Raw genomic sequence first — 112,761 nt, 5'->3', positions numbered from 1 at the left:
GGTCGGGTGCACCGGCTCCTGCGCCCGGCCCTGTTCACCATCGCCGCGGTCGGCATCGCTCTCGCCGTGCTCACCGTCGTCGGGGTCTCCCCGGATCTCATCGCGGTCGCGGGTTTCCGGTACGGGCAGCCCCTGTGGTTCCTCGGGGTCTTCCTGCTGTGCCAGGCGCTCCTCCCCGCCTTCGTCGCGCTGCACGACCGCGCGCCGCTGCGGACCATCGGTCTCCTCGCCGCTGCGGCCGTCGCGGTCGACGTGCTGCGCGCCACGACCGGGAACGACGCCCTGGGTTTCCTCAACCTCGCCTTCGTCTGGCTGACGATGCAGCAGCTCGGGTTCTTCCTCGCCGACGGACGCGTGGATGCACTGCGGCCCGGAGTCCGCGTGGCAATCGGCACCGGCTCCCTCGGGCTCCTCGTCGCACTCTTCCTCGGGGGCGTGTACTCCCCCGACCTCATCGCCAACATCAACCCGCCGACAGCCGCCCTCCTGCTGGTCGGGCTCATCCACACGACCCTGTTCTCCCTGTACCGCGACCGGATCGGACGCTTCAGTCGGCACACCCCGGTGGCCGCGTTCACCGCGTTCGTGACCCGGCGCACGATGACCATCTACCTCTGGCACATGCCGGTGCTGTTGGTGATGGCCGGAGCGACAGCGCTGGCAGCGATCGTCGGGGGGCTCAGCCTGCCCGCACTCGACAGCGTGGAGTGGTGGGCAGCCCGCCCGCTGTGGCTGGTGACGGCACTCGTCCTCACCGCCCTGGTCGCCGTGGGCGTCGATCGCTTCGAGAACCACCCCTCGCCGAAGGCGACGGACTCGCGCCGCCGCCTGGTGCTGGGGACCGCCGTGGGACTCACGGGAGTGGTGCTGCTCCTCGTCCTCGGTACGACGGTCTCCACTGCGGCGCTCGCCGTGCTGCTGCTCGTGGCTGCGCTGCGGCTCGCCGGCCGCTCCGGCAGCGCCGTCCCCGCCCCCGCCGTCGTGGCGTGACCGTCAGCCGACCCCGCGGGCGGCGAGGGCATCACCGACCTGGTCCGCGTGGCGGAGCGTCATGACGAGCAGGGGCACCACGCCACGCACACCCAGTCGCACACCGCGGGCGCGCTCCGCATCGCGCACCCGCTGTGCGAAGCCCGCGACGACGGGCACCATCGTCAGGGTGAGCGACACCGCCATCGACACCGCCTCGGGGTCCACCCCGACACGGCGCAGCGGCCGCAGGAGGCGCTGCAGCACCTCCAGGAGGTCGGACATGCGCGTGGTCAGGGTGAGGAGCGCGGCGAGCAGCAGCAATGCGGCGACCCGCCCGGTGCTCATCCAGGCGGCCACGGGAGACACGAAGACGGCGAGGGCGATCGCGAGCACGAGCAGGACCGCACGCAGCCGCCACAGCTCGATCACGGCGGCGGAGAGCGGCACACCTCCGATCGGGTAGAGCGCGAGCACGGCCGCGAGGCAGACGGCGATGCTGACCGGCCCGTGCGGGAACAGGGTCATCGCGAGTGCCGCGAGGGCGAGGCCCGCCAGCTTCGGTCCGGCTGGCACCCTCGACAGGAGCCCCGGTACGAGCGGCCGGGACGGGATCACGCGCACAACCGGCGATAGCGCGCGATGACCGACTCGGGATCTCCCTGCTCGACGACGCGCCCGCCGTCGAAGAGGACGGCCGTGTCGCAGCGCGCGGCGAGCTCGAGATCGTGGGTGACGATGAGCACCTGCGCGTCCTGCGCCAGGAGGAGGTCTCCGATCCGCCGGGCGTTGCGCAGGTCGAGGAGCGTGGTCGGTTCGTCCGCCACGATCAGTGCCGGCTCGGAGAGGAGCACCGCAGCGAGGGCCAGCATCTGCTTCTGGCCTCCCGAGAGCGACGACGCCGGGACGTCGGCGTGGGCGCCGAGACCGTGGCGGTCCAGCGTCTCCTGCACGCGAGCGGCGATGTCCCCACGGGGCCGCCCGCGGAGGGACAGCGCGAGATCCTCGGCCGGGGTCGGCATCAGGATCTGGGCATCCGGATCGGTGAAGACGAAGCCCACCCGGCGGCGGACGGCGGTCCGCTCTCGGAGCGCGTCGAGGCCGTGGACGGTGACCGTTCCCGTGGTCGGCGTCATGAGGCCGTTCAGCAATCGGGCGAACGTCGACTTCCCGGAGCCGTTCGCACCGATCACGGCGATGCGCGGCGCGGTGAGTTCCAGCGTCACGTCGTCGAGCAGAACGCGGCCGTCGACCGTCACGCCCACGCCGTCGAGACGCACCGTTCCCGGCTCCGCGAGCGTCGCGGTCGTCCCCGGCTTCCGCCTGCGCATTCATCCTCCTGAACACCGTTCACCTGAACGCCGTTCACTATAGTGGGGGCATGAGTCCCGAGACGAATCCCGCCCGTCACGACCGGGACAGCGTCTCGCGGACGGCCCTGGCCCTCCTCGACGAGGTGGGGCTGGCCGACCTCTCCATGCGCCGCATCGCGGCCCGGCTCGACGTGCAGCCCAGCGCTCTCTACTGGCACGTGGCGAACAAGCAGGAGCTCCTCGCCGACCTCGCCGACCGGATCACCGCCGGGGTTCCCGCCGGAGACGGCGGGGTCCTCGCGACTGCCCGCGCGCTCCGCGACGCCCTCTTCGCCTACCGGGACGGCGCGGAGCTCGTGCTCAGCACGTACGCGCTCCAGCTGGGCTCGGCCCACGCCCGCGAGGCTCTGGTCGCGGCCCTCCGCGCGGAGGGAGCTCAGGACGCCGAGGACCGCGGCGCCGCGATCCTGCATTTCGTGCTCGGTCATGCGACCCTCGTCCAGCAGCGGATGCACGCCGACAGTCACGGCGCCCTCCCGTCCTCCAGCGAGGTCGACGTGACGGCGGGTCTGGACCGGGTGTTCGACCTCGGTGTGATCGCCCTCGCCGGTGAGCTCAGCGCACCGAAGACTCCGCGGCGTGCCCGAGCCTGAGCCCGGGGATCACCGCGAGCAGCACCAGCCCGACGCCGAGGACGAACACGACCGCGAACGCATCCGCCCGGCCACCCAGAGTGGCGACGGCGAGCCCCGCCAGCGCGATCGCGACCGCCGAACCCGTCGCGTCCGAGATCGAGAGCGCCGAGGAGTTGAATCCCTGGTTCGACTCATCCGAGTAGGCGAGGGTCAGCACGGTGAGCCGCGGGTACAGCAGCCCCATGCCGCCCCCGGCGAACGCCCACCCGACGATCACGAAGATCGGCGAGGCGTCGAACGCCGCGGCGGCCAGCACGCAGAGCATCGCCACGAGCAACGCTCCCAGGCTGAGAGCCGTGATGCGGTGGTTGCCCAGCCGCTCACCGTAGCGACCCTGCGCGGCGGACGCACCGGCCCACGCGAAAGCGGCCAGCATGAGGGCGACCCCGGCCCAGGTGGCGGAGAAGTCGAACTTCCGCATGAGCAGGTACGGGATGTAGGCCTCCGCGGCGAAGAACGCGCCGGCCGCCACGCCGCGCATGAGCACGACACTGGGAAGGCCGGCGCCGGCGCGCAGCGTGCGTCGCGGCAGAAGGGGCAGCACGGCGACACCGATCGCGAGCACGGCTCCCAGCGCGACCGGCCAGCCGATCGCCGGATCGAGCTCGGCGGACAGTCCGATCACCACCGCGAGCACCGCGACGACGATGGCGAGCGAGAGGCGCGTGAGCAGCGCCCGCCGGTCCTGCGGCTCCCCGCGGCCGAGGTCGACACCGCGCAAACGGATCGCGATCATGGAGAACGCGATCGCGGTCAGCACCGCCACGCCCAGGAACGCCCATCGCCAATCGAGGTACTCCGCCACCGCTCCCGCGAGGAAGGGCCCGATCATCGACGGCACCACCCAGGCGGCCGCGAATGCCGCGAACACCCGCCCGTGCAGGTACGGCGGATACAGCCGCGCGACGACGACGTACAGAGCGACGGTCTGGCCACCGGCACCGAGCCCCTGCACCAGTCGTCCGATCAGGAACTGGGGCATCGTCGCCGCGAACCCGGAGATCAGCAGGCCGAGGATGAAGAGGGTGACGGCGGCGTACAGCGCGCCGCGCGGACCGCGCGCGTCCGACCAGGAACCGGCCGCGACCATCCCGATCACGCTGGTCGCGAGCGTGCCCGCGAAGGCGACGGCGTACAGCGACTGGCCGTCCAGGGCATCGCTGACGATCGGCATGACCGTCGTCACCGCGAGGGCCTCGATCGCGGCGAGGAAGATCAGGGCGACAGCGCCCAGAGTCACCCAGACCCGGCTGCGGTCCCAGATCGTGGCCGTCGGCTCCGCAGCCGTCATCGCTCGACGAGCGCGGCGATGCGCTCGATCGCCTCGGTGAGGATCTCGGGGCTGGTGCCGAAGTTGAGCCGCACGTGTCCGGCCCCTTCCTCCCCGAAGGCCGGGCCGAAGTGCAGCGCGACCTTCGCCTCGCGGAGGATCTGCCGGGCGGGATTGTCGCCCCAGCCGAGTGCCGAGAGGTCGATCCACGCGAGGTACCCCGCGTCCGGAATGCGGTAGCGGGCGGCGGGCAGGTGGCGGGCGAGGAGATCTTCCAGCAGCACGCGGTTCTCGTCGAGGGTGCGCAGGAGGCCGTCGAGCCAGGCGTCGCTCTCCTCCGAGAATGCGGCGACGGCCGCGAGCAGACCGAACTGTCCCGTCCGCCACTCCACCTCGACCGGCAGGTCGCGAACGACCGCGGACGTCTCTTCCGCGGCGGTCACCATGAGTGCGCACTTCAGTCCCGCGAGATTGAACGCCTTGCTCGCGCTGACGACGGCATAGCCGACCCGGGCTGCCGCGTCGCTCGTGGCGAGGAAGGGCGTGAAGCCCGCGCCGGGCTGCGCGAGCGGTGCATGGATCTCGTCCGAGACGACCGTCGCGCCGAACTCCTCGGCCAGGTCAGCCAGCGCGGCCAGCGTCTCCCGATCGTGCACGGTGCCCGTCGGGTTGTGCGGGTTGCAGAGGAGGATGGCCGTCGAGCCGTCCTCGAACGCGGCGCGGATCCCGTCGAGGTCGAGCTCCCACCGCGTCCCCGTGTCGCGCAGCGGCACCCGCTGCACCTCGGCTCCCGCCTCGGCGACGAGGTCGTAGAAGGGCGGGTAGACCGGAGGCGTCACGACGACGCGCTCCCCCGGCTGCGTGACGCGGCGGAGGATCTCGACGATGCCCATGCTCACGTCCGCCGTGCTGCGCATCCGTGCGGGGTCGGGACGCCAGCCGAAGCGGCGCTCCGCGAAACCCGCGTAGGCCTCCGCGAGCGGTGTCCGCGAGGCGATGTACCCGGTGTCCCCGAGGTCCAGCGCCCGCTGCAGAGCGGCGGTGATGGGCGGAGCGAGCGGGAAGTCCATCTCCGCGACGAAGAGGGGCAGCACGTCCTCGGGATACTCCCGCCACTTCTCGCTGGTGCGCTCGCGCAGCTCCGACAGCGGCAGGGCCTTGACCGACAGCATTCGTCCTCCGATTTCTCTCCGCGCCGATGCGGAGACGTCGAAGCGGGCGTGCCCGGCACGCCCGCTTCGTCTGGTGGTCAGGTGACCGGAACGCTCAGATCGCGAAGCCGAGCGCACGCATCATGTCGCGTCCGTCGTCCGTGATCCGCTCGGGTCCCCACGGCGGCATCCACACCCAGTTGATGCGGAAGCGGTCCACGACGTTGTCCAGGGCCTGCGCCGTCTGGTCTTCGAGGACATCCGTGAGCGGGCAGCCCGCACTGGTCAGCGTCATGTGGATGACGAGAGCGTCGTTCTCGTCGTCCCAGGCGAGGTCGTAGATGAGCCCGAGGTCGACGACGTTGATCCCGAGCTCAGGATCCATCACGTCCTTGAGGGCCTCGGTGACCGCGTCGTACTTCTCGTCCGTCAGGGTCGCTGTCATGCGATCAGCCTACGCCTCGATGGGAGCGGAGGGGTCGAGGAACCGGTCGTAGCCCTCGTTCTCCAGACGGTCGGCGAGCTCGGGGCCGCCCTCCTCGACGATCTTGCCCGCGACGACCACGTGGACGTAGTCCGGGCGGATGTAGCGGAGGATCCGGGTGTAGTGCGTGATGAGCAGCACACCGAGACCGGTGGACTCCTTCGCGCGGTTGACACCCTCGGAGACGATCTTCAGCGCGTCCACGTCGAGGCCGGAGTCGGTCTCGTCGAGCACGGCGAACTTCGGCTTGAGCACCTCGAGCTGGAGGATCTCGTGGCGCTTCTTCTCACCACCCGAGAAGCCCTCGTTGACGTTGCGCTGCGCGAACTTCGGGTCCATGCGGAGGTTGGCCATGGACTCCTTGACGTCCTTAGTCCACTGCCGGATCGAGGGCGCCTCGCCGTCGAGCGCGGTCTTCGCGGTGCGCAGGAAGTTCGTCACGGTCACGCCGGGGATCTCGACCGGGTACTGCATGGCGAGGAACAGGCCGGCGCGGGCGCGCTCGTCGACGCTCATCGCCAGGACGTCCTCACCGTCGAAGGTGATGGAGCCGGAGGTGACCGTGTACTTCGGGTGGCCGGCGATCGTGTAGGCCAGGGTGGACTTGCCGGAGCCGTTGGGGCCCATGATGGCGTGGGTCTCACCGGTGTTCATGGTGAGGGTGATTCCGTTGAGGATCGGGGTGGTCCCCGCCTCGGTCTCGACCGTCACATGCAGGTCGCGGATCTCGAGAACAGACATTCTTCAGACTTCCTTCGTCACAGCGGGATCGATGAGCACGTCGTCGCCGTCGATCTCGACGACGTAGACCGGAACGGGCTCATATGCGGGGAGATTCTGGGGCTTGCCGGTGATCAGGGAGAACGCCGAGCCATGAGCCCAGCACTCCACCGTGTCGCCTTCCACGAAGCCCTCGGACAGCGAGATGTCGCCGTGGGTGCAGGTGTCGCCGATGGCGTGGATGACGCCCTCGCCGTCCTTGATGACCGTGATCGGCACACCGTCCGGCTCGACGCGCAGCGGCGTGTCCTGCTCCAGCTCGGAGACGCCGCAGACGCGCTGCGCGGTCACGCGTTCACCTCGGCGAGCTCGGCCTCGATGGCGGCCAGCAGCTCCGACTCCAGGTCGGGGATGCCAAGGCGCAGCACGATGTCGGTGAGGAAGCCGAGAACCACCAGGCGGCGGGCCTCGTCCTCCGGGATGCCGCGAGCCTGGAGATAGAAGAGCTGCTCGTCGTCGAAGCGGCCGGTGGCACTCGCGTGCCCGGCGCCGACGATGTCGCCCGTCTCGATCTCGAGGTTCGGGATGGAGTCGGCGCGCGCGCCCTCCGTGAGCACCAGGTTGCGGTTGGCCTCGTACGAGTCGGTGCCGGTGGCATCCGCACCGATGAGCACGTCGCCGATCCACACGCTGTGGGCGCTCTCGCCCTGCAGCGCGCCCTTGTAGAGCACGTCGCCGGTCGTGTGCGGGCCCTTGTGGTGCAGGTACACCTGGCTCTCCAGGTGCTGGCCGGAGTCGGCGTAGGACAGCCCGTACAGGTAGCCCTCGGAGCCGGCACCGGCGAGCTCGACGCTCGGGTTCACGCGCACCACGCCGCCGCCGAAGCTCACGACGAAGTGCTTGAGCGTGGCGTCGGCCGCGACTCGCGCCTGGTGGGCGGCCGCGTGCACGGCGTCATCGTCCCACTGCTGCACGGAGACGACCGTGAGCTTCGCCCCGTCACGGACGATGATCTCGACGTTCTGGGCGTACTGCGCCGAGCCCTTGTGCTGCAGCACCACCGTGGCGAAGCTGTGCTCGAGGGCCTCGATCACGATGTGGGCATCCGCCCGGCGGTCGGCTCCGGTGCCCGTGAGCGACACGAAGATCGGCGCCGCGACCTCCTCCTCGCGCGGGATGCGGATGTGCAGCGCCTCGGAGGCGCCCTGCCACGCGACGGCGGCGGTGATGTCCTCGGCGAGGAAGACCTCGCCGCGCGGAGCGGTTCCCGCCGTGAGCGGTGCGCCGACGTACTGCTCGCCGGACGTGAAGGAGTACTGCACGCCCTCCTCGCCCTCCGCGGTGCGGAACAGCGGCGTGAGCGCGGCCACCGGCGTGTGCTTCCAGTTCACCTCGCGACCGGTCGGCGTGCCGAAGTCGTCCGGGTCGAACGAGTGCGGGCGCTCGGACCGGGTCTGCACCGGGACGTATCCCGCGTCCGCCACCTGGGCGGCCGGGTCGATGTGCGCGTTCGTGTGCTGCGCCTCGCTGGGCGCTGTCGTCGAGGCCGCCATTTAGCCGACCGATCCTTCCATGCCCATCTCGATGAGCTTGTTCAGTTCCATCGCGTACTCCATGGGCAGCTCGCGCGCGATCGGCTCGATGAAGCCGCGCACGATCATCGCCATCGCCTCGTCCTCGGGCATGCCGCGGGACTGCAGGTAGAAGAGCTGCTCTTCGCTGACCTTGGAGACCGTGGCCTCGTGCCCGAGCTGCACGTCGTCGACACGGATGTCGATCGCCGGGTAGGTGTCGGAACGGGACTTCGTGTCCACGAGGAGCGCGTCGCAGCGGACGGTGTTCGCGGAGTGGTGGGCGGCGGCGTCGACACGGACCTCGCCGCGGTAGCCGGCACGGCCACCGCCACGCGCGATCGACTTCGAGACGATCGACGACTGCGTGTACGGCGCCATGTGGATCATCTTCGCGCCGGCGTCCTGGTGCTGGCCGGGACCGGCGAACGCGACGGAGAGGGTCTCACCCTTGGCGTGCTCGCCCATCAGGTAGATCGACGGGTACTTCATCGTCACCTTGGAGCCGATGTTTCCGTCGACCCACTCCATGGTCGCGCCCTCGTGCGCCACGGCACGCTTGGTGACCAGGTTGTAGACGTTGTTCGACCAGTTCTGGATCGTCGTGTAGCGCACGCGGGCGTTCTTCTTCACGATGATCTCGACGACGGCCGAGTGCAGGGAGTCCGACTTGTAGATCGGGGCCGTGCAGCCCTCGATGTAGTGGACGTAGCTGTCCTCGTCGGCGATGATCAGGGTCCGCTCGAACTGGCCCATGTTCTCGGTGTTGATGCGGAAGTAGGCCTGCAGCGGGATCTCGACGTGCACGCCCTTGGGGACGTAGACGAACGATCCGCCCGACCAGACGGCGGTGTTCAGCGCGGCGAACTTGTTGTCGCCCGCCGGGATGACGGTGCCGAAGTACTCCTCGAAGAACTCGGGGTGCTCGCGCAGGGCGGTGTCGGTGTCCATGAAGATGACGCCCTGCTGCTCCAGGTCCTCGCGGATCTGGTGGTACACGACCTCGGACTCGTACTGCGCGGCGACGCCGGCGACGAGACGCTGACGCTCGGCCTCGGGGATACCCAGGCGCTCGTACGTCTCGCGGATCTCCTCGGGGAGGTCTTCCCAGCTCTGCGCCTGCTTCTCGGTGGAGCGGACGAAGTACTTGATGTTGTCGAAGTCGATGTCGCTGAGGTCGGCGCCCCACGTCGGCATCGGCTTGCGGCCGAAGAGCTGATAGCCCTTGAGGCGGGTCTTCAGCATCCACTCCGGCTCGTTCTTGAGGGCCGAGATCCCGCGGACGACCTCTTCGGAGATCCCGCGTTTGGCGACGGCACCCGCGGCATCCTCATCGTGCCAGCCGAATTCGTACACCCCCAGACCATCGAGCTCCGGGCGGTCGATCAGCACATCCGACATGCAACACTCTCCTCACAGGTCCCAAACGGTGTCATCCGCCCCGACACACCTGATCCCCGTCGAGTCTGCGGGAGCGGGTGCCGTTGGTGGGCCCTCATCACGGGCGCTTCCATCGCGCCTAAACTGTTGACGATGCTTCAGCGCTGTCAGCGCTCATCGCAACAATCCGATTCTACAGGTTCCGCCTGACGGACGGGCCGTGCGCCACGTCTTCGACGGGCCGGAGGACTTATGCCCGAGACGACCATCCCCACCGCTTCGACGACGCGGGCGACCCCCTCCCCCCGCTCCGCCGTCTGGGGTCGCGCGCTCACCGTCTTCGCCTGGTTGTCGTTCCTCAGCGAGACGATCATCATCGGCACCGGCGGCGCGGTGCGTCTGACGGGCTCCGGCCTCGGCTGCACCGAGTGGCCGCTGTGCACACCCGAGTCGCTCGTCCCGATCGTCGAGGTGCAGGGCATCCACGGGATGATCGAGTTCGGCAACCGGCTGATGACCGGCGTCGTCGGGATCATCGCGATCGCCGTCGTCCTGCTCGTCCTGCACACCATCAGCGGCCGACGGGCGCTCATCAACGCCCTGTGGTTCGCTGTCGGCGGTCTCGCCGGGGCGGCGGTCGCCTTCGCCCTGGTCTCGCTCACCGACTTCCCGGCGTTCCCCGTCGCCTCCGCCGTGCTCCTGATCGCGGTGATCGCGGCGGCGGTCCACTCGGTCCGCACGACGCCCGCCCGGCGGGACCTCGTCCTCCTCGCCTGGCTCGTGCTGATCGGCGTCGTCGCGCAGGCCTTGGTCGGCGGCATCACCGTGCTCACGGGCCTGAACCCGTTCATCGTCGGGTTCCACTACACGTCGTCGCTCCTGCTCGTCTGCATCACCGCCGCGTTCCTCGTGCGGCTGGCGACTCCGGAAGGACCGCGCGAACGGGCGGTCCCCACCTGGTTCGCGATCGTGACGCACATCACCGGCCTCGCCCTGGCCGTGACCATCCTGTTCGGCGTGCTGACGACCGGATCGGGCCCGCACTCCGGCGACGCCGACGTGCTGCGCCGCGGCTTCGACGCCACGGTCCTCGCCCATGTCCACTCCTGGCCGGGCTACATCCTCGCCGCGCTCGTACTCTTCCTGACGGTGTCCGCCTGGGTCCTGCGCCTGGAGCCCCGCCGGTGGCTGCTCGTGCTCGTCATCGCGATCCTCGTGCAGGTCGCCGTCGGCGTCTGGCAGGCGCGAGAAGGGCTTCCGCCCGTGCTCGTGGGCATCCACATGGTCCTGGCATCGCTCTCCGCCGCGACTTACACCGTCGTCGTGCTGCACCTCAAGCGCACCGCGTCCGTCCTACCCGCCCCTGCCGACTGACCTGCCGCACAGACGATCCATAGCGCGCGCACCGGGCGCTCATCACCGCATCGACCATCGTGGTCGACATGAACAAGACACTCACCCGCAGCGCCGGGTTCTGGCTCCTCATCGTCGTCTCCCTCGCCGCGGTCGGGGTCGGCGGCTGGATGATCGCCGGACAGGTCGGCACGATGACCACGACCCTGATGGACGGCACCGCCACCGGTGTCGAGGTGTACGTCGGTCAGTCGCTCGTCGTCGTCGGCGCCGTCGTCCTCGGCGCGGGCCTGGTGGGCCTGCTCCTGTCGCTCGGCCTCGTCGCCGCGCGCACGCTGGTCGCCACCCCCGTCACCGCCACGCCGATCGTCGAGCAGGAGGCGCCGATCATCCAGGACGAGACGGCCGAAACGGTCTCAGTCCCGCGCGAGGAGCCCGCTCTCCCGGCCGCCGCCGCAGAGTTCGCAGAGCCGCAGGTCGATGCGGAGCCGGCGTCCGCGGAGCCCCAGGCCGACGAGGGTCAGAAGGGCAGCAGCGGGTCGATCGCCACGGCGACGAACAGCAGCGTCAGGTAAGTGATCGAGGCGTGGAAGACCCGCATCGGCCGCGCCTCGGTCCCCCGCACCGCCTGGTTGTACAGGCGATGCGATTCGTAGATGAACCAGCCGCCGAAGACCAGGGCGGAGACGGTGTAGACGAGGCCCATGCCGGCGATCGGGACGAGCAGCAGCGAGCAGGCGACCGTGGCCCACGCGTACAGGATGACCTGCAGGCCGACCTGCGACGCGTTACGGGTGACGCCGAGCATGGGCACGTCGACGTCGTCGTAGTCGTCCTTGTACTTCATCGACAGCGGCCAGTAGTGCGGCGGCGTCCAGAGGAAGACGAGCAGGAACAGGATGAAGGCGGGCCAGTCGAGCGATCCGGTGACGGCGGACCAGCCGATGAGGACCGGGAAGCAGCCCGCGATGCCGCCCCAGATGATGTTCTGCTCGGTACGGCGCTTGAGGATCATCGTGTAGATCACGACGTAGAAGAAGATCGCGGAGGCCGACAGGACCGCCGTGAGCCAGTTCGTGGTGAACCAGAGCCACACGGTCGACACGATCGCGAGCGTCCACGAGAAGATCAGGGCACCGCGCGGGCTGACCTCGCCGGTCACGAGCGGGCGGTTCTCCGTACGGTGCATGTGCGCGTCGATGTCGCGATCGAGGTACATGTTGAACGCGCCGGCGGAACCGGCGCTCATGGACCCGCCGATGACGGTCGCGAGGACCAGCCAGAGATCGGGCAGCCCACCCTGCGCGAGGAACATGACCGGAACGGTCGAGACGAGGAGGAGTTCGAGGACTCGGGGCTTCGTCAGAGTGACGTAGGCGCTCACCGTGCGACCGATGGACGACTTCCGTACGGTCTGATCAGACATCGTCGAGATCTCGATCGCCTCCTCCGCGCGCGTTACCGGACAACCTCTCCAGTGTATGACACGCCGTGACGCCTTCCGCGCCTTCCGGCCCCCGGCCGCCGGGACCGTCACCGCTATGCTGAGAGCACTCGCGCGCCCGGTGCTGCGCACAAACCCGCCCGTCCCCGGACGATGCGGGATGCGCCAGGGAAGTTGCGGATGCGCCAGGGAATACCGGCGCCCTCGAAACTGTCGGAAAGGGCATGAACGTGTCGGAATTGCAGTGGGACGAGATCGATCGACGCGCGGTGGACACCGCCCGGATCCTGGCGGCCGATGCGGTCGAAAAGGTCGGCAACGGTCATCCCGGCACGGCGATGAGCCTGGCCCCCGCCGCCTACCTGCTGTACCAGCGTGTGCTGCGGCATGACCCGACCGACACCGACTGGCTCGGCCGCGACCGCTTCATCCTCTCGGTGGGCCACTCGTCGCTGACGCAGTATGTGCAGCTCTACCTCGGTGGGTTCGGCCTCGAGCTCGACGACCTCAAGGCGCTCCGCACGTGGGGTTCGAAGACGCCCGGCCATCCCGAGTACGGCCACACCAAGGGCGTCGAGATCACGACCGGTCCGCTGGGCCAGGGCCTCGCCTCCGCGGTGGGCTTCGCCTACGCCGCCCGCTACGAGCGCGGCCTCTTCGACCCGGATGCCGCGGCGGGCACCAGCCCGTTCGACCACTTCGTCTACGTGATCGCAGGCGACGGCGACCTGCAGGAGGGCGTGACCAGCGAGGCCTCCTCGCTCGCCGGTCACCAGCAGCTCGGCAACCTCATCGCCATCTACGACTCCAACCAGATCTCGATCGAGGACGACACGAACGTCGCCTTCACCGAGGACGTGGCTGCCCGCTACGAGGCCTACGGCTGGCATGTGCAGACCGTGGACTGGAAGAAGACCGGCGAATACGTCGAGGACGTCGCCGAGCTCCACGCCGCGATCGAGGCCGCCAAGGGCGAGAGCGACAAGCCGTCGCTCATCATCCTCAAGACCATCATCGGCTGGCCGGCACCCGGCAAGCAGAACAGCGGCAAGATCCACGGCTCGGCGCTCGGCGCCGACGAGCTCGCCGCCACCAAGAAGGTCCTCGGGTTCGACCCGGAGCAGACCTTCGTCGTCGCGGACGACGTGCTGGAGCGCACCCGCGGCCTCGCGGAGCGCGCCGCCGAGGCCCGCGCCGCCTGGCAGGAGTCGTTCGACGCCTGGGCCGCCGCCAACCCCGAGCGCAAGGCCCTGCTGGACCGCGTCGAGGCGCACGAGCTTCCCGCCGACATCGCGGAGGCCCTCCCGGTCTTCGAGGCCGGCAAGGACGTCTCCACCCGCGCCGCGTCCGGCCAGGTCATCAACGCGCTGGCCGCGCAGCTCCCCGAGCTCTGGGGCGGCTCGGCCGACCTCGCCGAGTCGAACCTCACCACGATCAAGGATGCGCCGTCGTTCATCCCCGCCGAGTGGTCGACGCACGAGTGGTCGGGCACGCCCTACGGCCGGGTGCTGCACTTCGGCATCCGCGAGCACGCGATGGGCGCGATCGTCAACGGCATCGTGCTGCACGGCCCGACGCGCGCCTTCGGCGGCACGTTCCTCATCTTCAGCGACTACATGCGCCCGTCCGTGCGCCTGGCGGCGCTGATGAACGTGCCGAGCATCTTCGTCTGGACGCACGACTCGGTCGCCCTCGGCGAGGACGGTCCGACGCACCAGCCGATCGAGCAGCTCGCGACGCTGCGCGCCATCCCGAACCTGGCCGTCGTCCGTCCGGCGGACGCCAACGAGACCGCTGCCGTGTGGCTCGAGATCCTCCGGCGCCACGAGGGACCGGCCGGCATCGCGCTGACCCGCCAGAACATCCCGGTGTTCCCGCGCGGCGAGGGCGAGGCCTCTGGCGACACGTTCGCCTCCGCCGCCCAGGCCGTCAAGGGCGCCTATGTGCTCGCCGAGGCGCCCGGCGGCACGCCGGACGTCATCATCGTCGCGACCGGCTCCGAGGTGCAGCTCGCGGTGAACGCCCGCGAGGTGCTGGCCGGCGAAGGCGTGAACGTCCGCGTCGTCTCCGCCCCGTCGCTGGAGTGGTTCGCGGAGCAGGATGACGCCTACCGCGAGAGCGTGCTGCCGTCGTCCGTCACCGCACGCGTGTCGGTCGAGGCCGGTTCCGTGCTCACGTGGCGCGGCATCGTCGGCGACCGCGGTCGCTCGGTCGGCATCGACCACTTCGGCGCCTCCGCCGACTACAAGACCCTCTTCGAGAAGTTCGGCATCACCACCGAGGCCGTCGTCGCGGCCGCCCGCGAGACCATCAAGGAGAACGCATGAGCACCCCCACCGCCCAGCTCGCCGCCGCCGGCGTCAGCATCTGGCTCGACGACCTCTCGCGCACCCGCATCTCCTCCGGCAACCTCGCCGAGCTGATCGCGTCGCGCAACGTCGTGGGCGTCACCACGAACCCGACCATCTTCGCGAACGCGATCACGGACAAGAACGACACGTCCTACGACGCGCAGGTCACCGAGCTCGCCGCGTCCGGAGCTTCCGCCGAGGACGCCGTGTTCGCCGCGACGACCCAGGACGTCCGTGCCGCGCTCGACGTCTTCCGCCCGGTGTGGGAGGAGTCCGGCCACGTCGACGGTCGCGTCTCGATCGAGGTCTCCCCCGACCTCGCCCACGACACCGACGGCACCGTGGCGCAGGCCAAGGAGCTGTGGAAGACCGTCGACCGCCCCAACCTCCTGGTCAAGATCCCGGCCACGAAGGCAGGGCTCCCCGCGATCACCGAGGCGATCGCGAACGGCATCAGCGTCAATGTCACGCTCATCTTCAGCCTGGAGCGCTACGCCGAGGTCATCGACGCCTACCTGACGGGACTGGAGCGCGCGCACAGCGGTGACTTCGACCTGTCCAGCATCCATTCGGTCGCCTCGTTCTTCGTCTCGCGCGTCGACACCGAGACGGACAAGCGTCTGTCGGCGATCGGCTCCCCCGAGGCGGAGGCGCTCAAGAGCAAGGCCGGTCTCGCGAACGCGCGCCTCGCCTACGAGCTGTTCGAGCAGAAGTTCGCCGAGAAGCGCGCACAGGACCTCCTCGCGCTCGGTGCGAACCTCCAGCGTCCGCTGTGGGCCTCGACCGGCGTCAAGGACCCGAACCTCCCTGACACGCTGTACGTGACCGAACTGGTCGCAGACGGCGTCGTCAACACGATGCCGGAGAAGACCCTCGAGGCGACGTTCGACCACGCCGTCGTCACGGGAGACACCATCACCGGCGGCTACGAGGAGGCCCGCGAGGTCTTCGCCGGGCTCGCCGAGGTGGGTGTCGACTTCGACGCCGTGACCGAGGTGCTCGAGGAGGAGGGGGTCGCGAAGTTCATCGACTCCTGGCACGATCTGCTCGCGCAGGTCACCGAGGCTCTGGAGGCACAGCGATGACCTTCGCCATCCACGCATCGGGCGCGGCGCGCGTCGCCATCGAGGAGACCGTGCCGGCCCTGGTCCACGACCTCGTCGCCTCCCGCATCACCGGTGGCGACGCCACGCTCTGGGGCCCGGCCGCCGAGGCCGAGGCGTCGGTCCGCCTCGGCTGGGTCGAGGCCGTCTCGGTCTCCCGCCCGCTCGTCGCCGAGATCGTCGCGCTGCGCGAGGAGCTCGCGTCGAAGGGCGTCACCCGCGTGGTCCTCGCCGGGATGGGCGGCTCCTCGCTCGCTCCCGAGGTCATCGCGCAGACCTCCGGCGTCCCGCTCACCATCCTCGACTCCACCGCCCCGGGTCAGGTGCTCGCCGCCCTCGACGAGGGTCTCGCCGAGACGGTCCTCGTCGTGTCGTCGAAGTCGGGCTCCACGGTCGAGACCGACTCGCAGCGCCGGACCTTCGAGGCCGCCTTCCGCGACCTCGGCATCGATCCCACCGAGCGGATCGTCGTGGTCACGGACCCCGGCTCCCCGCTCGACACCTCGGCACGCGAGGCCGGCTACCGGGTCTTCAACGCCGACCCGAACGTGGGCGGCCGCTACTCGGCGCTGACCGCCTTCGGTCTCGTCCCCTCGGGACTCGCCGGCGTCGACATCGACGAGCTCCTGGACGAGGCCGAGGCCTCAATGCTCGAGGTGGCCGTGGACTCCGCCGACAACCCCGCACTCCGTCTCGGAGCCGCGATCGCCGCCACGAGCCCCCGCCGCGACAAGCTGGGTCTGATCACCGACGGCACGCACATCAAGGGGCTGCCGGACTGGATCGAGCAGCTGATCGCCGAGTCCACGGGCAAGGAGGGCACGGGCATCCTCCCGGTCGTCCTGCTCCCGGTCTCGCCGGAGCTGGACCCGGTCCCCGCCGACCTCCAGATCGTGCGTCTCGTCGACGACGCCAACGAGTTCCACCTGCACGAACGGCACGAGGGCGAGATCCTCGTCAGCGGCACGCTCGGCGCGCAGTTCATCGTCTGGGAGTACGCCACGGCGATCGCCGGGCACCTCCTCGGGATCAACCCGTTCGACCAGCCCGACGTCGAGTCGGCCAAGGTCGCCGCCCGAGGTCTGCTCGACGCGCGCCCGGAGCCGACGGCTCCCGCGTTCGTCCAGAACGGTGTCGAGGTCCGGGTCTCCGACCCCGCCCTCGCCGCGTCGGGAACGGTCGAAGGCGTGCTGGACGCTCTCTGGGCGCAGCTCCCCGCCGACGGCTACGTGTCCATCCAGGCGTACGTCAACCGCCTCGAGGTGCCGCAGCTCCAGGGTCTGCGCGAACTCGTCGCCGCCGACTCCGGGCGCCCGACGACGTTCGGCTGGGGACCGCGCTTCCTGCACTCCACGGGCCAGTACCACAAGGGCGGCCCCGCGCAGGGCGTGTTCCTGCAGATCCTGGAGCGCACGGACGTGGACCTCGAGATCCCCGACCGCCCGTTCACGTTCGGGCAGCTCATCCAGGCGCAGGCGGCCGGCGACGCGGGCGTGCTCGCGGAGCACGGACGGCCCGTCGTCTCGCTGACGATCACCGAGTCCTCGGACGACGTGCTCGCCCTCTTCGAAGCCGCACAGAAGTAATCGCAGGAGAGCCCCCACCGATGTCTGTACCCATCTCGCGCGGGCACAACCCGCTGCGCGACCCCGACGATCGTCGTCTCAACAGGATCGCGGGACCCAGCGCCCTTGTGATCTTCGGCGTGACGGGTGATCTGTCCCGCAAGAAGCTCATGCCGGCGGTCTACGATCTCGCGAACCGAGGGCTGCTGCCGCCCGGCTTCGCGCTCGTGGGCTTCGCCCGCCGCGACTGGGAGGACCAGGACTTCGCCCAGGTCGTCTACGACGCGGTGAAGCAGCATGCCCGCACGCCCTTCCGCGAGGAGACCTGGACGCAGCTGCTCCAGGGCATCCGGTTCGTCTCCGGCGAGTTCGACAACCCCGACTCCTTCCGCAAGCTGCGGGAGACCGTCGAGAAGCTCGACGTGGAACGCGGGACCATGGGCAACCACGCCTACTACCTCTCGATCCCGCCGAAGGACTTCCCGCTCGTCGCGAAGCAGCTCAAGGACTCGGGCCTCGTGGGCGAGGACGCGGACGACGACGAGCGCTGGCGGCGCGTCGTCATCGAGAAGCCGTTCGGGCACGACCTCGAGTCGGCCCGTGCTCTCAACGCCGCCCTCGAGGTCGCGTTCCCTGCGGACTCGATCTTCCGCATCGACCACTACCTCGGCAAGGAGACGGTGCAGAACATCCTCGCGCTGCGCTTCGCCAACGAGCTGTACGAGCCGATCTGGAACCGCAACTACGTCGATCACGTGCAGATCACGATGGCCGAGGACATCGGCGTCGGCGGTCGCGCGGGGTACTACGACGGGATCGGCGCCGCACGCGACGTCATCCAGAACCACCTGCTCCAGCTCCTCGCGCTCACGGCGATGGAGGAGCCCATCAGCCTCTCCGCCGAGCATCTGCGAGCAGAGAAGGAGAAGGTCCTCGCCGCGGTGCACGTGCCGGAGGATCTCTCCCTCGCCACCGCGCGCGGACAGTACGCCGGAGGCTGGCAGGGCGGCGAGAAGGTCACCGGCTTCCTCGACGAGGACGGGATGGACCCCGAGTCGACGACCGAGACCTACGCGGCGATCAAGCTGGAGATCGACACCCGGCGCTGGGCCGGCGTGCCGTTCTACCTGCGGACGGGCAAGCGCCTGGGCCGACGCGTGACGGAGATCGCGGTGGTGTTCAACCGCGCACCGCAGCACCTGTTCGGCCGCGGCAACGCCTCGGAGCTCGGTCAGAACGCGCTCGTGATCCGCGTGCAGCCCGATGAAGGCGTGACGATCCGCTTCGGCTCGAAGGTGCCGGGCAACGGCACCAACGTCCGCGACGTGACGATGGACTTCGGCTACGGCCACGCCTTCACGGAGGCGAGCCCGGAGGCGTACGAGCGTCTGATCCTCGACGTCCTCCTGGGGGATCCGCCGCTGTTCCCGCGGCACGAGGAGGTCGAGCTCTCCTGGAAGATCCTCGACCCGGTGGAGAAGTACTGGGCCGCCCAGGGCGGCTCAGTGGAGCAGTACGCGCCCGGCTCGTGGGGACCGGCCTCGGCCGACGACCTGCTGGCCCGCGACGGACGAGTCTGGAGACGCCCGTGATCATCGACCTTCCCGACACGACCGTCAGCCAGGTCGCGAAGCAGCTCGTCAAGGTGCGCGAGGAGGGCGGCGCCGTCGCCCTCGGCCGCGTCCTCACCCTCGTCATCTCGGCCCGCAAGGGGGTCGCTGAGGCCGCCATCGACGCCGCGAACGATGCGTCGCGCGAGCACCCGATGCGCGTGATCGTGCTGACCACCGGCGACGGCGAGTCCCGACTGGACGCGCAGATCCGCGTGGGCGGCGACGCCGGTGCGAGCGAGGTCGTCGTGCTGCACGCGCACGGCGACGCCGCGAGCAACGAGGAGAGCCTCCTCACCGGTCTGCTCCTCCCCGACGCGCCGGTGGTGGCGTGGTGGCCGGATGAGGCTCCCACCGCTCCGGCGACGTCGCCTCTCGGCCGGATCGCCCAGCGCCGGATCACCGACGCCGCGACGTCCCCCGACGTCCGCGACCGGCTCGCGCTCCTCGGGCGCACGCACGCCCCGGGCGACACCGACCTGGCCTGGACGCGCCTGACGCACTGGCGCGAGCAGCTGGCCGCGGTGCTGGACCAGCCGCCGTACGAGACCATCACCGCCGTCGAGGTCCGCGGGGCGAGCGCCTCGCCGTCCACGGCGCTGCTCGCCGCCTGGCTGCAGATGGCACTCGACGTCCCGGTCCGGTGGTCGTACGAGGACCCGGAGCACTGGCAGGAGGGCATCAAGTCGGTGCGCCTCACGCGCGAGTCCGGCGACATCCTGCTCGAGCGGCCGTCGCCGGGTGTGGCCGTGCTCACCCAGCCCGACCAGCCCGATCACGACCTCCACCTGCCGCGGCGCACGCTGCGCGAGTGCCTTGCCGAGGAGCTGCGCCGGCTCGACCCCGACGTCCTGTACGGTCGAGTGATCACGGAGGGCTGGGAGAAACTCGGTCCGCCCGAGACAGGAGAGTGACCTCGATGCCGGGATCGTCCGCAGAGAAGCGGGTCGTGGTCGAATCCACCCCGACCACCCTCGCCCTCCGGGTCGCCGATCGCTTCCTCACCCGCGTCCGCGCGCGCACACGCAACGGCAGGCTGGCTCACATCGCCCTGACGGGCGGGTCGATGGGCGGCGCCGTGCTGCGCGCTGTACGGGAGAATCCGCGAGCCGCCGAGATCGACTGGTCGCTCGTCCACTTCTGGTGGGGCGACGAGCGGTACGTCCCTCGGGACGACGCGGACCGGAACGCTCTCCAGTCCCGAGAGGCGCTGCTCGACCACATCGACGTCCCGGCGGAGAACGTGCACGAGGTCGCCGGCTCCGACAGCGGACTCGACCTCGATCAAGCCGCCGCCGCGTATGCCGCCGAGCTCGCCCGTTTCGGCACCGAGGAGCACCCGTGGCCGTCGTTCGCGGTGTGCTTCCTCGGCGTCGGTCCCGACGGTCACATCGCCTCGCTCTTCCCGGACCGCGAGGAGGTCACCGTGACCGACGCCGCGGCGCTCCCGGTGCGGGACTCCCCCAAGCCTCCGCCCGAGCGGGTGACCCTCACCCGCCCTGTGCTGAATGCCTCCAAGCGCGTGTGGCTGGTCCTGACCGGTGCCGACAAGGCCTCCGCGCTGGGCCTCGCTCTCGCCGGCGCCAGTTACACGAGCGTTCCGGCAGCAGGGGCGAAGGGGCGCAAGCGGACGGTGTTCTTCGTCGACGAGGCGGCGGCATCCGAGGTCTCACCCGACCTCATCGACCAGGCCTACTGAGCGTCGGGGTCGCGCGTCTCGCGCGGGTCCGGCTGTTCCGGTGCGCCCGGTGACGGCGCCGCAGGCGGGGCCACGGGATCACTCCCCCTGGTGATGCCGAGGTCCTGGCTCTCGCTGAGGACCTGCGGATGGAACCGGGCGAGCCCGACGACACCCCAGACGGCGATGCCGCCGGCGACTCCGAAGATGATGAAGACCCACCACGGCGCCGCCGCGGCCTCGCCGAGCACGAGCATGCCGATGAGCACGGCGACCATAGGGTCGACGACCGTCAGGCCCGCGATGACGAGGTCAGGGGGACCGGAGCTGTAGGCGGTCTGCACGAAGTACGCACCCACCGCGCCCGCCGAGAGCAGCGCGAGCAGGCAGACCGCGGTGATCCACTCGAACTGGCCCGCCTCGATCCGCTTGATGATGACCTTCGCGAGGGTGGCGACGAAACCGTAGAGGATGCCGGCGCCGATGATGTAGAACAGCGCCCGCATCCGGTGCCGGAGGATCAGCCAGCATGCCCCGAGCACGATGATCACGACGAGCAGGATCGCGAGGATGACGAACAGCTCGCGGTCCGTGACCTCCTTCTCCGTGGCGTAGATCGCGGCGAAGAACACGAACAGGAAGATGCCGCCGACACAGGCGAGGATCGCCGTGAGGGATTGCCGCGTGGGAGCGTGGCCGGTGATGCGGGCGTTCAGCAACGTCGTGATGACCAGCGCGATGGCACCGAGCGGCTGCACCACGATCAGCGGCGCCTTGACGAGGGCGGCGAGCTGGCAGACGATCGCAAGACCCAGCATGAGCGTCCCGACCACCCACGATGGTCGCGTGAAGAGCCGCTTGAGCTGATCGAAGCTGAGGCCGGCGGCGCCGTCGGAGCCGCTGAGCCGCTCGACCTTCTCCACGCCGCGGTGCTGATACTGCGCCCCGAGTGACATGAACACCGCGCCGGCGAGGGCGAGCGGGATGCCCAGGAGCAGGCCGGGGTTCTGGAACGCTCCGACCAGCTGGTCGCCGACGTCCTCGACCGTCCCCATCCACACCCCTGCGCTCACAGTACGACCCTACCCGGAGAGTGCCGCCGACTAGGGTTGTGACGTGGCTGTCCTTCCGATTCGCATCATGGGCGATCCCGTCCTGCACTCCCCCGCCTCCCCCGTCGAGGCCATCACCGACGAGATCCGCACCCTCGTCGCGGACATGTTCGAGACCATGGACGCCGCGCCCGGCGTCGGCCTCGCCGCTCCGCAGGTCGGGGTGCCTCTGCGGATCTACACGTACTCCTATGTCGACGACGACGACCAGCCGTGGCGCGGTGTGCTCATCAATCCGGAACTGTGGATGACGCCGACGGAACCGGGCGCTCCCGACCCCGAGCTCGAGTCCGAGGGCTGCCTGTCCTTCCCCGGCGAGCGGTTCCCGTTGCGCCGGTCCGACCGCGTGCGCGTGACGGCGACGGACCTGGACGGTGGCCCCGTCACGCTGGAGGTGGACGGCTGGCGCGCCCGCATCATGCAGCACGAGTTCGACCACCTCGACGGCGTGCTCTACGTCGATCGCCTCTCGGACTCCGACTGGAAGACCACGCAGAAGATCGCCCGCAAGCGCGGCTGGGGGCGACCGGGTGCCAGCTGGCTCCCCGGCGTCGACGACCTCGAGGGCTGACCGCATTCAGGCCACGCACAGCATCCTTCAAGTTGCGTCATAGACTCCGGGCACTATAGCGTGTTCGCGGCGGGGATATTCAGCATGCCCCGCGTCACGCTCTGAAGGGGAAATCCATGATGAAGTCGCGCACCCGTCGCGCACTCGTGCTCACCGGTTCGGCCGTCGCCGTCTCGCTCGCCCTCACCGGTTGCAGCGCGATCAACAGCATCCTCGGCGGCGGTCGCGCCGACGCCGACCGCGACGAGGAGACCGGCCAGGTCACCGAGAGCGCGAACATCGACGTCTTCTCGGTGAAGCTCGGCGACTGCATGCTCGAGACCGGCTCCGGAATGCTCACCGACGCGAACGTCGTGCCGTGCTCCGAGCCCCACGACGAAGAGGTCTTCTACGAGATCAAGATGGACGACGGCGACTACTCGGAGGACGCCATCAGCGCCGCCTCCGAGGGCTGCATCGGCGACGCGTACACCTCCTTCGTCGGCGTCTCCTACCAGGAGTCCGCCCTGGACGTGACCACGCTCACCCCCAGCAAGGACTCGTGGGAGCAGGCCAACGACCGCGTGATCCAGTGCATCATCATCGACCCGGCCGGCCAGGTCGAGGGATCGCTCAAGGGCGCCGCACGCTGATCCGACGGCATCTCCACGAAGGGCTCCGCCATCAGGCGGGGCCCCTCGTCGTCCGGGTCGTGGGTCAGTCGTCGGAGGCGCGCAGCGCGAGCCACGCCGCGACGCGGTCATCCGGATCGCTCAGGGAGAGTCCGATCAGATCCTCGATCCGTCTGACGCGGGTCGTCAGCGTCTGCCGGTGGATGCGGAGTCGCGCCGCACTCTCGCTCCAGGCTCCGTTCGTCGCGAGGAACACTCGGAGGGTGTCCAGCAGCTCGGCCGGCCTCTCGGCGGCGCGCAGCGGATCGAGCAGTCGGGCGAGGCGGCCGGTCTGATCGCTGTCCAGCGCCCCGAGCACGAACGACACCGTCGGGATGGCCTCGTAGCGGACCACGCGCTCGCCCCCGGTGCGCGCGGCTTCGCAGGCGTGCCGCGCCTCGTCGATGCTGCGCGCGAGAGCATCGGTGCCCGCCGGTCGGCCGAGGCCGAGATAGAGGGTCGAGGCGAACGCCCTGGCGCGATGCGCGATCTGGTCGGCATGGTCCTCGCGCACGACGCCCTGGACGATTCCCCGCTGCGACGTGAAGACGTGCTCCGCGCCCAGCTCGTCGAGCCAGAGGCCGAGCAGATGCTCGACGTCGACACCGCTGGTCCGGGAGGCGAGGGCGAACCCCACCAGCACGCGCTCGTGCACGCCCCAGCGGCGGAGCAGACGAGTGGCCTCCTCCCCTCCCTCGCGCACGGTCTCGAACATCATCGAGCGGCCGAGGCGCTCCAGCTGACTGCTGTCCCTCGTGCGCATGAGCAGATCGAGCAGCGCCGCGGCCTGCGAACTCAGTTCCCGACCACGGCCGGAGCTGTCGTTACGCGGAGCGGTCACGAGCTGCGCGCTGATGTCCTGACCGGGACCGACCGGGTGCACCTGGAGGGCGCGATGCCGCACCCGCACCGGCCTGCCGACGGCGACCGCGATCGCGTCGTCGATGTGCAGGCTTCCGGCACCCGCCGTCGTGATGACCTCACCGTGCCGGTCCAGCAGCACCGCCCACCCGTCGATGCGGTGCGCGAGCTCGGCGATGACGCCGGTGATGCCGCTGCGTCGCGCCGCCAGCGTGAGCACCCGCATCGCCGAGGTGATGGCGCGAGCCTCCGCCGCCTGATCGACCGCGAGGAGCGAGGTCAGCGTCGGGACCAGCAGTGACGGCGGCATCGGCACCCCGACGATCGCCGTGATCCCCGCGTCCCGCACGGCTTCGCGAAGACGGGGGCTGTCGTCGCTCGTGACCGCCACGGCCTCCCCCAACGCGGCGCGCCGGTCGCCGGCGACGCCGAGGAGCGCGGTCTCTTCGGCCACGACGAGCGTCGCATGGAGCGGATCCACCGGTGGACCGAAGTCGTCGAGGGGCACGACCGCGTTGACGGGCCGCGCACCGGGAACGGCGCCGGGCAGCAGCTCCGCGCGGAGATATCGGGCCACCGAGGCGACGTCACGAGCCACCCTCCGATCATACAGATTGTCGAAGAGCAGCCGTTGTCTTCACATATCTGTCGGATGCCGAGGAGTTCCGCTCTCTCCTAGCATCGTGCGCATCCCCACTTCCCGAAGGATGTCATGAAAGCTGTTGTCTTCCGCGACCCCCAGTCGCCCATCGAGTTCGTCGACGTCGACCTCGCCCCGCCCCGCGCCGGTGAGGTGCGCGTGCGCATCGCCGCTGCCGGCGTCTGCCACTCCGACCTGCACGTCAAGCGCGGCGAGTGGGATGCGGCCGCTCCCCTGGTCATGGGCCATGAGGGCTCCGGCGTCGTCACCGAGCTCGGCGAAGGCGTCACCACCCTCGCTGTCGGCGACCACGTGGTGCTGAGCTGGGTGCCGCCGTGCGGCGAGTGCCGGTACTGCCGCGCCGGCCACGAGGCGCGGTGCCAGAAGGTCGCGACCGTGGTCGCGCCGCTGGGCGTCCTCTTCGACGGCACCTCCCGGCTGAGCCTCGACGGCGAGCAGCTGCACCACTACCTCGGTGTCTCGTCGTTCGCGGAAGAGGTCGTCGTCCCCGCGTCCGGAGCCGTGAAAGTCCGCGACGACGCGCCCCTCGACGTCATCGCCGTCGTCGGCTGCGCCGTCGCGACCGGTGTCGGCGCCGTTCTCAACACCGCCGCCGTCGAGCCGGGGTCGACCGTCGCCGTCATCGGCTGCGGCGGCGTCGGCCTCAACGTCGTCCAGGGAGCCCGTCTCGCCGGCGCCGAGCGGATCGTCGCGATCGACGTGCGCCCGGAGAAGACGCAGATGGCGCTGCAGTTCGGCGCCACGGATCGCATCGACGCCTCCCAGGGCGACGCGGTGGCCCAGTTGCGCGAGCTCATCCCGGACGGCGTCGACTACGCCTTCGACGCGATCGGGCGCACCTCCACGACCGAGCAGTCCATCCAGATGCTCGGACTCGGCGGCGCCGCCGTGATCGTCGGCCTGCCGCCCACAGGGGCGCGTGCCTCGTTCGAGCCGCTCGTCCTCGCCGAGGCCGACCAGCGCATCCTCGGCTCGAACTACGGCTCGGTGCGACCGTCGATCGACGTCCCCGCACTCGTGGACCGCTACATGGACGGGCAGCTGAAGATCGATCCCCTGATCTCGGGCCGCCGACCGCTGTCCGATGCCGCCGCCGCGCTGGACGACCTCGACGGCGGCTCGGCACTGCGCACCCTCCTCATCCCCTGACCGCCACGCGCGGCTCCCATCCCTGAAACCCGAATCCAGGAGAACCATGTCAGACACCGTCGTCGCCCCGCCCGGCGCCCCGCAGGATGCCGGCCTCCGCACCGGCGTCATGAGCGGGCCCGAGCTCGCCGCCCAGGCCATCGCCAACATCGCCCCCAGCGCCGTCATCGCCTTCACGGCCGCCGCCATCTTCCTCGGCGCCGGGAACGGCACCATCTACGCCTTCGCCCTGGCCACGATCGTGATCCTGTGCGTCGGGTACTGCGTGGTGGTGTTCGCCCGCAAGCATGCCTCCGCCGGCTCGCTCTACACCTACGTCTCCAAGGGTCTCGGGCCGTTCGGCGCCTTCCTCGCCGGCGTGACGCTGCTGATCGGCTGCTTCGGCATCGCGGCGGCCTCGCTCAGCGGCTCGGTCAGCTACATGGGCCAGTTCCTGAGCATGCTGGGCCTGCCGGCGCAGGGCCTGGGGTGGGATGTCGGCCTGGCGATCCTGCTCGGCGGCCTGGCGACCCTCTTCACGATCCGCGGCATCCGGCTCTCCGCCCGGGTCTCGCTCGTCCTCGAGCTCCTGTCGGTGGGCATCATCCTCGTGCTGCTGATCGCGGCACTGGCGTGGGCGGGGCCCTCCGCCTGGGACCCCGCGCAGGTGCTCGCGACCGGCTCCTCGTTCCAGGGCATCGCGTCCGGCATGGTGCTCGGCATCCTGGGCTTCGTGGGCTTCTCCTCCGCGGACGCCCTGGGGCGCGAGGCCAAGGAGCCGTACAAGGCGATCCCCCGCGCGATCATGTGGAGCGCCCTCGGTGTCGGCGTGCTCTACGTCTTCGCCGCCTACACGCAGATCGCGGTGCTCGGCGACGACCTCGCCACCGCCGCGAGCCCGCTGGAGAGCATGTCCGCCCTCATCGGCATGCCGGGCTGGTTCGCGGCCGTGCTCACCTTCGGCGTGTCCGCGTCGTTCTTCGCCGTGGTCGTCGCCCCGCTCAACGTGATCGGCCGCATCGTCTACGTGATGGGCAAGGAAGGCGTCGTCGCCGAGCGCTTCGGCCGCACGCACGAGCAGCACCTCACGCCGCACCGCGTGCTCATCCTCGCCGGTGCTGCGGCGATCACGGTCGACATCGTGCTGCTGGTCGCGGGAGCCGCGACGGGCGACATCCTCGTCTGGGTCAACACCTGGGGCACCTACGGCTACATGGTCGCCTACGCCCTCGTCGCCATCGCCTGCGTGGTCTACACGCAGCGGGCGAAGATGCGGAACAGTCTCGTGAAGGTCTGCGCGACGGTCGCCGTCGTGACGATGGCGTACGTCTTCTTCGCGAACGTGTGGCCGGTCCCGGCCTTCCCGTACAACGTGATCCCGTACGTGTTCCTCGTCACCGTCGCCCTCGCGCTGACCCGGTACGCCTACCTCGCCCGTCGCCGCCCTGACGTGATCGCCCGGATCGGCAACACCGAGACGAGTGCCATGGAGGGCGTCGGCTGAACCGTCCTCCCCGACAGGAAGAGCCCCTCCGCGAGGAGGGGCTCTTCCTGTGTCCGGGCGCGCCGCCGAGCGGTCCGGGAACGAGAGAAGCCCCCTCCGTGAAGGGGGCTTCTCTCGTTGGCTCCCCGGCTTGGACTCGAACCAAGAACCTGCCGGTTAACAGCCGGCTGCTCTGCCAATTGAGCTACCGAGGAATGTGCGCCGCTGTGCGGGCAACTCGTCAAGCTTAGCAAACTCCGGACGCGGTTCGTGACACCGGGGCACCTTCCGCGGCCGTCGGGCGTGTCGCGCTCAGCGGCGTGAATCCGACTCCGCATTGGGCACCCACAGCAGGTCCTTCCCGACGCCGCGCGCGACGACATGGCCCCCACGCAGCATGAGCGTCTCAGCGTTGAGTTCCCGGATGAAGTCCGCGTCGTTGGTGACCAGGAGCGCAGCCATCCCCTCCTCCTTGCGACGCCGGGTGATGGCGTCGAAGACCACCGGCCGCACCTCCAGATCGAGGTTCGCGAGGATCTCGTCGGCGATGAGCACGCGCGGCTCCAGCACGAACGAGCGGGCGATCGCGACGCGCTGCCGCATCCCCGCGCTGAGCTCGTACGGGAACTTCGCCGCGGTCCCGAGCGGCAGGTGGAGCTCATCGAGGAGCGTCGCCACGCGGATCGAGAGCGCGCGGGTGTTGACGCGCTTCTCCCGGATGAGGATCGGCTCGGCGATGACCTCGTTGACCGTCAGCTGCGGCCGCAGGTCCGCCCCGGCGCCCTGGGGCACGAAGCCCGTGCGGTAGGTGAGGATGCGGTGCTTGCGGCCTGGGCGGCGGATGTCGATGCCGCAGACCTGTGCCCGGCCGCCGACGACGCGCACCGAGGGATCGGTCGAGCCCGCGAGCGCGGCGACGAGGGTCGACTTGCCCGAGCCGGTCGGTCCCGCGACGCAGATCAGCCCCCCGGGAGCGAGCGAGAACGTCACGCCGTCGACCGCGCGATTGGGCGCGCCGTGACCGATCCGGTCGATGACCAGATCGGAGCACTCGATCGCGTTCGAGGATTCGGGCGTGCGGGGCATATGTCCATCCTGCCGTCTCGTCCGGGACCGTTCCGGTTACGACTCGGCGAAGAAGCGTTGGCGCTCCACGTCGATGTCCCGCAGCCGCACCCGCAGCGCGCGCCCGCCGTCGGAGTCCGCAGGGACGCGCTGGACCGCGCCCAGCAGCTCCTGCTTCTCGTGCTCGAGCTGCCGCAGCACCAGGCGTCGCGCGAGATCGGTCGCGGAGGCCACCGCACCGGCCTCATCCCGTGCCGGGAACGGCGTCATCAACAGCTCGCCGGCGAGAGAGCGGTAGGGCTCGCGCACACTGTTCACCGCGTCCGTCACCCATCCGGGGCGGCTGCGGTCGGGCGCGGCCGCGACCGCCTCGCGCACCGCGTCGAGGCCGGGTGTGCGGAACGGCTCGCCGAGAGCCCGGGTCAGCAGCGCCGCATCGACCTGGTGTCCGTACTGCAGAGCCCCCATGAGCGCGTCGCGCTCCACGGCGACGTCGGGTGAGCGGGGCAGGCTGGCCAGTGTGACCGCAGCGACCACGGGAGCGCCTGTGGACGGGTCGACCCGCGGCGTGCTCTCACGACGCGTCTGGGGCGCGGCGGACTGCGCCCCACGGGCGGCACGCTCCACCTCCCCGTGCACCTCCGTCGGATCCATGCCGAGCCGGCGCGCCAGCAGCCGCTCGTACCCGGGGCGCAGCAGCCGGTCGCGGATCTCCGCGACGATCGGGGCCGCGGCACGGAGAGCACCGACCCTGCCCTCGACGGTGGCGAGATCGAAGCCGGCGAGCTTGCGGTCGATCGCGAACTCGAACATGGGCTGCTTCGCGTCCATGAGGCCGCGCACCGCCGCGTCGCCGCGCTGCAGCCGGAGGTCGCACGGGTCGAGACCGTCGGGCGCGACCGCGACGAAGGTCTGGGCGTTGAACTTGTCGTCTTCCGTGAACGCCCGCAGTGCGGCCTTCTGTCCCGCCTCGTCGCCGTCGAACGTGAACACGACCTCACCGGACGCGTTGTCATCGCCCATCACCCGCCGGAGCACCTTGATGTGCTCGGCGCCGAACGCCGTCCCACAGGTCGCGACCGCGGTCGTCAGGCCCGCGAGGTGACAGGCCATCACGTCGGTGTACCCCTCGACGACGACGACCCGACGGGGGTCGCCGCGCGCGATGTCGCGCTTGGCGAGGTCGAGCCCGTAGAGGACCTGGGCCTTCTTGTAGATCGGTGTCTCGGGGGTGTTGAGGTACTTGGGGCCCTGATCGTCGTCGAAGAGCTTGCGGGCACCGAAGCCGATCGTCTGCCCCGACACATCCCGGATCGGCCAGACCAGGCGCCCCCGGAACCGGTCGTACACGCCGCGCTGTCCGGTCGATACGAGGCCCGCGGTGCTCAGCTCCTCCCGCGTGAATCCCTGGGAGGTCAGCGCCTTGAGCATGCCGTCCCAGCCCCGCGGGGCGAAGCCGACGCCGAAGTGCGCCGCCGCGCCCGCGTCGAAACCGCGCTCCCCGAGGAATCGGCGGGCGGCCTCGGCATCGGGCGACAGCAGCTGGGAGCGGAAGAACTCCGCGGCGGCCGTGTTCGCCGCGTAGAGCCGGCTGCGGCCGCTCGTCTCCGGCGCCGCGCCCCCGTCCTCGTAGTGCAGTGTGTAGCCGATGCGGCCCGCGAGCCGCTCGACCGCCTCCGTGAAGCTGACGTGATCCATCGCTCGGAGGAAGGAGTAGACGTCGCCCGACTCCCCGCATCCGAAGCAGTGGTAGTAGCCGACCTGCTGGCGGACGTGGAAGCTGGGGCTCTTCTCGTCGTGGAACGGGCACAGGCCCTTGAGGGAACCGACCCCCGCGGACTTGAGCGCGACTCGCTCCCCCACGATGTCGGCGATGTTGGTGCGGGCCTTGACCTCGTCGACGTCGGCCTGACGGATGCGGGGCATCAGCGCGCGCCTTCTGCGACGGGCCGCCTCTCGACGGGCGTGCGCGCGCCGGGGCGCGCATGACGCGGCGTCCAGATGCCGACCTCCGCCGGGTCGATCTCCCCGACCAGCCGGTTGTGCCAGTCGATCGCGCTCTGATCGGTCAGGCTCGCGATCTGATCGACGACCACCCGCGCCCGCTCCGCATCGCTCTCCGCCGCGACGAAGTCGGCAGCGAACGCCGGCTCCAGCACGTCGGCGCCGGCAGACCACAGGGTGTCGGTGGACCACAGGGCGTCGGCCAGCCGCTTGAGCACCCGCCGTTGCTCCTTGTAGACACCCTTCCTGGCGTCGATCGTGACGATCGCCTGACCCATGATCCCCTTGAGCACCGCGATCTCGACCTCGACCACGCGCGGCACGATGACATGCGCGTTGTAGCGGACCAGCCGCGTGCCTCCGAACGCCTCGCGCGTGGCGGAGACCGCCGCCCGTGCGAACCGGCCGATGAGGTCGCTGGTGAGGTTCTTGAGCCGCGCGAGATCCTGTCGGGAGCGGTCGAAGGACGCCAGCCACATCGGCTGCGAGGCGAGCCGGTAGAGCGCATCGGCGAGCTCATCACGCGTGAAGTCGTAACCGACCCACTGCTGGATCCGGCTGAGCAGGGCCTCGTGGGCAGCGGGATCGGCGAGCTGCGCGACGTCGACGTAGCCGTTGACGATCGCGTCCTCGAAGTCGTGCACCGAATAGGCGATGTCGTCGGAGAGGTCCATGATCTCGGCCTCGATGCAGCGCAGCCGCCCCGGCGCTCCGTCGCGCATCCAGCGGAACACGGCCTCGTCCTCCGGGTACACGCCGAACTTGAGCCGGCCCCCCGGGTCGGGGACGGGACTGTCGACCGTCCACGGGTACTTGCAGGTCGCGTCGAGCGTTGCCCGCGTGAGGTTCAGACCGACGGAGGAGCCGCCCCCGTCGAGCACCTTCGCCTCCAGACGCGTGAGGATGCGCAGCGATTGGGCGTTGCCCTCGAAGCCGCCGATGGCCTCAGCCCACTCGTTCAGCGCCCGCTCGCCGTTGTGACCGAACGGCGGGTGACCGAGGTCGTGGCTCAGGCACGCGGTGTCGACCACATCCGCCGAGACCCCGAGGGCGGCGGCGAGCTCCCGGCCGACCTGGGCGACCTCGAGCGAGTGCGTCAGGCGGTTGCGGGCGAAGTCGGCCGTGCTGGCGGGGCTGAGCACCTGGGTCTTCGCGGCGAGCCGTCGCAGCGCGGCCGAGTGCAGCACCCGGGCACGGTCGCGGGCGAAATCGTCCCGCTCCGAGCGATGGGTCTCCGCGAAGAAGCGCTCCGCGTCGCGCGCGTCATAGCCGTCGGCGCGTGCGCCGACCCGGGGGTCATCCGCCACTGTTCTCGATCTCCGCTCCACGCATCATCTCCGAGGCCGACGAGGCGAGCTCGCGCGACTCCAGCCACTTCTCCGGAAGAGCGGTCCTCTTCGGGTGCCCCGCGCGTCCGCGCTGCCCTTCGGCGTCCGCACCAGGGTACGGTGCCGCACGGTCGAGCCGTCCGAGGAGGTCGTCGATCTCCTGCAGGCTCGACGCAGTCGCCAGACCCGTCCGGATGTCGCCGCCGACCGGGTAGCCCTTGAAGTACCAGGAGACGTGCTTGCGGATGTCGCGGCAGCCGCGGTCCTCGTCCTCGAAGAACTCGACGAGCAGCTCCGCGTGCCGGCGGAAGGCGTCGGCGACGAAGCCGAGGGTCGCATTGACCGTCTTGCCCTCTCCGCCGAAGGCGAGGGCGAGCTGCCCGAACAGCCACGGCCGTCCGAGGCATCCGCGGCCGACGACCGCGCCGTCGCAGTCGGTCTCCGCCATCATCCGCACGGCGTCCTCGGCCGACCAGATGTCGCCGTTGCCGAGCACGGGGATGCTGGTCACCGCCTGCTTGAGCTCGCCGATCGCACTCCAGTCGGCGTGTCCGGAGTAGAACTCGCTCGCGGTGCGCGCGTGCAGGGCGACGGCTGCGGCTCCCGCATCCTCTGCGGCGCGGCCGGCGTCGAGGAAGGTGAGGTGGTCGCGGTCGATGCCCTTGCGCATCTTCACCGTGAGCGGGATGTCGCCGGCGGCCTTCACCGCCTGATCGACGATGTCCGCGAAGAGCTTCGACTTCCACGGCAGGGCCGCCCCGCCGCCCTTCCTGGTCACCTTGGGGACCGGGCAGCCGAAGTTGAGGTCGATGTGGTCGGCGTGGTCTTCCGCGACGATGATGCGGACGGCCTCGGCGATGGTCTTCGGGTCGACGCCGTAGAGCTGGATCGAGCGCGGCGTCTCCGACTCGTGGTGCCGGATCAGCCGCATGGTGGTCTCGTTGCGCTCGACGAGGGCGCGCGACGTGATCATCTCGCTGACGTACAGGCCGGCCCCGTACTCCCGGCACAGGCGCCGGAACGCCGTGTTCGTGATCCCGGCCATCGGCGCGAGGACGACCGGCACGTCGAGGTCGATCGGGCCGATGCGGAGCGGGCGGGCGGGGGCGGTGGCGACAGTCATGGCGTGTCCATTCTCCCAGACCCGGAGCCGGTGGGGATGCGGCGACCTAAGCTGTGCATATGACCGATTCCGCGCTCCGTTCCATCCCCTTCACCGACGCCCAGGGGCAGGAGAAGACTCTGGACGATCTGGGTGCCGATGTGGTGCTCGTGGTGAACGTGGCCTCCAAGTGCGGCCTCACCCCGCAGTACGAGCAGCTGGAGGAGCTGCAGCGCCGATTCGGCGACCGCGGCTTCACGGTGGTGGGGTTCCCCTGCAACCAGTTCTTCGGTCAGGAGCCCGGTTCGGTCGACGAGATCCTCGAATTCTGCTCCACGACCTATGGCGTCTCCTTCCCGGTGAACGACAAGGTCAAGGTCAACGGCAAGAACGCCGCGGAGCTCTACAAGGCACTCAAGGAGACGCCGGACGCGGGTGGCAAGGCCGGCCGCGTCGAGTGGAACTTCGAGAAGTTCCTCGTGCTGCCGGACGGCGACGTGCTGCGCTTCCGTCCCAAGCAGAAGCCCGATGCGCCGGAGATCGTCGAGGCGATCGAGGCCGCTCTCCCCCGCTGAGTCCGGTCGTTCACCTCCACGTCACGTGGGCACCGCTCCCGCGGCCCCGCGGAGACGGGCCGCGTTCACCTTCCGGCCTCCCCGTCGACATCTGACGTCCCTAGTCTCGCGGCGGCGATATCCGCCCGAAGACGAAGGAGACCACGCATGCCCGACCGACTGCCGATCAGCCGGCGAACCGTCCTCACCGCGGGAGCACTCGGTGCACTCGGCACCACCCTCCCCCTCGGCACCGCGCCCGCCGCAGCGGCGACGGTTCCCGCCTCGCCCGGCACCGGACAGCGGCGGAACCTGCGGTTCCGCGCCGACGGCACCTTCAAGGTCGTGCAGTTCAACGACACGCAGGACGACGAGCTCACCGACCGCCGCACCGTCGAGCTGATGGAGAAGGTGCTCGACCAGGAGAAGCCGGACTTCGTGGTCATCAACGGCGACGTGATCACCGGCGGGTGCGAGACGCGGCTGGCCGTGAAGCAGGCGATCAACAACGTCGTCATGCCGATGGAGTCCCGCCGCATCCCATGGGCGGTGACCTATGGCAACCACGACGAGGACTCGCTGCCGCAGTCCGGTGTCGATGAAGCGGGGATGCTGAAGATCTACCGCTCGTACGAGTACAACGTGAACGCCGAGAACACCCGCGGCGTGACGGGCACGAGCAACACGATCGTCACGATCGGCTCCGCTGCGAAGAAGAACCGGGAGGCGTTCGCGCTCTGGCTGATGGACTCGGGCCGGTACGCGCCGGATGCCATCGACGGCCAGGACTTCGCCGGCTACCCCGCGTGGGATTGGCTGCGCATGGACCAGGTGGCGTGGTACCGCGAGCAGTCACAGCGTCTGGAGCAGCGCCGCGGCCGCAAGGTCCCCGGGCTCATGTTCCTGCACATCGCACTGTGGGAGCACCGCTTCATGTGGTGGGGTGGCGTCGACACCCGCACGGCGGCCGACGCCGCGCGCGGCAAGGCCCGTCACGGCATCGTCGGGGAGCGCAACGAGGACGAATGCCCCGGTCCGTTCAACTCGGGGATGTTCAACGCGATCCTCGAGCGCGGCGACGTGAAGGGCGTGTTCGTCGGACACGATCACATCAACGACTACGTCGGCGACTACTACGGCGTGATGCTCGGATACGCCCCGGGAACCGGCTTCGGCGCGTACGGCCTCTCCGGCGCCGAGCGCAACCGCATGCGTGGGGGCCGGGTCTTCGAGCTGAAGGAGACCGGCGAGGACGTCGCGATCACCACAAGGGTCGTCTACGCCAGGGACCTGGGCATCGACCTGACCGCGAACGATCAGCCGATGAAGCCGCTGCCCCTCGGCCCCCGCCAGCAGCGCATCTGAGGCCAGGCGGCGAAACGGCGGGGACCCCCGACCCGGGGTCCCCGCCGTCGCCTGCCGGAGCGGGTCAGGCCTCGACGGCAGCGCTCCGCTGCGCCCAGAGGTCGCGGATGACGTTCTCGAACGCCGCAGGCGGCTGCGCGCCGCTGATGCCGTACTGACCGTCGACCACGAAGAACGGCACGCCCTGGATCCCGTACGCGCGAGCCTGCGCCTGGTCCTGGCGGACATCGGCGAGGTACTGCTCGCTCTCGAGCGCGGCGCGGGCGCGATCGGCATCGAGGCCGACCTCGGCCGCGAGGGCCACGAGGTCGTCGATGCGCCCCACATGCTTGCCCTCGGTGAAGTACGCGGACATGAGCCGCTCCTCCATCTCGTGCTGGCGCCCCTCGGCCTTCGCGAAGTGCAGCAGCTCGTGCGCCTTCACGGTGTTCGTGTGCTGCAGCAGGTCGAACCGGTACTGCAGGCCCGCGTTCGCGGCGACGTTCGTGACGTTGGCCAGCATCTGCTCGACCTGCGTGCGCGGCATGCCCTTGTGACCGGAGAGGAAGTCGATCTCGTCGCCGTCGAAGTCGACGGGGGTGTCGGGCGAGAGCTCGAACGAGTGGAAGGTGACGGTGACCTGCGGAGCATCCTCATCGGCCGCGACGGCTTCGAGACCCTTCTCGAGGTTGCGCTTGCCGATGTAGCACCAGGGGCAGGCGATGTCGGACCAGATGTCGATGGAGATGGGTTCAGTCACACGATGGTCAACCGCCCGCGCGTCCGACGTATTCCGTCAGTAGAATCCTCGGATGCTCTCCGCCGATGATCCGCTTCCCTTCCGGCCCGAGCGCGTGCTCGTCGCCGGTGTCACCGGCTCGGGGAAGACGACACTCTCCCGGCGACTCGCCGCGCTCTGGGAGCTGCGGCACGTGGAGATCGACGGCCTGTTCCACGGTCCGGAGTGGACCCCGCGGGCGGAGTTCCTCGACGACGTGCGCGCCTTCGCGGCGGACGAGCGCTGGGTGACCGAGTGGCAGTACACGAGCAAGGGCACCGACGGGATCCTGACTCCGAGGGCGCAGCTCGCGGTCTGGCTCGACTACCCGTACCGCGTGGTGCGGTCGCGTCTGCTCCGACGCACCCTCAGCCGCAGCATCCTCCGCACCCGGATGTGGAACGGGAACGTCGAAAAGCCGATCTGGCGCTGGCTGCGGGCTCAGGCCGACGTCGGGGTGTCCACCGCGCCGCCGAAGCGACGGTCGCGGGAGAGGTAGACACCGATCGCACGCCAGAGCTCCTCGCGGGAGAAGTCCGGCCACAGCGTGTCGAGGAACACCATCTCGGCGTAGGCCGACTGCCACAGCAGGAAGTTCGAGGTGCGCTGCTCCCCCGAGCTGCGCAGGAACAGGTCCACGTCCGGCATGTCCGGCACGTACAGGTGCCGGCGGATCATCTTCTCGCTGATCGCGTTCGGCTTCACCCGCCCGGCCGCGACATCGGCCGCGATCGCCCGCATCGCGTCGACGAGCTCGATCCGTCCGCCGTAGTTGACGCACATGGTGAGGGTGAGCACGTCGTTGTCGCGGGTGAGCTGCTCGGCATACTGCAGCTCCTTGATGACGCTGCCCCACAGGCGCGGCTTGCGCCCGGCCCACCGGACCCGCACGCCCCACTCGTTGAGCTGATCGCGACGGCGGTGCAGCACATCGCGGTTGTAGCCCATGAGGAAGCGGACCTCCTCCGGCGAACGAGCCCAGTTCTCGGTGGAGAACGCATAGACGGAGAGGTGTTTCACGCCGGCCTGGATCGCGCCGGCGACGACGTCCAGCAGCACCTCCTCCCCTGCCTTGTGCCCCTCGATGCGGTTGAGCCCCCGGCGGTTCGCCCAACGGCCGTTGCCGTCCATGACGATGGCGACGTGCTCCGGGACGGCGGGGAACGCGGGCGGATACACGCCCGTCCAGTCGATCGGCCGGTAGGGCACCGCGTCCTTGTGCGTGTAGGGCTTCGGGCTCACCGTGCTCCTTCTCCGGGGGTGGACGAGACGTGCGCGAGCGAGCGGATGCCGCGCTCCAGGTGCCACTGGGCATACGCCGCGACGAGGCCGGATGCAGCCGCCGTGTCGGCGTGCGGGGCGGCGTCGATGAGGTCCCAGTCCCCGCGGATCAGCGCGCGCAGCAGCGTCAGGGTCTTCTCGGCGATCCGGGGGCTCCCGGCGGGCGCGTCGGCACGGCAGACCAGGCCGCCGAGCTGCGCGACGAAGACGGAGTGCGGCCCCGGGGCTCCACATCGCGCGCAGTCCTCGAGGGACGGCGCCCACCCGGAGAGGGACATGACCCGCAGCAGGTACGAGTCGAGGATGCTGCGCGGGGCGTGCTCGCCGCGGGACAGTGCCCGCAGCCCGCCGACGAGCAGGAGGTACTGCTCCGGGGTGGCCTCGGCGTCGCTGAGCCGATCCGCCGTCTCGACCATGGCGTTCGCGGCGGTGAACCGGTCGTAATGGGCGGCGATGTCCGTGCCATAAGCCCCGAGCGACTCGGCCTGCTGCACGATGTCGAGCGAGCGGCCTTCGTAGAGCTGCACGTCCGCGACCATGAACGGCTCGAGGCGGGAGCCGAACTTCGACGAGGTGCGACGCACACCCTTCGCGACCGCGCGCACCTTTCCGTGCCGCCGGGACAGCATCGTGACGATGCGATCCGCCTCCCCCAGTTTGTGGGTGCGCAGGATCACCGCTTCGTCTCGGTAGGTGGGCACCCTTCGATTATCCTCCGTGCGCGACAATGGACGCGTGACCGAACCGCTCTTCACCATTCCGCTGTGGGCGGACCTCCTCGGCGTCGGCCTCGGCGGAGTGCAGGGTGCGATGTTCGCCGCCGGGTTCCAAGGGCAGCGTCGGCTCGACTGGCTGGGCGTCGCGATCATCGGGATCATGATCGGCATGGGTGGCGGTCTCATCCGCGACATCCTGCTCGGACAGACTCCCGCGACGCTGCAGAACCAGTGGTACCTGGTCACGGCCGCGGGTGCCGCGCTGCTCGGCATGCTCCTGGCCGGACTCTTCACGCGACTCAACACCGCGATCGTCGTGCTCGACGCCGTGGTGATCGGCATGTTCGGCGCCTTCGGAACGAGCAAGGCCCTCGCCTTCGGCATCCCCGAAGTACCCGCGGTCTTCATCGGCGTGTGCGCCGCGGTCGGCGGGAGCGTCCTCCGCGACATGCTCATGGGGCTGCCGACCGCCATCATGCACGTCGGCTCCCTGTACGCGGTGGCCGCCGCGGCCGGCTGCACGTTCATCGTCGTCGCGAACGCGGTCGGCATGCCGATCCCGCTCGCGGCGGTCATCGGCATCGTCGTGACGGCTGTGATCCGCATCCTCGCCGTGACGTTCGACGTCTCGCTTCCGGAGCAGCGCCGTCTGTACCGCCGCAAGGTCGCCGCGGAGACCGGCGCCATCGCGATCGTGAAGCCCCAGGACTGACTTCGAGTCGCGCGATTGGCTCCATCCCGCAGCCGGATACGACCAATCGCGCGATTCGAAGGAGGGTCAGGTGCCGGCGAGCCCGTCGATCACGCGCGCGAGACCGAAGTCCCAGGCTGCTCGAGCGTCGTAGGGGGCGCCCATCGACTCCCCGGCAGCCTGACCCACTGACCGGGCGAGCGGCATCCCGTCACCGAGATAGGCCGCCAGACGCGGTGCGGCCTCTGCCCACGAGGCCGCGAACGAATCCGCGCTCTCCTCCTCCCGCATGCGTGCTGCCGCGGAGAGAGTGAAGTCGAGCACGAAGCTCAGCGCCGCATCACGATCCACGGCGGTGAGGCCGAGGCCGTCGAAAGCGTGGAGTTCCCGGTCGTACTTGGCGATGGTTCCAGGGCCGAGGGCGACACGTGGATCGCGGATGTCGATGAGCCAGGGGTGAGCCCGGAGGAGGCGCAGGTTGTCCTCGGCGACCGCCCGGACCTCCGCGCGCCACCCGGACGCCGGTGCAGGCTCGGTGGGCATCCTGGCGTGCATCGCATCCGCCATCAGGACGAGCAGGTCGGCGCGGCTGTTGACGTGCGTGTAGATCGACATCGGAGTCAGCTCGAGACACTGCGCGAGAGACCGGATCGTCACCGCGCCGAGGCCCTCTGCGTCAGCCAGCGCCACGGCACGATCCACGACGTCATCCGTCGAGTGGCGCGCCTTCGGACCGCGCTGCCGAGTCACGGGAGCCGCGGGGCTGTGCCGCCAGAGCAGATCGACGAGATTCCTGGTCATCGGGAATAGCCTAGACCGCTCCGGACTTAACCCTGTACGCTGTACAGACTTTTGGAATGGAGCATCGTGAACCTCACTCAGACCGCCCTCTCGCTCAACGTCCCCGACGTGGCGGCCTCCGCCGCCTTCGCCATGACGCATTTCGGCTTCGAGGAGGCGATGTCCGCGGAGGGCTTCGTCTCGTTGCAGCACCCGGGACCCGTCCCGAACGTCATCTTCCTCGAGACCGGCCTCCCGACGTTCCGTCCGGAGGAGATCGCCGGATCCGCCGGTCAAGGCACCCTGATCGTCTTCGTCGTCGACGAGATCGACCGGGAGTTCGCCCGTATCGCCGCCGCGGGTGCGCGGGTGGTCACCGCTCCCGAGACCGAGCCGTGGGGCGAGCGCTACTGCCAGTTCGCCGATCCCAACGGCCTCATCTGGCAGCTGGTGCAGTGGGTGGACTGACCCCCTCCTTCGAATCGCGCGAATGGTTCCATCCGGTGGCCGGATACGACCGATCGCGCGATTCGAAGGAAGATCAGACGGCGGCCAGCTCCTGCTGACGGCTGCGGATCGAGCGGTTCACGCCGGACACGATCGCCTTGAGCGACGCGGTCGAGATGTCGCCGTCGATGCCGACTCCCCACAGGCGCTGGTCGCCGACCTGCAGCTCGACGTAGGCCGCGGCCTGCGCGTCGCCGCCGGCGCTGAGAGCGTGCTCGACGTAGTCGTAGACCGTGATGTCGAAGCCCTGGCCCCGGAGCACCTCGACGAACGCCGCGACCGGACCGTTGCCGTTGCCAGACACCGAGACCTCCTGATCGTCGTCCCGCAGCACGACGTCGAGCACCACGTCACCGGACATGTCACTCCTGGTCTGCGTGGCGAGCAGCTCGAACCGCCCCCACTTGGCCTCGGTGTCGGCGGCGGGCAGGTATTCGTCCGTGAAGATCGACCAGATCTGCTCGCTGGTGACCTCTCCGCCCTCGGCATCCGTCTTGGCCTGCACGACCCCGGAGAACTCGATCTGGAGCTTGCGCGGCAGGTCGATCGCGTGGTCGGACTTGAGCAGGTACGCGACCCCGCCCTTGCCCGACTGGGAGTTCACGCGGATGACGGCCTCGTACGAGCGGCCGAGGTCCTTCGGATCGACGGGCAGGTACGGCACGGCCCACTCGATCTCGTCGACCGTCACGCCCTGCGCCTCGGCCTTGGCGGCCATGGCCTCGAAGCCCTTCTTGATGGCGTCCTGGTGCGAACCGCTGAACGCGGTGAAGACGAGGTCGCCGGCCCACGGGCTGCGCTCCGGCACCGGCAGCTGGTTGCAGTACTCGACCGTCCGCTTGACCTGGTCGATATCGCTGAAGTCGATCTGCGGGTCGATGCCCTGAGTGAACATGTTGATGCCCAGCGCGACGAGGTCGACGTTGCCGGTGCGCTCGCCGTTGCCGAACAGGCAGCCCTCGATACGGTCGGCGCCGGCCATGTAGCCCAGCTCGGCCGCGGCGATCGCGGTGCCGCGGTCGTTGTGCGGGTGCAGCGACAGGATGACGTTCTCGCGGTGGGCGAGGTGACGGCTCATCCACTCGATCGAGTCGGCGTAGATGTTCGGCGTCGCCATCTCCACCGTCGCGGGGAGGTTGATGATCACCTTGCGGTCCGGCGTGGGCTCGAAGATCTCGATGACCTGGTTGCAGACGTCGACCGCGAACTCCAGCTCGGTGCCGGTGTAGCTCTCCGGGGAGTACTCGTAGTACACCTGCGTGTCGGGGATGGTCTTCTCGAACTGGCGGCACAGCCGAGCGCCCTCGAGCGCGATGTCGATGATACCCTGCTTGTCGGTGCGGAAGACCACCTCGCGCTGCAAAACGCTCGTGGAGTTGTAGAGGTGCACGATGGCCTGCTTGGCTCCCGCGATCGCCTCGTAGGTGCGAGCGATCAGGTGCTCGCGCGCCTGCGTCAGGACCTGGATCGTGACGTCGTCCGGGATGACGTTCTCCTCGATGAGCTGGCGCACGAAGTCGAAGTCGGTCTGGCTCGCCGACGGGAAGCCGACCTCGATCTCCTTGTAGCCCATGCTCACGAGCAGCTCGAACATGACGCGCTTGCGCTCGGGCGACATCGGATCGATGAGGGCCTGGTTGCCGTCGCGGAGGTCGACCGCGCACCAGCGGGGGGCCTCGGTGATGCGGGCGTCGGGCCACGTGCGATCAGGCAAGTGGACGGTGATCTGCTCGTGGAACGGCCGGTACTTGTGGATCGGCATCGCGGACGGGCGCTGAGTGTTCTGCATGATGGGGCTTCTTCTCTTCGTCAAGATGAACGGGCCAACACAAGCGCCGCGACGAGGAAGGCCCTAGCTTTAGGACTCGTCGCGGCAGCTAAGAAGAAGCAGACCGCCGAAAGGCATGTGGTCATGCTAGCAGGGAAGCCGCGGGTGTTTCGACGCCCCGAGACGATGCGAGTGCGCGCGACACTGGTCGGTATGAGCACCTTCCGCGACCGCCCTGTCACCGCCGTCGGCGTCGCGACGGCAGTGCTGTTGCTGCTGGCCGGCTGCGCCGCGAGCCCAGGAGCATCGGCGCCGCCGACCAGCACGACGGTCCCGTCGGACACCCGCCTGGAAGAGGCGGAGCCCGCACCACCGGAGGGGACCGTGGTCGCCACGGGAACGGTCCTCGACGAATCCGGGGAGGTCCGGCTGTGTCTCGGTGCGATCCGCGAGTCGTATCCGCCGCAGTGCGACGGAGTCGCGCTCGACGAGTGGAGCTGGGACGGTGTGGACGGCAGCGAGGCGTCCGGGGAGACGCGCTGGGGGGCCTACGCGGTCACCGGCACCTGGGACGGCGAGCGGTTCACGGTGACCGCACCGCCCGCCCTCCTCGCGCTCTACGATCCGACGGCTCCGGAGGATCCGACAGACGGCGCGGACGGCGCGAGCACGGCGGATGAGCTCGACCGCGTGCAGCACGACATCGCCGGACGCCTCGGCGCGGACGCGCTCGCCGTGTCGATAGACCGCGGCTACGTGTGGCTCCAGGTCGTCTGGGATGACGGGACGCTGCAGGACGCGGTCGACGCCGAGTACGGCGAGGACGTGGTCATCGTCACGTCCGCGCTCCGCGAGATCGACTAGGCGTCGGTGACCAGCGCGAGCTTGCCGCCCGGGTGCCCTGTGGCGAGGAGCCTGTGCGCGGCCGGCGCCTCGGCGAGCGGGAACGTGCGCGCGAGCGGAACCACCAGGTCGCCGTTCTGCGCCAGGGCGACGAGTTCGCTGCGCACCTCGTCGCGGAATCGTGCACTGTCCGGCATCGACCCCGCGATCGCGAGGAACCCGTCGGCCGATGCCCGCGCGAAGTTCGCGATCGTGACGACGCGGCGGCGATCGGGCACCAGGGCGAGGGACACGTCGATCGCCTCGTCGGTGCCCACAGCATCCAGAGCCGCGGCGATCGGTCCGTCGGCCAGCGCTCGTACCCGATCAGCGAGGCCCCGCCCGTAGGCCACCGGGACCCCGCCGAAACGTCGCACCTCGTCGAAGCGTTCGGGGCTGGCGGTGCCGATGACCCGGACGTCCCGGAGCCGCGCCTGCTGCAGCACGCTGACACCGACCGCGCCCGACGCCCCGTGCAGCAAAACCGTCTCCCCCGGCGACGCCCCGGTGACGGCGAGCATCTCCGCGGCCGTCGTGCCGACGAGCAGGAGGTTGGCCGCTTCCGGGTGGGTGAGCGTGGACGGCTTCGCGAACACCTTCGCCGCGGGTACCGTAACCTCGGTCGCGTAACCGCCCCGCACGCGGAACGCCACGACCTCATCGCCGACCTCGGCCTCACCGGAACCGATGCGGGTCGCGGGGCCGATCGCCGCGAGCTCACCCGAGACCTCGTAGCCGATCGGCACCGGGAACTCGAGCCCTGGTCGAGCGGCAGCGACATGTTTCGCGTCGGCCGGATTCACCCCCGCGGCCCGGACGCGGATCGTGACCTCACCCTCGCCCGGCGCCGCGGGCTCGTACTCCCCGAACTCCCACGACTCGGGAGATCCCGCCGCCGTCGCGACCCAGTGCCTCGCCATGGTCAGCCGTCCTGCCGTCAGAGGAAGCAGCGGATGTTGGTCGCGGAACCGGAGACGTTGCTCCACGCGTTGGCGGAGACCGTCGCCAGGACCGAGCTGCCGTTCCGGACCTGCATGTAACCGGAGGTGCGGGCGTTCGCCGCCGACTTCGTCGCGAAGGAGGAAGGGATCGCGATGGTCGTACAGCTTCCCCAGCTCAGCATGGCGCCGACGCGATTGAGCTCCCGGTACGCGCAGATGCGACCGGTCGCACAGTTCCCGACCGCTCGCGCCATCGTGCGGACGGTCCCGGTGTTCGAGGTGTACTCCATGTCGAGCTTCGGCCAGACGGCGCTGCCGGCGTCGATCACCACGCCACCGGGCACCTCGTCGAGGATACGCACCATCAACGGGTCGAGCGTCGGCTCCTCAGCGGTGGCCGCGGCGACGGGACCGCCTGCTCCGGTCAGCACCAGCGCCAGTCCGACCACGACGGCGATGCGCAGCCGTGTCATCGCAGCATCTCCTCGTCGATGTCCCACATCCGGTAGTCGACGATCGCCCCTGCGGGGAACACCCCGTCGTCCTTGAGCACCGTCCGTTCGAGACCCACGATGCGGCCGGTGTCGAGCGATACGAGCACGTCGTCACGGACGACGCCGTCCGCGGAGATGACACGGATCCCGGCGACCGGGCGGCCGAGACGATCGTTCGTCGTCCCCAGAGCCTCCGCGCCCCCGGACTCCTCGACCAGGGTCAGCAACTCGGCATGCTGCGCGTTCGTCAGCGTCCACTGCCCGAAGACGGAGGTGATCGCCGTGACCGCCTCGAACGCGGTCGGCTGCTCGGGCATGTCGAAGGCGACCAGCAGCGCCCGCACGTCCGCGGCGGAATCGCCCGGGACGTCGACGACAGGAGTGACGAACTCGCCCGGAGCGAGGACGACGCGGGATGCCACCTCGCCCGTGCTCTTCACCTCGGCCTGTCCGTTCGCCACCGCATCCGTCGGCGCATACGGCTCACCGTTGATGGCGACGGCCTCTCCCGAGAGGTCTTCCTCCCAGGTGAAGGTCGCGAACTGCGGAACGACCTCGGCCCGTTCGGTGTCGACCTCGACGTTGTACGACCAGAACGCCGTGCGCGTCGAGCGCTCGGGTTCCGCGGGTGGACTGAAGACCTCGAGGTCCGCCTCCGCCGCGGCCACCGTATCGCTCAGCGAGCCGGCCGCCTCGAACACGAGCGGAGACGGCGCTCCCGCGACGGCGGCTCCCTGCGGGAGGAGGACGCCGAAAGCCACCGCGGCGGACGCAGCGACGGCCGTGAGGCCCGCTGCCCAGCCGATCGTCCTGGCACGCGGTCGTCGCGGCGCACGAGCAGATCGGATGATGCGATCACGCGCGGCGATGGCGCGCGCGTCCGGAGCGGCGTCCCGCGGGGTGCGCGCGGGATCGGCCTCGACGAGAACGCGCTCGAGCAGAGCATTGTCACTCATCACGCATTCCCCGTCCCCTCCAGTCCCAGCGTCTCTCGCAGCCGATCCTCGGCACGAGCCAACGTCTTCCGTACCCGGGACTCAGAAGTGCGCAGCAGCTCCGCGATCTCCCCCACCACGAGTCCATCCCAGTACGTGAGCATGATGATACGCCGTTGCAGCGGAGTGAGGACACCCAAAGCCCTGAGCACTTCGCTGCGTCCGAATCCGCCGAGGGTCTCGGGGTCGCCGGAGAGCCCTGAGTGCACGGCGTCGATCGCCCCGTGGGCGGTGGATGAGCGCCGGGACCGCGCGCGCAACCGACGGTCGGTCTCCCGGAGCAGCCAGACCCTCCCCGGGGGCCGCGTCGGTCGGAGTCGCGACCACGCCGCGAGGAAGACCTCCGACACGATCTCGCTCACCTCGTCGTCGTCGGGGACGACGCCCTCGATATGGTGGCGCACCGTCGCCCAGTGCTCGTCGAACACTCGTGTGAAGATCTGGTCCCGCAGCGAGCTCGGGTCTTCGCCGCGGCCGATCATGTCGGTGGGGTCGGCGGTCTGCCCGCCGCCTCCGACGTCGTGCGAGCCTGCATGTCAGAACCCGAGCCGGCCGAGCTGCTTGGGATCGCGCTGCCACTCCTTCGCGACCTTGACGTGGAGCCCGAGGAACACGCGGGTCCCGAGCAGCTCCTCGATCCCCGCGCGGGAGCGGGCACCCACGTCGCGGAGGCGCTTGCCCTTGTGGCCGATGATGATGGCCTTCTGGCTGTCCCGCTCGACCACGATGGAGGCGTGCACGTCGGTGAGGTCGCTGTCCTCGCGCGGGGCGATGTCGTCGACCACGACGGCGATCGAATGCGGGAGCTCATCGCGCACGCCGTCGAGGGCGGCCTCGCGGATGATCTCGGCGATGCGATCCTCCGTCGACTCGTCCGTGGTGACCCCCTCGGGGTAGAGCGCGGGCCCCTCGGGCATGAGCTGCAGGATCTCGTCCGCCAGCACCTCGAGCTGATCGCGCGTCAGCGCCGACAGCGGGATCACGGCGGCCCAGTCCTCGCGGAGGGAGTCCACCTCCATCAGCCGCTCGGTGATCTCATCGCGCCCGGCCGCGTCGGTCTTCGTGACGATGGCGATCTTCTGCGCGCGCGGGTAGCCGTCCAGCGAAGCGGCGATGCGGCGATCGCCGGGACCGACCTTCTCGGTCGCGGGCACGCAGAAGCCGATCACATCGACGTCGCCCAGCACCTGCTCGACGAGGTCGTTCAGCCGCTCGCCCAGGAGCGTGCGCGGCTTGTGGATGCCGGGGGTGTCGACGATGACGAGCTGTCCGTCCGGGCGGTTGAGGATGCCGCGGATCGCTCGACGCGTGGTCTGCGGCTTCTCGCTCGTGATGGCGATCTTCTCGCCGACGAGGGCGTTGGTGAGCGTCGACTTGCCCACGTTCGGCCGTCCGACGAAGGTCACGAACCCGCTCCGGGTGTCTTCAGTCATCGCGCCGTTCTCCTTCATCCTGCACATCTTCGGGCTCTGCTGCCCGCTCCACGAACACCGTCGCGATCCCTCGGCCCCGCCCGCGGGAAGCCCCGCCGGTGAGCACGAGGCCGTGGACGGTGGCCGTCGCACCGGGCTGCGGCACCTGGCCGAGCGTCTTGCCGAGCAGACCGCCGATGGAGTCGACGTCCTCGTCCTCGAGCTCCAGGCCGAACAGATCGCCCACGTCCTCCAGCGAGAGCCGGGAGCTCACGCGATAGCGGCCGTCGCCCAGGTCGACGAACTCGGCGGATACCTGATCGTACTCGTCCGAGATCTCCCCCACGAGCTCCTCGATGAGGTCCTCCAGCGTCACCAGGCCGGAGATGCCGCCGTGCTCGTCGATCACGAGACACACGTGCACCGCGTCGCGCTTCATCTGCTGCAGCAGCGTCTCCGCACGCATCGACTCGGGAACGAACGTGGCAGGCCGAGCGATCGGACGGATCGAGGCGGCGCGCCAGGCGCTGTCGTCGCGGTAGGCGAACTGCACGAGGTCCTTGAGGTAGAGCACCCCGACGACATCGTCGGCCTCATCGTCGACGACCGGCATCCGGGACACGCCGCGGTGCAGGAAGAGCGACATGGCCTCGTCGGTCGTCGCCTCCGCGCCCACGGTGACCATCTCGGTCCGCGGCACCATCACCGCGCGGACGAACTGGTCGGTGAAGTCGAACACCGAGTGGATGAGGTCGCGGTCGTCCTCCTCGATGAGATCGTTCGAGGCGGCCTCGTCGACCATGCTCAGCAGCTGGTCCTCGCTCGAGAATGAGCTGCGTCCGGTCCCCGGGGTGACGCGGTTGCCCAAGACGACGAGGCCCTGGGCGATCGGCCCGAGAATGATGCGCAATCCCCGGACGACGTTCGCGCTCCCCCGGATCATGCTCTCGGCGTGCTGATGCCCGAAGGTCCGCGGACTCGCCCCGACGAGGACGAAGGTGATGCCGGTCATCAGGATGGCGGCGGCGAGCATCGCCCACCAGATGTTCTCGAAGACGATCGTGAACGCCACGGTGACGAGCACGGCAGCCGTCACCTCCGCGAGGACGCGGATGAAGGCGACCGCGTTGACGTGCGCGTCGAGGTCGCCGGCGATCCGCTCCAGCGCCTTCGCGCGGCGGCCCTCGGTCGCCATGTCGGCCAGGCCGGCACGGGAGGTCACGCCGTATGCCGCGTCGATCGCGGCCATGAGGCCGCCGAACGCCACCAGCAGCACGGCGGCGACGAGCAGCAGCAGCTCCGTCATCGCCGGCGACGCTCGGACGCGGCGAAGCCCTGGATGAGCTGCTTCTGCAGACCGAACATCTCCCGCTCCTCATCCGGCTCCGCGTGATCGAAGCCGAGAAGGTGCAGCAGTCCGTGCGTGGTGAGCAGGATGAGCTCGTCCATCAGCGTGTGGCCGGCGGCCTGCGCCTGCGTCTCCGCGACCTGCGGGCAGAGGACGATGTCGCCGAGCAGCCCGGGGGGCGTCGGCCGGTCCTCGGTACCGGGACGGAGCTCGTCCATCGGGAAGCTGAGGACGTCGGTCGGGCCCGGCTCGTCCATCCACTGCACGTGCAGCGCCTCCATGGCCCCTTCGTCGACGAGGACGATGGCGACCTCGGCGTCCGCGCTGACGTGGAGCTGCGCGAGGTTGAAGTCGGTCAGCCGCTGCAGCACGGTCTCGTCGACATCGATCGCCGACTCGTTGTTGATCTCGATCATGAGAGCCCTCGTTTCGGCATGCGATCGCGTGGTCCTGGTCGCTGGGCACCGCGTCGCTCGGCACGGTTGGCGAACTCGTGCGCTTGCTCGCGCTCGGTGCGCTGCGCCACGCGCCGCTCGTCGTACTCGCTGTACGCGTCGACGATGCGACCGACCAGCGAGTGCCGCACCACGTCGTCGCTGGTCAGGCGGGAGAAGTGGATGTCGTCGATGCCGTCGAGCACACGGGTGACCAGGCGGAGACCGGAGGCTCCCTGCGGGAGATCGACCTGGGTGATGTCGCCGGTGACGACCATCTTCGTCCCGAACCCGAGACGGGTGAGGAACATCTTCATCTGCTCGGGCGTGGTGTTCTGCGCCTCGTCCAGTACGACGAAGGAGTCGTTGAGCGTGCGCCCCCGCATGTACGCCAGCGGCGCGACCTCGATGGTCCCGGTCGCCATCAGGCGCGGCACGATCTCCGGGTCCATCATCTCGTTGAGCGCGTCGTAGAGCGGCCGCAGGTACGGATCGATCTTGTCGGTGAGCGTGCCGGGGAGGAACCCGAGGCGCTCCCCCGCCTCGACCGCCGGACGCGTGAGGATGATGCGCGTGACCTCTTTGCGCTGCAGCGCCTGGACGGCCTTCGCCATCGCCAGGTAGGTCTTGCCCGTTCCCGCCGGACCGATGCCGAACACGATCGTGTTCTCCTCGATCGCGTCGACGTACTCCTTCTGGCCGAGCGTCTTCGGCCGGATGACCTTGCCGCGCGTGGACAGGATCGCCTCGCCCAGCACCTCGCTGGGACGCGGGCCACCCTCCTGGCGGAGCATGCGCGCCGAGCTGGACACGTCGCTCGGGGCGAGGTCGTGACCGGCCTTGGTCATCGCGAGCAGCTCGTCGACGAGGTTCTTGGCCTTGGCGACGGCCTCGCGCTCACCCGTGAGCGTGATCTCGTTGCCGCGGACGAGCACCTGCACGTCGCGGTGCTCCCGCTCCAGCATCCGCAGCAGCCGGTCCTGGGGACCGAGCAGCTGCACCATCGCGACACCGTCGGCGTAGAGCCTTTCGGTGACGGTTTCCTGATCGTCAGAAGCCAACGAGCTTGTTCTCCTCGAGGTTGCCGAGCACATGGGCGTGCACGTGGAAGACGGACTGCGCGACACTCGCGCCGTTGTTGAAGATGAGGCGGTACTCGCCGTTGGCATGCTCCTCGGCGATGCGCTTGGCGGCGGCGACCATCTCCGCCAACAGTTCGGGGTCCCCGGCTGCGAGTGCGGTCACGTCGCGGTACTCCTCGGTCTTCGGGATGACGAGTACATGGAGCGGCGCCTGCGGATCGATGTCGCGGATCGCGAAGACGCGACCGGTGTCGAGCAGGATCTCCCCCGGGATGTCCCCGGTGAGGATGCGCGTGAAGATCGAGGGTTCGCTCATGCTCTCAGCTTACTGGGGGGACGCGGGCCGCGGCCGGTCACCAGCGGCCGAGGGCCACCGAGAGCACGGCGATGGCGGCAGGTCCCGCAGTGGAGGTGCGCAACACGGTGTCGCCGAGCAGGACGCGCTCAGCGCCGGCCGCCGCGAGCTTCTCGAGCTCCTCCGGAGCGATCCCGCCCTCCGGACCCACCACGAGCACGAGGTCACGGTCGTCGGGAACGAGCGTGGAGAGCCGGGCGGGAGCGGTCGGGTCGAGCAGCACCACCCGCTGCGTCGCCGCGCGCGCCGCGAGCTGTGCGGTCGACTCGGGGGCGGCCACCTCGGGCACCCAGGTCCGGTGCGCCTGCTTGGCCGCCTCGCGAACGATCGTCGCCCAGCGCTCGCGTCCCTTCACCGCCTTCGGACCCTCCCAGCGCGACACACTCCGGCTCGCCTGCCACGGCACGATCTCGTCGACGCCCAGTTCACATGCCGCCTGCACCGCGAGCTCGTCGCGGTCGCCCTTCGCCAGCGCCTGCACGAGCACGAGACGCGGGTTGGCCGGCTCGTGCTCGACGCGCTCGGCGATCCGCACATCGACGCGCGACGGCGACACCTCCTCGGCGACCCCCGTCAGCCAGACACCTCGGCCGTCGCCGACGGTGACCGCCTCGCCGACGCGCAGCCGCCGGACGACGGCCGCATGCTTGGCCTCGGCGCCCGTCAGCGACACGAGACCGCCCACCGCGGCGTCGCCTGCGGACTCGACGAGGAAGTGCAGCGCCACGATCAGTGAGTACGGAACCGGTCGCGCAGCTTGGAGAACAGGCCCTGCTGGAACTGCGCGAGCTGCGGGCCCGGCGCCTTGTTCTTCTTCGCGAAGTCCTCGATGAGCTTGCGCTGCGCGGAGTCGAGCTTGGTGGGGGTGACCACCTGCACACCGACGCGGAGATCGCCACGCTGGGTGCCGCGCAGCGGCGTGATGCCCCGTCCCTTGATGGTCAGCACGTCGCCGGACTGCACGCCCGCGCGGATCTCCAGGTCGACCTCCCCGTCGAGCCCCTCGATCGAGGTCTCGGTGCCCAGGATGGCGTCGGTCATGGACACCTCGAGCGTGGCGAGCAGGTCGTCACCATCGCGGCTGAACGCGGGGTGCGGGTTGACCGTCACCTCGACGTACAGGTCGCCGTTCGGGCCACCGGCGCGTCCGACCTCGCCGGAACCCGGGAGCTGCAGCCGCAGGCCGGTCTCGACGCCCGCCGGGATGTCGAGGGACACCGTGCGGCGCGACCGGACGCGTCCCTGACCGCCGCAGGTGCCACAGGGGTACGGGATGGTCGTGCCGTAGCCCTCGCAGGTGCCGCAGGGCTGAGAGGTGACGACGTTGCCGAGCAGACTGCGCACCTGACGCTGCACGTGGCCGGTGCCACCGCAGATGTCGCAGGTGACGGGCGACGTGCCCTCCTGGCAGCACGAGCCCTGACAGGTCTCGCAGAGCACAGCCGTGTCCACCTCGATGTCGCGGTGCGCACCGAAGACCACGTCTCCCAGGTCGAGTGTGACCCGGACGAGGGCATCCTGCCCGCGCTCCCGTCGTGACCGGGGACGAGCGCCGCGCCCGCCGCCCTGGGACGCGCCGAAGAACGTCTCGAAGATGTCGCCGAAGCCGCCGAAGCCGCCGAAGCTGTTCGCGCCGTCACCGCCACCCATGTCGTAGCGGCGGCGCGACTCCTCGTCGCTGAGCACGTCGTAGGCGTGCGTGACCAGCTTGAACTTCTCTGCGGCCTCCTCGCCCGGGTTCACGTCCGGGTGGAGCTGCCGTGCCAGGCGCCGATACGCCTTCTTGATCTCGTCGGTGGAAGCGTCCCGGGACACCCCGAGAACCTCGTAGTGGTCCGCCACAATCGCCTTTCTGCGCGTGTTTTCCGTGGGGCCGCCTCAGCGGCCGGCCTCGTCATCGTCGAGCATCCGCGACAGGTAGCGGGCGACCGCCCGTGCCGCTGCGAGGTTGCTCGGATAGTCCATCCGGGTCGGTCCCATGACACCGACCCGCGCGGTCCCCGAGGGTGCCGCGTAGTTGCTGGCCACGATCGACGCCTCGCCGAGCCCGAAGGAGGCGTTCTCGGTGCCGATGCTCGCCGCGAGGCCGTGCTCGTCCGGCACCATCTCGCTCATCAGCCGCAGCAGCGTGACCTGCTCCTCGATGGCCTCGAGGAGGGGGTGGATGCTGCCGCGGAAGTCCTGTTCCCGTCGCGCCAGGGTCGCCGCGCCCGCCATCACGAGCCGCTCCTGCCGGAAGCCGCCGAGCTCGTCGATCACGACTCCGGCGACGGCGCGGAGAACGCGGTCCTGGGGGGTCTCCTCCGTGGCGAGGAGTGCCTGCAGGCGGTCGGAAGCCGCCGCGATCGCCTGCCCGGTGATGAGGGCGGACAGTCGAGCGCGCAGCACCGCGAGGTCCGCTTCGTCGATCGTGTCCGGCAGCGCGGTGATCCGCTGTGATACCCCGCCGGCGTCCGTGACCAGGACCGTGAGGAGCCGGTTGGGAGCGAGCGTCACGAGTTCGACGTGCGTCACGTGGGCCCGCGCGAACGACGGGTACTGGGCCAGCGCGACCTGTCCGGTGAGTTGCGTGAGCACGCGGACCGTACGGACCATCAGATCGTCGAGGTCGGCCGGATCGGCGAGGAACGACTCGATGGCCGAGCGCTGCGCGGTGGAGAGCGGACGGAGCTGGGCGAGGTGATTCACGAACACCCGGTAGCCCTTGTCCGTGGGGACGCGCCCGGACGACGTGTGCGGAGCCGTGATCAGCTCTTCGTCCTCCAGCTGCGCCATGTCGTTGCGGATCGTCGCGGCCGAGACGCCGAAGGAATGGCGGTCGACGATGGAACGGCTGCCCACGGGCTCGTGCGTCTCGACGTAGTCCTGCACGATCGCGCGGAGAACCTGCAGCCCTCGCTCTGTGACCATGGGTTCTCCTTCCCGCCGACCGGGTGCTGGCACTCTGCCACCCTGAGTGCCAATCCTACCTCCTGCGATCGGGAGTTCTCCGAAGGCGGGACGGCTCGGGCGGCGTCGCTCAGTCGGTCAGCTCACGCACCACCGCGTCGGCGAGGAGGCGACCGCGCAGCGTGAGCTGCACGCGACCGCGGATCGCCGCCGGCGCATCGATCAGGCCGTCGGCGATGAGCCCGGCGACGCGGTCCCTGTTCCGCTCCGGGACGTCCGTCACCGCGATCCCTTCGCGGATGCGGCTGAGGAGGAGGATGCGCTCGAGCGTCTGCGCCTCCTGGTCGGGACGTTCGCGACCTGCCGCCGGCGAGGATGAGGCGGCCAGCCGCTGTGCGTAGGCCGCCGGGTGCTTGACGTTCCACCACCGGAGCCCGGCCACGTGGCTGTGCGCCCCGGGGCCGAAGCCCCACCAGTCGCTCCCCCGCCAGTATGCGAGGTTGTGCCGCGACCGCTGCCCTTCGCTGCGGGCCCAGTTGCTGACCTCGTACCACTCGAACCCGGCGGCGGCGAGGCGCTCGTCCGCCATCTCGTACATGTCCGCCTGCAGGTCGTCGTCCGGTGTCGGCACCTCGCCACGACGGATCTGCCGCGCGAGCTTCGTGCCGTCTTCGATGATGAGCGCGTACGCGGAGATGTGGTCGGGCTCCAGGGCGAGCGCGGCGTCCAGGGATGCTTCCCAATCCGCGAGCGATTCCCCCGGCGCGCCGTAGATGAGGTCGACGCTGACGGCGAGGCCCGCGTCCTTCGCGGCGGCGACCGCGGTGCGCACGTTCTCGGGCCGATGCGTCCGATCGAGCGCGGCGAGCACGTGCGGGACGGCCGACTGCATGCCGACGGAGAGTCTCGTGACCCCCGCCTCTGCGAGGATGCGCGCGACCTCCGGCGTCACCGTGTCGGGATTGGCCTCGACCGTCACCTCGGCACCCGGAGCGAGCCCGAACGCCGCGGTGGCCGCTCCCAGCATCCGCGCCAGATCGCCTGCCGGCAGCAGCGTGGGTGTGCCGCCACCGAAGAACACCGTGTCCATCGGCCGCAGCGCTCCGGCGTCCTCCAGCACGGTGCGGGCGAGGGCGATCTCGCCGATGAGGGTGGACGCGTAGTCCTCCTGCTTCGCCCCGCGGAGCTCGCTGGACGTGTACGTGTTGAAGTCGCAGTAGCCGCAGCGCACCCGGCAGAACGGGATGTGGAGGTAGGCGGAGAACGGCGTCTCCGCGGAGATCGGGAGGTCGGCAGGGAGTCGTCCGTCCGGCGGCGCGGGATCCCCGAGCGGAAGCGGTCCCGCCATCACACCGGGGTCGCGTAGAGCGGGGAGATCGCGCGGAGGTAGCGCGCGAAGAGCTCGCGACGGCGGCGCTTCATGAGGGCGGGGACGAGGCGATAGAGCAGCGTGTTCGGGGCGTCGAAGGCGCGGACGGTGAACCACACCTCGTCGTTGTCCTCACGCCAGTCCACATCGAACGACTCCTCGCCGCGGACCACGGATCCGCCCACCGTGCCCAGCACGAAGCCGATCCGGCGGGTCTCCTCGGTGACGGAGATCACGCGCAGCTCCGAATCGGCGCGCATGCCACCGACACGGCCGCGCAGGTGGAGCGTCATGCCCGCGCCCACGAAGGGCATCCCCTCCGCGTCGTACCGCGGCTCCACGTCGCGCTTGCTCGGTGCGACCGGGTTGCCCTCAGCGTCGAAGCTCACGCCCGCGTACGCCGGACCGGGAGCAGGACGGACGTCTTCCACGGAGAGCCCGGCGGCGCGCTGCGCGGTCCACGACAGCAGGGCCTCGCCGGCCGTCTGGAAACGCTCCTCACCGCTGCCGATGCGCCAGGATTCCTCCGCCGGGATGCTGCGCTCCGGCGGGTACTGCATCAGATCGGGGGCGTGGGTCGCACCCACGGCCGCATAGTCCACCGTGTCGTCTCGGAAAGTCCCGCGCCGCATGAGTTCCAGCCTACTTCGGGTTCCCTGAGCGAACACCCCCCGCGCCGCACGCCGTCACATCCCCCGGATGATGCTGGGTCCCTGAGCCTGTCGAAGGGCTGGATCCCTGAGCGTGTCGAAGGACCTTCCGTCGTTGTCGACCTCGTACAGTGCGCTTCGACAAGCTCAGCGACCTAGCGTGGACCGCCCCTGAGAACCGCGCGCTTCGACAGGCTCAGCGACCCCGCGCGGGCAGCCCGGAAGAACCGAAGCTACTTCTTGTCCTTGGTCTCGACGTCGCCGGAGAGAGCGGCGATGAACGCCTCCTGGGGGACCTCGACGCGTCCCACCATCTTCATGCGCTTCTTCCCCTCCTTCTGCTTCTCGAGGAGTTTGCGCTTACGGGTGATGTCACCGCCGTAGCACTTCGCGAGCACGTCCTTGCGGATCGCGCGGATCGTCTCGCGAGCGATGATGCGGGCACCGATCGCGGCCTGGATCGGCACCTCGAACTGCTGGCGAGGGATGAGCTTGCGCAGCCGCTCCGCCATCATCGTGCCGTAGGCGTACGCCTTGTCACGGTGCACGATCGAGCTGAACGCGTCGACCTTCTCGCCCTGGAGCAGGATGTCGACCTTGACGAGGTCGGCCTCCTGCTGCCCCGAGGGCTCGTAATCCAGGGAGGCGTAGCCCTGCGTCTTGGACTTGAGCTGGTCGAAGAAGTCGAACACGATCTCGCCGAGCGGCATGTTGTAGCGCAGCTCGACGCGCTCCTCGGAGAAGTACTCCATGCCGAGCAACGTGCCACGACGCGACTGGCACAGCTCCATGACGGTGCCGACGTAGTCCTTGGGCAACAGGATGGCTGCCTTGACCATGGGCTCCGACACCGAGCCGATGCGCCCATCGGGGTACTCGCTCGGGTTCGTGACGGTGACGGTCTCGCCGGTGTCGCTCGTGAGCACCTCGTAGATCACGCTCGGCGCGGTGGTGATGAGGTCGAGGCCGAACTCCCGCGCGAGGCGCTCGGTCACGATCTCCAGGTGCAGCAGGCCGAGGAAGCCGCAGCGGAATCCGAACCCGAGAGCCACAGAGGTCTCCGGCTCGTACTGCAGCGAGGCATCGGAGAGCTTCAGCTTGTCGAGCGCCTCGCGCAGTTCCGCGTAGTCGCTGCCGTCGATCGGGTAGATACCCGAGAAGACCATCGGCTTGGGGTCCGTGTAGCCGGGAAGAGCTTCCGCCGCGGGCTTGCGGGCGTTCGTGATCGTGTCGCCGACCTTCGACTGACGCACGTCCTTCACGCCGGTGATGAGGTAGCCCACCTCGCCGACGCCGAGACCCTTGGTGGGAGTGGGCTCCGGGCTCGACACGCCGACCTCGAGAGCCTCGTGGTTCGCGCCCGTGGACATCATCTGGATGCGCTCGCGGGGCGAGAGGCTGCCGTCGACCATCCGCACGTAGGTGACGACGCCGCGGTATGCGTCGTAGACGGAGTCGAAGATCATCGCGCGGGCCGGGGCCTCCGCGTCGCCCACGGGCGCCGGAATCTCCTCGACGATCCGATCGAGCAGCTCCTCCACGCCCATACCGGTCTTCCCGGAGACCCGCAGCACATCCTCGGGCTTGCCGCCGATGAGCGAGGCGAGCTCCTTCGCGTACTTCTCGGGATCGGCGGCCGGGAGGTCGATCTTGTTGAGGACGGGGATGATGTGGAGGTCGTTCTCCAGCGCGAGGTAGAGGTTGGCCAGCGTCTGGGCCTCGATGCCCTGCGCGGCGTCGACGAGGAGGATGGCGCCCTCGCACGCGGCCAGCGACCGGGACACCTCATACGTGAAGTCCACGTGACCCGGTGTGTCGATCATATTGAGCGCGAAGACCTCGTCGGCCCCCTGCGCCTGGGCGAGCGCCCAGGGCATCCGCACCGCCTGGCTCTTGATCGTGATGCCGCGCTCACGCTCGATGTCCATGCGGTCGAGGTACTGGGCACGCATGTCCCGCTCCGCGACCACGCCGGTGATCTGGAGCATGCGGTCGGCCAGGGTCGACTTGCCGTGGTCGATGTGGGCGATGATGCAGAAATTGCGGATCTGCGCAGCCGGCGTCGCGGCAGGCTGAAGAGGGGTGAGAGCGCGTGGGGACATGTCCCGTCGATTGTACGGTGAGGGCTCTCATAATCCCCATTCGGGCGTATCGGTGATAGTCTCCCGAAGTTGCCCGGGATCAATCCGTGACACCGGATCCCGTAAGCGATACGACTCCGTCACAGACTCCGTGAGGGCTGTCGCGTCGCGCGGAACGGCGGATGACACCCGATCATCCGCCCGGCTCAGCGTTGCGTCGGCAGACCCCGAGCGCGTCTGGAGAAGAGAAAGACAAATCCCCCTTGATCAAGTACCTCGCGCGCCGTGCCCTCGGCTGGCTGCTCATGATCGTGGTCGCGACGAACCTCACCTACTTCCTCGCGTGGGGCTTCCTCGATCCGCGCAGCAACTATGTGGGTCGTCGCCCTCCGCTCAGCCCCGAGCAGATCGACAACGTCCTCATACCCCGTAACCTCAGCGACACCGTCCCGCTGATCGAACGGTGGTGGAACTGGTTCTCGGGGATTCTGCTGCGATGGGACTGGGGCGTGAGCCCGACGGGCCAGTCGGTGAACGAGCAGGTCGCGTACCGGATGTGGGTGAGCGCCGAGCTCGTTCTCGGCGCCACGATCATCGCCGCCGTGCTCGGAGTGTGGCTGGGCGTGTACACCGCTTCTCGTCAGTACAAGCTCGCCGACCGCATCGGCCAGGCGACCTCGATCATCACGATGAACATCAACATCATCGTCGCCGGTCTCGCCGTGGTGCTCCTCGCCATCGCCCTCAACGAGGCGACCGGCGTGCGCATCTTCTACGTCACCGGCTCCTCCAGTCCCGGGGTGACCGGCTTCTTCCCCACGATCGTCGATGCCCTGCAGCACGTCACCCTGCCGACGATCGCCCTTGTTCTCGTGGGGTATGCGCAGTACCACTTCCTCCAGCGCTCTCTGCTGCTCGACAACATCAACGCTGATTACGTCCGCACGGCGCGTGCCAAGGGACTCACGAAGGCCAAGGCGATCCGGAAGCACGCGCTGCGCACGTCTCTCATCCCCGTCGCCACCCAGGTCGCCTTCACGATCCCGACGATCTTCACCGGCGCGATTCTGACCGAGACGATCTTCGCCTGGCAGGGCATGGGCCGCTACTTCCTCGACACCATCAATCAGAACGACATCAACGGTGTCGTGGCGGTCGCCGCCTTCGGCGCCGTTCTGACCGCGATCGGCGCCGTCCTGGCGGACATCATCGTGGTCATCCTCGACCCGCGAGTGAGGGTGAGCTGAAAATGACCACGGAAATGATCGATCCCCTCGTCGAGCCGCCCGTCGGCCCCCCACAGCCCGCCGACAAGTCGCTCTCCAAGTGGACGCTGTACACGCGTCGGTTCCTGCGCAACAAGCCCGCTGTCGGTGGCATCGTCGTGCTGTTCGTCCTGATCCTGTTCGCGACGCTCGGACCGCTGCTGTCGCGCTACGCGGTGAATGACATGGACTTCCTGGCGTTGAGCTCGCCGCCGTCGGCTGACCACTGGTTCGGGACCAACGGCGCGGGCAACGACACGTACACGCAGACCGCGATCGGCCTGCAGCGGTCCCTCATGATCGCCATCACCGTATCGCTCGGCACCACCATCCTCTCGGCGCTTGTCGGCACCGCGGCCGCGTACTTCGGCGGCTGGTTCGAGCGCATCGCGCTCCTGGTGATCCACTTCATGATGGTCGTCCCGACGTTCCTCATCCTGTCGGTCGTCTCGAACGACTCCGGCGGTGTCTGGTGGGTCATCGCTCTGGTGATGATCTTCGTCGGATGGTTCTTCCCGGCACGCATCATCTGGACGATGGCCCTGTCGCTCCGCGAACGCGAGTACGTGCAGGCAGCCCGCTACATGGGCGTCCGCGGCGGACGCATCGTCCTGCGGCACCTGGTTCCGAACATCGGCTCCCTGCTCGTGATCAACTTCACCCTGGGCATCGTCGCGGCCGTGACGACCGAGACCGGGCTGTCGTTCATCGGCTTCGGCGTCAAGATCCCTGACGTCTCCCTCGGCTCGCTGATCGGCGAGGGCAGCACGTCCATCACGAGTTCGCCGTGGCTGTTCTACTTCCCTGCCCTCGTCCTCACACTGCTCACCGTGTCGATGGCTCTCATCGCCGACGGTTTGCGGGACGCCCTCGATCCCACCTCGGCTGCTGGAGGCCGCGCATGAGCCCTATCCTCTCCGTCCGCGACCTCAACGTCAGCTTCGCCTCTGAGGCGGGCCGTGTGCACGCCGTGCGTGGAGTCTCCTTCGACCTCGAGGCCGGCAAGACCCTCGGCATCGTCGGAGAGTCCGGATCGGGCAAGTCGGTCACCTCGCTCGCGGTGATGGGTCTGCTCGACGAGAACGCCAAGGTTTCTGGTTCCATCGTGTTCGACGGCCAGGAACTGATCGGAAAGACGGACGGACAGCTCTCGACGATCCGCGGCAACGGCTTGTCGATGATCTTCCAGGATCCACTGACGTCGCTGACCCCCGTCTACACCATCGGCACGCAACTGATCGAGGCGCTGACCGTGCACCGCAACCTGAGCGCCAGAGAAGCCAACGCCCGGGCCATCGACCTGCTCAAACTCGTCGGGATCCCCGAGCCTGAAAAGCGCATGAAGGCCTTCCCGCACGAGTTCTCCGGCGGCATGCGTCAGCGCGTCGTCATCGCCATCGCGATGGCGAACAACCCGAAGCTGATCATCGCCGACGAGCCGACCACGGCCCTCGACGTGACCATCCAGGCACAGATCCTCGACCTCATCGAGAAGGCGCAGGATGAGACGGGCGCGGCCGTGATGATGATCACGCATGACATGGGCGTCGTGGCTCGCACGGCCGACGACGTCATGGTCATGTACGCGGGCAAGCCCGTGGAGCAGGCCCCGGTCAGGGAGCTGTTCCACAAGACGCGGATGCCCTACTCGATCGGACTCCTCGGCGCCATCCCCCGTGTGGACAAGGCCGAGAAGGAGCCGCTGACGCCGATCAAGGGCAATCCGCCGCTGCTCATCGACCTGCCCGATGCCTGCCCGTTCGCGGACCGTTGCCCCATCGTCATCGACGCCTGCCGAGCGAAGGAGCCCGCGCTTCTCCCCGTGCATACGGGAGGTGCGGCTGAACACCGTGCGGCGTGCATCCGGGCGGACGAGATCGAGGACGGCGGCATGCTCGGCGGCCTTCCCGTGTATCCCGTGCGCGAGGTCCCCGAGAGCGACCTCACCCGCCTCCCCCGCGAGGAGCGGCCGGTCACGCTCGAGGTGAAAAATCTCACCAAGACGTTCCCACTCCTGAAGGGCGCGTTCCTCAAGCGCAAGGTCGGTGAGGTCCACGCGATCAAGGGCATCAGCTTCGATGTGCGCGAGGGCGAGACGATGGCCATCGTCGGCGAATCGGGCTCCGGCAAGACGACGACGCTGCTGCAGATCATGGACATGATCAAGCAGACCGACGGCGACATCGTCATCGCCGGCACCAGTGTCAACGACATCCGCAGCCGCAAGGTCGAGCGTGCCCTGCGCCGCGACATCCAGATCGTGTTCCAGGACCCCATGGGCGCTCTGGATCCTCGTCTGACCGTCGCCGACATCATCGCAGAGCCGCTTCTCGCGATCGGCACGCCCAGCGCAGAGGTGCACCGACGCGTCGGCGAACTCATGGATCTCGTCGGCCTCAACCCGGCGCACCGCGATCGCTTCCCGCAAGCGTTCTCGGGCGGTCAGCGACAGCGCATCGGCATCGCCCGGGCCCTGTCGACGAACCCGAAGATCGTCGTGCTCGATGAACCGGTCTCCGCACTCGACGTGTCGATCCAGGCCGGTGTCATCAACCTGCTCGACGAGCTGAAGGTCAAGCTTGGCCTGTCGTACCTCTTCGTCGCTCACGACCTGTCGGTAGTGCGTCACATCGCCGATCGCGTCGCCGTGATGTACCTCGGCGACTTCGTCGAGCACGGCGATGTGGATGAGGTGTTCGACAACCCGCAGCACCCGTACACCAAGGCTCTGCTCTCGGCGATCCCCGTCCCGGACCCGGACATCGAGCGCACCCGGCAGCGGGTCGTGTTCGATCCCGAGACGATGAGCACGAAGCCGGCAACGGTCTGACCCCGGCGGAGCGCCGGCGATGGTGATCACCGTCCGATAACGGTTAGGCACTATTCACCGCATGGCGCCGTACCGGTATGAGGCTCGAACTATTCTTCCCTTTATGACACGCCGTAAGGCGAAAGGAGCACCATGAAGCAGTACAAGCTGATGGGGGCGCTGGCATTCACCGGCGTTCTCGCACTCGCGATCAGCGGGTGCGCTGCCGGTAACGGCGGCAGTGGCAACAGTGGCGACAACGGCGAAGCTGCCGAGGTCGAGATGGCGAACTACAACCCCCAGCCGCGCGAGAACCTGAAGGAAGGTGGCGAGGTCAACTTCGCCATCCGCGAGGTCCCGGACCAGCTCAACGCGTTCAACAGTGACGGCAGCGCGGACACCGCCCGCATCGCCGCGTGGTACACGCCGCAGCTCATCCTGATGGAGCCGGACGGCACGCAGTACAAGAACGACAACTACCTGTCGGAGTGGAAGAACGAGGTCAAGGATGGCAAGACCGTCCTGACGTTCACGTTCACCGACGAGGCCCACTGGAACGACGGCACCGACATGGACTGGACCGCCATCGATGCCACCTGGAAGGCCAACCGCTCCTACGACGAGGGCTTCAACCCGAACGCGACCGACGGCTACAAGGAGATCGAATCCGTCGAGCAGGGCGACACCCCGAAGACGGCCATCGTCACCTTCAAGAGTGAGTTCGCCTGGCCGCAGATGCCGTTCAACGGCGGCGTGATCCACCCGGCGCTCGCCGACCCGGCCGTCTTCAACGAGGCGATGATCGACAACCCGCACCCGGAGTGGGGAGCTGGCCCGTACACCGTCGACGAGTTCGACGCGAACAAGGGTTACATCTCCTTCAAGCCGAACCCCGAGTGGTGGGGCGACGCTCCCCTGCTCGACAAGGTCACGATGACGGGCATGGACGGCCAGGCCGGTGTGAACGCCTTCAAGAACGGCGAGGTCGACATGGTCGAGACGGGCTCTCAGGAGCTCATCGACCAGGTCAAGGACGTCGATGGTGCGGTGGTCTACCGTGCGCAGCAGACCGCTAACACCATCCTGCAGGTCGACTCGACGAAGCCGCAGTTCGAGGACGTCAAGGTCCGCGAGGCGTTCTTCAAGGCGATCAACATCGATCAGCAGAAGCAGATCGCCTGGAACGGCCTGGGCTACGAAGAGGACCCGGCCGGCTCGCTGACCCTGTTCTCCTTCCAGCCGGGCTACACCGACTCGATGAAGGCCGCCGGCTGGGAGTTCGACGTCGAGGGCGCGAAGAAGCTTCTGGACGAGGCCGGTTGGACCGAAGGCTCCGACGGCATCCGCGAGAAGGACGGCGTCAAGCTGTCCGTCGTCTACCCGATCTGGAACGACACCGCTACCGCCAAGGCGCTCGCGCAGTCGCTGCAGGCCCAGGAGAAGGAGATCGGCATCGACGTCAAGGTCGATGTGCGTCCGGCCAGCCAGTTCTCCGACGACTACACCTCGAAGAACTGGGATGTCTCGGGACTTCGCTTCACCTCCTCTGACCCGTTCGGTGCCGCCTGGTTCTGCCAGCTCTACTGCTCGGACTCCGGTCTGAACCTGTCGGGTGTCGGTGACGAAGAGCTCGACGCTGAGATCAAGGAGAAGGTCGAGTCCCAGAGCGACCCCGAGGCGCAGACCAAGGCCGCTATGGAGCTCGAGCCCGAGATCTACAAGCGCTGGGGCCTCATGCCGCTGTACAACGGCCCGCAGATCTACACGGTTCAGGAGGGTCTGGCTAACCTGACCCCGGAGCCCTACGTGGGTCTCGACCTGTTCGGCATCACGCCGGTCGAGAACGTCGGCTGGGAGAAGTAACATCCTCTGACACATCTCGTGTCGAAGCGGGGTCGGTGGTCCATCCACCGGCCCCGCTTCCTTATGCTGGAGGCGTGACCGTCCAGACCGTCCTCGTGCACGGCATCCGCACGTCGGCCACCATGTGGCGGTCGCAGGTCGAGTACCTGGAGGCGCACGGGCACCCCGTCACCGCCGTCGACCTCCCCGGCCACGGCAGCCGGATGAACGAGGACTTCACCCTTCACGAGGCGCTGCACACGATCGACGCGGCCGTCCGCGCCGCCGCGGAGAAGGGCCCCGTCCTGCTGGTCGGCCACTCGATGGGCGGGCTGCTCTCCCTCGCGTACACCGGCGGGGCCGAGCCTCCCCCTGTCGACGGACTCGTCGCCGCCGCGTGCACGTCGCTCCCCCGCGGCCCCGGGCTGCGTGCCTATCGGCTGTTCGCCCGGGCCGTCGACTCCCTGCCGGACCGCGGCATGTGGCTGACGCAGCGGATGCTCGCCGCGACGATCCCCGAGGACAACCGCGGCGACTTCTCCGCCGGAGGATATGCGCTGGACATCCAGGACCAGACGCTCCGCAGCCTCGCCGCCCTGGACGTCGCCGCCGCGGTCCCCCGGATCCGGGTACCCCTGTGGTTCGTGAACGGCCAGTACGATCAGCTCCGGCTGAACGAGCCCCTGTTCCGGCGCCTGGCCCCGCAGGCGGAGCTCATCGTCGTGCCGCGGACCACGCACCTGCTCACCGCCATGCGTCCGCGGGTGTTCAACGCCGTCCTCGCCCTCGCGATCGCGACGATCGAGGAGCGCGCGGCGTCACGCTGAGGACACCCGCGGCCGCGCGGCAGCGGTGAGCGCTCCCCCGACGAGCGACAGGATGGCCGCCGCCAGGAAGACGAGCCAGAACCCGCCGGCCAGGGCGACGAGTCCTGCGCCGAGCACGGGCCCGATGAGCTGTCCGAGGGCGGCGGTCACGTTCACGATTCCGAGATCGCGCGCGTGATCCTGCTCATCCGGGAGCAGATCGGCGGCGAACGCGAGGCCCACCGTAGAGAAGGCGCCGTAGCCGACGCCCATGAGCGCGGCGGCCACCATCGTCATCTCGAAGGTCGGTGCGGCCACGATCACCACACCCGACGCCGCCTGCACGACCGTGGCCCCCACGGCGAGCCGGCGCCGCTCCCCGGTGCGGTCGGAGACGATTCCGGTGATCACGGAGGCGAGCACCACGAAGACCGTGTAGACGACGATCAGCAGGAGGAGGTTGTCCTGTGCGGTCGTGCTCTCCTGTCCGAGGCCGTGGAGGAGGAAGAAGAGGAACAGCGCCGTGCCGAGGGCGTTGCCGATGTTGGTGACGAGTCGTCCGGAGAGCATCCAGGCGAAGTCGCGGTCGCGGAGCGACGCCAGGCGGGGCCGCCCGATGCGCTGAGGACGCAGCGCCTCCGTGCTCGGCGGGTCCGGCAGCAGCAGCGCCGCCGCGACGCCGACCACCGCGATGATGCCGGCGAGGAGCAGATACCCGGCGACGATGTCGAGGCCCAGCAGCACGACGAGCCCGACCCCCAGCACGATCCCGACCGCCTGGCTCGACCCGACCGCGGCGGACGCGGCACCACGCTGCGTCGTCGGGAGCTGGTCGGCGATGAGCGCGGTGAACGCGGCGGAGGAGACGGCGACGCCGATCGAGACGCCGACCCAGCCGGCGCCGACTGCCCATGGGCCCTCGGCGAACCCGGTGAGGACGAGACAGACGGCCGTGAGCGCGACCCCTCCCAGAGCCCATGGCCGCCGCCGGTGCGCGCCGGCGCGGGCTCGATCCGAGAGCGCCCCGGCGAGCGGCCCGGCGACGACGCCGGCGAGACCACCCACTCCGAGCACGATCCCGGAGGAGACGACGCCGCGGATCCAGTCGTCCTCCGGAGTGTCGAGCTGCAGCGGGAGAAGGAGCTGGACCGGGGTGAGCTGGACGGTCCAGATGGCGAGCCAGGCGAGCGTGAACAGCGACATCCAGCGAAGACCGGCGCGGCGGGCGATGAGGCCCGGAGTACCGGTCATGCCCGTGCCGCCGCGGCGTCCCTGGCCTCACGAGCGCCGGCGACGAGGTCGCGGTACCACCCGTAGGAAGCCTTCGGCGTGCGCTCCCCCGACGAGAAGTCCACGTGCACGAGACCGAACCGCTGAGTGTAGCCGTCCGTCCATTCCCAGTTGTCGAGCAGGGACCAGACCGTGTACTCCTCGACCGGGACGCCGGCATCGAGGGCCTCGCCCACCGCGTCGATGTGCGCGGAGAGGTAGGCGATCCGGTCGGCATCCTCGACGGCACCGGCGAAGTCGGGTTCGGGGAAGGACGCTCCGTTCTCCCCGATGATGATCGGTGGCATGTCCGGGTGTCGTCGGTGCAGATCGATGAGGAGGTCGCGCAAGGCGGACGGCATGATCGGCCACTCCGGTCCGAACCCGGTGACGGGGACTCCGGGCGTGGGCACGATCTCGAACGGGATGTCGGCATCCGGAGCACCGGCGGTGACGGTCGTCGGGTTGTAGAAGTTCACCCCGTAGAAGTCGATCGATCCCGCGATGCGGGCGAGGTCGTCGCCGAGGATGGGCAGCGGCGGGAGTCCGAGTGCCTCCAGGTCCGGTGTCGTCCCGGACAGCAGAGGCTCGCTGAACAACCGGTTGTGCAGGAGGTCGTACACCGCGGCAGCGGTGCGATCCTTCTCGGTGTCCCGCAGCGGCAGGACCCAGGTGTGGTTGTTGACGAGACCGACGCTCGCCGCGCCTCGGGCATGCAGCGCCTCGGCGGCTCGGGAATGGGCGAGCAGCTGGTGGTGCACGGTCGGAAGCGCACCGAAGAGGAGCTGTCTCCCCGGCGCGAGTGCCCCGACCGCGTAGCCCTGCAGCGTCGTCATGGCGGGCTCGTTCAGCGTGTACCACGAGGACACCCGGTCACCGAGACGGGCGGCGACGAGGGCGGCGTACTCGCCGAAGCGCTCGGCGGTGTCGCGGGCGAGCCAGCCACCGTCGGCCTCGACCGCGCTCGGCAGCTCCCAGTGATAGAGGGTCGGGAACGGGGTGATACCGGCCGCCAGCAGACCATCGACGACGCGGGCGTAGTGGTCCAGCGCTGGGACGTTCCCGGGTCCGTGACCGTCCGGCTGCACGCGCGCCCACGGGATCGAGAACCGGTAGCGATCGAGCCCGAGTCCGGCTGCCAGGGCGACGTCATCCGCCACACGGCGATAGCTGTCGCACGCCGGTTCCGCGGTCGAGCCGTCCCGGATGCGTCCGGGCTTGGCGATCTCGTCGTCCCAGATCGACCGTCCCGCACCGTCGGCACGACGGGAACCCTCGATCTGGACGGACGAGGTGGCGGCGGACCAGCGCAGCCGCGCACGCGCGGTCGGGTCGGTGCTGAGGGGGGTCATCGGGCTCCTGACGTCGTCGTCGTTGTGGATGATTCTGCACCCGGTCCCGCCTTCCGCGCGACGGCGTCTCGCCTGGGCGATGTCGTTTCGCACGATCCCACCCGGTACTGGTAGACTCGACTCTTGGCTTGCGTGTGGGTTCTTCCCTCACGACCGCCGTGCAGCAGCCCTCTTCTGCTGCCGGCACTCCGAATAACTCCTGTACAGAAAGCGTCCACACGTGGCAAACATCAAGTCGCAGATCAAGCGCAACAAGACCAACGAGAAGGCTCACGAGCGCAACAAGGCCGTGAAGAGCGAGCTGAAGACTCTCGTCCGCCAGACCCGCGCGGCCGTCGCCGCCGGCGACAAGGCCGCCGCCGAGAAGAACCTGAAGAAGGCCTCGGTCAAGCTCGACAAGGCCGTCAGCAAGGGTGTCCTGCACAAGAACCAGGCGTCGAACCGCAAGTCGGCGATCGCCAAGCAGGTCTCCGCTCTCTGAGCTTCTGACTTCCGGAAAGCCCGTCTCCTCGCGAGGCGGGCTTTCTGCTTTCGCGCAGGGGCTTATCCCCCGAATGGCTCACGGGTGGCGATGACCGTCACCATCCGCTCGAGCGCGAAGATGGGGTCACGCGCCGCACCCTTGACCTCGGCGTCGGCGCGCGCGGTGGCCTGGATCGCCATCCCGAGGGATCGCTCGTTCCAGCCCGCCAGGTCGCGACGCGCGCGGTCGACCTGCCAGTCCTTCATCCCGAGGCGCTGGGCGAGCTGCCTGCTGGGTTCACGATTGCCGGCGACGCGCGCCATCGTGCGCAGCTTCATCGCGAACGCGGCGACCATCGGCACCGGGTCCGCACCGGAGGACAGGGCATGCCGAAGCGCCACGAGAGCCTCACCGTATCGGCCGGCGATGGCCGTGTCGGCGACGACGAACGCCGACACCTCGACCCGCCCGCCGTAGTACTTGGTGACGACCTCTTCGGTGATGTCACCGTCGACATCGCCGATGAGCTGCTGACATGCAGCGGCGAGCTCGGTGAGGTCGTCGGCGAATGCCGAGACGAGCGCGCGGAGTGCCGGCGGAGCGATGCGTTTCTTGGCCGCCTTGAACTCCCCCGCCGCGAAGTCGACCCGGTCGCCGTCGCGCTTGATGGCGGGGCAGGCGATCTCGATCCCACCGCCGGTCCCCGCACGCAGGGCGTCGAGGAGCTTCTTCCCACGGACACTGGCGCCCGTGTGCCGGAGCACGACCGTCGCACCCTCCTGCGGGTTCTCCAGGTACCCGATGGCCTCCTGAAGGAAGGCGTCGGAGCACTTCTCCACGCCGGACACGCGGACCAGTCGCGGCTCACCGAACAGGGACGGTGAGGTGAGGGAGAGCAGTGTGCCGGGAGCGTAGTCGTCGGCACGGACGTCACTGACCTCGAGTGCCGGGTCCTCGGCACGGAGGTAGTCGCGCACCCCGGCGATCGCGCGCTCGGCGCAGACCTCCTCCGGGCCCGAGACGAGCACCAGCGGCGCAGGGTGCGGCTCCCGCCACGACACCTGCGGGATCTTCGTGGCCTTCGCGCCGCCGCGGGAGGGAGGACGGGAGGCTGCCATGGGACCAGCCTACCGGCGGTGTAGGACACCCGACTCAGGGCGGCGCGACGTCGGTCCAGACGCGGAGGACATCGTCCTCGACGGCGAGCAGGGTGCGGCCGTCGCGATCGGTGCGGTAGACCTGCGTCCCGAGAGCCGACAGGAGATCCAGGGTCTCCCGACGCGGGTGCCCGTAGTCATTGTCGGCGCCGACCGCGATGAGCGCGACCCTCGGCTGCACAGCGTCGTAGAGGGCGGGTTCCTGGTCGGCGCTGCCGTGGTGGGCGACCTTCACCACGTCGTATCCCGTCAGCGGCGTGCTCCGGAGCAGCGCGCGCTGCGGGGCAGCGGAGAGATCACCCAGGAAGAGCGCACGGGGCACTCCTCCCCCGACGAACTCCGTCACGACGCTCGCGTCGTTCCCTGGCGGGAAGGCGGCACTGTGCGGCAACGGCCAGAGCACCCGCCATGCCGCTCCGCCCAGCGCGCCCCGGTCCCCGGCGTCGACCGGCCGGAGGGCTGCGCCCGCTCGGGCCAGGCCGTCGAGCGCACGCGCATCGGCGGCATCGGCAGGTGGTCCATGCAGCACCGTACCCACTTTGCCTTCGAGCGCCGTCGCGCCTCCGATGTGGTCCGCGTCGAAATGTGTGAGCACGAGGAGGTCGATGTGCTCGATGCTCAGCGAGCGCAGACAGGCGTCGAGCGCCGTCGGGTCCGGTCCCGTGTCGATGAGGGCCACGGCGTCCTGCGAACGCACCAGGACCGCATCGCCCTGGCCCACGTCGCACGCAGCGATCGCCCACCCGTGGGGCGTCACGAGCGAGGCGAGCGGACCGTCGATCAACGCACGGGAGGCGCCAACGGACGCGACGACGATGAGAACGCCGGCCGCCACGCGTCGAGCGGCGGGGAGCACAGCGCCGGGCGTCCAGGCCCGTCCCGCGCGAACCGACGCCGTCACGACGTCGGTTCGCGCGACTTCCCGGACGCGCGGCCCTCCGCGGCAACACACGACGGCGATCGCGACGCTCACCAGCGTGACCACCGCAGCGCTGCCGAGGCCGGCAGGGAGGAGCACCTGAGCACCCGGGAGTCCGGCGGTGACCCGCGCGACCGTCGCGATCCACGCCGACGGCAACCAGGCGGACGCGGCGAGCAGATCCGCGACGACGGGGACAGGGGCAGCGAGACAGGCGAGGAGCCCGATCACCGTCGCGAGCGGCGCGGCCGGCTCGGCGAGGAGGTTCGCGACGACCGAGACGAGCGACTGCTGCTCCGCGAACAGCGCGATCACGGGCGCGCACGCGAGCTGCGCCGCTAGAGGCACCGCGATCGCGAGGGCGAGCGGACGGGGCAGCCAGCGCGCGATCCCGTTCGCCAGCGCCGGGGCGAGGAGGATGAGGGCCCCGGAGGCCACCGCGGACAGCGCGAATCCCGGTGTCGATGCGAGCCAGGGGTCGGCCACGAGGAGGGCGGTCACGCACAGGGCCAGGATTCCGGCACCTGCGCTCGGCCGCCCGACGAGGATCGACAGCATGCCCGCCGCGGCCATCGTGGCGGCCCGGATGACGCTCGGCTCCGGCGTCACGAGCACCACGAAGGCGGCCAGCGCCACGACGGCGAGAACGACCCGCACCGCCCGCGCCCCTCCGCACAACGCGACGATCCCGAAGACCGCAGCGACGACGATCGCGCAGTTCGCCCCGGATACGGCGGTGAGGTGGCTGAGGCCGCTGGTACGCATGTCGGCGTCGTCCGCGGCGGGCACGGCGGTGGTGTCGCCCACGGCCAGCCCCGGAAGGAGCCCCGCACCGGGCTCCGGGAGTCGGGTGGCGCGCTCGACGAACGACCGTCGCAGGTCGGCAGCGATTCCGAAGACGCCCGGCGCCGCTCGCTCCACGGTTCCCGCGGTGACGAAGACGACGAGCCCCGCCCGCTCCCCCGGATCCGTCGCCATACTCTCGCCGGTCACGCGCACGACCGCACCGAGGACGAACCCCTCAGCCTCCTCGATCCCGATACGCACCGGTCCGCCCGCCGCCCCTACGGCACCCGGCGCACCGATGCCGCTCAGCTGCACGTCCATCCACAGGCGCCCGTCCCGCCCCACGGACGCCGATGACGACACCTGCCCCACCGCTTCGACGACCCTGCCGTGCCACTCCTGCACGTCGTCACGGTCCGCAGACTGTACGAGCACGGTGAATGCCACGGCGGCCCCCGCCGCGAGGACCACGATCATCAGGCCGCTCCACGTCGCGGTTGCCGGAGGGCGGAGCGCGAGCACGGCGCCGATGATCACCGCGGATGCCAGGCATCCACCCGCCAGCCACCCCGCCGTTCCCGGCACGAAAACGCAGATCAAGGCCACACCCCACGCGCCGACCGCCACCGGCAGGAGGCGCAGATCACGGGTCACGCCGATCCCCGCTCGGACCCCGCGGACGATCGCTGCGGCTCATGCATCCGATCACCCTAGAGTCGCGCCGGTGCCCACTCCCCCCACCGCGACCGCCGCTGCACGAGCGGAGGACAACACCTCTCGAGGTCAGGACGTGGAGGAGCACTTCTCCGAGGGCGGAGAGACAGTCGGCGTCGGGCGCGACCGTTCCATCAACCTGACTGCGGCAGACGGGCGTAGCGTGGGGCTCTCGACGACACCGCTATGCTTCGCGCATGACTGAATCTCTGGGGGATTCTCCGGACGAACTCGCTGTGGCCGAGCGCAGGCTCAGCCGTCGGGGATGGCTGATCACGCTCTTCGCAGTGGGGTGGCTCGCAATGACAATCGGCGCAGCATTTCTTGTCGCCGACCTCACCGGACGATGGATCCCCACCGTCTTCCTAGGACTCACGTTCGGCCTCGGTGTGTTCATCCCCGTGATTCGAGATCAAAAGCGGCGGAGACGGGAACTCTCCGATGCGGGCAGCGGTCCGCGGAAGTGGATGGCTGCGCCTGACCCCGCACCGTCCCTGATCCAGCAGCGCCTCGCTCTCGGACGCTTGCGTCTGACCGCTCTCTTCATGATGATCGGCTGGGGCGCAGTCCCGGCACTCCGGGGCGTAGGCGTCCATGACGTCGCCGACGTTGTCAACTGGATCGCCTTCCTCCTACCGCTGGCACTGGCGTCGTACGGCGTGAAGCTCTGGTTCGACTACCGCCGCAAGGTGCGTGCCTTCGAGGCTGCGCACGGACCGGACGCTGGCAAGCAGTCGTAGCACGACGCTCCTCTCTCGCCCCTGCGCACTCCGAGACCATGGCAGCGGCGCCCGAGGCGTGACGCTCGTCACACGCGTACCCCGTCGCGCAGCCCCTCCAAGACCTTCTCCCCGATCCCCGGTACCGCCAGGAGGTCGTCCACCGTGCGGAACCGACCATTCTCCTCGCGCCACGCGACGATGCGCTCCGCAAGCGCCGGCCCGATTCCCGGAAGCTCTTCCAGAGCTGCCTCATCCGCGGTGTTCAGGTCGACGGCGCCATCACCGGGAGGCCCGGCCGAGGGGTCGGCGACGGCACCCACGACCGGCACGAGGATCTGCTCCCCGTCCTCGACCCGTCGGGCGAGGTTGACCCCCGCGAGGTCGGCGGCATCCGTCGACCCTCCAGCGGCCGCGAGAGCATCGACGACCCGGGAGTCGGTTCGCAACACGTATAGACCCGGGCGCTCGACCGCCCCGAGCACATGCACGTAGATCTCCGCGGGCGCGGACTCGACCGACGCCGAGCTCTCCGCGAGCGGAACGGCCTCGACGGACGACGGTCGGCCCTGCAACAGCCCGAGGCCGACGGCCGTGGAAAGCGCGATGATCGCCAGCACGACCGCCGCGCCGAGCCCGAGGCGGAGCCTCCGACGGGGCGGAGGAGGTGGAGGCGGCGACGAGGTCATCCGGTCACCCTATGCGTCGCGCCCACCGCGTCCAGGGCCCGGACACAGCGACCGTGGAGAGACGCTCAGATGGGACCCGTCGTGGAGGACGGCCGTTCCCGGTCGCGACGTGATCCGGGCATCATCCCTTCGCGCCGGGGTAGGCGGAACCGCGGAGCACGCCGAGGACTCAGCCCTTGACGACGATGCTGACGATCTTCGGGGCCCGCACGACGACCTTGACGATCTCGCGATCACCGATCGACCGGATGACGCGCTCATCGGCTCGTGCCAGCGCCTCGAGCTCGGCCTCGCCGATGCGTGCCGGCACCTCGAGCTGCGCGCGCACCTTGCCGCCGATCTGCACGACCGCGGTGACGGTGTCCTCGACGAGGAGCGCCGGATCGGCGGAGCGCCACGACACGAGTCCGACGGACGGCTCGTGCCCGAGGATCTCCCACATCTCCTCCGCTGTGTGCGGGGCGATGAGGTCGAGCATGACGGCGATGGTCTCCGCCGCCTCACGGACGGCGGGGTCGGCAGCACCGGCAGCGCCGTCGATCGTCTTGCGGGTCACGTTGACCAGTTCCATCAGGCGGGCGACGAGCACGTTGAACTTCGTCTGCTCGACCAGCGCGGGCGCTTCGGCGAGCAGCTTGTGCGTCGCGCGGCGCAGCCCCGCGTCGCCGCCGTCGAAGACCACGTCGACCGGGCTGGCGACCTCGTGGGCGACACGCAGGGCGCGCGACAGGAACTTCTGCGCACCGGTCATCGAGACGTCGGCCCAGTCCTTGTCGTCCTCCACCGGACCGGCGAAGGCCAGCCCGACGCGCAGGGCGTCGGCGCCGTGGGCGTCGAGCTCCTCCTGGAACAGCACCAGGTTGCCCTTGCTCTTCGACATCTTCTGCCCGTCGAGCAGGACCATGCCCTGGTTGATCAGGTTGGAGAAGGGCTCGGTGAAGTCGATCAGCCCCATGTCGAAGAGGACCTTCGTGATGAAGCGGGCGTACAGCAGATGCAGGATCGCGTGCTCGACGCCGCCGATGTACGAGTCCACCGGTGCCCAACGTGCCGCCTGGGCCGGGTCGAACGCCTGCGTGTCGCTGTTCGGGGACAGGAACCGCAGGAAGTACCAGGAGCTGTCGACGAAGGTGTCCATCGTGTCGGGGTCGCGCAGCACCGGGTCACCGGTCTCGGGATCGGTCGTGCGCACCCAGCTCTCCGCGCCGCCCAGCGGCGAGGTGCCCTTCGGCTTGAGGTCGAGGCCCTCCACGCTCGGCAGCTTCACGGGCAGTCGGTCCTCTGGCACGGGGATGATCCGGCCGTCTTCGGCGTGCAGCATCGGGATCGGCGTCCCCCAGAAGCGCTGACGCGAGATCAGCCAGTCACGCAGGCGGTAGTTCTTCGCCGCCCGACCCGTCCCCGTGGCCTCCAGCTGCTCGATGGCGCGCGCGATCGCGTTGCGCTTCGACAGTCCGTTCAGCGGACCGGAGTTGATCATGCGCCCCTCGCCGGTGAGCGCGACACCGGTCTTCGCCGGGTTCTGCTCGTCGAGCGCGGCATCCGCATCGATCGGGACGCCGTCCTCGTCCACCTCGATGACCGGCATGGCACCGGTCACCGGAGCGGTGGTGTCGACGACGACCTTCACCGGCAGGTCGAACGCGCGTGCGAAGTCGAGGTCACGCTGGTCGTGCGCCGGGACCGCCATGACGGCGCCGTGCCCGTAGTCGGCCAGCACGTAGTCGGCGGCCCAGATCGGGAGCTTCTCGCCGTTGACCGGGTTGATGGCGTAGCGGCCCAGGAACACGCCCGTCTTGGGGCGGTCGGTGGACTGACGGTCGATGTCGGTGGTCTTCTGCACCTCGGCCAGGTACGCCTGGAAGCGCTCGCGCACCTCCGGCTCGGCGTCGGCGGCGAGCTCCGCGGCCAGGTCGCCATCCGGGGCCACGACGAAGAACGTCGCACCGTGCAGGGTGTCGGGGCGTGTCGAGAACACCGTCACCGGCTCCTCACGCCCCTCGATGCGGAAGTCGACGTCGGCGCCGACGGAGCGGCCGATCCAGTTGCGCTGCATCTGCAGCACCTTGTGCGGCCAGAATCCCTCGAGCTGGTTCAGGTCGTCGAGCAGGCGGTCCGCGTAGTCGGTGATGCGGAAGTACCACTGGGTGAGCTTCTTCTTGACGACCTCGTAGCCGCAGCGCTCGCAGCGCCCATCGACGACCTGCTCGTTCGCCAGCACGGTCTGGTCGTTGGGGCACCAGTTCACCGGGCTCTTCTTGCGGTAGGCCAGGCCGCGCTCATACATCTTCAGGAACAGCCACTGGTTCCAGCGGTAGTACTCCGGGTCGGAGGTGTGCAGCACCCGGCTCCAGTCGAACGAGACACCGTACTGCTGGAAGCCGACCTTCTGCTGCGCGATGTTCTGGTACGTCCATTCGCGCGGATCGGCACCCTGACGGATCGCGGCGTTCTCCGCCGGCAGACCGAAGGAGTCCCATCCGATCGGGTTCAGGACGTTGTGACCGCGGTGACGCCAGAAGCGGGCGACGATGTCGGAGTAGAGGTAGTTCTCCGCGTGCCCCATGTGCAGGTCACCGGAGGGGTACGGGAACATGGCCAGCACGTAGCGCCGCGGCCGGGTGTCCTCGTCGCCGCCCGTGAGGAACGTCTCGTGCTCCGCCCAGTACTTCTGCCACTTGGCCTGGATGGCGTGCGGCGAGGAGAACTCCTCGTCGACGGGAGCGGTGGACATGTTCTCGGACAACGAACGCACGACCAATCTGAAGGAAAAAAGGGATCAGTTCAGGATATCGGAACGCCAGGTCGCGGGCATTTCCGCGCCCAGCGCCGCGAGGGGGGCCCTGGCCTTGGTGGCGACCTCACGCACCTCGGCCGCCGGCACCGAACCCCAGGTGATCCCCCCGCCCGCGCCGACGAACGCCCCATCCGCCTCAACCACGATGCTGCGGATGACCATCGCGAGATCGAGAGCCCCGTCCACGCCGATGTAGCCGAAGCAGCCGGCGTAGATGTCGCGAGGAGCGCCCTCGAGATCGTGCAGCTGCGTCATGGCCGACAGCTTCGGGGCCCCGGTCATGCTCCCGGCGGGGAACGCCGCCTCCAGCAGCACTCCGACGGTGATCCCCTCCGCGGCCGTGCCGCTGACCGTGCTCACGAGTTGATGCACGGCCGGATAGCTCTCGACTTCCCAGAGGCCTTCGACGCGGATCGACCCCGGAACGCAGACCCGGGAGAGGTCGTTGCGCATGAGATCGACGATCATGACGTTCTCGGCCCGCTCCTTCGGGTCCGCGGCGAGCTCTGCGGCGAGCGCGGCATCGGTCACGGCGTCGGTGCCCCGAGGACGAGTCCCCTTGATGGGACGGGTGCGGATGACCCCACCGCTGGCGTGGAGGAACTGTTCGGGGCTGGCGCTGAGGAGCGCACGTCCTCCGATGCGCAGGAAACCGCCATGGTGCGCCGGTGTGGCGGCCCGGAGCCGCTCGTACACGGCGACGGGGTCGTGGGTGCCTGGCACGGTGAACCGCGTCGTGAGGCAGAGCTGGTAGGCGATGCCCGCATGGATGAGGTCACGGCAGCGGCCGATGAGCCCCTCGTACGCGTCGGGGGTGTGTCGGGCCTCCGCGACCGGACGGGCCTCCGCCGCACGGACGGGAGCCTCCGCACGGGGTGCGGTCAGAAGGGACTGCAGCCAGCGCTCCCCCTCGTCGTCGGTCTCGCCCTCGGGGGACAGCAGCCACAGTCGGCGCGCGCCGTGGTCGAACGCAAGAGCCCTGGTCACGCGCAGCCAGGTCCGAGCGTCCGGTTCCGCCTCCCCGGCTACCGGCGCCCCCGCGAGAGCAGCACCGCTCTCGTAGTCGCGCCAGCCCACCCACCCCCCGCGGAACGGCGGCATCCCGGCTTCCACGGGATCGGTGTCGAGGCGTACGTCCCCGGGTAGCGGTTCCGCGACGCCAGTGCCGAGGAAGCTCCATCCCTCGACGGCGTCAGCGCCCGCATCGAGCCAGAACACGTCCGCTTCCCGCTGCGCGAGCGCCGGGAACAGACGCTTCGGCGCCACCCAGGACGGCAGCGGTCGGGGGCTCAGGCGGTCGGGCACCTTTCCAGCCTAGGACCGGGCCGCTCCCGTATCCTCATGGGGTGGACGACCTCCTGCTCTGGCTCCTCGACACCGTGCAGTCGATCGATCCGGTCACGCGCACACTGGTCGCCGGTCTCGCCGTCATGCTGGAGACGAGCATCCTCATCGGCCTCATCGTCCCGGGCGACACCATCGTCATCATCGCCTCGATGGGCGTCGCCACTCCCCTGGAGGGCATCGCGATGGGGGTGGCCGTCGTCGTCGGCGCCCTGATCGGGGAGAGCATCGGGTTCTGGCTCGGCCGCTGGCTGGGCCCCTACATCCGTGCCTCCTGGCTGGGGCGACGGATCGGCGAGCACAACTGGGTCCGCGCGGAGAACTACCTCGCCCGGCGCGGCGGCATCGCCATCTTCCTCTCCCGCTTCCTCCCGGTCCTGCACTCCCTCGTCCCTCTCACGGTGGGCATGAGCGAGTACCCCTACCGGCGCTTCCTGGCCTGGACGACCCCGGCCTGCATCATCTGGGCCTCGGCGTACGTGAGCGTCACCTCCCTGGCGGCCGGGAGCTTCCGCGAGCTCGTCGACCGCGTGCACTTCGCGGGCTACCTGTTCGTCGGAGTCATCGCCCTGTTCCTCGTCCTCGCCTATCTGGGCAAGAGGCTGCTGCACCGTCTCGAAGCCCGTCATCTGGAGGCCCCGGCGGCGGAGTCCGACGCCGACGTGAAAGACTGAGGCAATGGCCCCCGCACCCCCGGCGCCCAGGATCCACTGGTTCGCCCGACTCGAGCACCGTCTGCACGTGTGGCGCGAGGGACGAGCGCGCCGCCGCGGTCGCAACGCCACTGTCCTGCCCTTCCCCGGCTACGGAGGCCCCGGATGGGTGCGCGTGCTCGGCCGGGTGCTGATCGTCCCGCCGCAGCGAAACAACCGTGACGGCGAGCCGGCGAGCATCCGCGGCTGGCGCAGCTTCGTCGGCATCCCCGTGGGTTTCGCCTCGGTCAGCGTGCACCTCGGAGACGGCACTCATCAGGTCGTCGCCGACCGCGGCGGCGTGATCGACTCGGTCATCCGCGCCGAGCTGGAACCCGGCTGGCAGACCTTCACCATCACCGTCGAAGGGCAGGAGCCCATCGAGGCCCGCGCCTTCATCGTCGCGGAGAGCACGCGGTTCGGCGTCGTCTCCGACGTCGACGACACCGTCATGGTCACGGCGCTCCCTCGACCATTCATCGCCTTCTGGAACTCGTTCGTCGTCGACGAGCACGCGCGCATCCCGGTACCGGGCATGGCCGTGCTGCTCGACCAGCTCCTCCGGCAGCACCCCGGAGCGCCCATGATCTACCTCTCCACGGGCGCCTGGAACGTCGCACCCACACTCTCCCGGTTCCTCGGCCGGCATCTCTTCCCCGCCGGCTCGCTGCTGCTGACCGACTGGGGTCCCACGCACGATCGCTGGTTCCGGAGCGGGCGCGAGCACAAGCTCACCAACCTGCGCCGACTGGCCACCGAGTTCCCCGACGTGAAGTGGCTGCTCATCGGCGACGACGGCCAGCATGACGAGGCCATCTACACGCAGTTCCAGGAGGAGCACCCGGATTCCGTCGCGGGTGTCGCGATCCGTCGACTGCTGCCCGCGGAGGCGGTGCTCGCCGGCGGTCGTGCCGAGATGGAGTCCCATGATGCGGACGAGGCGCCCTGGGTGAGCGCGGAGGACGGCGCGGGCCTTCGCGACCAGCTCGGCGACGCCGGCATCCTGCAGTGACATGATCCTCACGCGTGATGACTGGCTACGGCGGGAGGACGCGCATCGGCAACGGGCCGACGCGCTGACGGCGGCGCACCGGGAGCGCGTCGCGCGCGGCGAGAAGCACCCCGTGTGGGACTTCCTCTTCACCTACTACGGCTACAAGCCCGCGCAGCTCCGCCGCTGGCACCCCGGAGCGGGCGTGGAACTGCAGGATGCGTCCGAACGGGCGGCGTGGCGCTGGTACGTCCCCGGGAACACACCCGACGGCGTCGTGCCCGATGCGGAGCGCTTCGCGGCCGAGAAGCCCGAGCTCGCTCGACTGGTGGCCCTCATGCTGCGCCGCACCGGCTCCCGTCCCGGGCAGTTCGGCTGCTTCGGACTGCACGAGTGGGCGATGGTCTACAACGCCGCGGAGCATCGGCACGCCGTCCCCCTGCGGCTCGGTCAGGCGGGCACGGATGCGGTGGTCGAGGCGCACGACCTCCGCTGCACGCACTTCGACGCCTTCCGGTTCTTCACCCCGGATGCGGCGCCCCGCAACCGCACGGCGTTGACGAGAGACGACCAGCCCCTGTTCGAACAGCCCGGCTGCTTGCACGCCGGCATGGATCTGTACAAGTGGGCGATGAAGCTCGGGCCGCTGATTCCCGGCGAACTGCTGCTGGACACGTTCGAGCTCGCGCGCGACATCCGGCTGCTCGACATGCAGGCGGCCCCCTACGACCTCTCGACCTGGGACGTCGAACCGGTACGCATCGAGACCCCGGAGGGCAAGGCGGAGTACGTCCGACGCCAGCGCGGCTTCGCGGAACGCGGTGCCGCTCTCCGCTCTTCGCTCCTCGCCGCCTGGCTCGCACCCGAGGGTCGCGCCGCGGCCTGACGGTCAACCCGCAGGGGCGCAGTCGCCGCAGACACTCCACGACGACGTCGTATCAGAAAGCTGCAGGCGCAACGCGAGCACGCGCGTCGCAGCATCCGCGAGGCGATCGGCGGGCAGAGTGCCGGCATCGACCGCCGCGGCGATTCCCGCAGCCATCTCTCCCGCCGTCCGGGCATCGGAGCCCGCGATCATCAGCACCAGATCATTGCCGGCCGCCACCGCCGCGACGCCGTTCGCGACCGGATCGGCATACGCCGGGTCCCCGGAGGAGAGCAGCATGCCGAGGTCATCCGTGACGGACACCCCGTCGAAGCCGAGCTCGTCCCGAGCGATGCGATGCCACTCGGCGGACAGCGAGGCCGGCCGCGCGTCCACCGCCGTGTAGGCGAGATGGCCGTACATCAGCAACGAAGCACCGGCTTCGATGCCGGCGGCGAACGGGAGCCCGTCCGCTTCTCGCCACGCGGCCTTCGTCATCCCCGTGCTCGGGATCGCGTGATGCGAGTCGCCCGGCGCCGCTCCGTGCCCGGGGAAGTGCTTGAGCGTCGAAGCCACGACATGCTCCTGCCCCTTCGTCGCGGCGGCGGTGCGGTCGGCGGCACTCTGCGGATCGGTGCCGAGAGCCCGCCCGAAGATGAAGGAGCCGGGGTCGGCGGGGACGTCGGCCACCGTGCCGAAGTCGACCGTGATCCCCGCCCGAGCCACGAGCGCGCCACGGGCTGCGAAGGCCGCCGCGGTCTCGGCGACCGGGCGACTCTTCAGAGTCGGCGACGCCGGGTAGGTGTCCCAGGGCAGCCGCGAGACGATGCCCCCTTCCTGGTCCACCGCGATCAGCGGGGGCAGAGCGGGATCGATCGTCAGCGCTGCCGTCAGCGCGCGGAGTTCCGACTCGGACTCCGGGATGTTGCCACCCATGAGGATGAAGCCGCCGAGCCCCGACTGCATGTAGGCGCGAAGCGCCGCGGGGTCGGTCCCGCCGATGTGACCCATCACGATGGACGAGGCCTGCTCCGCGGTGCTCATCTCCGCGACGAGGGCGGCGGCATGATCCCGCAGGCCGTCGCCGTCGGCCGCCTGCACGGTCACCACGTCTGCCGGCGGGCTGGACGGTGCCGCCGACGACGAGGCGGCGGCCCCGGCGCCCACGGCGGTGATCAGCGCGGTCAGGGCCGTCGCGGCACCGAGGCCCCGCCGCATGCGGCGCCCGAACGAACGAGCCGGGTTCATCGCTCTCAGCGCGCGAGCGCCTCGACGATCGGTACCGAGGTCTCCTCGTCGCCGTTGCCGAAGCGGATCGTGCGCCCGATCGTTCCGGGGTCCTCCAGGGCCGCGACGATGACAGCCGCGACGTCGGCACGGGAGACCTCGCCGCGCCCCTCGGGGTCGATGCGGATCCGCCCGGTCGGGTCGTCGAAGGTCAGCGCGCCGGGGCCGAGGATCGTCCCGTCGAGGCCCGAGGCGCGGAGGTGCTCGTCGGCAGCCCACTTCGCGTCCGCGTACGGGAAGAAGGAGTCGTCCTCCGGGACGCCGTGGTCGGCCGTGGAGCCGATCCACGACACCATGACGTACCGCCGCACGCCGGCGCGCTCCGCCGCGTCCATCGTCCGCACCGCCGCGTCCCGGTCGACCGCGTAGGTGCGCTCGGGGCTGCCGCCGCCGGCGCCCGCGGACCACACCACGGCGTCGTGCCCGCGGATGATCTCGGCGAGGGCGTCGACGTCCATGGTCTCGATGTCGGCGACGAGCGCGATGGCGCCCCCGTCTTCCACCTCGGACACATGATCGGGATTCCGGATCACGCCCGTGACCTCATGTCCTCGGGCGACGAGGAGCGGGGCGAGCAGCAGAGCGATGCGGCCGTGGCCGCCGAAGACGAGGATGCGCGACATGTCTTCACCCTACGCGCCCCCGCCGACGTCAGCCCGGCGTCTGCGAGCTGTCGATGACGAAAGCCTGCGGATGCGACGGCAGATACCGCACGACGACAGGCGCGCCGGTCGGGATCCACGCGTCGCGATCGGGGTACACGGCAGGAGTGAAGAAATCGCTCTCCAGCGTGTACTCGGTGCCGTCCGCCGCCGTGAACGTCACCCAGTCCCCGTCGACGGTGCCCGTCGTCGGGCGACCGTTCTCGAAGATGTACGCGCGGGTCACCGGGACACCGGTCAGACTCAGGATCCCGACGATGAGAGAGCCGAGCATCACGAAGGCCAGTACGCGGAAGACCACGCGGACCACGGTGCTGCCGACGTTCCCGCGGGATCGGCTCTCCGCGGGGAGCAGCCCCTCGCGTTCGCGGACGGCGCGCAGGGACCCGCCGCGCGTCGTTCCCCGCGCGGAGATCGCGAACAGCCCGAGGATCGAGAACGCCGCGATGAAGACCATCGCATAGCCGTGCGCGGCCGGGAAGTTCACCAGCCACATCAGCGTGTCCAGGGGGTTCATCGTGCCGCCTCCTTCTCGATGGTGACGGCGACCGTGTGCGGATCCTCCCGTCGGTAGAACGCCCAGACGGGAGCCCCCACGTGCAGCCGCGAGACGGCCTGCGGGTAGACGAACACGGTGGTGTCAGCCTCCCATGGCTCCGCGCCCTCCGGGGCCACCAGCACCTTCAGCGCGAGCTCGCTCTGCCCCTCGCGACGCCGCCCGGTCGGACGGACCTCGACGACGGAGGCGGGAACCTGGGTTCCCGTCGTGCGCGCGCGGACCTGGGACGGGTCGATGAGGCCGCGGTCGATGCGCCACTGCAGCATCGCCTCACGGACGGTCGGGTCGCTGAGATCGGCGAGCTCGACCGTGTCGGGGTCCTCGACGCTGTAGCGGACCGGGACGGGCTGTCCGACCTGCAGCGCTCCGACGTCACCGGCATCGAGCAGCATGCGCAGCTGTCCGATGAAGTCATCGCCGACGCTCGGGCTGACCCGGATGAAGAGGTCGTACTGGGGCACATCGTTCACGGTCACGCCGGTGCGGGACATCTCGACGATGGTGCCGACGCCGATCTGCGCCCGTCCACGGACCTTCGTGCGCCGCGCCAGACCCCACATCGACCCGCCGAAGGTGAGCAGCAGGCCCCAGGCGACGCCGATCACGATCGGTCCGCCCAGGCCGTCCTCACCCGCGAAGGGGAGGATCGACTCGCGCTGGTTCACCCCGAACAGGCCTTCACCCACCCACACCACGAGCCACGCGGACAGCAGCAGCCAGACGACGGTCAGGACGATGCGCAGCATGCCTCCCAGCGTATCCATAGGAGGCGCCCCTGGACGAACCGGTCAGGACGAGACCGGGGTCCCCACTCCCTCGAGGGCGCGGACGACGCCGGCGGCAGCGGCTCGCCCCGCCCGGTTCGCGCCGATGGTGCTCGCGGAGGGACCGTAGCCGACGAGCTGCACCCGGGGATCCGCCACCGCCGTCGTGCCTCGACCCCCGCGGTCGAGCTGGATCCCGCCGGCGGCACTGCGCAGGTGGAGCGGGGCGAGGTGGCCGATCGCGGGTCGGAACCCCGTCGCCCACAGGATCACGTCCACGCGTTCGAACGATCCGTCGGCCCACCGCACGCCGTCGGGCTCGATCCGCTGGAAGAGCGGGCGACGGTCGGCATACGCCCCGAGACGCTCCGCTTCCCGTTCCTGGGGGCGCAGCATGAGACCCGTCACACTGACCACGCTCTCCGGGGGCAGGCCGGCCGCCACACGCCTCTCGACGAGCGCGACGGCAGCAGCGCCGGCTTCCGGCGTGAAGTCGTCGTCGCGCCAGATGGGAGGGCGACGGGTGACCCACAGCGTCTCCGTGAGGGGGGCGAGGGCGCCGAGGAACTGCACCGCGGACGCACCGCCGCCGACGACCAGGACCCGCTTGCCCGGGAAGTGCTCCGGCCCCGGGTAGTCCACGGTGTGGAACTGCTCCCCGAGGAACGTCTCCATCCCCGGGTAGTGAGGGACGAAGGGTTGCGTCCAGGTCCCGGTCGCGTTGACGAGGGTGCGGGTGCGCCACTCCCCCTCGTCGGCCTCCACGACGAGGACCCCGTCGTCATCGTGGACTCGACGGACGTGCACCGGCCGCAGCACCGGCAGATCATGGGCCTTCTCGTAGGCGGCGAAGTACTCCGGCACCGCGATGTTCGCCTGGCGCTCGTCCCGCGGCGGCGCGGTGTCTCCCGGGAGCTCGGCGACCCCGTGCACATCGCGCATCGTGAGGGCGTCCCACCGGTGCTGCCAGGCTCCCCCGGCCCGAGCATCGGCATCCAGCACGACGTGCTCGATCCCGCGGCGACGCAGATGGAAGGACGCGGACAGCCCGGCCTGGCCGGCGCCGATCACGAGGCTGTCGAGGATGCTCACGATGGATCGAACACCCATGCACCGCCGGATGTTCCGCGTGTCCCGACGCGCCCGGGCGGCCCGCGCCGATTAGTGCGGATGCGGATTCGTGTAGTAGTGTTTTCACGTTGCCCGGAGCACTCCGGAGCAGCGTCTGGGCCTGTGGCGCAGCTGGTAGCGCACCTGCATGGCATGCAGGGGGTCAGGGGTTCGAGTCCCCTCAGGTCCACGAAAAACCCTCGGTTCGCCGGGGGTTTTCGTGTGTCTGGAGCCCGTGACATGACGCGAGGTCAGGCCCTCGCGCCGCATCAGGCAGTCGCGCCACCTCCGGCCTGATCTCGCGTGATCGCCTGCCCGGGAGCATACGAAAACGACATGGCCTCGTTCGTCGCGTGTTACACATGAGCACTCGACCCGCCCATCCTCAGGGACATTTCCCGCATATCCAGGGGCTTCGGGCTCTCGTGACGACATCGGGCTGGGGACATGACGCCCGATGCCCGTACCCGTCCAAGCCGCCACCCGTCAACGGCCTCCACCACCATCGCGTACACGCGTAGACAGAGGGCATCCGACGAAAGGAGACGACATGTCCAACACGACTCCCCCGATCCCGCCCCTCCCGCCGATCGCGGACGGGGATGGGGACGCCGAAGAGCTCCCCACGCGTGAAGTCGACGGCGAAGAGGTGCTCGACGAGGATGCGGACGACGCCCAGATCGACAGCGCAGAGGCCGACCGCGCCGCTGTCATCGGCGACGACGACTGACCGGGACTGGAGAAAGGGCACCCCTCCTCGCGGAGTGGTGCCCTTTCTCGTGCGGGTTCAGGTGGCCAGCAGCGGCGGGCGAGACGGGATCGCGATGGGGCGCGTGGCTCGGCTCGCGCCCTGCATCCGCTCGACCTCCTCCAGTACCTCGAACGCGGTGCCATACCGGATGGCGAGCGGAAGATCACGCAGCCACGTCACCTCGACCTCGGTGTCCGCGAGCTCGTACACGCAGGCGACGACATGGCGCGGATCGTTCTGGGGATAGCGCAGGTCGTTGATCACCCACTCCGACGGCGTGATGCGGTGAAGCACGAAACGGGGATCAGGAACTTCTGACATCAGTCGGCCCTCCAGGACTCTCTGATGACGAGCCTCCGATACCCCGCCGGGGAAGGGAAGGGCCTTGACACCCTCGTGAGGAGGTGCAGGAGAATGGTCAGATCGGCTTGTTCAGCCCTGGGGACGCACGGTGAGATCCGTGAGGTGCGCATCCCGCGGAAGATCGAGCGCGGCGAGGATCGTCGTCGCCACCGCGTCCGGCGTGATGAACCGCGCGGCGTCGTACTCCTGCCCTTCCTGCCGGTGCACGCGCTGCTGCATCGGCGTCGCTGTGCGTCCCGGATAGACCGAGGTCACGCGGACGCCGTGCTCGGCCTCCTCCTGCCGAAGCGCATCCGCGAGGGCCCGCAGACCGTGCTTCGAGGCCGCATAGGCCGACCACCCCGGGCTCGCCCGCAGCCCGGCTCCGGAGTTCACGAACACGACGTGCCCGCGCGAGACGCGCAGGACGGGGAGCAGGAGCCGGGTGAGCTCCGCCGGGGCGACGAGGTTGACCGCGAGCTGCTGTTCCCAGAGCGCCGGGGTGAGGTCCCCCACCGATCCGAGGTCCACGACCCCTGCCGCGTGCACCAGGGAATCGATGCGATCGGGCAGGCTCTGCTTCGACAGGGCCCACGAGAGGCGTCCGGGCTGCGCGAGGTCACCGACCAGCGTCGAGACCCCGGGGAGGTCGTCGGCGATCTGCCTGGCCCGTCCCGCATCGCGCGCGAGCACCACGACGTCGTCGCCGCGCTCCACGAGTCGCCGCGCGAGGACGGCACCGATGCCGGAGCCCGCACCGGTCAGCAGGTGCGTGGCCATGTCAGCGGTTGTCGGCCGGGGTCTCGGCGACCTCGAGGGGGATCACCGGGCAGTCCTTCCACAGGCGCTCCAGGCCGTAGTAGACCCGTTCCTCCTGGTGGAAGACGTGGACGATGAGGTCGCCGAAGTCGAGCAGCACCCACCGCGCCTCGGCGCGCCCCTCCCGGCGCACGCGCTTGTGTCCGGACTCGACGAGACGGTCCTCGATCTCATCGGCGATGGCGGCGACGTTCCGCTCGCTGTTACCGGTCACGAGCAGGAAGATGTCCACGAGCGGCAGCGGCTCGGAGACGTTCAGCGCGACGAGGTCCTCACCGCCCTTGGCCACGGCGGCTTCGGCGGCGATGCGCAGCATCTCTTCGGCGGTTTCGGGTGATTGCATCAGAAGACGTTTCCTGTGAAGGCGATGACCAGGGCAGTGCCCAGGCCCAGCGCGAGGGCGCCCGCGACGATGGCGGCGATCAGCATGAGCCGGTTGCCCTTCTCAGGGGCGGGCGGACGGATCACCTCGCCGGCGGGCTTGATGGTGCTGACCGCGGAGCTCGCGGCGATGGGGGTGGGCGAGGACGCCGGAGGGAGCTCACCGTCGATGAGCACCGCGTCGACCTCCTTGCCGTCCGTGGTGCCGTGGGCGTGGCCCTGCGAGCCGAGGCCCTTCGGCAGCTCGTACGACCCCGTGACGAGGATCTCTCCGGTGGAGGCGACCGGCCCGGAGAGGGAGCCCTCGCCGGGAGACGGCGTGAAGATCAGCGCATTGGGCGCCGAGTGCTGGGTGCCGCCGGAGTCGTTCGACGTGAGCAGCTCATCGAAGGAGGGGCGGAAAGGCGCCGGCTCGGCAGGAGTCTCCTCCTGCAGCACGCCCTGCCCGAACGTCGGGCTCACGGTCGGGCGCTCAGCCTCGTCGACATCGCGCTCGTCGACGTCGCCGTCGTCGTCGCTGTCGAGGAGGTCCTCGGCACCGGGGCCGTCCTGCTCGGAGACGCCGAGCACGGCGGAGATGTCCTCGGGCTCGGACTCCGGCGCCTCGACGGGCTCTTCGACGAGCGGCACGTCTCCGACCGAGTCGGCGACGTCGGCGGCGCGGACGGGCTCCGCAGCGACCTCGTCGTCGACGACGTCGTCGTCGTCGGACCCATCGTGCTGTGCCACTACAGCCTCATCGGTCGTGTCGTCCGCCTCCGCGTCGACGGCCGGGACCGCGGCGGTCTTGATCTTCTCCTGCTCGCGTGCCTGACGCCGCGTCAGCGGCGCGGGGTCAGGATCGCCGGACGTGTCAGCGACAGGCGCCGAGGGAAGGACGACGGGCTCGGCGGCACGAGGCAGCGGCGGTGCGGGCGTCGCGGCCTCCGCCGCGGCGGCGCTCGCCTGCTCCTCGCTGATGATCGGGGTGGATCCCGTCAACCGGATCTCCCGCAGCTGCTTCCGCGTCAGCGGACCTCGCTGATCCGATGTGCTCATGCCTTGCTCCGATACAGATGATGCTTCGCGATGTACTGGACGACCCCGTCGGGGACGAGGTACCAGACCGGTTGATCGTCACGGACGCGGTCACGACAGTCCGTCGACGAGATCGACAGCGCCGGCACCTCGAGCTGGCTGACGTCGTCGCTCGGGAGGCCGTCGATGCTCAGAACGTGTCCTGGGCGGGAGACCGCGACGAAGTGGGCCAGTTCCCACAGTTCATCATGGTCTCTCCAACTGAGAATTTGCGCCACGGCGTCCGCGCCGCTGATGAAGAACAGCTCGGCGTCCGGCCGCTGCTCCTTGAGGTCGCGGAGGGTGTCGATCGTGTACGTCGGTCCCGCGCGGTCGATGTCCACCCGACTCACCGTGAACTGCGGATTGGACGCCGTCGCGATCACGGTCATCAGATAGCGGTGCTCGCTGGGCGTGACGTCGGCCTTCTGCCACGGACGACCCGTCGGGACGAACACCACCTCGTCGAGATCGAACGAGTGCGCGACCTCGCTGGCGGCGACCAGGTGGCCGTGGTGGATCGGATCGAAGGTTCCGCCCATCACGCCGATGCGCGGTGCGCGCGTGGTCGCGGTGCTCATGAGGGCCTAGTGGCCGTGTCCCGCCTCGTGGTCCTTGCCGTGCTTCGCCGCCCAGGCTTCTGCCTTGGCGGAGTGGCGGTTCGCGACGTTCTTGTACGACAGCGTCACGAAGCCGAGAGCGGCGAACACGATCGCGGCGATGACTCCGAAGATCAGGGTCTCGAGAGCCACGTTGCCGTGGTGCTCGGTCTCTGCGGCGGCCATCGCGATCTGTGCGACGAGGTTCATCCTGACTCCGTTCGTGGCGTGCTGTCTCGGGGGTCCTGTAGGGATACAGCGTCCCCCAGTCTAGCCCTCAGCCGCGCGTCTGACCCGCCCCACGCGCGAGCCACTTCGTACTGGTCAGCTCGGAGAGCCCCATCGGACCGCGCGTGTGCAGCTTCTGCGTCGAGATCCCGACCTCGGCACCGAAGCCGAACTCGGCCCCGTCGGTGAACCGAGTGGACGCGTTCGCCATCACCACCGCCGAATCCACCTCGGCCAGGAACCGCTCCGCGCTACGGGAATCGGTGGTGACGATGGATTCCGTGTGCCCCGTGCTGTAGCGACGGATGTGGTCGAGCGCGTCGTCGAGGCTGTCGACGACCTTCATAGCGACGTCCAGGCTCAGGTACTCCGTCGCCCAGTCCTCCTCCGTGGCCGGGATGATGTTCGCCACGAGCCCGGCGACCACGTCGTCGCCGTGGATCGCCACCCCCTCGCTCATGAGGGCGCTCGCGACGAGCGGGATCAGGCGCGGCGCCGCCTGCCGGTGGACGAGAATCGTCTCGACCGCATTGCACACGCTGGGGCGCTGCACCTTGGCGTTCACGACGATGTCGCAGGCCCAGTCGTCGGGGGCGCTCTCGTCGAGCAGGATGTGCACGTTCCCGGCGCCCGTCTCGATGACGGGCACGGTCGACTCGGTCACCACCGTCTCGATGAGCCCGGCGCTGCCGCGCGGGACGAGCACGTCGATGAAGCCGCGGCCGTGCATGAGCGCCTTCGCCCCGTCGCGCCCGAAGTCGTCCACGGTCTGGATCGCCTCGGGCGTCACCCCGGCGTCGCCGAGGGCGGAACGCATGACGTCGACGAGCACGGTGTTGGAATGGAGCGCCGCGCTGCCTCCCCGCAGGACGACCGCATTCCCCGAACGCAGCGCGAGGGCGGCGATGTCGACCGTGACGTTGGGACGCGCCTCGTAGATCGCCCCGACCACCCCGAAGGGGACGCGCACCTGCTCCAGAGCCACGCCGTTCGGCATGCGGTGTCCGCCGACCACGCGACCCACCGGATCGGGCAGGGCCGCCACGTCGCGGACGGCCGCGGCGAGGGCGGAGACCCGCTTCTCGTCGAGGCGGAGGCGGTCGATGAGCGACTCGCCGATGCCGTCGTCCCGACCGCGCGCGACGTCACGCTGATTGGCCTCGATGATGCGGGCGGCGTTCTCCTCGAGGGCGACGGCGATGGCGTCGAGCGCCCGTGCCTTGTCGTCGCTCGTGAGGGCGGCGGTCGTCCGCGAGGCCGCCTTGGCCCGCTTCAGGCGCGTCTGAGGGGTGAGGTCGGTCATCCGCCCAGTCTAGGAGGTGGCGGGCTCGAACCAGGTCCCGATGTCGGCGCCTGCGAGGGCCTGCGCCACGAGGTCGGCGCTGGTGACCAGCACCCCGATGCCCGAGGCCGCCGCGAGTCGGGCAGCGGAGACCTTCGTGGCCGCTCCCCCGGTGCCGACGCTGTTGACCACGGTCGCACCGAACTCCAGCCCGGAGAGGTCCGCATCGGGGGCGACGACGTCGATGGGTTCGGCGCCGGGGTCGCTCGGAGGCCGCGTGTAGAGGGACTCGATGTCGCTGAGCAGGACGAGGGCGTCCGCCTCGATGAGCTGGGCCACGAGGGCGCCGAGCCGGTCGTTGTCGCCGAAGCGGATCTCCTGTGTCGCGACCGTGTCGTTCTCGTTCACGATCGGCAGTGTGCGCAGCCCCAGGAGGCGCTCCATGGCCCGCCGCGCGTTCGAGCGCGACGTCGGGTTCTCGAGGTCTCCGGTCGTGAGCAGCACCTGGCCGGCGACGATGTCGAAGGGGCGCAGAGCCTCCTGGTACCGGTAGACGAGGATGTTCTGGCCGACCGCGGCCGCGGCCTGCTGCGTGGCGAGATCGGTGGGCCGCGCATCCAGACGGAGGAACGGGATGCCGGAGGCGATCGCTCCCGACGACACGAGCACGACCTCGGCCCCGCGGGCGTGCGCCGCCGCCAGCGCCTCGACGATCACCGGGATGCGCCAGGACGACTCGCCGCTGATGGACGACGAGCCCACCTTCACGACGATCCGCGTCGCCGTCGCGAGATCGGCGCGCGTGCGTGCGGTCACGCCTCGTCCTCGCGGTACGTGGCGAGGCGCTCCGCCTCCAACTCCGCGCGCGCCTGCGCCTTGGCGTCCATGCGCTCGTAGTACTTCTCGCGACGCTCGGACGTGGTCCGGCGGGCGTTCGGAGCCAGACGCGGGTCGGTGCCGCGGGGCGCCGACATGAGCTCGGCGGCGGAGCTCATCGTGGGCTCCCAGTCGAAGACGATGCTGTCGCCCTCGCCGATGACGACGGTCGAACCCTGGACGGCGCCGAGGCGGAAGAGCTCGTCCTCGACGCCCAGCTTCTCCAGACGGTCGGCGAGGTAGCCCACGGCCTCCTCGTTCTGGAAGTCGGTCTGCTGCACCCAGCGCACCGGCTTCTCACCGAGGATGCGGTAGACGTTGCCGTACGTGCCGCCCTCGACGCGGATCGTGAACGGCTTCACGGAGCCCTTCGGGCGGATGACGACGCGCTCGCGCGGGGCCTCGACCGCGGTCTCCTTGCGGTGCTTCTCGACGAGCTCGCCGAGGGCGAGGGTGAGCGGGCGCAGCCCCTCGTGCGAGACCGTGGAGATCTCGAAGACCCGGAATCCGCGGGCCTCCAGATCAGGACGCACGAGATCGGCGAGGTCACGGGCCTCCGGCACGTCGACCTTGTTCAGCGCCACGAACTGCGGGCGCTCCAGCAGGGGCGTCTGCCCCTCCGGCACCTCGTACGCGGCGAGTTCGGCGAGGATGACCTCGAGGTCGGAGATCGGGTCACGGTTCGGCTCCAGCGTCGCGCAGTCGAGCACGTGCAGCAGCGCGGAGCAGCGCTCCACGTGCCGCAGGAACTCGAGTCCGAGGCCGCGGCCCTCGCTCGCACCTTCGATGAGCCCCGGCACGTCGGCGACGGTGTAGCGGAAGTCCTCCACCTGGACGACGCCGAGGTTCGGGTGCAGCGTCGTGAAGGGGTAGTCGGCGATCTTCGGCCGCGCGGCCGAGATCGCGCCGATGAGACTCGACTTCCCGGCGGACGGGTAGCCGACGAGCGCCACGTCGGCGACCGTCTTGAGCTCGAGGACGATATCGCCCTCGAAGCCGGGGGTGCCGAGCAGGGCGAAGCCGGGAGCCTTGCGCTTCGGAGTCGCCAGGGCCGCATTGCCCAGGCCGCCCTGGCCGCCCGCCGCCACGACGAAGCGCTCACCGGGCTCGATCATGTCGATCAGGACGTCGCCGTTCGGGCTCTTGACCACAGTGCCGACCGGGACGGGCAGCTCCAGTGTCTCGCCGTCGAAACCGGAGCGGTGGTCCCCCATGCCCGGTCCGCCGTTGCCAGAGGACCGGTGCGGCGAGTGGTGGTACGACAGCAGCGTGCCGGTCTGCGTGTCGGCGACGAGCACGATGTCGCCGCCGTCGCCGCCGTTGCCGCCGTCGGGGCCACCGAGGGGCTTGAACTTCTCGCGGTGCACCGAGACGCAGCCGTTGCCGCCCTTGCCTGCACGCAGGTGCAGTGTGACGGTGTCGACGAACGTGACCATGTGCGAGTCCTTCGGTGTGCTCGGGGTGCCTGACGGCAGATACGCGGACGGGGCGAGCCGAAGCCCGCCCCGAACCGGATGTTTAGCGTGGTGCTGTGATCACTCAGCAGCGGCGACGATGTTGACGACCTTGCGGCCGCCCTTCGCGCCGAACTCGACCGCACCGGCGGCCAGAGCGAACAGCGTGTCGTCGCCCCCACGGCCGACGTTGGCGCCGGGGTGGAAGTGCGTGCCGCGCTGGCGGACGATGATCTCGCCGGCGAGGACCTGCTGACCGCCGAAGCGCTTCACGCCGAGGCGCTGTGCGTTGGAGTCACGACCGTTACGGGTGGAGCTTGCGCCCTTTTTGTGTGCCATGTCCTGGTCTCCTCGGTCTTACTTGATGCCGGTGATCTTGACGCGCGTGAGCTCCTGGCGGTGGCCCTGACGCTTCTTGTAGCCGGTCTTGTTCTTGTACTTCTGGATGACGATCTTCGGGCCGCGGAGGTTGCCGACGACCTCAGCCGTGACGGTGACCTTCGCCAGCGCGTCGGCGTCGGTGGTCACCGTGGAGCCATCGACGAGCAGCACGGCGGGCAGCTGGATCTCGTCGCCCTGGGCAGCCTGAACACGGTCGAGCTGAACGATGGTGCCGACCTCGACCTTCTCCTGCCGGCCACCGGCGCGCACTACTGCGTAAACCACTTCATACCTGTTTCGTTGGGGAGCACGCGGCTCCGAGAATCTCACGGGAAGACTGTTGCTTGCATGCGTCGCTGGTACGACGGGCGCGAATGCAAGACTCTCCGCTTCGGCCGTCGAGGACGACGCGGCATGCGCACCAAGGGACTACTTTACCGGATGCCGGCTGACCTCGCAAAGTGAGCCGGGTGACGGGGCCGGTCGTAGGCTGACGGAGTGACCGTACTCGTCGACGACCCCCGCTGGCCCGCCCATGGACGCCTGTGGGCGCACCTGGTCAGCGACGACAACCTCGACGAGCTGCACGCCTTCGCGCGCGCACACGGGATCCCCGCCCGGGCCTTCGACCTCGACCACTACGACGTCCCCGAGGACGCCGTCCCCCGGCTCATCGCCGGTGGTGCGCAGCACGTCCCCGGCAAGGAGCTGGTCCGGCGCCTGATCTCCTCAGGCCTCCGGGTCCGCGGACGCGACCGGCGGCACTGACGCCTCCGAGTTCACCGACACCGGCGTGCCGGAGAGGGCGGCGGTGGTGACCCGGCGCCGTCCACGACCCTGGCCGGGCGCCTTGGGCTCCGGAAGCGCATCCAGCACCGAGTCGAGCAGCTCCTCGGTGGGCGTCTTCGGCCCCTTCCGGTCACCGCGCTTCTTCCGGGCCTTCTTCGGGCGCTCGGAAGCGGGGACGGGCGCGGACTCGGCCGGCGGTGCCTCGGCGGCCGGTTCGCCGGACGGCACGATCGTGGAGGCGGCGATCTGCGCGAGGGCCGACTTCGCCCCCTCGGTGATACTGTGGGTCACCGGCGGCGCGGCAGGTGCGGAGTTGTTGTTGCCACCGCCGTTGCCGTTGTTGCTGCCGCCGTTCCCGCGCTGACGGCGTCCGCCGTTGCCGTTACCGCCGTTGTTGCCGTTGTTGCTGCCGTTCGCACGGTGCTTCACGACCGGGTCGTGGTGCACGATCACGCCGCGACCGGCACACACCTCGCACGCCTCACTGAAGGTCTCCAGCAGCCCGAGACCGAGCTTCTTGCGTGTCATCTGCACGAGACCGAGCGAGGTGACCTCGGCCACCTGGTGCTTCGTGCGGTCGCGGCTCAGGCACTCGATGAGTCGGCGCAGCACGAGGTCGCGGTTGGACTCCAGCACCATGTCGATGAAGTCGACCACGATGATGCCGCCGATGTCGCGCAGACGCAGCTGGCGGACGATCTCCTCGGCGGCCTCGAGGTTGTTCTTCGTGACCGTCTCCTCGAGGTTGCCGCCGGAGCCGACGAACTTGCCGGTGTTGACGTCGACGACCGTCATGGCCTCGGTGCGGTCGATCACGAGCGAACCGCCGGAGGGCAGCCAGACCTTGCGGTCCAGTGCCTTCTCGATCTGCTCCGTGATGCGGAACGCGTCGAACGGATCGACGTCGTCCTCGTACGCCTCGACACGCTCGAGCAGGTCGGGGGCGACGCTCTCCAGGTACGCCCGGATGGTGCGCTGCGACTCCTCGCCCTGGATGAGCATCTTCGTGAAGTCCTCGTTGAAGACGTCACGGACGATCTTCACGAGCAGATCGGGCTCGGCGTGCAGGAGCGCCGGAGCCTGCTGGCTCTCGACCTGCTTCTGGATGTGCTCCCACTGGGAGGTGAGGCGCTGCACGTCGCGGGTCAGCTGATCCTCGGTCGCGCCCTCCGCGGCCGTGCGCACGATCACGCCGGACGACTCGGGCAGCACCTCCTTGAGGATGCGCTTGAGGCGGGCGCGCTCGTTGTCGGGCAGCTTGCGGCTGATGCCGTTCATGGAACCGCCGGGCACGTACACCAGGTAGCGGCCCGGCAGCGAGATCTGGCTCGTGAGGCGGGCGCCCTTGTGACCCACCGGGTCCTTCGTGACCTGGACGAGCACGCGATCGCCCGGCTTCAGAGCGAGCTCGATGCGGCGGGGCTGGTTGCCGGTCTCGACGCCGTCCCAGTCCACCTCGCCCGAGTAGAGCACGGCGTTCCGGCCGCGGCCGATGTCGACGAACGCGGCCTCCATGCTGGGAAGCACGTTCTGCACGCGACCGAGGTAGACGTTGCCGATCAGCGAGGCGTCCTGGTTGCGGGCGACGTAGTGCTCCACGAGCACGCCGTCCTCCAGCACACCGATCTGCGTGCGGCCGTTCTTGGAGCGCACGACCATCTTGCGGTCGACGGACTCGCGGCGCGCGAGGAACTCGGCCTCGGTCACGACCGGACGACGACGGCCGGCGTCACGTCCGTCACGACGGCGCTGCTTCTTGGCCTCGAGGCGCGTCGAGCCCTTGATGGCCTTCGGCTCGGTGATGTACTCGACGACCCGCTGACGCTGCCGCGGCTCTTCCCGCTGCTCGTCGCCCTCGGATCCGCCGCGGCGGCGACGACCGCGGCGACCGGCACCGGGCTCGTCCTGGTCGCGCTCCGGCGCACGGTCGTCACGACCGGGGCGCGCGGGCAGCGGAACGACCTCCGGCGCGTAGAAGTGCAGCTGCGTCGACACCTGCGACACGAACACCTCGGGCAGCAGACCCAGGGAGACGGCGGTGACGACCGCGGGCTTCTCGGGGGCCGCGGGGGTCTTGTCCGCAGGGACCGCCTCAGGGGAAGCCTCTTCCGCAGGGGTTTCCTCGGCGGGTTCCGCAGGGGTTTCCTCGGCGGGGGTTTCCTCGGCGGGAGCCTCCTCCGCGGGAGTCTCCTCGGCAGGGGCCGGCTCGACGGGTCCCTGCTCCGCAGAGGCCTCCTCGACCTGAGCCGCCGCGTCGATCGCGTCTGCGGCGGCCTCGTCTGCGGCAGCAGCGTCCTCGACAGCGGCCGCAGCCGCATCGTCCGCCGCCGCAGCGGCGTCATCGGCCGCCGCGTTCTCGGCAGCGCGGTCGTCCGCCGCGGCCTCCGCCGCCGCGTCGTCCGCGTCCTCCTGATCCCGCGAGGTGTCCTCCGACTCCTCCGCGGCGAGAGCGGTGGGCGCCGTCAGCGGCTCCGCGGCGTCAGCCGGGGCGTCGAGGGCGGGGGCGTTGTTGTCATTGTTCTCATCGGCCATCTCTGGCGTGCTCCCTGGCACGGTCCACTGCGTGTCCCGTGAAATCTCATGCGGCACCCGCGGGTGCTGCGAACTCAATCGGTCTGCGACCGGCTCATGGCTCTGGTCGCGTGGGGCATGGGCCCCGAAGTCTGCTCGACGCGTGTCGCGGCAACGCCGTTCATCGCATCACAGGTCATTATCGCACCACATCGGTCCGATCGCGGCATCTCTCGGTCCCCGACCGTTTTCTCCGGGCGGTTCTCGCCCTTTCCATAGCCGTCGCTGGGATAATCTGAGCATGAGCGAGCAGCGCACCCGCCCCGTCGTCTATGCCGTGTGGTTGATCATCGCGAGCGTCATCGGCTGGTACGCCGCCTTCCAGCTCACCGTGGAGAAGTTCGCACTGCTGGAGCACCCGAAGGAAGCGCTCGGCTGCGATCTCAGTCCCTTCATCCAGTGCAGCACCAACCTGCAGTCGTGGCAGGGATCGGTGTTCGGCTTCCCGAACCCGATCATCGGCCTCACCGGCTGGATGGCGCCGCTCGTCGTCGGCGTCGCGATCCTCGCCGGCGCGCGATTCCCCCGGTGGTTCTGGGCGGCGTTCGGGGTGGGCATCACCTTCGCGTTCGGCCTCGTGTGCTGGCTGATCGCCCAGAGCCTCTACGACCTCTTCGTGCTGTGCCCCTGGTGCATGGTGACCTGGGCGGTGACGATCCCCACCTTCTTCGCGACCATGGTCCACCTCGCCCGGAACGGCACCTTCACGGGCAACGCGAAGGTCCGCGCCACGGCGGACAAGCTCATGCCGTGGGTGCCGCTGGCGACCGTGATCGCGTACGCGCTGATCATCTTCCTGGCGCAGCTGCAGGGCCTCGACTTCCTCGGCGAGATGGCGAAGATCCTCTTCTGAGCGCCTCTCCTCGAACGACGAAGCCCGTCCGCCATTCCGGCCGACGGGCTTCGTCGTGAAGATGGGTCAGTCGAACCAGATGCCCAGCTCTCGGGCCGCCGACTCGGGGCTGTCCGAGCCGTGCACGAGGTTCTGCTGCACCTTGAGGCCCCAGTCGCGACCGAAGTCGCCGCGGATGGTGCCGGGGGCGGCGGTCGTGGGGTCGGTCGTGCCGGCGAGGGAGCGGAACCCTTCGATGACACGGTTGCCCGCGAGGCGGATCGCCACGGAGGGACCGGACATCATGAACTCGAGAAGGGGCTCGTAGAACGGCTTGCCCTCGTGCTCGGCGTAATGCGCGGCGAGGAGGTCGCGGTCGGGCTCGACGAGGCGGATGTCGACGAGCGCGTAGCCCTTCGCCTCGATGCGGGCGAGGATCGTGCCGGTGAGGCCGCGGGCGACACCGTCCGGCTTGACGAGGACGAGGGTTTCTTCGGTGGCCATGTCATTCACTCTCTGTGTCTGCGTTCTGCGCGGTCGGAGCCCCGCTCGGGCGTCGTGCGTCCAGGCGGGCCCCCATGATGGTCGCATACGCCCACATCCCGCCGAAAATCAGGACGACGAGGAGCACGGCGGGGACCGCGATGGCCGAGAGGGCCACGACGATCTGGACGATCCAGCCGGCGGCGATCGCCCACGGCTTCGTGATCATGCCGGCGATGACGACGCAGGCCACCGCGACGACGGCACCGCCCACGATCCCCCACCACTGCTCGATGCCCGCCGGAAGAGCCTTCAAGCCGAAGATGGTGAGCCCGACGAGGAAGACGACGATCGCCTCGAAGCCGAGCACCACCGGGGCGAGCTTCTGCACGAGGGTGCGCGGCGCGCGCGGTCGACGCGGGGCAGCGGAGGCGCTCACGCGCGCCACCCCGACTTCCAGTCCTCCTCCTCGGAGAGCGCGATCGCCTCGCCCGCGAGCACGACGGAGCCGGCGATGACCACGGCCCGACGATCCGACGAGGCCGCCCACTCCCGCGCCGCGTCCGCGGCATCCGCGAGCGACGGGTGCACGGTGGCGCGCTGTCCGGCCTGTTCGACGAGGTCGGCGATGAGGTCGGCATCGCTGGCGCGGTCGGACTCCGGCGCGGTCGCGAACACGTGCGCGGCGGCGGGCGCGAGACGCGCGACGATGCCCGCGGCGTCCTTGTCCGCGAGGACGCCGAGCACGAGTCCCCACTCGTCGAAGTCGAAGCTGTCGTCCAGCGCCTGGGCGAGCGCTGCGGCGCCGTGCGGATTGTGCGCGGCGTCGACGATGACGGTGGGGGCGATGCCGAGGAGCTGCAGACGGCCGGGAGACGTGCTGCCCTGCAGGCCGTCCGAGATCACTCCGCCCGCGATGGCCTGGCCGGCCCCGCCGATCAGCGACTCGACGGCGGCGACGGCGAGGGCCGCATTGTGACCCTGGTGCGCGCCGTACAGCGGCAGGTACTCCTCCTCATACTGCCCGGCGAGGCCGCGGATGGTGAGGAGCTGACCGCCGACGGCGAGCTTCTGCTCGGAGAGCCCGAAGTCCTCGCCCTCGAAGGCGATGGTGGCATGACGCTCCGCGGCCACGCGACGCAGGACCTCGGCGGCTTCAGCCGGCTGCTGGGCGGAGACGACGGCAGCGCCTTCCTTGATGATGCCGGCCTTGACCTGGGCGATCTCCGCGATCGTGCTTCCCAGGCGGTCCGCGTGGTCGATGTCGATCGGAGCGAACACCGCCACGTCGCCGTCCGCGGTGTTCGTGGAGTCCCACTCCCCTCCCATGCCGACCTCGAGCACGAGCACGTCGACGGGGGCATCGGCGACGGCGACGAAGGCGAGCACCGTGAGCAGCTCGAAGAACGTCAGCGGGGCCTCCCCCGCCGCCTCGAGCTCGGCGTCGACGATCGCCACGAACGGCTCGATCTCGTCCCAGGCGTCGGCCACGGCCTCGTCGGCGATCGGCTCACCGTCGATCATGATGCGCTCGGTGAAGCGCTCCAGGTGCGGGCTCGTGAACAGTCCGGTGCGCAGGTCATGGGCACGCAGCAGGCTCTCGATCATGCGCGCGGTCGACGTCTTGCCGTTGGTGCCGGTGATGTGGATGACGCGGTAGGTGCGCTGCGGGTCGTCGAGGTACTCGAGGATGCGGGCCGTGCGCTCCTTGCGCGGCTGCACCCAGCGTTCCCCGGCACGGCTCAGCAGCGTCTCATAGACGGCGTCGGCCCGGTCTCTCGCACTCATGCGCCCACCTTCTCCAGGTTCGTGTCGATCGTGACGAGGAGCGGTGCCTTCCCGGCCCCGAGGGCCTTCGCCCCGCTCCGATGCACGCCGTCTCCGGGGCTCGTGACCTCGTCGACGAGCCGATCGAGGTCATCGGTCGGCTGCACGGCGAAGGCCACGGCGAGCGTCTCGGCGGCGATGAGGTCGGCGTGGGTCTCCAGCGCCGCCGCCTCCGCGGGGGCGGCGTTGAGCGCCAGCACGATCCGGTCGCTGACGTCGAGGCCCGCGTTCTTGCGCGCCTCCTGCACGACGCGGATGGCGTCGCGGGCGATGCCCTCGGCCTCCAGCTCCGGCGTCGTGTCGGTGTCGAGCAGGACGAACCCGCCGGACGGGACGATGGCCAGGGCCTCCCCCTCGGGGCGACCCGTGGTCTCCAGCACGAGATCGTACTCCGCGGGCTCCAGCGCGATGCCGCCGGCGGTGACGACGCCGTCGGTCTCGGACCAGTCACCCGAGCGCGCGGCCTGGATGGCCTTCTGCACGTCCTTGCCGAGGCGCGGACCCGCCGCGCGGGCGTTCACGCTCAGCCGGTGGCTGATGCCGTACTCCCCTGCCGCCTCGTCGGTCAGCGGGACGAGCTCGACGGTCTTCACGTTGAGCTCCTCGCGGAGGATGTCCTCGAACTGGCCGAGGTCGGCCGCGAGCGGAGAGACCACCGTGAGCCGTGCGAGCGGCAGGCGCACGCGCAGCTTCTCCTTCTTGCGCAGCGCGTTGCCGACGCTCGACAGCTCACGGACGGCATCCATGGCGTCGCGGATCTCGTCGGCCGCCGGGAACTGCTCCGGATCCGGCCAGTCCTGCAGATGCACGCTGCGCCCGCCGGTGAGGCCCTGCCACACGCGCTCGCTGATGAGCGGGACGAGCGGCGCGGCCACGCGGCACAGCGTCTCCAGCACGGTGTAGAGCGTGTCGAAGGCCTCGCGGCTCTTCGTGTCGTCCGTCACACCCACCCAGAACCGGTCGCGCGAACGACGGATGTACCAGTTCGTCAGCACCTCGGCGAAGTCCCGGAGTCGCGCGGACGCGGTGGTCGAGTCCAGACCCTCCAGGTCGGCGCGGACCTCGCGGACGAGATCGCCCAGTCGCGCGAGGATGTACCGGTCGAGGACGTCGGTCGAGTCGGTGCGCCACGACGCCTCGTACCCGCCTCCCTGGGTTGCCGAGCCTGCTCCTCCCTGGGGTGCTGAGCCTGCTCCTCCCTGGGTTGCTGAGCCTGTCGAAGCATTCGCATACGTCGCGAAGAAGTACCACGAGTTCCACAGCGGCAGCAGGAACTCGCGCACGCCGGAACGGATGCCCTCCTCGGTGACGATGAGGTTCCCGCCGCGGAGCACCGCGCTGGACATGAGGAACCAGCGCATGGCGTCGGACCCGTCGCGGTCCAGCACCTCGGACACATCCGGGTAGTTCCGCAGCGACTTCGACATCTTGTAGCCGTCGCTGCCGAGCACGATGCCGTGGCAGCTGACGCCCGTGAACGCCGGGCGGTTGAACAGCGCCGTCGAGAGCACGTGCATGACGTAGAACCAGCCGCGGGTCTGACCGATGTACTCGACGATGAAGTCCGCCGGCGAGTGCGAGTCGAACCACTCCTGGTTCTCGAACGGATAGTGCACCTGGGCGTACGGCATCGAGCCGGAGTCGAACCACACGTCGAAGACGTCGCCGATGCGCCGCATCGTGCTCTTGCCCGTGGGGTCGTCGGGGTTCGGCCTCGTCAGGTCGTCGATGTACGGGCGGTGCAGGTCAACCTCACCCTCGGGGTTGCGCGGCAGCGTGCCGAAGTCGCGCTCCAGCTCCTCCAGCGAGCCGTAGGCGTCGACGCGCGGGTACTCCGGATCATCGCTCTTCCAGATCGGGATGGGCGAGCCCCAGTAGCGGTTGCGGCTGATCGACCAGTCGCGGGCACCCTCGAGCCACTTGCCGAACTGCCCCTCCTTCACGTTCTCCGGCACCCAGGTGATCTGCTCGTTGTTCGCGAGGAGGTCGTCCTTGATGTCGGTGACCCGGATGAACCAGCTCGACACCGCCTTGTAGATCAGGGGGTTCCGGCAGCGCCAGCAGTGCGGGTAGGAGTGCTCGTAGCTCTGCAGCCGGACCAGGCGGCCGTTGTCGCGGATGATGCGCACGAGCGGCGTGTTCGCGTCCATCCACAGCTCGCCAGCGACATCGGTGACGTTCGGGAGGAAGCGCCCGCCGTCGTCGAGGGACAGGATCGTCGGGATGCCGGCCGCGCCGGCGACGCGCTGGTCGTCCTCACCATAGGCGGGTGCCTGGTGGACGATGCCGGTGCCGTCGGTCGTGGTGACGTAGTCGTCGACGAGGATGCGCCAGGCGTTCCCGGTGCCGTAGGTCTCCTCGTCCGCGTAGTAGTCGAACAGACGGTCGTAGGTGACGTCGGCAAGATCTGCGCCGCGGAGCGTGGCGTCGACCGCGGCGAGCGCGTCCTCCGGGCTCTCGTAGCCGAGATCCTTGGCATAGCCGCCGAGCAGGTCCTTCGCGAGCAGGTAGCGGTGCGCGGAGGCCTCGACCGCGAGCTGGTCTGCCGACGGAGCGGCACGGCCCTGGTGCACGTCGGAGGCGCCGGCGGGACCGGCGGGCAGCACGACGTACTCGATGTCCGGGCCCACGGCGAGCGCGAGGTTGGTCGGCAGGGTCCACGGAGTCGTCGTCCAGGCGAGGGCACGCACCCCGGTGAGGCCCAGCGCCTCGGCCTTCGCGCCGGTGAGCGGGAAGGTGACCGTGACCGACGGGTCCTGTCGCATCTGGTAGACGTCGTCGTCCATGCGGAGCTCGTGGGCGGACAGCGGCGTCTCATCGCGCCAGCAGTACGGGAGGACGCGGTACCCCTCGTAGGCGAGCCCCTTGTCGTACAGGGTCTTGAAGGCCCAGAGCACGCTCTCCATGTAGCCGAGGTCGAGCGTCTTGTATCCGCGCTCGAAGTCCACCCACCGGGCCTGGCGGGTGACGTAGTCCTCCCACTCCCGCGTGTACTTCAGGACCGAGGAGCGCGCCTTCTCGTTGAAGACGTCGATCCCCATCTCCTCGATCTCGCTCTTCTCGGTGATCCCGAGCTGCTTCATCGCCTCGAGCTCGGCCGGGAGCCCGTGGGTGTCCCACCCGAAGACGCGGTCGACCTTGTGCCCGATCATCGTCTGGAAGCGCGGGAACACGTCTTTCGCGTAGCCCGTGAGCAGGTGGCCGTAGTGCGGCAGGCCGTTCGCGAAGGGAGGGCCGTCGTAGAACACCCACTCGGGGGCACCCTCGCGCTGCTCGATGGAGGCGCGGAAGGTGTCGTCGGTCTTCCAGAAGTCGAGCACCTCCTCCTCGATCTGCGGGAAGCGGGGGCTCGGCGCCACAGACCCCTGGGTACCTGAGCTGGTCGAAGGGTCGGCAGCGGGGCCGAAGGAGGAGCGCGGGTAGGTCATGGTCTCTCGCAGTGGTCGTCGTGGCGGATGCTGCTGCGAGGACGATCCTCGCGGACCGCGGTACCACCTCGCGTGCCCCTGCGTCCCCTCGACAAGCTCAGAGACCCACGGACCACTCTCACTGCGGCTGTGACGGGCCTGCCCCGCTCGGTTCTACTGAGTCCGTCGCCGGACCGTTCTTCCGAGAGCTCCCCGGTGATGGCCGGATCGATGCTCGTGTGCCCATTGTACGCGTGCTCCTCCCCCCGCGGATTCTCTTCGACGTCGCAGGAACCGGAGCCATCCCTGCGACCAGGGGCGGAATCTGCGACATCACGCCGTGCGGGCACGATGCAGTCCCTGGGCGACGGCGCGCATGATGAGGTCCTGCACCGCGGGCCACTCGTCCATCACCTGGTGATAGCCGAGACGGATGACGTGGAAGCCGCGTAGCTTCAGCTCCGCATCGTGACGGTTGTCCTGGTCGCGCTGGGCTCCGACATGGGTGCCGCCGTCGATCTGCAGCACGAGCCGCTCGCCGATCAGGACGTCCACCCGATGCCCGGCGATCCACGTCTGGAAGCGCAGCGGGAGACGGAGCCAGCGCAGTCGCACGCGCAGGTAGGTCTCGAGTCCCGCATCCGCGAACGGCAACGCCTCGGCCAGGAGCCGCCGCCCGCGCGGTCCCCACGGGAGGCGGAGCAGCCTCTCTCGATCGACGAGCCCCTTGTTCAATGCCGACTCCCAGGTCGCGAGCGCCTGTTCGTACGGCTCGCACGCGGACACCAGGCTCAGCACGTTCTCGATCGGGTCCTCCAGGGCATCAGGATGTCGCGGGACCAGGGGCCGAGCCCAGTGCACGCGCGCCTCCGGTGGCTTCCCGCCCCTGCTGCCCGGGCTGGCGGCCAGGTGAAGGAGCGGTCTCTCGTCGTGCACCCAGATCCCGAGGCGCCGCGCCTGCGTCACGCAGGTCATCAGAACACCGTGCTGCGCCGCGGTCACCCGAAGCGGATCCGCATCGGGCAGCGCCACCCACCCGACCCGCACCCGGTGGATGATCCGCTCCGCCACCGCCGTCTCGAGGTCGTACCGGCTGACCCCGCGTTCCCGGAGCCGCTCGACCCTCGCGACTCCGTCGACCTCGCGCATCGCCTGCAGCAGCCGCGCCCGCCTCATCCCGTTCATGCCCCTGATACTGCTTCCGGCCCCCTCCCTCGTTCCCTGCCTCGGCCAGCTCCTCCCATGCCCTGTGCACAACTCCCCCACTCCCCCTCCTGTGCAGCCTGAGTCCCTCTCCTCCCTTGCGCCGCCCGACGTCGCAGATTCGCGCCCATGTCGGACGTTCCCGCGGAGAACCTGCGACACAGCGCAGATCAGCGAGCTCCTACAGGATGAGTCCCAGAGCCCCGGAGCCGAGGCAGGGGCGAGGCAAGGCCGGGGCGAGGTCGCAGATCGGGACTCCCGTCGCAGGGGCTGCGAGGGAGAGTGCGAGGCAGCGAGGATCTGCGACGTCGTACCGGAGCGGGAAGCACGCAGGAGCGGGGGTGTCGGAGGGAGGACATAGCCTCGGAGGATGCCGAAGTCCCCGAGTGCACCCCGAGTCTCCGCGCCCGACCTGCCACCGGTGCTGGAGCCTCGCGTGGCCGCCCGCCGCGCCGATCTCCTCGCCGCCGCGCTGGAACTGACCGGCACCGTCGATCTCTCCTACGCCACGCTCGAGCAGTGCGCGGTGCAGGCTGACGCCGACGGCATCGACCTCACCGGGGCCACGCTCCTCGACGTCGACCTCCCCGACCCGCGCATCGCGTCGCTCCGGATGCGGAACGCGAGCATCCGTCGGCTCCGGATCACGGGCGGCCGCATCGGGACCCTCGACCTCAGCGACGCCCGCGTGGCGGAGCTCGAACTGCGGGACGTGCGCATCGACTATCTCAACCTGGGTGCCGCCCGCGCCGAGGACGTCGATGTCGTGGGATGCGCCGTCCGCACGATCGACATCCCGCAGTCGGAACTCACGCGCGTCCGGTTCCAGGCCACGCGCAGCGACGAGGTCGACCCCCGGGGCCTGCGCGCGAAAGACCTCGATCTCCGCGGCCTCGACGCGCTCTCCTACCTCGACGTCCAGAGCCTCCGCGGCGCGACCCTCTCGTCCCTGCAGGTGCAGCAGCTCGCGCCGGTGATGGCAGCGGGACTCGGGATCGTCGTCACGGACTGACGGGGCCGCTCGCGGCGAGCAGCTCCCGGGTGAACGGATGCTGCGGGGCGGCGAACACCTCAGCCGTGCGCCCCTGCTCCACGATCCGGCCGTCCTGCATGACCAGGACGTCGTCCGCGACCGCGCCGACGACATCGAGGTCGTGCGAGACGAAGACCATCGTCAGCCGCCGTTCCTCCTGCACCCGTGCGAGGAGCCGGAGCACCCGCTCCCGCACCGACGGGTCGAGGGCGGAGACGGGCTCGTCCAGCACCAGCACGTCCGGGTCGGCGGCCAGCGCTCGGGCCAGAGCCGCCCGCTGCCGCTGCCCGCCCGACAGCGCCGCCGGTCGTCGTACCGCCAGACTCTCCTCGAGCCCGACCTCGGCGAGCAGCGCACGCACCCGTGATCGACGCGCGCCGCGCGGCACGCCTCCCGCCTCCAGCGCCTCCTCCAGCGACCGCCCGACCGTCCAGCGCGGGTCGAACGCCCCGAGCGGGTTCTGATGCACCAGCTGCACCCGCGGCGCCCCGGCCCAGCGCAGCTCTCCGGAGGTCGGGGTCTCGACGCCCACCATCATCCGTGCGAGGGTCGTCTTGCCCGACCCGGACTCGCCGACGATGCCCAGCGTCCGGCCGGTGGGCACCGTGAACGACGCGTCGACGACGGCCGGCACCCCGCCGAACGCCTTGGACACTCCCTCCGCGACGAGCATGACCCCAGGGGACGCCGTGCGCTCCTCCCGCGGCTCGTGCATCGTCGCCGCGATGAGCTGCTGCGTGTAGGGGTGCTGCGGGGCAGCGAGCACCTCCGTGACCGGCCCGGATTCCACGATCCGGCCGTCCTTCATCACGAGCACCCGGTCCGCCACCCGCCGCACGGCGGCGAAATCGTGACTGATGAAGACCACGGCGGTGCCGTCGTCGACGATCTCCCGCAGGAGCACGAGGATGCGGGCCTGCACCGTCGCATCCAGGGCCGTGGTGGGCTCATCCGCGACGAGCACGGCGGGGTTCCCGGCCAGCGCCGAGGCGATGAGTGCGCGCTGCCGCAACCCTCCGGAGAGCTCCTGCGGACGCTGCCGTGCACGGCGGTCGGGGTCGGGCATCCAGACCCGCGCGAGGAGGTCCCGGACGCGCGCGGCGACGACCGCCCGGCCGCGCGCGAGGCGGTGCAGCCGCAGCGGCTCCGCGATCTCGTCCGCGATCCGCCGCAGCGGGTCCAGCGACACCAGCGCGTCCTGGGAGACGAGGCCGATCCCGGTCCCTCGTATCCGCCGCCAGCCGCGCTCGGTCAGGGCGGCGGCGTCCACCCCGTCGATGCGGAGTCGGTCGACGGCGACATCGGCTGCCGGCGGAGTGAGGGCGAGCAGAGCGCGGGCCGAGAGCGACTTCCCGGCCCCCGACTCCCCCACGATCGCGACGCACTCGCCGGCCTCCACAGCGAACGACACGCCCTCCACGACGGGAGTCCCCGCGAAAGCGATCCGCAGCTCCTCGACCTCCAGCGCCGCACTCATGCGTCCCTCCCGTCCGCCCGAGCTCGGAGGATCCGTCCGATCACGGTCGCACACACCACCGTCAGTGTGATCGCGAGACCGGGGAAGACCGACACCCACCACCCCTGTCCGAGCACATTGCGACCGCCGGCGAGCATGAGGCCCCACTCAGGGGTCGGCTCGGACGGCCCGAGACCCAGGAAGCTCAGTCCGGCGGCGGCGAGGATGCTCGATCCGATGCCGATGGTCGCCAGCACGCTCAGCGATCCCAGCACCCCGGGCACGACGTGGCGGCGGAAAGCCCGCAGCGGCGGTACGCCCAGGATGCGGGCGGCCTCGACGTGCTCGGCCACGCGCAGCGTCCTGGTCTGCACGCGGGCGAGCCGCACGTACACGGGCGCGGCCGCCAGGGTCACCGCGATCGCGATGTTCACCGGCCCCGGTCCCAGCACGGCCACCACGACGAGCGCCACCAGGAACTCGGGGAACGCCATGAGGACGTCGTTGATGCGCATGAGCGTGACGTCGACACCGCGCGGAGACATGCCGGCGAGCGCCCCCACGAGCAGGCCGGCGGCGAGGGCGATCGCGGTGGCGAGCACCCCGATCCCGACCGAGCGCCCCGCGCCGAACACTACGCGGGAGTACACGTCACGGCCGCTCTGGTCGGTACCGAAGAGATGCTCGGCACTCGGCGGCAGCAGCGCGGCCCGCACCTCGGTCTGCAACGGATCGTGCGTGGCGAGCAGTCCCGGCCACAGGGCGGCGACGGCGATCACGGCCAGCACGGCTGCGGCGGCCCCGAGCAGGAGCCGCTGCCCCCGACTCATACGGCGCCTCCCGACCGGGGCGCGGCGACGCGCGGGTCGATCAGCGGGTGCACGAGCTCCACCACCACGTTGATGACGACGAAGACGAGAGCGCTCAGCAGGATGATGCCGGTGAGGACCGGGAGATCCCGGTCGTTGATGGCGGCGAGGGTCACCCGCCCCAGGCCGGGGCGGGCGAACACGGTCTCGACGAGAACCGCGCCGCCGAGCACCGAGCCGGTGAGATAGGCCGCGAGGGTGACCGCCGACGCGGCGCCGTGCCGCACCCCGTGCCGCAGCGTGAACCAGGTCGGCCCCGCGCCACGCGCGCGGACCGTCTCCGCGAACGGCATCCGCTCCGCCTGCATCAACCCGTCGCGCAGCACCTGGCTCAGCAGCGCCGCCACCGGGAGGGCGAGCGTGATCGCCGGCAGCACGGTGGTCGCCGGGTTGCGGGTGCCCGAGACGGGGAACCACCCCAGTCCGAACGCGAAGACGCTGAGCAGCAGCAGCCCGATCCAGAACACCGGCGAGGAGAGCACCACGAGCTCGACGCCGGCGGCGATGGTGCGCCCGACACGGCCCCGCACGAAGAGGGCGACCGCGAGAGCGAGCACGACGGCGATCACCAGGGCGAGGGCGGACAGCTGCACGGTCGCCCCGAGCTGCCGTCCGATGACCTCCGACACCGGAAGCCGCAGCTGGTACGACTCGCCGAGGTCGCCGCGGGCGAGCTGCCCGATGAAGCCGACATACTGCTCCAACGGCGGACGGTCGAGGCCGAGGTCGGCGCGGATGCCGTCCTTGACGGCCTCACTCACCTGCGCCTGCGGGCCCAGCATCACCGAGACCGGGTCGCCGGGGATCACCCGGAAGGCCAGGAATGCGACGGTCGCGGCCCCCCACAGCACGATGACCACCGAGGCCACGAGCCCGAGGGCGCGGCCGAGCACCGCCTTCACGGTTCGATCACTCCGCCCGCTCCCTCGAAACGACGGCCGCCGGATGTCAGCCGAGGCTCACATCGTAGAAGAGCGGCCGCCCGTAGAGGTCGTAGTCCAGACCCTGCACGCGCTCGCCGACCGCCGTGATCGCCGAGGGGCTGTAGAGCGGGACGATGGCCGTGTACTCCGCGTTCCACTGCTGCAGCTGCGTGTATAGCTCGTTGCGGGCGTCCTGATCACTCGACGCGACGGCCTCTTCCAGGAGCGCGTCGATCTCCGGATCGCTCACCTGCGAGGCGTTCTGGAAGCCGTCGGTGTGCAGGTGCGCACGGAGGAAGTCGGCGTCCACGCCGGAGAAGCCCCAGTCGGTGAGGTCGAACGTCTTCGGCTCGTACTGTGCGTTGTAGGCGCCGGGCTCCAGCTCCTCGCGCTCCACCTCGAAGCCGATGGCCTTGAGGTCCGACTGGATCGCGTTGGCCAGCGCCGCGCGGTCATCCGGGACCGGGGTCCAGGCGATCCACCGCACGGACAGGCGCTCGCCGTCCTTCATGCGGATGCCGTCCGCGTCGCGCTCCGTCCAGCCGGCCTCGTCGAGCAGGGCGTTCGCGGCGTCCTGATCGAACGGCCAGGAGTCCTCCAGCGACGCGTCGTAGCCCGGGGTCGTGCTGCCGAGGACGCTCCACGCCCGCGGGAACTGCCCGAAGTAGATCTCCTCGACCGCCGCGTCGACGTCGATGCCGCGGGCGAACGCCTGCCGCACCTTCTCGTCGGCGAAGACGCCGTACTTCTCGTTCAGGTAGAGCGAGTAGGGCAGTCCCGGGTACTCCACCGAGTCGACCGTGACGCCGGCGTCGTCGAGACCGGCGACCTGGTTCGGCGGGATGTTGCTGGCGAGGTCGGCTTCGCCGCTCTCGATCACTCCCGTGCGGACCGACGCCTCCGGCTGGATCTGCACGCGCAGCGTCTCGAACGCCGGGGCCTTCGCCTCGTGCGGGCCCCAGGCGTAGTCGTCGTTGCGCGTGTAGACGATCTCCTGGTCGGCGGTGTACTCGGTGAGCACGAACGGCCCGGTGCCGACCGTGACGTCGGGGCCGCCCGCTTTGAGCTTGTCGGCCGACTCGGCGAGCACGGCCGGCGAGTAGAAGCCGAGCTGCGGGGTGCTGGCCGCCTGGAGGAACGGCGCATACGGCTGCGTGAACGAGACCTTCACCGTGTGGTCGTCGACGACCTCGGTGCCGGCGTAGAAGTCCGCACCGAGCATGCTCGATGCCTGCGCCGACGCCGTCTCCGGGTCGACGATCCGGTCGAAGTTCGCCTTGACGGCCTCCGCATCGAACGGCTCGCCGTCCGTGAAGGTCACGTCGTCGCGCAGCGTGAAGGTGTACTCCGTGCTGTCCGGCGAGACGTCCCAGCTCGTCGCGAGCCACGGGCTGAACGTGCCGTCGTCCTCCTGGAACACCAGGGAGTCGAGCACCGCGCGCTGCACCATGCCGGAGACGTCGAGCTGGCTCACCTGCGGGTCCATGTGCCCCGCGGACAGGTTCGCGCCCTCGATCGACCAGACGAGCTCACCGCCGTCGCTCTCCGTGGACGGGCCGGCGCACGCGGTCAGCACCAGGGCGGTGGCGGCGGCGAGCGCGGCGAGGGGAAGGAGGCGACGCACAGGGGTGGCGGGCATGAGGATTCCTCAGAACGGACGGGTCGGGATGCCTCCATCCTAGGGCGGTTTTTTGGACCCGGTCGATCTGTGCAGGTCGCGGTATCAGAGCGACGGCAGGACGACCAGGTGCCGCTCGGTCGCTCCGGCTCGCTCCCCCTCGACCCGTGTCTGCCCTGGCGCGACGACCGCCGCGCTGAGCCCCTGCACGCGAGGCTCCGGCAGCCCGACCAGCCGCACGTCGACGAGGAGGTCGCCGCGGTTCCCCGCGATCCGCCAGCGCAGCTCGGCCTCCGTCGCCGCGGCCACCACGCGATCGGGGAACGGGTCCTGCTCCGCGCGGAATCCGCCGATCTCCTGAACCTGTGCCGCCAGCCGGGCATCGCGGACGTCGGCCGGGATGTCGTCGAGCACATGGTCGGCGAGGAACGGATACGTGGCGGCGGGCCGTCCCGAGCGGATCGCGACGTCGAGAGCCTGCGCGGCGGCGACCGTCTCCGCCCACGGGTGCAGGACGGCGGAGGGGGCGTCCGTCCGTTCGAGCAGCTGCTGGAGCGCGGCGCCTGCGATCCGCCGGGCGCCGAACTCGTCGGAGTTCCCGAAGGCGACGACGCCGATGCCGCTGGCCGCGTGCCAGCGCATGTGCGCCGAGAATCCGGGAAGACCGCCGGAGTGCTGCACGATCCGCCCGAACCGCCGGTCGTCCTCGACGAAGAGGCCGTAGCCGTAGCCGGCCCCCGCAAGGTCGCGCCCGTCGAACATCGCCGACGGCACCGGGATCGGGGTGCGGGCCTGCTGCAGGTCCCGTCGCGACGCCGGAGCCAGCACGTCGGGCGCCAGCGGGTCGTCGGTGAAGGCCGAGCCGAGGAACCACATCCATCTCGCGATGTCGTCGACGGTGCTGAACATGCTGCCGATGCAGCCGAGCGCGCCCGACCCCACGAACGGCTCGGGGCGGAACGTGGTGCCGTCGTCGAACGTCCGGAACCCGCCGGCCAGCGTCTCCGGCGCGAAGCCGTCCGACACGTGTGCCGTCCGGCGCAGCCCGAGGGGCTCGAGCAGGGTCTCCCGGATCACGTCCTCCACCGTCTGCCCGGTCACCGCTTCCACGACGCGGCCGAGCAGCGACTGTCCGAGGTTGGAGTACTGGTAGACGGTTCCCGGCACGGCCGCGAGAGGCACCCCGCCCGCGAACAGGGCGGCGATCTCGGCCCGGGAGGCGCCGAGGTGCCGATCCACCCAGGCGTTGTCCTCCCCTAGACCCGAGCGGTTGGAGAGCAGCAGGTCGCCGGTGACCTCGACGTCGGCACCGCGGTGCCGCAGTCGGACATCGGGCAGGTAGGTGCGGATCGGCGCGTGGAGGTCGAGCAGACCGCGGTCGCGCAACGAGAGCACGGTGGCGGCGAGGAAGCTCTTGGACATCGACGCGATGCGGAAGACGGTGTCCCGCGTCGTCGGGGCCTCATCGGCGCGGGGATGGCCGTGGGTGAGCACTGCGCGGACGCGCCCCCGTTCGGCCACCGCGGCGATGGCGGCCGGGGCGGCACGACGTGCGCGCCCGTCCAGGCCGTGCTGGAGAGCTTCTGCGGCGGTCTCCGTCGTGACGAGGAGACCCGCATCCGCAGGCGTCACGCCGGGACCTCGGCGCGCACCTCGTCGGCGAAGGCCTCGATGAGCGCGCGGCTGGCCGCGGTGTTGTGGTCGTGCACGCGCTCGGCGGCGGCGATGAGGGCGGGAAGCGAGCGTCCCTCTCCCCGCAGCGCCGCGTCGTCCCACCGCGCGAGGTCGGCGGCGGAGGCCTCGGGGTGGAACTGCACGCCGCGCACCCGCGCCCCCAGACGGAAGGCCTGGTTCTCGACGGCCGCGCTCGACGCCAGCAGCACCGCGGCGGGAGGGAGCCGCGTGATCATGTCCTGATGGTTCTCGATCATCGGAGCCTCGTCACCCAGCGCCGCGAAGACGGCGTCCGTGCGTCCGGCCGGGGTCGGACGGATGGGGGTCGCGCCGCGTTCGATGGGTCCGGTCTTCTCGGCGACCTCACCGCCGGCCACGTGGGCGAGCAGCTGACCGCCCAGGCAGATGCCGAGGGTGGGGAGGTCGCGGTCGATGGCCTCCGCGGCGAGCGCCCGCTCTGCCGCGAGCCATGGCGCGCGGTCATCGTCGTCCGGCATGAGCCCGCCGCCCAGCATCACGAGTCCTGCGTAGCCGTCCAGGGAGGTGGGCAGCGGCTGCTCGGCTCCCACGATCTCGTCGACGTCGATCGCCTTCTCCCGCAGCCAGGTGCCGAGGCGACGCGGGCCGGAGCTCGCCGAGTTCACGATCACGAGGACGCGCGGGGTCACAGCGCCCCCTCCCGCATCGTCGTGTCGACCGCCGGCGCGAGTGCGGCCGCGGCGGGCTCTCCTGCGCTGCCCGCGAGGAAGGCCTCGTGGTCGGGGTCGGAGGCCTCCAGCACGCGGAGGACGTTCTCGTGGGCCGCCGCTCGGAGGTCGTCCTCCGACCAGCCGCGACGCCGCAGCTCGGCGAACAGGGCCGGGTACCCCGAGACGTCGCCGAGACCGTCCGGCATCGCATCGGAGCCGTCGTAGTCGGCACCGATTCCGACCGCATGCGCGCCGGCCACGCGACGCACATGATCGAGGTGATCGGCGACGTCGGCGACACCGACGCGCGGGGCCTCTCCCTCTCCCCCGGCCTCCCACCAGTCGCGGCGGGCCTGCGAGACGAACGTGGGCACGAACGGCACCATCACGACGCCGCCCTGCCCGCCGATCGCGGCGAGCACGTCGTCCGGCACGTTGCGGGGGTGGTCGCACAGGGCGAAGGCGCCGGAGTGGCTGACCATCACCGGGCGCGTCGTGACCTCGAGCGCGTGCCGCATCGTCGTCGGAGCGACGTGCGAGAGGTCGACGAGCACACCGATGCGGTTCATCTCGCGCACCACCTCGCGTCCGAAGTCCGTCAGACCGCTGTGGCGCGCCTCGTCGGTCGCGGAGTCCGCCCAGGCGATCGTCCGCGACCAGGTGAGGGTGAGATACCGTGCGCCGAGACGCGCGAACTGCCGCAGCACGGCCAGCGATCCGCCGAGCTGGTCGCCGCCCTCGATGCCGATGAGCGAGGCGATCCGCCCCTCGGCCATCGCCGCACGCACGTCGGCCGCCGTCCGAGCGATCGCGAAGCGCTGCGGGTGCGCGTCGACGAGCCGGCGCACGAAGTCGATCTGCTCGAGCGTGGCCACCACCTGCTCCGCACCCTCCAGCACGGGATCGACCCACACCGACCAGAACTGGCCGGCGACACCGCCCGCGGTCAGTCGCGGCAGGTCGGTCTGCGTGGCCGCCACCGACCCGGCGAGCTCCGCGACCCGGTAGCCGAGCAGCGTCCTGCTCGCCCAGGCGAGATCGTTGTGGCCGTCGATCACCCGATCGATCGGCAGGTCCTCGTCGACCATCTCAGTCCTCTCGTCCATCCAGCACCGCGTTCATCCGCGCGGTGAGAGCGGGGTCCACGCGGCGCGCGACGCCGTCCAGCTCCCGCACGGGAACGGCGCCGCGCGTGCTGGAGCAGAGCCACAGCGTCTCCGCCCGCTCCAGATCGTCCCGCACCATCGGACCGATGCGGGAGGGCATGTCGGCGAGTCCTGCGAAGACGTCGGCCTGGGTCGTCCCGGGGAGCACCCCGTGCTCGGGCGGTGGCGTGACCAGCGTCCCGTCGAGCAGCGCGATCAGCGTCGACCGCGGCCCTTCGAGCACGAAACCGTCGGCGCTGACGAAGATGACATCGTCCGCGCCCCGGCTCCGCGCCTCCCGCAACGCCGCCTGGTTCACGGCGTACGCGAGGGATTTCGCCCCCTGCAGCAGCCAGGGCGCCGTCGCCATGACGTCGTGCCGGTACCCACGGTCGAGCACCACCGCGGAGACGCCCCGCGCGCGGACGGCCTCCGGGTCCTCTCCCGCGAAGCCCAGCACCCACCCCGTCGGTCCGGCCGGGTCGATCTCGTCCCCGCGGGTCATCGCGAACTTGATCGAGGCGATCTCCCCCTCGCGGAGCACTCCGGGACGGGACACCTCGACGGCTGCGCGGCGCACCGCCCGTGCCCACCGCTCGCGGCGTGGCACGGGCAGCCCCAGGAGCTGCGCCGAACGCTCCAGCCGCGCGAGGTGCGCGTCCAGCGCCTGCGGCCTGCCCCCGCGCACCACGGCGGTCTCGAACACGCCGTCGCCGCGGGTGACGCCGAGGTCGGTCGCCCGGATGATCGGATCCCGCGGGTCGACCGGGTGGATCCCGTCCTCCTCGCCTTCGTCGGCGAGATCGAGCCGGTACAGCAGCAATGCACGCATGGGATTCCGCTCTCGCAGATTCGGGGGCCGGTCAGCCCGCGGTCAGGACGGCCTCGGGGGCCTCGGCCGCGGAGGAGTCGAAGACACGGGACGCGTCACGGGCGATGCGCTCGGCGAGCACCTCGTGTCCGATCCCCGGTCCGGTGGGGACGGTGACCCGGCCCGCGACGGCCGTCACCGGAGGGGCGATGATGTCGGACTCGTAGTACTTGTCCGAACCCGACACGTCCGACGGGAGCAGGAAGCCCGGGAGCGAGGACAGCGCGACGTTCGCGGCCCGCCCGACGCCGAACTCGTGCATCCCCCCGCACCACACCGGGATGCCCGCATCGCGTGCCACGTCGTGCGCGGCGCGGGCGACGGTCAGCCCGCCCATCCGCGACACCTTGATGTTGAGGACCCGCCCTGCACCCAGCCGGATCATGGTCCGCAGGTCGCCGAGGTCGACGACCGACTCGTCCAGGCACACGTCCGTGTCGAGCCGCGCCTGCAGATCGGCGTGGGCCACGAGATCCCGCGGCGCGAAGGGCTGCTCGATCATGGTGAGCGCCTCACGGTCCAGGCGCCTGAACACCTCGGCCGCCCGGTCGTCATCCGCGTAGGCTCCGTTCGCATCCACGTGGAGGTCGAGGTCGGGGAAGGCACCGCGCACCGCGCGCACGGGTTCCACATCCCACCCCGGAGCGATCTTGAGCTTGACGCGCGGGTAGCCGGCCGCGCGCTGCAGCTCGACCTGGGCGAGCAGCTCGTCGAGCGACGGCTCGATCCCCAGCGACACCCCGGCGACGACCTCGTCGCGCGTCCCGCCCAGGGCCGCGGCGAGCGCGATCCCGCGCATCCGGGAGGACAGGTCCCACACCGCTCCGGAGAACCCGGCCTTCGCGAACTCATGCCCGCGGACGCGTGCCCACGACGCCTCCAGAGCCGCCGGCTCGTCCCCGTCCGCACGGAGCAGCGCGGGCACGAGGTAGCGCGTGGCGATCTCCCACGCGGTGACCGTGGTCTCCGCGCCGTAGAACGGATCGCTCGGCGACGCGATCTCCCCCCAGCCGGTCTGCCCGTCGGCATCGGTGACCTCGACGAGCACGTGCTCGATGCCGGACTTGCGGTGCGAACTCGTCTCGAAGCTGTGACGCAGCGGCTGTCGAAGGGCGAACAGCCGGACGCGGACGACCCTCACGCGTCCTCCTCGGTGCGGGGGCGCGGCGTCTCGGGGCCGTAGAGACCCAGCCGTGCCACCAGCCGGTCCCGTTCGGCCAGCCGCCTCCGCGCGCCCTTCGCGCTCGCCGTGGTGAGCGCACTGAGCAGGTGGCACACCGCCGCGACCGGGGTCGGGGAGTCGGCATACGAGGCGGATCCGGTGCGCACCCGGATGAGCGAGGTCGCGATCGATGCGAGCGGGGCGTC

At 70.0% G+C, this 112,761-nt stretch carries 109 protein-coding genes and 2 tRNA genes (2 of these 111 only partly in view); 35 read left to right on the top strand and 76 right to left on the bottom strand.

Features of this window, described 5'->3' with window-relative positions:
* Nucleotides 1–990, top strand: the 3' portion of a protein-coding gene (locus AB0P08_RS06705) for an acyltransferase family protein (protein ID WP_363588926.1). Its footprint begins 345 nt before the window's first position; the window shows 990 of its 1,335 coding nt (coding positions 346–1,335); the start codon falls outside the window, past its left edge; the stop codon is at nt 988–990.
* Between the two features lie 3 nt (nt 991–993).
* Here AB0P08_RS06705 and AB0P08_RS06700 read toward each other — a convergent pair whose 3' ends face one another.
* Together AB0P08_RS06700 and AB0P08_RS06695 are read right to left on the bottom strand one after the other, a co-directional pair.
* Nucleotides 994–1,545, bottom strand: a complete 552-nt coding sequence (locus AB0P08_RS06700) for an energy-coupling factor transporter transmembrane component T (RefSeq protein ID WP_363588924.1) — start codon at nt 1,543–1,545, stop codon at nt 994–996.
* 38 nt (nt 1,546–1,583) lie between these two features.
* Nucleotides 1,584–2,300, bottom strand: a complete 717-nt coding sequence (locus tag AB0P08_RS06695) for an energy-coupling factor ABC transporter ATP-binding protein (protein ID WP_363588922.1) — start codon at nt 2,298–2,300, stop codon at nt 1,584–1,586.
* 50 nt (nt 2,301–2,350) lie between these two features.
* On the opposite strand from AB0P08_RS06695, the gene AB0P08_RS06690 reads away from it, so the two are divergent.
* Nucleotides 2,351–2,935, top strand: a complete 585-nt coding sequence (locus tag AB0P08_RS06690) for a TetR family transcriptional regulator (RefSeq protein ID WP_363443663.1) — start codon at nt 2,351–2,353, stop codon at nt 2,933–2,935.
* On the opposite strand, the gene AB0P08_RS06685 is transcribed toward AB0P08_RS06690, so the two are convergent.
* From AB0P08_RS06685 to sufB, 7 genes are all read right to left on the bottom strand, one after another.
* On the bottom strand, nt 2,898–4,268 hold the full coding sequence (locus AB0P08_RS06685; RefSeq protein WP_363588920.1) for an MFS transporter: 1,371 nt from the start codon (nt 4,266–4,268) through the stop codon (nt 2,898–2,900). The genes AB0P08_RS06690 and AB0P08_RS06685 overlap by 38 nt on opposite strands.
* A complete protein-coding gene (locus tag AB0P08_RS06680; RefSeq protein WP_363588918.1) occupies nt 4,265–5,419 on the bottom strand; it encodes a MalY/PatB family protein in 1,155 nt (384 codons plus the stop codon). Before AB0P08_RS06680 ends, AB0P08_RS06685 begins: the two co-directional genes overlap by 4 nt.
* A 94-nt stretch (nt 5,420–5,513) precedes the next feature.
* Nucleotides 5,514–5,843: a metal-sulfur cluster assembly factor gene (locus tag AB0P08_RS06675; RefSeq protein ID WP_017202280.1), complete on the bottom strand. Its 330-nt coding sequence runs from the start codon at nt 5,841–5,843 to the stop codon at nt 5,514–5,516.
* Between the two features lie 9 nt (nt 5,844–5,852).
* On the bottom strand, nt 5,853–6,623 hold the full coding sequence (gene sufC, locus AB0P08_RS06670; RefSeq protein WP_025103648.1) for a Fe-S cluster assembly ATPase SufC: 771 nt from the start codon (nt 6,621–6,623) through the stop codon (nt 5,853–5,855).
* A gap of 3 nt (nt 6,624–6,626) precedes the next feature.
* Nucleotides 6,627–6,953: a non-heme iron oxygenase ferredoxin subunit gene (locus AB0P08_RS06665; RefSeq protein ID WP_025103649.1), complete on the bottom strand. Its 327-nt coding sequence runs from the start codon at nt 6,951–6,953 to the stop codon at nt 6,627–6,629.
* Nucleotides 6,950–8,155 carry a Fe-S cluster assembly protein SufD gene (gene sufD, locus AB0P08_RS06660; RefSeq protein WP_363588916.1) on the bottom strand — a complete coding sequence of 402 codons (1,206 nt, stop codon included), beginning with the start codon at nt 8,153–8,155 and terminating at the stop codon, nt 6,950–6,952. Before sufD ends, AB0P08_RS06665 begins: the two co-directional genes overlap by 4 nt.
* Complete coding sequence (sufB, locus tag AB0P08_RS06655) at nt 8,156–9,574, bottom strand: Fe-S cluster assembly protein SufB (RefSeq protein ID WP_136052486.1); 1,419 nt, start codon at nt 9,572–9,574, stop codon at nt 8,156–8,158. It lies immediately after the preceding gene.
* A 231-nt stretch (nt 9,575–9,805) separates the two neighbouring features.
* On the opposite strand from sufB, the gene AB0P08_RS06650 reads away from it, so the two are divergent.
* Together AB0P08_RS06650 and AB0P08_RS06645 are read left to right on the top strand one after the other, a co-directional pair.
* Nucleotides 9,806–10,927, top strand: coding sequence for a COX15/CtaA family protein (locus tag AB0P08_RS06650; RefSeq protein ID WP_363588914.1), 1,122 nt, complete (start codon nt 9,806–9,808; stop codon nt 10,925–10,927).
* A gap of 68 nt (nt 10,928–10,995) precedes the next feature.
* Nucleotides 10,996–11,481: a hypothetical protein gene (locus AB0P08_RS06645; protein WP_363588912.1), complete on the top strand. Its 486-nt coding sequence runs from the start codon at nt 10,996–10,998 to the stop codon at nt 11,479–11,481.
* Here AB0P08_RS06645 and AB0P08_RS06640 read toward each other — a convergent pair.
* A complete protein-coding gene (locus tag AB0P08_RS06640) occupies nt 11,427–12,332 on the bottom strand; it encodes a heme o synthase (protein WP_187661634.1) in 906 nt (301 codons plus the stop codon). The two genes, AB0P08_RS06645 and AB0P08_RS06640, sit on opposite strands and share 55 nt — an antisense overlap.
* A 248-nt stretch (nt 12,333–12,580) precedes the next feature.
* Here AB0P08_RS06640 and tkt point away from each other — a divergent pair, with 248 nt between their 5' ends.
* From tkt to pgl, 6 genes are read left to right on the top strand one after another with little or no spacing between them, the layout of a single operon-like run.
* Nucleotides 12,581–14,677 (top strand): transketolase, encoded by a 2,097-nt coding sequence (gene tkt, locus AB0P08_RS06635; RefSeq protein WP_363589662.1) that lies wholly within the window; start codon nt 12,581–12,583, stop codon nt 14,675–14,677.
* Complete coding sequence (gene tal, locus AB0P08_RS06630) at nt 14,674–15,786, top strand: transaldolase (protein ID WP_187661636.1); 1,113 nt, start codon at nt 14,674–14,676, stop codon at nt 15,784–15,786. The genes tkt and tal overlap by 4 nt, the downstream gene beginning before the upstream one ends.
* Complete coding sequence (locus AB0P08_RS06625; protein ID WP_363588911.1) at nt 15,783–17,390, top strand: phosphoglucose isomerase-related protein; 1,608 nt, start codon at nt 15,783–15,785, stop codon at nt 17,388–17,390. The genes tal and AB0P08_RS06625 overlap by 4 nt, the downstream gene beginning before the upstream one ends.
* A 20-nt stretch (nt 17,391–17,410) precedes the next feature.
* Nucleotides 17,411–18,961: a glucose-6-phosphate dehydrogenase gene (zwf, locus tag AB0P08_RS06620; RefSeq protein WP_363588909.1), complete on the top strand. Its 1,551-nt coding sequence runs from the start codon at nt 17,411–17,413 to the stop codon at nt 18,959–18,961.
* Nucleotides 18,958–19,893, top strand: coding sequence for a glucose-6-phosphate dehydrogenase assembly protein OpcA (locus AB0P08_RS06615; protein ID WP_187661639.1), 936 nt, complete (start codon nt 18,958–18,960; stop codon nt 19,891–19,893). Before zwf ends, AB0P08_RS06615 begins: the two co-directional genes overlap by 4 nt.
* A 5-nt stretch (nt 19,894–19,898) precedes the next feature.
* Nucleotides 19,899–20,678 carry a 6-phosphogluconolactonase gene (gene pgl / locus AB0P08_RS06610; RefSeq protein ID WP_187661640.1) on the top strand — a complete coding sequence of 260 codons (780 nt, stop codon included), beginning with the start codon at nt 19,899–19,901 and terminating at the stop codon, nt 20,676–20,678.
* On the opposite strand, the gene AB0P08_RS06605 is transcribed toward pgl, so the two are convergent.
* Nucleotides 20,672–21,712, bottom strand: coding sequence for a DMT family transporter (locus tag AB0P08_RS06605; RefSeq protein ID WP_363589660.1), 1,041 nt, complete (start codon nt 21,710–21,712; stop codon nt 20,672–20,674). The genes pgl and AB0P08_RS06605 overlap by 7 nt on opposite strands.
* Nucleotides 21,713–21,773: 61 nt before the next feature.
* Here AB0P08_RS06605 and def point away from each other — a divergent pair, with 61 nt between their 5' ends.
* Together def and AB0P08_RS06595 are read left to right on the top strand one after the other, a co-directional pair.
* On the top strand, nt 21,774–22,340 hold the full coding sequence (gene def / locus AB0P08_RS06600) for a peptide deformylase (protein WP_363588907.1): 567 nt from the start codon (nt 21,774–21,776) through the stop codon (nt 22,338–22,340).
* A 116-nt stretch (nt 22,341–22,456) separates the two neighbouring features.
* Entirely contained in the window at nt 22,457–22,972 is a 516-nt protein-coding gene (locus tag AB0P08_RS06595; protein ID WP_071329492.1) for a hypothetical protein, read from the top strand.
* A gap of 64 nt (nt 22,973–23,036) precedes the next feature.
* On the opposite strand, the gene AB0P08_RS06590 is transcribed toward AB0P08_RS06595, so the two are convergent.
* A complete protein-coding gene (locus AB0P08_RS06590) occupies nt 23,037–24,449 on the bottom strand; it encodes a PucR family transcriptional regulator (protein WP_363588905.1) in 1,413 nt (470 codons plus the stop codon).
* A gap of 114 nt (nt 24,450–24,563) precedes the next feature.
* On the opposite strand from AB0P08_RS06590, the gene AB0P08_RS06585 reads away from it, so the two are divergent.
* Entirely contained in the window at nt 24,564–25,661 is a 1,098-nt protein-coding gene (locus AB0P08_RS06585) for an alcohol dehydrogenase catalytic domain-containing protein (protein WP_363588903.1), read from the top strand.
* 46 nt (nt 25,662–25,707) lie between these two features.
* Complete coding sequence (locus tag AB0P08_RS06580; RefSeq protein WP_363588901.1) at nt 25,708–27,144, top strand: APC family permease; 1,437 nt, start codon at nt 25,708–25,710, stop codon at nt 27,142–27,144.
* Nucleotides 27,145–27,262: 118 nt separating this feature from the next.
* Here AB0P08_RS06580 and AB0P08_RS06575 read toward each other — a convergent pair.
* The 5 genes from AB0P08_RS06575 to dusB all read right to left on the bottom strand — a co-directional run bounded on the left by AB0P08_RS06575 (nt 27,263) and on the right by dusB (nt 32,643).
* Nucleotides 27,263–27,338, bottom strand: a tRNA-Asn gene (locus tag AB0P08_RS06575).
* A gap of 97 nt (nt 27,339–27,435) precedes the next feature.
* The gene (locus tag AB0P08_RS06570; RefSeq protein WP_363588899.1) at nt 27,436–28,209 is read right to left on the bottom strand and encodes an ATP-binding cassette domain-containing protein; all 774 of its coding nucleotides are present in this window, start codon (nt 28,207–28,209) and stop codon (nt 27,436–27,438) included.
* Nucleotides 28,210–28,245: 36 nt separating this feature from the next.
* Nucleotides 28,246–30,114 carry a DNA primase gene (gene dnaG, locus AB0P08_RS06565; protein WP_363588897.1) on the bottom strand — a complete coding sequence of 623 codons (1,869 nt, stop codon included), beginning with the start codon at nt 30,112–30,114 and terminating at the stop codon, nt 28,246–28,248.
* Complete coding sequence (locus AB0P08_RS06560) at nt 30,114–31,499, bottom strand: deoxyguanosinetriphosphate triphosphohydrolase (protein WP_187661647.1); 1,386 nt, start codon at nt 31,497–31,499, stop codon at nt 30,114–30,116. The genes dnaG and AB0P08_RS06560 overlap by 1 nt, the downstream gene beginning before the upstream one ends.
* A complete protein-coding gene (dusB, locus tag AB0P08_RS06555) occupies nt 31,489–32,643 on the bottom strand; it encodes a tRNA dihydrouridine synthase DusB (RefSeq protein ID WP_363588895.1) in 1,155 nt (384 codons plus the stop codon). The genes AB0P08_RS06560 and dusB overlap by 11 nt, the downstream gene beginning before the upstream one ends.
* 59 nt (nt 32,644–32,702) lie before the next feature.
* Here dusB and AB0P08_RS06550 point away from each other — a divergent pair, with 59 nt between their 5' ends.
* Together AB0P08_RS06550 and AB0P08_RS06545 are read left to right on the top strand one after the other, a co-directional pair.
* A complete protein-coding gene (locus AB0P08_RS06550) occupies nt 32,703–33,197 on the top strand; it encodes a glutathione peroxidase (RefSeq protein ID WP_187661649.1) in 495 nt (164 codons plus the stop codon).
* Between the two features lie 147 nt (nt 33,198–33,344).
* Entirely contained in the window at nt 33,345–34,541 is a 1,197-nt protein-coding gene (locus AB0P08_RS06545; RefSeq protein WP_187661650.1) for a metallophosphoesterase family protein, read from the top strand.
* Nucleotides 34,542–34,605: 64 nt separating this feature from the next.
* On the opposite strand, the gene AB0P08_RS06540 is transcribed toward AB0P08_RS06545, so the two are convergent.
* Nucleotides 34,606–35,280: a DsbA family oxidoreductase gene (locus tag AB0P08_RS06540; RefSeq protein ID WP_085607723.1), complete on the bottom strand. Its 675-nt coding sequence runs from the start codon at nt 35,278–35,280 to the stop codon at nt 34,606–34,608.
* A 52-nt stretch (nt 35,281–35,332) separates the two neighbouring features.
* Here AB0P08_RS06540 and AB0P08_RS06535 point away from each other — a divergent pair, with 52 nt between their 5' ends.
* Nucleotides 35,333–35,797, top strand: a complete 465-nt coding sequence (locus AB0P08_RS06535; protein ID WP_363588893.1) for an AAA family ATPase — start codon at nt 35,333–35,335, stop codon at nt 35,795–35,797.
* Here the strand turns inward: AB0P08_RS06535 and AB0P08_RS06530 are convergent.
* Complete coding sequence (locus AB0P08_RS06530; protein WP_259952224.1) at nt 35,740–36,540, bottom strand: isoprenyl transferase; 801 nt, start codon at nt 36,538–36,540, stop codon at nt 35,740–35,742. The two genes, AB0P08_RS06535 and AB0P08_RS06530, sit on opposite strands and share 58 nt — an antisense overlap.
* Nucleotides 36,537–37,280: a DNA repair protein RecO gene (gene recO / locus AB0P08_RS06525; RefSeq protein ID WP_187661653.1), complete on the bottom strand. Its 744-nt coding sequence runs from the start codon at nt 37,278–37,280 to the stop codon at nt 36,537–36,539. The genes AB0P08_RS06530 and recO overlap by 4 nt, the downstream gene beginning before the upstream one ends.
* Before the next feature lie 34 nt (nt 37,281–37,314).
* Between recO and AB0P08_RS06520 the strand changes: the two genes are divergently transcribed.
* Nucleotides 37,315–38,007: a trimeric intracellular cation channel family protein gene (locus AB0P08_RS06520; protein ID WP_101845374.1), complete on the top strand. Its 693-nt coding sequence runs from the start codon at nt 37,315–37,317 to the stop codon at nt 38,005–38,007.
* Nucleotides 38,008–38,073: 66 nt separating this feature from the next.
* On the opposite strand, the gene AB0P08_RS06515 is transcribed toward AB0P08_RS06520, so the two are convergent.
* Nucleotides 38,074–38,787: a TetR/AcrR family transcriptional regulator gene (locus AB0P08_RS06515; RefSeq protein ID WP_363588891.1), complete on the bottom strand. Its 714-nt coding sequence runs from the start codon at nt 38,785–38,787 to the stop codon at nt 38,074–38,076.
* A 66-nt stretch (nt 38,788–38,853) separates the two neighbouring features.
* Here AB0P08_RS06515 and AB0P08_RS06510 point away from each other — a divergent pair, with 66 nt between their 5' ends.
* Nucleotides 38,854–39,234, top strand: coding sequence for a VOC family protein (locus AB0P08_RS06510; protein WP_363588889.1), 381 nt, complete (start codon nt 38,854–38,856; stop codon nt 39,232–39,234).
* A 73-nt stretch (nt 39,235–39,307) separates the two neighbouring features.
* On the opposite strand, the gene leuA is transcribed toward AB0P08_RS06510, so the two are convergent.
* Nucleotides 39,308–41,062 carry a 2-isopropylmalate synthase gene (gene leuA, locus AB0P08_RS06505; RefSeq protein WP_268776204.1) on the bottom strand — a complete coding sequence of 585 codons (1,755 nt, stop codon included), beginning with the start codon at nt 41,060–41,062 and terminating at the stop codon, nt 39,308–39,310.
* 192 nt (nt 41,063–41,254) lie between these two features.
* Between leuA and AB0P08_RS06500 the strand changes: the two genes are divergently transcribed.
* A complete protein-coding gene (locus tag AB0P08_RS06500) occupies nt 41,255–41,905 on the top strand; it encodes a hypothetical protein (protein ID WP_363588886.1) in 651 nt (216 codons plus the stop codon).
* On the opposite strand, the gene AB0P08_RS06495 is transcribed toward AB0P08_RS06500, so the two are convergent.
* The 15 genes from AB0P08_RS06495 to lepA form a co-directional block, all read right to left on the bottom strand.
* On the bottom strand, nt 41,902–42,843 hold the full coding sequence (locus AB0P08_RS06495) for a quinone oxidoreductase family protein (RefSeq protein ID WP_363588884.1): 942 nt from the start codon (nt 42,841–42,843) through the stop codon (nt 41,902–41,904). The two genes, AB0P08_RS06500 and AB0P08_RS06495, sit on opposite strands and share 4 nt — an antisense overlap.
* Before the next feature lie 17 nt (nt 42,844–42,860).
* The gene (locus AB0P08_RS06490; protein ID WP_187661660.1) at nt 42,861–43,337 is read right to left on the bottom strand and encodes a hypothetical protein; all 477 of its coding nucleotides are present in this window, start codon (nt 43,335–43,337) and stop codon (nt 42,861–42,863) included.
* Nucleotides 43,334–44,314: a hypothetical protein gene (locus AB0P08_RS06485; RefSeq protein ID WP_363588882.1), complete on the bottom strand. Its 981-nt coding sequence runs from the start codon at nt 44,312–44,314 to the stop codon at nt 43,334–43,336. Before AB0P08_RS06485 ends, AB0P08_RS06490 begins: the two co-directional genes overlap by 4 nt.
* On the bottom strand, nt 44,314–44,835 hold the full coding sequence (locus AB0P08_RS06480; RefSeq protein ID WP_363588880.1) for an RNA polymerase sigma factor: 522 nt from the start codon (nt 44,833–44,835) through the stop codon (nt 44,314–44,316). The genes AB0P08_RS06485 and AB0P08_RS06480 overlap by 1 nt, the downstream gene beginning before the upstream one ends.
* Before the next feature lie 54 nt (nt 44,836–44,889).
* Nucleotides 44,890–45,786, bottom strand: coding sequence for a GTPase Era (gene era / locus AB0P08_RS06475; protein WP_187661663.1), 897 nt, complete (start codon nt 45,784–45,786; stop codon nt 44,890–44,892).
* Complete coding sequence (locus AB0P08_RS06470) at nt 45,779–47,071, bottom strand: hemolysin family protein (RefSeq protein WP_259952213.1); 1,293 nt, start codon at nt 47,069–47,071, stop codon at nt 45,779–45,781. The genes era and AB0P08_RS06470 overlap by 8 nt, the downstream gene beginning before the upstream one ends.
* Nucleotides 47,068–47,529, bottom strand: coding sequence for an rRNA maturation RNase YbeY (gene ybeY / locus AB0P08_RS06465; protein WP_025103688.1), 462 nt, complete (start codon nt 47,527–47,529; stop codon nt 47,068–47,070). The genes AB0P08_RS06470 and ybeY overlap by 4 nt, the downstream gene beginning before the upstream one ends.
* The gene (locus AB0P08_RS06460) at nt 47,526–48,551 is read right to left on the bottom strand and encodes a PhoH family protein (protein ID WP_232089241.1); all 1,026 of its coding nucleotides are present in this window, start codon (nt 48,549–48,551) and stop codon (nt 47,526–47,528) included. The genes ybeY and AB0P08_RS06460 overlap by 4 nt, the downstream gene beginning before the upstream one ends.
* Before the next feature lie 46 nt (nt 48,552–48,597).
* Entirely contained in the window at nt 48,598–48,945 is a 348-nt protein-coding gene (locus AB0P08_RS06455; protein WP_101845350.1) for an HIT domain-containing protein, read from the bottom strand.
* A 37-nt stretch (nt 48,946–48,982) separates the two neighbouring features.
* Nucleotides 48,983–49,711, bottom strand: a complete 729-nt coding sequence (locus AB0P08_RS06450) for a 16S rRNA (uracil(1498)-N(3))-methyltransferase (RefSeq protein ID WP_363588878.1) — start codon at nt 49,709–49,711, stop codon at nt 48,983–48,985.
* Between the two features lie 2 nt (nt 49,712–49,713).
* Complete coding sequence (gene dnaJ / locus AB0P08_RS06445) at nt 49,714–50,826, bottom strand: molecular chaperone DnaJ (RefSeq protein ID WP_363588876.1); 1,113 nt, start codon at nt 50,824–50,826, stop codon at nt 49,714–49,716.
* A gap of 36 nt (nt 50,827–50,862) precedes the next feature.
* The gene (gene hrcA, locus AB0P08_RS06440; RefSeq protein WP_280564282.1) at nt 50,863–51,894 is read right to left on the bottom strand and encodes a heat-inducible transcriptional repressor HrcA; all 1,032 of its coding nucleotides are present in this window, start codon (nt 51,892–51,894) and stop codon (nt 50,863–50,865) included.
* Nucleotides 51,895–52,003: 109 nt separating this feature from the next.
* Nucleotides 52,004–53,221, bottom strand: a complete 1,218-nt coding sequence (gene hemW / locus AB0P08_RS06435) for a radical SAM family heme chaperone HemW (protein WP_363588874.1) — start codon at nt 53,219–53,221, stop codon at nt 52,004–52,006.
* Nucleotides 53,221–53,874, bottom strand: coding sequence for a DUF1990 domain-containing protein (locus AB0P08_RS06430; protein ID WP_363588872.1), 654 nt, complete (start codon nt 53,872–53,874; stop codon nt 53,221–53,223). Before AB0P08_RS06430 ends, hemW begins: the two co-directional genes overlap by 1 nt.
* 251 nt (nt 53,875–54,125) lie before the next feature.
* Nucleotides 54,126–55,994, bottom strand: coding sequence for a translation elongation factor 4 (gene lepA, locus AB0P08_RS06425; protein WP_363588870.1), 1,869 nt, complete (start codon nt 55,992–55,994; stop codon nt 54,126–54,128).
* 242 nt (nt 55,995–56,236) lie between these two features.
* On the opposite strand from lepA, the gene AB0P08_RS06420 reads away from it, so the two are divergent.
* From AB0P08_RS06420 to AB0P08_RS06400, 5 genes are all read left to right on the top strand, one after another.
* A complete protein-coding gene (locus AB0P08_RS06420) occupies nt 56,237–57,220 on the top strand; it encodes an ABC transporter permease (protein ID WP_363588868.1) in 984 nt (327 codons plus the stop codon).
* A gap of 2 nt (nt 57,221–57,222) precedes the next feature.
* Nucleotides 57,223–58,143 (top strand): ABC transporter permease, encoded by a 921-nt coding sequence (locus tag AB0P08_RS06415; RefSeq protein ID WP_363588866.1) that lies wholly within the window; start codon nt 57,223–57,225, stop codon nt 58,141–58,143.
* Entirely contained in the window at nt 58,140–60,068 is a 1,929-nt protein-coding gene (locus AB0P08_RS06410; protein ID WP_363588864.1) for an ABC transporter ATP-binding protein, read from the top strand. The genes AB0P08_RS06415 and AB0P08_RS06410 overlap by 4 nt, the downstream gene beginning before the upstream one ends.
* A 132-nt stretch (nt 60,069–60,200) precedes the next feature.
* Complete coding sequence (locus AB0P08_RS06405; protein ID WP_363588862.1) at nt 60,201–61,910, top strand: ABC transporter family substrate-binding protein; 1,710 nt, start codon at nt 60,201–60,203, stop codon at nt 61,908–61,910.
* A 74-nt stretch (nt 61,911–61,984) separates the two neighbouring features.
* A complete protein-coding gene (locus tag AB0P08_RS06400) occupies nt 61,985–62,716 on the top strand; it encodes an alpha/beta fold hydrolase (protein WP_363588860.1) in 732 nt (243 codons plus the stop codon).
* On the opposite strand, the gene AB0P08_RS06395 is transcribed toward AB0P08_RS06400, so the two are convergent.
* Entirely contained in the window at nt 62,708–63,946 is a 1,239-nt protein-coding gene (locus AB0P08_RS06395) for an MFS transporter (RefSeq protein ID WP_363588858.1), read from the bottom strand. The genes AB0P08_RS06400 and AB0P08_RS06395 overlap by 9 nt on opposite strands.
* Nucleotides 63,943–65,316, bottom strand: coding sequence for a glycoside hydrolase family 1 protein (locus tag AB0P08_RS06390; RefSeq protein WP_363588856.1), 1,374 nt, complete (start codon nt 65,314–65,316; stop codon nt 63,943–63,945). Before AB0P08_RS06390 ends, AB0P08_RS06395 begins: the two co-directional genes overlap by 4 nt.
* A 220-nt stretch (nt 65,317–65,536) precedes the next feature.
* Here AB0P08_RS06390 and rpsT point away from each other — a divergent pair, with 220 nt between their 5' ends.
* Entirely contained in the window at nt 65,537–65,797 is a 261-nt protein-coding gene (gene rpsT / locus AB0P08_RS06385; protein WP_187661676.1) for a 30S ribosomal protein S20, read from the top strand.
* A 62-nt stretch (nt 65,798–65,859) separates the two neighbouring features.
* Here rpsT and holA read toward each other — a convergent pair whose 3' ends face one another.
* Both holA and AB0P08_RS06375 read right to left on the bottom strand, forming a co-directional pair.
* Nucleotides 65,860–66,897 carry a DNA polymerase III subunit delta gene (gene holA / locus AB0P08_RS06380; RefSeq protein ID WP_071329524.1) on the bottom strand — a complete coding sequence of 346 codons (1,038 nt, stop codon included), beginning with the start codon at nt 66,895–66,897 and terminating at the stop codon, nt 65,860–65,862.
* A gap of 34 nt (nt 66,898–66,931) precedes the next feature.
* Nucleotides 66,932–69,295: a ComEC/Rec2 family competence protein gene (locus tag AB0P08_RS06375; protein ID WP_363588854.1), complete on the bottom strand. Its 2,364-nt coding sequence runs from the start codon at nt 69,293–69,295 to the stop codon at nt 66,932–66,934.
* 257 nt (nt 69,296–69,552) lie between these two features.
* Here AB0P08_RS06375 and AB0P08_RS06370 point away from each other — a divergent pair, with 257 nt between their 5' ends.
* The gene (locus tag AB0P08_RS06370; protein WP_363588852.1) at nt 69,553–70,095 is read left to right on the top strand and encodes a hypothetical protein; all 543 of its coding nucleotides are present in this window, start codon (nt 69,553–69,555) and stop codon (nt 70,093–70,095) included.
* Nucleotides 70,096–70,163: 68 nt separating this feature from the next.
* On the opposite strand, the gene AB0P08_RS06365 is transcribed toward AB0P08_RS06370, so the two are convergent.
* The 3 genes from AB0P08_RS06365 to AB0P08_RS06355 form a co-directional block, all read right to left on the bottom strand.
* The gene (locus AB0P08_RS06365; protein ID WP_187661680.1) at nt 70,164–70,763 is read right to left on the bottom strand and encodes a ComEA family DNA-binding protein; all 600 of its coding nucleotides are present in this window, start codon (nt 70,761–70,763) and stop codon (nt 70,164–70,166) included.
* A gap of 169 nt (nt 70,764–70,932) precedes the next feature.
* Nucleotides 70,933–73,497 carry a leucine--tRNA ligase gene (leuS, locus tag AB0P08_RS06360; protein WP_363588851.1) on the bottom strand — a complete coding sequence of 855 codons (2,565 nt, stop codon included), beginning with the start codon at nt 73,495–73,497 and terminating at the stop codon, nt 70,933–70,935.
* Between the two features lie 45 nt (nt 73,498–73,542).
* Entirely contained in the window at nt 73,543–74,865 is a 1,323-nt protein-coding gene (locus tag AB0P08_RS06355) for an anthranilate synthase component I family protein (RefSeq protein WP_363588849.1), read from the bottom strand.
* Nucleotides 74,866–74,906: 41 nt separating this feature from the next.
* On the opposite strand from AB0P08_RS06355, the gene AB0P08_RS06350 reads away from it, so the two are divergent.
* Genes AB0P08_RS06350 through AB0P08_RS06340 form a run of 3 tightly spaced genes read left to right on the top strand, consistent with a single transcriptional unit; the run spans nt 74,907 to nt 77,473 of the window.
* Nucleotides 74,907–75,578: a DedA family protein gene (locus tag AB0P08_RS06350; RefSeq protein WP_025104953.1), complete on the top strand. Its 672-nt coding sequence runs from the start codon at nt 74,907–74,909 to the stop codon at nt 75,576–75,578.
* Nucleotides 75,579–75,582: 4 nt separating this feature from the next.
* On the top strand, nt 75,583–76,608 hold the full coding sequence (locus AB0P08_RS06345; protein WP_187661683.1) for an App1 family protein phosphatidate phosphatase: 1,026 nt from the start codon (nt 75,583–75,585) through the stop codon (nt 76,606–76,608).
* A gap of 1 nt (nt 76,609) precedes the next feature.
* Nucleotides 76,610–77,473: a 3-methyladenine DNA glycosylase gene (locus tag AB0P08_RS06340; protein ID WP_363588847.1), complete on the top strand. Its 864-nt coding sequence runs from the start codon at nt 76,610–76,612 to the stop codon at nt 77,471–77,473.
* Nucleotides 77,474–77,476: 3 nt separating this feature from the next.
* Here the strand turns inward: AB0P08_RS06340 and AB0P08_RS06335 are convergent, their stop codons facing one another.
* From AB0P08_RS06335 to AB0P08_RS06315, 5 genes are read right to left on the bottom strand one after another with little or no spacing between them, the layout of a single operon-like run.
* Nucleotides 77,477–78,700 carry a glycoside hydrolase family 3 N-terminal domain-containing protein gene (locus AB0P08_RS06335; protein ID WP_363588845.1) on the bottom strand — a complete coding sequence of 408 codons (1,224 nt, stop codon included), beginning with the start codon at nt 78,698–78,700 and terminating at the stop codon, nt 77,477–77,479.
* Between the two features lie 5 nt (nt 78,701–78,705).
* Nucleotides 78,706–79,362 (bottom strand): SDR family oxidoreductase, encoded by a 657-nt coding sequence (locus tag AB0P08_RS06330; RefSeq protein ID WP_187661685.1) that lies wholly within the window; start codon nt 79,360–79,362, stop codon nt 78,706–78,708.
* A gap of 28 nt (nt 79,363–79,390) precedes the next feature.
* Nucleotides 79,391–79,918 carry a DUF3592 domain-containing protein gene (locus AB0P08_RS06325; protein ID WP_280565552.1) on the bottom strand — a complete coding sequence of 176 codons (528 nt, stop codon included), beginning with the start codon at nt 79,916–79,918 and terminating at the stop codon, nt 79,391–79,393.
* Complete coding sequence (locus AB0P08_RS06320; RefSeq protein WP_363588843.1) at nt 79,915–80,706, bottom strand: hypothetical protein; 792 nt, start codon at nt 80,704–80,706, stop codon at nt 79,915–79,917. Before AB0P08_RS06320 ends, AB0P08_RS06325 begins: the two co-directional genes overlap by 4 nt.
* 42 nt (nt 80,707–80,748) lie before the next feature.
* Nucleotides 80,749–81,816: a flavin-containing monooxygenase gene (locus AB0P08_RS06315; RefSeq protein WP_363588841.1), complete on the bottom strand. Its 1,068-nt coding sequence runs from the start codon at nt 81,814–81,816 to the stop codon at nt 80,749–80,751.
* 135 nt (nt 81,817–81,951) lie between these two features.
* Here AB0P08_RS06315 and AB0P08_RS06310 point away from each other — a divergent pair.
* Nucleotides 81,952–82,024: transfer RNA gene (locus AB0P08_RS06310), tRNA-Ala, on the top strand.
* 360 nt (nt 82,025–82,384) lie between these two features.
* Nucleotides 82,385–82,564 carry a hypothetical protein gene (locus tag AB0P08_RS06305; protein ID WP_187661693.1) on the top strand — a complete coding sequence of 60 codons (180 nt, stop codon included), beginning with the start codon at nt 82,385–82,387 and terminating at the stop codon, nt 82,562–82,564.
* A 57-nt stretch (nt 82,565–82,621) separates the two neighbouring features.
* Here AB0P08_RS06305 and AB0P08_RS06300 read toward each other — a convergent pair whose 3' ends face one another.
* From AB0P08_RS06300 to rplU, 11 genes are all read right to left on the bottom strand, one after another.
* Nucleotides 82,622–82,879, bottom strand: a complete 258-nt coding sequence (locus AB0P08_RS06300) for a hypothetical protein (RefSeq protein ID WP_231919629.1) — start codon at nt 82,877–82,879, stop codon at nt 82,622–82,624.
* A gap of 138 nt (nt 82,880–83,017) precedes the next feature.
* Nucleotides 83,018–83,707, bottom strand: a complete 690-nt coding sequence (locus AB0P08_RS06295; RefSeq protein WP_363588839.1) for an SDR family oxidoreductase — start codon at nt 83,705–83,707, stop codon at nt 83,018–83,020.
* A 1-nt stretch (nt 83,708) separates the two neighbouring features.
* Nucleotides 83,709–84,089: a ribosome silencing factor gene (gene rsfS / locus AB0P08_RS06290; protein WP_187661695.1), complete on the bottom strand. Its 381-nt coding sequence runs from the start codon at nt 84,087–84,089 to the stop codon at nt 83,709–83,711.
* The gene (locus AB0P08_RS06285; RefSeq protein ID WP_363588837.1) at nt 84,089–85,165 is read right to left on the bottom strand and encodes a hypothetical protein; all 1,077 of its coding nucleotides are present in this window, start codon (nt 85,163–85,165) and stop codon (nt 84,089–84,091) included. The genes rsfS and AB0P08_RS06285 overlap by 1 nt, the downstream gene beginning before the upstream one ends.
* On the bottom strand, nt 85,162–85,764 hold the full coding sequence (gene nadD, locus AB0P08_RS06280; protein ID WP_082749995.1) for a nicotinate-nucleotide adenylyltransferase: 603 nt from the start codon (nt 85,762–85,764) through the stop codon (nt 85,162–85,164). Before nadD ends, AB0P08_RS06285 begins: the two co-directional genes overlap by 4 nt.
* A 6-nt stretch (nt 85,765–85,770) precedes the next feature.
* Entirely contained in the window at nt 85,771–85,992 is a 222-nt protein-coding gene (locus AB0P08_RS06275) for a hypothetical protein (protein ID WP_187661697.1), read from the bottom strand.
* A 67-nt stretch (nt 85,993–86,059) separates the two neighbouring features.
* Nucleotides 86,060–87,313 (bottom strand): glutamate-5-semialdehyde dehydrogenase, encoded by a 1,254-nt coding sequence (locus tag AB0P08_RS06270; protein ID WP_363588835.1) that lies wholly within the window; start codon nt 87,311–87,313, stop codon nt 86,060–86,062.
* A gap of 9 nt (nt 87,314–87,322) precedes the next feature.
* Nucleotides 87,323–88,108 carry a glutamate 5-kinase gene (gene proB / locus AB0P08_RS06265; protein WP_187661699.1) on the bottom strand — a complete coding sequence of 262 codons (786 nt, stop codon included), beginning with the start codon at nt 88,106–88,108 and terminating at the stop codon, nt 87,323–87,325.
* A complete protein-coding gene (gene obgE, locus AB0P08_RS06260) occupies nt 88,105–89,604 on the bottom strand; it encodes a GTPase ObgE (protein ID WP_363588833.1) in 1,500 nt (499 codons plus the stop codon). The genes proB and obgE overlap by 4 nt, the downstream gene beginning before the upstream one ends.
* 99 nt (nt 89,605–89,703) lie before the next feature.
* A complete protein-coding gene (rpmA, locus tag AB0P08_RS06255; protein ID WP_025104972.1) occupies nt 89,704–89,961 on the bottom strand; it encodes a 50S ribosomal protein L27 in 258 nt (85 codons plus the stop codon).
* Nucleotides 89,962–89,979: 18 nt separating this feature from the next.
* The gene (gene rplU, locus AB0P08_RS06250) at nt 89,980–90,288 is read right to left on the bottom strand and encodes a 50S ribosomal protein L21 (RefSeq protein ID WP_187661701.1); all 309 of its coding nucleotides are present in this window, start codon (nt 90,286–90,288) and stop codon (nt 89,980–89,982) included.
* 213 nt (nt 90,289–90,501) lie between these two features.
* Here rplU and AB0P08_RS06245 point away from each other — a divergent pair, with 213 nt between their 5' ends.
* A complete protein-coding gene (locus AB0P08_RS06245) occupies nt 90,502–90,771 on the top strand; it encodes a DUF4031 domain-containing protein (RefSeq protein WP_187661702.1) in 270 nt (89 codons plus the stop codon).
* Here AB0P08_RS06245 and AB0P08_RS06240 read toward each other — a convergent pair.
* Complete coding sequence (locus AB0P08_RS06240; RefSeq protein WP_363588831.1) at nt 90,733–93,324, bottom strand: Rne/Rng family ribonuclease; 2,592 nt, start codon at nt 93,322–93,324, stop codon at nt 90,733–90,735. The genes AB0P08_RS06245 and AB0P08_RS06240 overlap by 39 nt on opposite strands.
* A gap of 280 nt (nt 93,325–93,604) precedes the next feature.
* Between AB0P08_RS06240 and AB0P08_RS06235 the strand changes: the two genes are divergently transcribed.
* Nucleotides 93,605–94,216, top strand: coding sequence for a vitamin K epoxide reductase family protein (locus AB0P08_RS06235; RefSeq protein ID WP_187661704.1), 612 nt, complete (start codon nt 93,605–93,607; stop codon nt 94,214–94,216).
* Between the two features lie 66 nt (nt 94,217–94,282).
* Here the strand turns inward: AB0P08_RS06235 and ndk are convergent, their stop codons facing one another.
* From ndk to AB0P08_RS06210, 5 genes are all read right to left on the bottom strand, one after another.
* Complete coding sequence (ndk, locus tag AB0P08_RS06230; RefSeq protein WP_071329548.1) at nt 94,283–94,699, bottom strand: nucleoside-diphosphate kinase; 417 nt, start codon at nt 94,697–94,699, stop codon at nt 94,283–94,285.
* 1 nt (nt 94,700) lies between these two features.
* Entirely contained in the window at nt 94,701–95,117 is a 417-nt protein-coding gene (locus AB0P08_RS06225) for a DUF4233 domain-containing protein (protein ID WP_232089036.1), read from the bottom strand.
* Nucleotides 95,114–96,466 (bottom strand): bifunctional folylpolyglutamate synthase/dihydrofolate synthase, encoded by a 1,353-nt coding sequence (locus AB0P08_RS06220; protein ID WP_363588829.1) that lies wholly within the window; start codon nt 96,464–96,466, stop codon nt 95,114–95,116. Before AB0P08_RS06220 ends, AB0P08_RS06225 begins: the two co-directional genes overlap by 4 nt.
* Nucleotides 96,463–99,933, bottom strand: a complete 3,471-nt coding sequence (gene ileS / locus AB0P08_RS06215; RefSeq protein WP_363588827.1) for an isoleucine--tRNA ligase — start codon at nt 99,931–99,933, stop codon at nt 96,463–96,465. The genes AB0P08_RS06220 and ileS overlap by 4 nt, the downstream gene beginning before the upstream one ends.
* A 312-nt stretch (nt 99,934–100,245) precedes the next feature.
* Nucleotides 100,246–101,097, bottom strand: a complete 852-nt coding sequence (locus tag AB0P08_RS06210; RefSeq protein WP_363588825.1) for an endonuclease domain-containing protein — start codon at nt 101,095–101,097, stop codon at nt 100,246–100,248.
* Between the two features lie 388 nt (nt 101,098–101,485).
* On the opposite strand from AB0P08_RS06210, the gene AB0P08_RS06205 reads away from it, so the two are divergent.
* Nucleotides 101,486–102,127, top strand: coding sequence for a pentapeptide repeat-containing protein (locus AB0P08_RS06205; protein WP_363588823.1), 642 nt, complete (start codon nt 101,486–101,488; stop codon nt 102,125–102,127).
* Here the strand turns inward: AB0P08_RS06205 and AB0P08_RS06200 are convergent.
* From AB0P08_RS06200 to AB0P08_RS06155, 10 genes are all read right to left on the bottom strand, one after another.
* Nucleotides 102,117–103,625, bottom strand: a complete 1,509-nt coding sequence (locus tag AB0P08_RS06200; protein ID WP_363588821.1) for an ATP-binding cassette domain-containing protein — start codon at nt 103,623–103,625, stop codon at nt 102,117–102,119. The two genes, AB0P08_RS06205 and AB0P08_RS06200, sit on opposite strands and share 11 nt — an antisense overlap.
* Nucleotides 103,622–104,434, bottom strand: coding sequence for an ABC transporter permease (locus AB0P08_RS06195; protein WP_363588819.1), 813 nt, complete (start codon nt 104,432–104,434; stop codon nt 103,622–103,624). The genes AB0P08_RS06200 and AB0P08_RS06195 overlap by 4 nt, the downstream gene beginning before the upstream one ends.
* The gene (locus tag AB0P08_RS06190) at nt 104,431–105,375 is read right to left on the bottom strand and encodes an ABC transporter permease (RefSeq protein WP_363588817.1); all 945 of its coding nucleotides are present in this window, start codon (nt 105,373–105,375) and stop codon (nt 104,431–104,433) included. The genes AB0P08_RS06195 and AB0P08_RS06190 overlap by 4 nt, the downstream gene beginning before the upstream one ends.
* Nucleotides 105,376–105,421: 46 nt before the next feature.
* Nucleotides 105,422–107,035, bottom strand: a complete 1,614-nt coding sequence (locus tag AB0P08_RS06185; RefSeq protein WP_187661712.1) for an ABC transporter substrate-binding protein — start codon at nt 107,033–107,035, stop codon at nt 105,422–105,424.
* 84 nt (nt 107,036–107,119) lie between these two features.
* Nucleotides 107,120–108,646: a serine hydrolase domain-containing protein gene (locus tag AB0P08_RS06180; protein WP_363588815.1), complete on the bottom strand. Its 1,527-nt coding sequence runs from the start codon at nt 108,644–108,646 to the stop codon at nt 107,120–107,122.
* The gene (locus AB0P08_RS06175; protein ID WP_363588813.1) at nt 108,643–109,356 is read right to left on the bottom strand and encodes a type 1 glutamine amidotransferase; all 714 of its coding nucleotides are present in this window, start codon (nt 109,354–109,356) and stop codon (nt 108,643–108,645) included. The genes AB0P08_RS06180 and AB0P08_RS06175 overlap by 4 nt, the downstream gene beginning before the upstream one ends.
* Entirely contained in the window at nt 109,353–110,483 is a 1,131-nt protein-coding gene (locus AB0P08_RS06170) for a dipeptidase (protein WP_363588811.1), read from the bottom strand. The genes AB0P08_RS06175 and AB0P08_RS06170 overlap by 4 nt, the downstream gene beginning before the upstream one ends.
* Nucleotides 110,467–111,354, bottom strand: coding sequence for an aminotransferase class IV (locus tag AB0P08_RS06165; protein WP_363588809.1), 888 nt, complete (start codon nt 111,352–111,354; stop codon nt 110,467–110,469). The genes AB0P08_RS06170 and AB0P08_RS06165 overlap by 17 nt, the downstream gene beginning before the upstream one ends.
* Before the next feature lie 31 nt (nt 111,355–111,385).
* Entirely contained in the window at nt 111,386–112,534 is a 1,149-nt protein-coding gene (gene menC / locus AB0P08_RS06160) for an o-succinylbenzoate synthase (RefSeq protein ID WP_363588807.1), read from the bottom strand.
* Nucleotides 112,531–112,761 carry the 3' portion of a MurR/RpiR family transcriptional regulator gene (locus tag AB0P08_RS06155; protein WP_259954571.1) on the bottom strand. Its footprint extends 459 nt past the window's final position, so the window shows 231 of its 690 coding nt (coding positions 460–690); its start codon lies off the right edge, out of view; the stop codon is at nt 112,531–112,533. The genes menC and AB0P08_RS06155 overlap by 4 nt, the downstream gene beginning before the upstream one ends.

Source organism: Microbacterium meiriae, from assembly GCF_040686935.1.
GTDB lineage: Bacteria > Actinomycetota > Actinomycetes > Actinomycetales > Microbacteriaceae > Microbacterium > Microbacterium meiriae.
Note: the sequence above shows the minus strand (reverse complement) of the source record. Positions and strands in the feature narration are given on the sequence as shown.

Coding starts and splice junctions, on each gene's coding strand:
- AB0P08_RS06695 (WP_363588922.1), bottom strand. CDS start 2,300: ATGCGCAGGCGGAAGCCGGGGACGACCGCGACGCTCGCGGAGCCGGGA.
- AB0P08_RS06690 (WP_363443663.1), top strand. CDS start 2,351: ATGAGTCCCGAGACGAATCCCGCCCGTCACGACCGGGACAGCGTCTCG.
- AB0P08_RS06685 (WP_363588920.1), bottom strand. CDS start 4,268: ATGACGGCTGCGGAGCCGACGGCCACGATCTGGGACCGCAGCCGGGTC.
- AB0P08_RS06680 (WP_363588918.1), bottom strand. CDS start 5,419: ATGCTGTCGGTCAAGGCCCTGCCGCTGTCGGAGCTGCGCGAGCGCACC.
- AB0P08_RS06675 (WP_017202280.1), bottom strand. CDS start 5,843: ATGACAGCGACCCTGACGGACGAGAAGTACGACGCGGTCACCGAGGCC.
- sufC (WP_025103648.1), bottom strand. CDS start 6,623: ATGTCTGTTCTCGAGATCCGCGACCTGCATGTGACGGTCGAGACCGAG.
- sufD (WP_363588916.1), bottom strand. CDS start 8,155: ATGGCGGCCTCGACGACAGCGCCCAGCGAGGCGCAGCACACGAACGCG.
- sufB (WP_136052486.1), bottom strand. CDS start 9,574: ATGTCGGATGTGCTGATCGACCGCCCGGAGCTCGATGGTCTGGGGGTG.
- AB0P08_RS06650 (WP_363588914.1), top strand. CDS start 9,806: ATGCCCGAGACGACCATCCCCACCGCTTCGACGACGCGGGCGACCCCC.
- AB0P08_RS06645 (WP_363588912.1), top strand. CDS start 10,996: ATGAACAAGACACTCACCCGCAGCGCCGGGTTCTGGCTCCTCATCGTC.
- AB0P08_RS06640 (WP_187661634.1), bottom strand. CDS start 12,332: ATGTCTGATCAGACCGTACGGAAGTCGTCCATCGGTCGCACGGTGAGC.
- tal (WP_187661636.1), top strand. CDS start 14,674: ATGAGCACCCCCACCGCCCAGCTCGCCGCCGCCGGCGTCAGCATCTGG.
- AB0P08_RS06625 (WP_363588911.1), top strand. CDS start 15,783: ATGACCTTCGCCATCCACGCATCGGGCGCGGCGCGCGTCGCCATCGAG.
- zwf (WP_363588909.1), top strand. CDS start 17,411: ATGTCTGTACCCATCTCGCGCGGGCACAACCCGCTGCGCGACCCCGAC.
- pgl (WP_187661640.1), top strand. CDS start 19,899: ATGCCGGGATCGTCCGCAGAGAAGCGGGTCGTGGTCGAATCCACCCCG.
- AB0P08_RS06605 (WP_363589660.1), bottom strand. CDS start 21,712: ATGGGGACGGTCGAGGACGTCGGCGACCAGCTGGTCGGAGCGTTCCAG.
- AB0P08_RS06595 (WP_071329492.1), top strand. CDS start 22,457: ATGATGAAGTCGCGCACCCGTCGCGCACTCGTGCTCACCGGTTCGGCC.
- AB0P08_RS06585 (WP_363588903.1), top strand. CDS start 24,564: ATGAAAGCTGTTGTCTTCCGCGACCCCCAGTCGCCCATCGAGTTCGTC.
- AB0P08_RS06580 (WP_363588901.1), top strand. CDS start 25,708: ATGTCAGACACCGTCGTCGCCCCGCCCGGCGCCCCGCAGGATGCCGGC.
- AB0P08_RS06570 (WP_363588899.1), bottom strand. CDS start 28,209: ATGCCCCGCACGCCCGAATCCTCGAACGCGATCGAGTGCTCCGATCTG.
- dnaG (WP_363588897.1), bottom strand. CDS start 30,114: ATGCCCCGCATCCGTCAGGCCGACGTCGACGAGGTCAAGGCCCGCACC.
- dusB (WP_363588895.1), bottom strand. CDS start 32,643: ATGACTGTCGCCACCGCCCCCGCCCGCCCGCTCCGCATCGGCCCGATC.
- AB0P08_RS06550 (WP_187661649.1), top strand. CDS start 32,703: ATGACCGATTCCGCGCTCCGTTCCATCCCCTTCACCGACGCCCAGGGG.
- AB0P08_RS06545 (WP_187661650.1), top strand. CDS start 33,345: ATGCCCGACCGACTGCCGATCAGCCGGCGAACCGTCCTCACCGCGGGA.
- AB0P08_RS06535 (WP_363588893.1), top strand. CDS start 35,333: ATGCTCTCCGCCGATGATCCGCTTCCCTTCCGGCCCGAGCGCGTGCTC.
- AB0P08_RS06515 (WP_363588891.1), bottom strand. CDS start 38,787: ATGACCAGGAATCTCGTCGATCTGCTCTGGCGGCACAGCCCCGCGGCT.
- leuA (WP_268776204.1), bottom strand. CDS start 41,062: ATGCAGAACACTCAGCGCCCGTCCGCGATGCCGATCCACAAGTACCGG.
- AB0P08_RS06500 (WP_363588886.1), top strand. CDS start 41,255: ATGAGCACCTTCCGCGACCGCCCTGTCACCGCCGTCGGCGTCGCGACG.
- AB0P08_RS06495 (WP_363588884.1), bottom strand. CDS start 42,843: ATGGCGAGGCACTGGGTCGCGACGGCGGCGGGATCTCCCGAGTCGTGG.
- AB0P08_RS06490 (WP_187661660.1), bottom strand. CDS start 43,337: ATGACACGGCTGCGCATCGCCGTCGTGGTCGGACTGGCGCTGGTGCTG.
- AB0P08_RS06485 (WP_363588882.1), bottom strand. CDS start 44,314: ATGAGTGACAATGCTCTGCTCGAGCGCGTTCTCGTCGAGGCCGATCCC.
- AB0P08_RS06480 (WP_363588880.1), bottom strand. CDS start 44,835: ATGATCGGCCGCGGCGAAGACCCGAGCTCGCTGCGGGACCAGATCTTC.
- era (WP_187661663.1), bottom strand. CDS start 45,786: ATGACTGAAGACACCCGGAGCGGGTTCGTGACCTTCGTCGGACGGCCG.
- AB0P08_RS06470 (WP_259952213.1), bottom strand. CDS start 47,071: ATGACGGAGCTGCTGCTGCTCGTCGCCGCCGTGCTGCTGGTGGCGTTC.
- ybeY (WP_025103688.1), bottom strand. CDS start 47,529: ATGATCGAGATCAACAACGAGTCGGCGATCGATGTCGACGAGACCGTG.
- AB0P08_RS06460 (WP_232089241.1), bottom strand. CDS start 48,551: ATGGTGCAGCTGCTCGGTCCCCAGGACCGGCTGCTGCGGATGCTGGAG.
- AB0P08_RS06455 (WP_101845350.1), bottom strand. CDS start 48,945: ATGAGCGAACCCTCGATCTTCACGCGCATCCTCACCGGGGACATCCCG.
- hrcA (WP_280564282.1), bottom strand. CDS start 51,894: ATGGTCACAGAGCGAGGGCTGCAGGTTCTCCGCGCGATCGTGCAGGAC.
- hemW (WP_363588874.1), bottom strand. CDS start 53,221: ATGGCGGGACCGCTTCCGCTCGGGGATCCCGCGCCGCCGGACGGACGA.
- AB0P08_RS06430 (WP_363588872.1), bottom strand. CDS start 53,874: ATGCGGCGCGGGACTTTCCGAGACGACACGGTGGACTATGCGGCCGTG.
- lepA (WP_363588870.1), bottom strand. CDS start 55,994: ATGTCCCCACGCGCTCTCACCCCTCTTCAGCCTGCCGCGACGCCGGCT.
- AB0P08_RS06415 (WP_363588866.1), top strand. CDS start 57,223: ATGACCACGGAAATGATCGATCCCCTCGTCGAGCCGCCCGTCGGCCCC.
- AB0P08_RS06410 (WP_363588864.1), top strand. CDS start 58,140: ATGAGCCCTATCCTCTCCGTCCGCGACCTCAACGTCAGCTTCGCCTCT.
- AB0P08_RS06405 (WP_363588862.1), top strand. CDS start 60,201: ATGAAGCAGTACAAGCTGATGGGGGCGCTGGCATTCACCGGCGTTCTC.
- AB0P08_RS06395 (WP_363588858.1), bottom strand. CDS start 63,946: ATGACCGGTACTCCGGGCCTCATCGCCCGCCGCGCCGGTCTTCGCTGG.
- AB0P08_RS06390 (WP_363588856.1), bottom strand. CDS start 65,316: ATGACCCCCCTCAGCACCGACCCGACCGCGCGTGCGCGGCTGCGCTGG.
- holA (WP_071329524.1), bottom strand. CDS start 66,897: ATGGCAGCCTCCCGTCCTCCCTCCCGCGGCGGCGCGAAGGCCACGAAG.
- AB0P08_RS06370 (WP_363588852.1), top strand. CDS start 69,553: ATGACTGAATCTCTGGGGGATTCTCCGGACGAACTCGCTGTGGCCGAG.
- AB0P08_RS06365 (WP_187661680.1), bottom strand. CDS start 70,763: ATGACCTCGTCGCCGCCTCCACCTCCTCCGCCCCGTCGGAGGCTCCGC.
- leuS (WP_363588851.1), bottom strand. CDS start 73,497: ATGTCCACCGCTCCCGTCGACGAGGAGTTCTCCTCGCCGCACGCCATC.
- AB0P08_RS06345 (WP_187661683.1), top strand. CDS start 75,583: ATGGCCCCCGCACCCCCGGCGCCCAGGATCCACTGGTTCGCCCGACTC.
- AB0P08_RS06340 (WP_363588847.1), top strand. CDS start 76,610: ATGATCCTCACGCGTGATGACTGGCTACGGCGGGAGGACGCGCATCGG.
- AB0P08_RS06335 (WP_363588845.1), bottom strand. CDS start 78,700: ATGAACCCGGCTCGTTCGTTCGGGCGCCGCATGCGGCGGGGCCTCGGT.
- AB0P08_RS06330 (WP_187661685.1), bottom strand. CDS start 79,362: ATGTCGCGCATCCTCGTCTTCGGCGGCCACGGCCGCATCGCTCTGCTG.
- AB0P08_RS06325 (WP_280565552.1), bottom strand. CDS start 79,918: ATGAACCCCCTGGACACGCTGATGTGGCTGGTGAACTTCCCGGCCGCG.
- AB0P08_RS06320 (WP_363588843.1), bottom strand. CDS start 80,706: ATGCTGCGCATCGTCCTGACCGTCGTCTGGCTGCTGCTGTCCGCGTGG.
- AB0P08_RS06305 (WP_187661693.1), top strand. CDS start 82,385: ATGTCCAACACGACTCCCCCGATCCCGCCCCTCCCGCCGATCGCGGAC.
- AB0P08_RS06295 (WP_363588839.1), bottom strand. CDS start 83,707: ATGGCCACGCACCTGCTGACCGGTGCGGGCTCCGGCATCGGTGCCGTC.
- rsfS (WP_187661695.1), bottom strand. CDS start 84,089: ATGCAATCACCCGAAACCGCCGAAGAGATGCTGCGCATCGCCGCCGAA.
- AB0P08_RS06285 (WP_363588837.1), bottom strand. CDS start 85,165: ATGAGCACATCGGATCAGCGAGGTCCGCTGACGCGGAAGCAGCTGCGG.
- nadD (WP_082749995.1), bottom strand. CDS start 85,764: ATGAGCACCGCGACCACGCGCGCACCGCGCATCGGCGTGATGGGCGGA.
- AB0P08_RS06275 (WP_187661697.1), bottom strand. CDS start 85,992: ATGAACCTCGTCGCACAGATCGCGATGGCCGCCGCAGAGACCGAGCAC.
- AB0P08_RS06270 (WP_363588835.1), bottom strand. CDS start 87,313: ATGACCGACCTCACCCCTCAGACGCGCCTGAAGCGGGCCAAGGCGGCC.
- obgE (WP_363588833.1), bottom strand. CDS start 89,604: ATGGTCACGTTCGTCGACACCGTCACACTGCACCTGCGTGCAGGCAAG.
- rpmA (WP_025104972.1), bottom strand. CDS start 89,961: ATGGCACACAAAAAGGGCGCAAGCTCCACCCGTAACGGTCGTGACTCC.
- AB0P08_RS06240 (WP_363588831.1), bottom strand. CDS start 93,324: ATGGCCGATGAGAACAATGACAACAACGCCCCCGCCCTCGACGCCCCG.
- AB0P08_RS06235 (WP_187661704.1), top strand. CDS start 93,605: ATGAGCGAGCAGCGCACCCGCCCCGTCGTCTATGCCGTGTGGTTGATC.
- ndk (WP_071329548.1), bottom strand. CDS start 94,699: ATGGCCACCGAAGAAACCCTCGTCCTCGTCAAGCCGGACGGTGTCGCC.
- AB0P08_RS06220 (WP_363588829.1), bottom strand. CDS start 96,466: ATGAGTGCGAGAGACCGGGCCGACGCCGTCTATGAGACGCTGCTGAGC.
- ileS (WP_363588827.1), bottom strand. CDS start 99,933: ATGACCTACCCGCGCTCCTCCTTCGGCCCCGCTGCCGACCCTTCGACC.
- AB0P08_RS06210 (WP_363588825.1), bottom strand. CDS start 101,097: ATGAACGGGATGAGGCGGGCGCGGCTGCTGCAGGCGATGCGCGAGGTC.
- AB0P08_RS06205 (WP_363588823.1), top strand. CDS start 101,486: ATGCCGAAGTCCCCGAGTGCACCCCGAGTCTCCGCGCCCGACCTGCCA.
- AB0P08_RS06200 (WP_363588821.1), bottom strand. CDS start 103,625: ATGAGTGCGGCGCTGGAGGTCGAGGAGCTGCGGATCGCTTTCGCGGGG.
- AB0P08_RS06195 (WP_363588819.1), bottom strand. CDS start 104,434: ATGAGTCGGGGGCAGCGGCTCCTGCTCGGGGCCGCCGCAGCCGTGCTG.
- AB0P08_RS06185 (WP_187661712.1), bottom strand. CDS start 107,035: ATGCCCGCCACCCCTGTGCGTCGCCTCCTTCCCCTCGCCGCGCTCGCC.
- AB0P08_RS06170 (WP_363588811.1), bottom strand. CDS start 110,483: ATGGACGAGAGGACTGAGATGGTCGACGAGGACCTGCCGATCGATCGG.
- AB0P08_RS06165 (WP_363588809.1), bottom strand. CDS start 111,354: ATGCGTGCATTGCTGCTGTACCGGCTCGATCTCGCCGACGAAGGCGAG.